The sequence below is a fragment of the Pseudocitrobacter sp. 2023LY-00077 genome, assembly GCF_055796175.1.
The window spans coordinates 1-115,343 of the sequence record NZ_JBSPEI010000011.1 but is presented as its reverse complement, the minus strand read 5'-3'; the positions used below and the strand labels follow the sequence as shown (position 1 = coordinate 115,343).

The following is a 115,343-nucleotide window of genomic DNA, read 5'->3' as shown; positions in this document are numbered from 1 at the left end:
CGCTGGGCGATAATTTTATGCTGGTGACGCAAAATATCGATAACCTGCATGAGCGTGCAGGCAGCAAAAATGTGCTGCATATGCACGGCGAACTGCTCAAAGTGCGCTGCACGCAGAGCGGACAAGTGCTGGACTGGACAGACGATGTGACGCCGGACGATAAATGTCACTGCTGTCAGTTCCCGGCGCCGTTGCGCCCGCATATCGTCTGGTTTGGTGAGATGCCGTTCGAGATGGACCACATCTATCTGGCGCTCTCTATGGCCGACATTTTTATCGCCATCGGGACCTCCGGCCACGTCTATCCGGCGGCAGGTTTTGTGCATGAAGCCAAACTGCACGGCGCGAAAACCGTGGAGCTCAACCTCGAACCAAGCCAGGTGGGCAGCGAGTTTGAAGAGAAGTACTACGGGCTGGCGAGTGAAGTAGTGCCCGAATTCGTCGAGCAACTGCTGCAAAAAATGTAATTCTGTGCACCCGGCGATGTTTGCCGGGTGCCAGTGGTTTAACCTGCACGATAGATAAATTCCCCCTCCAGCACATCAACGCTGCTGGTGCCCACGAAAATGTTGAATCTGCCTGCCTCGATGACGTTCTCGCCCTCGGCGTTACAGAACCCCAGCATCTCCTCGTTCACGGCGAATATGACGCGCCGCGTTTCATAAGCGTTTAACGCCACCTGCTGAAACTCTTTCAACATCATTATCGGGCGCGCGACGCTGGCAACGCAGTCCTGGAGATAGAGTTGAATCGTCTCGACGCCGGCGTGTGGCGTCAGATTACGCACCGTCAGGCCTACCGTCAGCGTTTCGCCAGCGACAAATTGCGCAGCGAGGGTTAACTCGCTGAGCTCAACACGATGCCACGAGAGCCCGAAGCCAAACGGGAAGAGCGGCGTAGTGGGGCAATCGAGGTATTTCGAAATAAACCGAGGGCTGTGATCGGATTTATCCGCCGGTCTTCCGGTGGCAAGCGTATTGTAATAAATCGGCACCTGGCCGTTTGCGCGGGGGAAGCTCATTGCCAGACGCCCGCTCGGATTGCGCTTGCCGTAAAGCACATCGGCTATCGCGTGCCCGCCTTCGCTGCCGGGAAACCACGCCTCGATAACGGCATCAGCATGTTCCACCACATCACTCAATACCAGCGGGCGACCGTTGAAAAGAATCAGCACCGTTTTCTTCGCCACCCGCGCGATCGCCTGAATAAACTCCACCTGATGATGCGGCAGATGGATATCGGTGCGGCTTGCGGCTTCCCCGCTCTGCATCATATGCTCGCCCATTGCCAGCAGCACCACATCAGCCTCACGCGCATACTGCAACGCGCGCGCCTGCTCGGTTTGCCGTTGTTCTTCGCTCATGCAGGATTGCGCATCAACCTGCGTGGTCGCGCCAAATTCACCGAGAAAATCGTAATTAAGCAGCAGATCGCAGCCTTGCGTGGTCAGCAGGTCATCCGGCGCGAGCACTTCATCCAGCGCCTGTTTGAGGGTGACGCTGTGGGTCGTCTCGCCGTAGACCGCCCACAGGCCGATAATATCCGGGTTATCGGCATAGGGGCCAATCAGGGCGACTTTTGTGCCCGGTTTCAGCGGAAGCAGGGCATTATCGTTTTTTAACAGCACCAGACTGCGGGCCGCGGTTTCCCGCGCCAGCGCCAGATGATCCGGGTGATAAAACCATGCCCGTTCTTTTTCTTCCGACGCGCCGCGAAACGGGTCGTCAAACAATCCCAGCGTTTCTTTCAGTTGCAGCACGCGCGTCACGGCCTGATCCAACGCGTCTTCGGATATCACACCTGCTTTAACCAGCGCGGGCAGATGATTGACATAGCAGGGCGATTTCATGTCGATATCGAGCCCGGCGTTAAAGGCCAACTGGCTGGCATGGCGCTCATCCTCTGCCACACCGTGAGGAATGAGTTCCTTCACGGCGGCATAGTCGGCGATAGTCACGCCGTCAAAATGCCAGCGCTCGCGCAGGAGGGTGTTGAGCAGCCAGCGATTGGCAGTGGCGGGAATGCCGTCGAGCGTATTAAATGCCGTCATCACCAACTTACATCCTGCCTGAACTGCGGCAAGATAGGGCGGGAGATAATCTTCGAAAAGCGACTGCCGCGACAGCTCAACGGTATTGTAATCGCGCCCGGCGACAGGCGCGCCATACCCGGCGAAATGCTTCACACAGGCCGCCAGCCCTTCACCGTGTTCCAGGTTATGCTGGAAACCGCGCACACAGGCGCTGACTATCCGACTGTTAAGCAGTGAATCTTCGCCCGTCGATTCCATACAGCGGCCCCAGCGGGCATCGCGCACCAGGTCAGCCATGGGCGCAAAGGTCACATGGCTGCCCGCGCTGACCGCTTCTTTTGCCGCTACCTGACAGCAACGCTCGATCAGCGCGGGCGACCAGCTACAGCCCAGCGCCAGCGGAATGGGGAAAACCGTGCGATAGCCGTAAACGATATCCGCCATAAACAGCAGCGGGATTTTCAGGCGGCTGTTTTGCAGATGCTGTTCCTGAATATGACGCGTTTTTTTCGCGCCAGACACGTTCAATACTGAACCGGCGCACTGAACCTGTTGCTGGCTGATGCCGAGCTTCGCTTTTGGGCCAACGGTAAGTTGAGGTTCATCGACGAAAAACTCACCGGAAAGCTGTACCAGCTGGCCGACTTTCTCCTCCAGCGTCATCTGCGCCAGAAGCGTCGTGATTCTGCTCATCAGTGGGTTTCCTCAGCTTCGCGCTTCAGCGCCTCTTTTTCCGCCAGCTTAAACCACGGGAACCACAGCAACGGAGAGAGAATCAGCTGTAAAAACAGATGCAGCAGAATAATAGAGGTCGCGCCGCCAATGGAGGCAAAGAAGCCCAGCGGCAGGCCAAAAATGGTTTGCGCGCCGACAATTTTGGCGACCAGCCCCATTTTGATCAGCGCCCAGGAAAGGGTTATCGCAATCGCGTTATTGGTGATAAAAGGCACCATCAGGTGATAGTTCATCACCAGCGGCGTACCGAAGATCACCGGTTCGGTAATGCCAAACAGGGCAGGCGTCAGTGCCAGGCGACCGACCTGTTTAAATTGCTTACTGCGCGACAGGCACATCAGCAATACCAGCCCCAGCGCCAGGCCGCTCCAGGTGACGATATTAAAGAATGCCAGTCCCAGCACGTTAGGCAATTCCTGACCGTTCTGCCAGGCAGCGAGGTTTTCAAGATCCATTGCCAGCCAGATGGGCGTCACCAGCGGTAAAACGACGTTGGTGCCATGGATACCCAAAAACCAGAAGATCTGCATGATAAGCGTCACCAGCAGGAATGCCAGCAGGCTTCCGCCCAGCCCTTTCAGCGGTTGCTGAATCAGCGTGTAGATACACTGGTGAAAACTGCCCCAGGGCGTGTCCATAAAGGCACGGTTGATAAGCAGCGCCACCAGACCAACGGTCAGAAACGGCAGTAGTCCCTGGAAGACACGGCTAATCATGGGTGGAACGCCTTTCGGCATTTTTATCGTCCAGCCGCGCTGTACCACAAAGATGAACAAACGCCCGACGCCAAGGCCTATCAGCATGGCCGAGAAAACGCCCTGCACGCCGAGCCAGGTCAAAGGAATGGACGCGATATTTCCTTCGGCGTCCGCCAGCGGCGTGACAATCAAAAAGGCCATCACGGATGCAATGCCGCAGAGAGAACCATCAATATCGACGTCATAATGGCTTACCAGATGGCGCGCCATAAAGAAGGTGACATAGATGGCTAAGATGCCCAGGGTGCAGGTGGCGACGCCGCTGAAAACCGGGATCATCTTCGTCGCGACAAAGAATTGATGCACGCTATCGATGGGGAAAACGATAAGCAATACGCTAATCGAGCCGATGAGCGTAATGGCGATGGTGGAAACCATTGATACAGAGATGGTTTGCAACCATGGGCTGCGACCCAGAGCGGCAATAACGGGATCTAGTTTCTGAAAAGCTTTCTCAAATTTATTCATGGTAAATATATTTAATTGGCCAAAGTTGCCGTTATTTTTGTGATTATTTGTGTGGGAATGTGTTAAGCGTATCAATCTTTAATCATGGCAACCTGTTCTACTCTTAGGCAGAATATGAACATCTAACGGTTGTTTCAGTCGAAAAAAAAGTAGTTTATTGATATGACTGAATTTAAGATGTTTGAAAGTTGTTCCTTTCAGGATTGAGAACAAGATGATTTATAAAAACATCGTTAATGCAATTCGGGAATTAATCACCAGTAATAATATTTCTATGGGCGAACCTTTACCTCCTGAATATCAACTGGCGCAACGCTGGAATGTATCGCGCAATACCATCCGCAAAGCGCTGGCGGAACTGGCCGCAGAGGGCGTCATCGAGACGCGTAAGGGCGCGGGGAGCTTTCTGTGTTATAAAAAATTTGTGCCCCAGGTCAACACCTCTATGGGCTTTAGTGAAATTGCGCGCCTGCACGGTAAGCCATCCACCAGTCGGGTGTTGAAGTTTGAAGCGTTGCCCGCCACGGAGGACATAGCGGCAAAATTGAAAATTCCGTCCGGCGAGTGGGTTTATCAGGTGAAACGAATACGCCTGATTGACAATATTCCGATGCAACTGGAGAACACCTGGCTTTCGGTGACGCGTTTCCCGCAGCTAACAATCAGCGATATGAATAAATCAAAATTTGATTTTTTTGAACGCGTGTGTGGGATAACGATATCAGGATCGTTTGAAACGTTCTCGACTGAGCTGGCAAATCAGGAAGTGGCGCGGATATTAAATATTAGCGTTAAAGATCCGGTCATCCGTATGGAGACGCAGGCGGTGGATATCCACCATGTAATTCTCGATTATTCTATTCTTTATAATAATAGCTATGAATTTAATGTGCAGTATTTTTGGCCGCGGCAGCTGACGCAAAAATAAACGTGCCGGAGGCATCCTCCGGCACTGTGGCAAATTACCGTCCTGCCTTCAACTTCTGATAATACTCTTCATAAATCGCGCTGGCCGCGCCAACGTCATTCTGCCATTCGCCTTTGTTGATGGTATCAGCGTCAGGGTAGAGTGATTTATCGTTAGCCACGTCCGGACTCAGCAGCTTACGCGCCGCGAGGTTTGGCGTTGGGTAGCCGATGGTTTCCGCGACCTGTTTTGCCACTTCCGGGCGCAGCAGGAAGTTGATGAGTTTCAGTGCGCCTTCTTTGTTTTTGGCATTTGCTGGAATAGAGAGACTATCCATCCAGAAGATGCCGCCTTCTTTCGGCCACACGACCTCCAGCGGCGTACCGTTCTGACGCGCGACCCACGCCGAGCCGTTCCACACCATACCCAGGTTCACTTCGCCTTCCATATACGGGTTGGCCGGGTTATCAGAGTTGAACGCGGCCACGTTCGGCATCAGTTTTTTCAGCTCGTTATAGGCGGCTTCAATCTCTTTCGGGTCAGTGGTATTGCCGGAATAACCCAGCTTGCGCAGCGCCATCTGGAACACTTCGCGCGCATCGTCCGTTAAAAGCAGGCTGTTTTTGTACTCCGGCTTCCACAGATCGGCCCAGCTGGTGATGCTTTTCGGATCGATACTGTCGCTGTTCACGCCGATAGCGGTCGCCCCCCAGATATACGGGATGGAGTAATCATTGTTCGGGTCGAACGGTTTATTGAGCATTTCCGGGTCGAGGTTGCCGAAGTTGGTTAACTTCGTTTTATCGATCTTCTGGATCATGCCCTCTTTGCGCATTTTATCGACGTAATAGGTGGAAGGCACCACCAGGTCATAGGCGCCGTCTTTGTAGGTTTTAAGCTTAGCGTACATGGTTTCATTCGATTCATAGGTCGAATAGATAACCTTGATACCCGTCTCTTTGGTGAACTGTTCTAACAGCCCCGGTGGAACATATTCCGTCCAGTTGTAGAAGTAGAGTGTTTTCGTGTCATCAGCATGAGCGGCGCTCATTCCCAGTGCTAAAGCACCCGCTGCGAGCAGGTGGCGTGACCATTTTTTCATTTAACGTCCCCTGATTGAGCCCCGAAAGGCTGCTGTGTTGATTAGCCTGAATTCAGGCCAACTCCCATTATGCCTGGCGCGCCAGACCTTTCGTTTTATCGCGAGCAATAAGCTGGCTGGCAATGACCAGTATCAGTGATAGCACCAGCAAAATCGTCGCCAGCGCATTCACTTCCGGTGAAACGCCGACTTTAACCATTGAGTAAATTTTTAGCGGTAAAATCTCATAGCCCGGCCCGGTAACAAATGAGGACACGACCACATCATCCATTGAGAGCGTAAAGCTCAACAGCCAACCGGCGGCCACCGCAGGCATCGCCAGCGGTAGTATGATTTTTCGTAAAATAGTGAGTTCGCTGGCACCCAAATCTTTTGCTGCTTCCAGCATCCGCACATCAAACCCTTTCAGGCGCGAGTAGACGGTGACCACCACAAACGGCAGGCAGAAGGTGATATGCGAGAACAGCAGCGACCAGAAGCCGAGCTGGATCCCCAGCAACATAAACAGCACCAGTAGCGAGATGGCCATCACGATGTCCGGTGACATCATCACCACGAACAACATGCCGCTGACAAACGGTTTGCCGCGAAAACGGTAGCGATAGAGTGCCACCGCCGTCAGCGAACCAATAAGTGTGGCAAAGGTTGCCGAGAAGATAGCCATCGTCAGCGAGTGCTGAGCGGCCTGTAACAGGCTATCGTTGTTCATCAGCAGGCTATACCAGTTGGTGGTAAAACCCTGCCAGTTAATCCCGAAACGCGAGCTGTTAAAGGAGTTCACGATTAAAATAACAATCGGGATGTAGAGATAAGCGTAAATGGCGGTCATAAAACCGCCGCGCAGCAGTTTACCGATCATTCCAGCTCCACCTTTTTATTCAGCAGACGCGAGGCGCGCCAGTAAACGAGCAGCATCAGACCCATCACTACCGTCAATGTAATGCTGGTGGCCGCACCGAACGGCCAGTCGCGAATATTGAGGAACTGGCTCTTAATGACGTTACCAATGAGCAGGTTTTTCGCGCCGCCCATCAGGTCAGAGACGTAGAACAGGCCCATCGCGGGCAGCATGACCAGCAGACAACCTGCGATAATGCCTGGCATCGTCAACGGAATGATTATGCGTATGAACGTTTGCAGCTTATTGGCCCCCAGATCCTTCGCCGCTTCCAGCAAGGGTTTATCGAGTTTTTCGATGCTGGAGTAGAGCGGCATCACCATAAACGGCAGCAGGATATAGACCAGGCCGATGATGACCGCGCTCGGCGTGAACATGATGCGAATCGGCGTGTCGATAACGCCCAGCCACAGCAAAAACTCGTTCAGATAGCCTTTGGTGCTGAGGAAAATTTTCAGCCCGTAGATACGAATCAACGAGTTAGTCCAGAAGGGAACGATCAGCAGAAACAGCAGCAGCGGGCGCACCTTGTGCGGCAGCTTTGCCAGAAACCAGGCGAAGGGATAGCCCAGCACCAGGCAGGCGAGCGTAGCAATGAGCGCCATGTTCAGCGAGTGCAGCAGCACCTCGAAGTACAGCGGGTCGAGCAGGCGCGCGTAGTTATCCAGCGTAAAGACCATTTTGACGAAACTGGCGTCGTCGCGGGTCAAAAAGCTGGTACCGATGATCATCAGGTTGGGCAGAAAGACAAATAACACAAGCCAACCGACGATTGTGGCAATCACCACATTCTGGAACTTACTTGTGTTCTTCATCAGCCAGTACGACCTCCCAGCTTTCTACCCAGTTGATAGCCATTTTTTGATCGAGCGAATGGTCAAAGTCCGGGTCATCTTCATTAAAGAATTCGCTGACCAGCACCATCTTGCCATTTTCCAGCTCGACGACCGACTCCAGCGTCATGCCCTTATAGTTGCGCTCACGCACGTAGCCAATCAGGCCTTCAATGTGATCGTTGTGGTTGATTTCATCGACGCGCAGATCTTCCGGGCGCAGCAGCACATTCAGTTTCTGGCCGGGCGTCACCGGGAAATTGACGTCAATATTGCACTCGCGGCCCTCGACGTTGGCACGTACCCGGCGTTCATCCAGACGCTCAATCACGGTCGCGTCGAAAATATTGATCTCGCCAATAAAACTGGCGACAAACAGGTTTTTCGGCTCTTCGTAAATTTCACGCGGGGTGCCGTCCTGCTCGATACGTCCGTCGCGCATCACCACGATGCGGTCCGACATGGTGAGCGCTTCTTCCTGATCGTGGGTGACAAAGACAAAGGTGATACCCAGCTTTCGCTGCAACGCTTTGAGTTCGTTCTGCATCTGCTTACGCAGCTTGTAGTCGAGCGCAGAGAGCGATTCATCCAGCAACAGCAGGCTCGGTTTATTGACCACCGCACGGGCAATCGCCACGCGCTGCTGCTGACCGCCGGAGAGCTGATGCGGTTTGCGCTCAGCGAACTCTTCCAGTTGCACCATACGCAGCGCGTCGGTTACACGAGGGGTAATTTGATCGGCAGGGGTTTTCTGCATGCGCAGACCAAATGCCACGTTTTCGAAGACGGACATGTGCGGAAAAAGCGCATAGCTCTGGAAAACGGTGTTAACGTGGCGATCTTCGGCCGGAACGTTAGTAATATCCTGATTTTCCAAGTGAATCGTCCCAGAGTCTACATTTTCAAGACCCGCAATAAGACGAAGGACGGTTGTTTTACCGCAGCCAGAGGGCCCAAGCAGCGTGAGGAACTCGCCGTTATTGATGGTCAGGTTCAGATCGGAGATGACCGTTTTACCATCGAAGCCTTTGCGAATTCCCGCCAATTGCACCAGCGGTGAAAGCGAACGCGATTGTGTATTCAATTTTTTACTCTGTCCCATTCAGACGCACCGGATGGCTTACCGATGCGGGGTTTGTGGTTAACCACCTTTAGACGTATAGAGGCCTGACACATATTAAGGCCTGGCATTCTACGGCAATCGTGTTAAATCGCCAATCCTCTATGCATACAGATGAGCTATCTTTAAGCCTGTAAATGATTTAGCGAAAAAAAATGGGCTTTGCCGGGGTAAAAGTGACCTGACGCAATATTTGTGTTTTCCCGCTTATTGATAATGTTGTCACAAAAAGTGAGGGTGACTGCATGGATAAATTACTTGAGCGTTTTTTACAGTATGTTTCTCTGGACACGCAATCTAAGCCCGGCGTGCGTCAGGTGCCGAGTACAGAGGGGCAGTGGAAACTGTTGCATCTGCTCAAAGAACAGCTTGAAGCAATGGGGCTGGTGAATGTCACTCTGAGCGAAAAAGGCACCGTGATGGGCACGTTGCCTGCGAATATCGACGGCGATATTCCAGCGGTAGGCTTTATTTCACACGTCGATACCGCACCCGATTTCAGCGGTAAAAACGTCAATCCACAAATCGTGGAAAACTATCGCGGCGGCGACATTGCGCTGGGTATCGGCGATGAAGTGCTTTCGCCAGTGATGTTCCCGGTGCTGCATCAACTGCTGGGCCAGACGCTTATCACCACTGACGGCAAAACGCTGCTCGGCGCAGATGATAAAGCGGGCATCGCAGAAATCATGACCGCGCTGGCGGTACTGAAAGAGAAAAACATTCCTCACGGCGATATCCGCGTGGCGTTTACGCCAGACGAAGAAGTGGGCAAGGGCGCAAAGCACTTTGATGTGGAAGCCTTTGATGCCCGCTGGGCTTATACCGTGGATGGCGGCGGTGTGGGTGAACTGGAGTATGAAAACTTCAACGCCGCATCGGTGATTATCAAGATAGTCGGCAACAATGTGCATCCGGGTACCGCGAAAGGGGTGATGGTCAATGCGCTGTCGCTGGCCGCGCGCATTCATGCGGAAGTGCCCGCTGATGAGAGCCCAGAAAAAACAGACGGTTACGAAGGCTTTTATCATCTCAACACGATGAAAGGTTCCGTTGATCGCGCGGAAATGCACTACATCATTCGCGATTTTGACCGTAAGCAGTTCGAAGCGCGGAAACGCAAAATGATGGAGATCGCCAAGAAGGTCGGCAAAGGGCTGCATCCGGATTGCTACATTGAGCTGATCATTGAAGACAGCTATTACAATATGCGCGAGAAGGTGATGGAGCATCCGCACATCATTGATATCGCTCAGCAGGCGATGCGTGATTGCAATATCGAGCCGGATCTCAAACCGATTCGCGGCGGTACCGACGGCGCACAGCTTTCCTTTATGGGGCTGCCATGCCCAAATCTCTTCACCGGCGGCTACAACTATCACGGTAAACACGAGTTTGTGACGCTGGAAGGGATGGAAAAAGCGGTGCAGGTGATTGTGCGTATCGCGGAGCTGACGGCGAAGCGGGCGGGGTAAGTCTCCCCCTCACCCTAACCCTCTCCCACTGGGAGAGGGGACCGATTGAGCTCATAGTTACGTTCAATGCGGGTTTTCTCCCTCTCCCTGAGGGAGAGGGCCGGGGTGAGGGGCCTCACTCACCCCTCAAAAAACCAGTACCCGCTGTTTACCAGCGCGGCCAGCATCGCGAGGAATGACGGGTCTTCCAGCGCATCGCCGAAGTGTTCGCTTTCCAGCACCATATTTCCTGCCAGCGCATTCAGTGCCGGACGATGAGGTGAGTCGATTTTTTCGCCGTTAACGAAAACATCGTCGCCGATTTTCAGCACGCGTAACCCACCTAAACGCGCCAGTTTATCGCCCTGTTGCAGCGCGTCGTAAATTTCATCTGGTTGATACGGCGGCTCTGGCGGCGCGACGTCCAGCTCGTGGCGTGACTGGCTGATAAACTCGCCGAGCCATTGCTGGAACTGCTCTGGCTGATTCATTAACCCCTGCATCATTTCGCGCAGACGGTCGACTTCCTGCGGCAGAATATCCGCCGGATGCGCGCGCGCAGGCACGTCCGGATCGGTATAACGCTGGCTGCCCAGTTCGCGTTGCAGGATGTAATCGGCAAAACCACTAAACAGTTCGCGACCGCTTGGCGCGCGGAAACCCACGGAGTAGTTCAACGAGTTTTCCAGCGAATAACCTTCGTGCGGGAAGCCTGGCGGGATGTACAGAATATCACCTGGCTCGAGCTCTTCATCAATGATGCCTTCGAAAGGGTCTACCTGGAGTAAATCAGGGTGCGGGCAGTGCTGTTTCATCGGCACTTTCTCGCCCACGCGCCAGCGACGGCGGCCGGTACCCTGAATAATGAAGACGTCGTACTGGTCAAGATGCGGGCCAACGCCGCCGCCCGGTACGGAGAAGGAAATCATCAAGTCGTCAATGCGCCAATCGGGCAGGGCGCGGAAGGGACGCATCAGCGCCGCAGAGGGCTCGTGCCAGTGATCGACCGCCTGAACCAGCAACGACCAGTTGGTTTCATCGAGGTGATCGTAGCTTTCAAACGGCCCGTGGCTGACCTGCCATTTTCCGTCAAGATGGCTCACCAGCCGGCTGTCGACTTCGTTTTCCATCGCCAGGCCTGCCAGCTCATCCGGCGAAATAGGGTCGACAAAGTTAGCAAACCCGCGTTTGAGGACCACCGGGCGTTTCTGCCAGTAGCGTTCGATAAAGTCGGGCCAGTTGAGCGTTAAGTGATAATCCATATTAGTATGTCCGCAGCAGGTGTTTTCTCGGATTATACACGTAATCCGGCAACCTGCCTGCTGCGCAAACCGGATTTAGCCGACGTGGTGCTCCAGGTTCTGGCGACCAAAAACCACGTCCATTTTTGCCCCGCCCAGCAGGCTGTCGGCGGTGATGATTTGCCCGTCATACTGCTCGACAATATCGCGAGCGACGGACAGTCCGACACCCTGGCCTGGCCTGAGTGTATCGGCACGCTGGCCGCGATCGAACACCAGATCCCGTTTACCCTGCGGAATGCCCGGACCATCATCTTCAACAATCACGTGCAATTGATTGTCGGCCTGATGCGCGGACACTTCCACGAACTCAAGGCAGTATTTGCAGGCGTTATCCAGCACGTTGCCCATCACTTCCATGAAGTCGTTTTTCTCGCCGACAAAGCTAATCTCCGGCGAAATGTCGAGGCTAATGCTCACGCCCTTACGCTGATACACCTTATTCAACGCGGAAATCAAACTATCGAGAGTTGGCGCGACGGGGTGAAGCTCGCGGCTCAACAGAGTACTGTCGGTACGCATACTGGCGCGATTGAGGTAATAGCCAATTTGCTGAGAGATGCGGCTAATTTGTTCCAGCATAATGGGTTCGGCTTCGCTGACGCTGATTTTTTCACTGCGCAGCGAGCGCAGAGAACTTTGCAGCACCGCCAGCGGCGTTTTCAGGCTGTGCGTCAGGTCGGTGAGGGTGGTGCGATATTTATCATAACGCTCGCGTTCGCTTTTCAGCAGGCGATTCAGGTTACGCACCAGGCCGGTCAACTCGCGGGTCGTTTCCGGGTTTAACGCTTCGCGGTTATGCTCTTCAAGCTCGCGCACTTCGCGCGTCAACGCCGCCAGCGGGCGCAGGCTCCAGTGCGCCGCCACCCACAGCAGCGGAACCACCAGCAGCAGGTTGGCTGCCAGCACGTAGATAAACCAGCTCCACACCATATAAGAGCGTTTAAGCTCGATAGGGATCGTGTCGATCACCACGATCACCAGCGCGGGCATTAGCTTTGTCGCCGGGTAGCTGTTGACCGCAACAGAGTGCGTCATCTCTGAGTCATCATCTTCTTTGCGGATTTCACTCAGCTGTTCCTGCGCTTCCTGGTTATCGGTCAGTAAGGTGCTGGAGGAATTGATATCCGCTTCTATCTCATGGAAGCCGTTACCGCGCAGCCACTCCTTCTGAATACGGTTTTTCAGCCAGGGAACATCTTTCTGCTGCCAAAGCAGATTGCCTTTGGTGTCATAGATGATGGCCATCGTCGGGCTTTGACGAATGAGGTTATCGGGCATGTCGACGGTTAATTTGCCGTCTTCCCATTTGGAAAAGGTATAGAACAGATTGCTTTCACCGCGCAGCAGGCGGAAGGTGGTTTTGTCGAAGCTGACGCTGTAACCCACCAGGGCCACCATACCGTAAGCGAGAGAAAGCACCATCACCACGGCTGCGGTCGCCAGCAAGAAGCGAACCCGCAGCGAGAGGGGCAGCATATGCCGCAATAGCTTGTTCATCCGCGCAGTTCGAACAGATAGCCCTGGCCACGGACGGTGTTGATCACGTCATGCGGATATTGCGCCTGAATTTTCTTGCGCAGGCGCCCCATCAACACATCGATGGTGTGGCTCTCGCGCAGTTCGGCGTCGGGGTAAAGCTGGAGCATCAGGGAATCTTTGCTTACCACTTTGCCGTTATTGCGAATCAGCGTTTCAATAATGGTGTATTCGAACGCCGTCAGCTTGATCACTTCGTCGTTGATCGACAGTTCGCGACGTGACAGATCCACCTGGAACGGCGGCAGGGAGATCACCTGTGAAGCATGGCCGCTGTTCCGGCGCATCAGCGCCTGCATGCGCGCAGCCACTTCTTCAATATGGAACGGCTTGGTGACGTAGTCATCGGCCCCGGCACTCAGCACCTCGACTTTATCCTGCCAGCCTTCGCGGGCAGTCAGTACCAGAACCGGTAACGAAATATCGTGACTGCGCCAGCGGCGAATCAGAGAAAGGCCGTCTTCATCCGGCAACCCGAGGTCGACAATGGCAATATCCGGCAGATGCTCGCCCAAATAGTAATCCGCTTCCTTTGCGTCTTCCGCCGCATCAACCTGATGACCCAGCTCCTGAAGCTGAACCTTCAGATGGTGACGTAACAGGGCGTTATCCTCTACCACGAGTACGCGCATGTTTTTTCTCCATATCATTATTGAAGTTAATAGTTTAACCCTGGCTGGTTATACTAAAACTAAACACCGGCCAGTAAAAGACGTTGTCCTGATTCGTTTTTTTTATGATTCAATATAGCGCTCAATTTTCTCTTTTGGCTTCGACAGCAATATTTTTACCAGCTCGACAAACTTAACGGGCTTGTAGAAATAGTAACCTTGCAGCAGGCTGATATTGTTACGGTTGAGGTAGTTCAGCTGCGTTTGCGTTTCGACACCTTCGGCGACAATCGTTAAGGAGAGTTTCCGCGCCAGGTCAAGTACGCAATCGAGCAATTTTGTGGAGTCCTCATCTTCGTTCACGCGACCGACAAAACTCTGATCGATTTTAATGTAATCGATGTTCAGATCGTGCAAATAAGAGAGGCCGGAATAACCGGTGCCGAAATCGTCCAGTGCAATCGCAAAACCATTCGCGTGCAGCGTGTTGAGGTTACTGATGAGCTGTTCATCCACGTGCAACGGTTCGCGCTCGGTCACTTCCAGCACCAGCGTCAACTTTTTATTCACAAAACCCGCCTGGTATTTCAGGCAATCCTCAACGAAAGAGGCCGCGTTGATGTGTGCGGCGCTGAAGTTAATACCGACGTGAAAGCCCTCCGGCAATTTGCTGCTGATGGCATTCATATGCGCCACCACCTGCCACATAAGCGACTGCGTAAGCGGAATGATTAATCCGGATTTCTCCGCCAGCGGGATAAAAGCCGCAGGGGAAATAAACCCAGCGTCAGGATGTTTCCAGCGCGCAAGGACTTCGATACCACGTATAGAGTTATCTCGCCCATCCATCACCGGTTGGTAATAGGGGATAATTTCACCGTTGTTGATCGCGCGTCGTAGGGCATCCGCCGGGGTTATCGTTTTATTTAAATATTTATTGAGAGACCAGCCAGCAAGACAGGAAATCAGCAGAATGAAAATGAGGACGCCAGCGCCCTGACGGAAAATACGTTTCAGACTGAAGAAGGCAGGGGACGCGTACTGGACAGAAAATGGATATATTTTGGCCTCAATAATGTCTTCGCGATTATTATGGCTCCCCACCTCGCGTACATCTCCATCCTGACCGAGCGAGAGCTGTCCGACAATCATGCGGAGCTGCTCATTTTTTCCGGTGCTGTTCAGCGCATCATGAATATGAGAATCGCTGATGGTAACCAAAATTATCCCATCCGATGAGTCTGCGCGATAAACAAGCGCTGGATGCTGATGGACATTATCTTTAGCGCGAACCAGCGTTAACTGCGTATCAGGGAGGGAGGCCAGGTTAGTCAACAGAAGACGGTTACCAGGCAGTGAGGTACACCATGCCTTACCCTCTTTCAGTATGAGAATCGTTCTGAGGTGTGGGCTAAGTACCGCCGTTATTCCTAACTGATACTGCCCCTCAACGGTACAGCCCGATGCAGCAATAGCCATGCCTGTTTTACTGGCGGCCTTAGCCTCATCAAGAATCTGGTTTATATTTTTGACTGCGTGAGTGGCACCTGCAATGTTGTCAATTTTGGCGGAATACCAAAGTTGCACATTCAGAATGAAAATCCCGGCAATAAAAGTCAGCACTGCGGCAATCGGCGGAATGATAGCCCTAAGCATGTTGGGTTTCCTGATGAGCGAAGTTGTCGCTGACAGCGCGTAATACTAAGGAGTATAGAAGATGTATGCGGAGTGTTGATGGGGCAGGAAAAGGAATAAGCAGGAGAATTTCCCTCCCCATTCAGGGGAGGGAATCAGCCATTATTTCAGGTCATCGACCATCTGAATCGCGCGGCCAATATAGTTCGCCGGCGTCATCGCTTTCAGACGCACTTTTTCGTCTTCCGGCAGGGCCAGGCCGTCGATAAACTGTTTCATCCCTTCAGCATCAACGCGTTTGCCGCGCGTCAGCTCTTTCAGTTTTTCGTACGGTTTTTCAATGCCATAACGACGCATTACCGTTTGAATCGGCTCAGCAAGCACTTCCCAGTTGTGATCCAGTTCGTCCAGCAGACGGTCGCGGTTCACTTCCAGCTTGCTCACACCTTTCAGGGTTGACTGGTAGGCAATCAGCGCATAGCCAATACCCACGCCCAGGTTACGCAGCACGGTGGAGTCCGTCAGGTCACGCTGCCAGCGGGACACCGGCAGTTTGCTCGCCAGATGCTGAAGCACGGCGTTCGACAGGCCCAGGTTGCCTTCGGAGTTTTCAAAGTCAATAGGGTTAACTTTGTGCGGCATGGTGGATGAACCAATTTCACCGGCGATGGTTTTCTGCTTGAAGTGGTTCAGGGCGATGTAGCCCCACACATCACGGTCAAAGTCGATCAGGATCGTGTTGAAACGCGCCATGCAATCAAACAGTTCGGCGATGTAATCATGCGGTTCGATCTGGGTGGTGTACGGGTTCCACTGAATACCCAGAGAAGTCACAAACTCTTCGCTGAACTGATGCCAGTCAACTTCCGGATACGCCACGATGTGGGCGTTATAGTTGCCGACCGCGCCGTTGATTTTACCCAGAATTTCAACCTGGTTAAGCTGGCGATACTGACGCTCCATGCGGTAAGCCACGTTGGCCATCTCTTTACCGATGGTGGACGGGGTCGCCGGCTGGCCGTGCGTACGCGACAGCAGCGGAATATCACGGTACTGCACCGCTAAATCTTTAATGCCGTCGATAAGCTTGCGCCAGTAAGGCAGGATCACTTCATCACGCGCGGTTTTCAGCATCAGCGCATGAGACAGGTTGTTAATATCTTCAGAAGTACAGGCGAAGTGAATGAACTCAGATACCGCATGCAGCTCCGGCACGTCCGCCACTTTTTCTTTCAGGAAATACTCAACCGCTTTCACATCATGGTTAGTGGTGCGCTCAATGGTTTTGATGCGCGCGGCATCTTCTTCATTGAAGTCGGCAACGATTTTATCGAGGAAACCGTTTGCGTCTGCGGCAAAAGCAGGAACTTCCTTGATCGCTGCCTGCGCAGCCAGCTTTTGCAGCCAGCGCACTTCAACTTGCACACGGAATTTCAGCAAACCGAATTCGCTGAAAATGCCGCGCAGCGCGCTGACTTTATCGCCGTAGCGGCCGTCGACAGGGGAAACGGCGGTCAGTGAGGATAATTCCATAGATCATAACTCCGGGGTTAAATGAGCAAGAATTTGTTTTGCCTGAGTGGTCAGGCGATTACGGGAAAACATGAGCTGCAGGCGTCCTCCGCCAACCTGGTGCCAGAGCACGGCAGAGCGGATGCCCGCCAGCAATGAGGCGCGGACTTTTGCCTGCACCTGCGGGCTTTGCAGCACGGCAGGGGAGCCGGTAACCTGAATACGCGGACCAAGCGGGCTGATAACATCGACATAGATACCGGCCATCGCGCTCAGCAGGGTTTCAGACTGTAAATCGAAGTGGTCAAGCTGGCGCTGCAGACCAGCGATACGGTCGCCGAGCGTATCCATCGCGCCTTTCGCTGAGGCCAGTTTACGTTCGAGCACCATTAAACTCAGAGTATAGCGGGTGAGCTCGGCGTTGAGCCCCTGACGGCTGCTGGCATTCAGTACGCCTAACAGCGTTTCCAGGCCGAGACGAAGATTGGCTTCACTGCCACCGAACACGCCCAGCGTTGAATCCGGGTTCAGGTCGATAACGCTGTTCAGCGACACATGCAGCGCGTCGCTATCGCAGTGGCCCTGATGAGCCAGTTGTTGCACCAGGCTGGCGGACTGGCAGATACCCGCCAGCGCCAGGGTGATGTCGTAGTAGTTCTTCGCCACGCTAACTCCTTGTTGATACCCCGCGCTTGAGCGCGGCCAGGGCGTCTGGTGCCCCGGCGTTGGGGAGACGACTGCTGTTTATTATGCCGGCAGCGGTATGCGCTGTTCGATCACGCCGCCGCCCAGGCAGACTTCACCGTTGTAGAACACGGCGGACTGGCCCGGCGTGACTGCGGCAACGGGCTCATCAAAACGCACTTCAATGCGTTCTTCATCCAGCGCGGTGACGGTGCAGGGAATATCCGTCTGGCGGTAACGTGTTTTGACCGTACAGCGGAACGTACCCTGAACAGGCTCGCGATCGACCCAATGCAGCTGCTGGGCAATTAAGCCAACGGACATCAGGCGCGGATGGTCATGGCCCTGCGCAACGACCAGAATATTGTTTTCGACATCTTTATCGACAACGTACCACGGATCTTCCGACCCTTCTTTGGTACCGCCAATGCCAAGACCTTTACGCTGACCCAGGGTGTGATACATCAGCCCCTGGTGTTCGCCAATCTCTTCACCATCAACGGTGACGATTTTGCCCGGCTGGGCAGGCAGGTAGCGGCCTAAAAATTCACGGAATTTACGCTCGCCGATGAAACAGATACCGGTGGAATCTTTTTTCTTCGCGGTGATGAGATCCAGCTCTTCGGCGATTTTACGCACCTGCGGTTTTTCCAGCTCGCCAACCGGGAAGAGGCTTTGGGCAATCTGTTCGTGACCGAGGGTGTAAAGGAAGTAGCTCTGATCTTTATTGCCATCCAGCCCGCGCAGCAGCTGGCTTTTGCCGTTGACATCTTTACGGCGCACATAGTGTCCGGTGGCGATGTAATCAGCACCTAAATCTTCTGCGGCGAATTCGAGGAAGGCTTTGAATTTGATCTCTTTGTTACACAGGATATCCGGGTTTGGCGTGCGGCCCGCTTTGTACTCTTCCAGGAAGAGTTCAAAAACGTTGTCCCAGTATTCAGCGGCAAAGTTAACGGTGTGCAGCTCAATGCCGAGCTTATCGCAGACCGCTTGCGCATCGGCAAGATCGGCGGCGGCAGTACAATATTCCTCGCCGTCGTCTTCCTCCCAGTTCTTCATGAACAGGCCCTCAACCTTATAACCTTGTTGTTGCAACAGGTAGGCTGAGACGGAGGAATCAACACCGCCGGACATGCCGACGATCACTTTTTTCTGGCTTTCTGACATTGGAATACTCACGACATTGAACTTCAAGGCGGCATATTCTAGCACGCAGCCCCTTACTTGACACCCTCTGTAAACGGCCAGTTAAATGCACCGATTAGCGAGAGAGGGTAACGCTCGCCGCTCTGGTAGCTATGAATGCTTTCCGCGACCAGCTTTGAACGCAGATTCGCGGCGTTAAGAATTTCCTCAGCGCTGACCCACAGACAGCGATCAATATCGCTGTCGTGCGGTTCGGTCGGGCAAATATCGTCCAGCTCTATCAAAAACAGAAAGCGCAAAAAGGGGGTTTTGTCGGGCGCTATCCACTGGTGCATACGGATAAAGTGCTGCGGCGTAGCGCGAATACCGGTTTCTTCCCACAATTCGCGCTCGGCAGCCTGCACTAACGTTTCGTCGGCTTCGAGGTGTCCGGCGGGTTGATTCCACAACGCTTTACCGTTGATGGTCTCTTCTACAACCAGAAATTTGTCTTTGGCATGCACAATGCAGGCAACGGTGACATGAGGTTTAAACACAATCTCTCCTGTTAATCGGCGTCGCGCCATTCACCATTCGCCAGGCCATCCAGACGATAGTCGCCCATCGCGTAGCGAATCAGACGCAAAGTTGGGTGGCCAACGTGAGCCGTCATGCGGCGTACCTGACGGTTGCGGCCTTCGTATAGCGTGACTTTCAGCCAGGTGGTGGGAATCGACTTACGCTCACGTATCGGCGGATTTCGCGGCCACAGCCATTCGGGTTCATTCACCACTTCAATTCCTGCGGGCAACGTTGGGCCATCGTTGAGCGTCACGCCCGTGCGCAGAGCCGTCAGCGATTCCTCGCTCGGTTCGCCTTCAACCTGCACATAGTAAATTTTTCCGGTGCGCTTGCCCGGTTGCGTCAACCGCGCCTGCAACACACCGTCGTTGGTAAGCACTAAAAGGCCTTCGCTATCGCGATCGAGACGTCCGGCGGCGTATACGCCTTGCACCGGAATAAAATCTTTCAGCGTGCTGCGGCCCGCTTCGTCAGTAAATTGCGGCAAAACATCGTAGGGTTTATTGAACAAAACTACGCGTTTTGGCTGGTTATCTTTACGTTGTTTGGCAGCTTGTTTCGTGCTGAATCGCTTAACCGGGTGATTTCTAAAAGAAGTTTTCTGCATGGTATTTTCAGATGTTATGTATTCGCGCATTATAGCCTAATAACGAGTGTCTTTCATGGCGCCGAACAATAAGGTAGTATTGACACGATCATTACAAATCATTAACAAAAATGCTCTAACTCTTTGTGTTGCAGGAAGGCGGTAAGACAGTGCATTTCCGGGGTTTAACCGGCATGTAGTAAACAGCGAGAACCTGTGGCGTAAAGGATGACGAGCACACCAGAAGCGCTCGAAGGAGAGGTGAATGGAAAGCAAAGTAGTTGTTCCGGCAGAAGGTCAAAAAATCACCCTGAAAGACGGCAAGCTGAATGTGCCGCACAATCCGATTATCCCATTCATTGAAGGCGACGGCATCGGTGTTGATGTAACCCCACCGATGATCAAAGTTGTGAATGCCGCAGTTGAGAAAGCCTACAAAGGTGAGCGTAAAATTTCCTGGATGGAAATCTACACCGGCGAGAAATCCACTCAGGTTTATGGCCAGGATGTCTGGCTGCCAGCTGAAACGCTGGATCTGGTACGCGAATATCGCGTTGCCATCAAAGGCCCGTTGACCACGCCAGTTGGCGGCGGTATCCGTTCTCTGAACGTTGCCCTGCGTCAGGAACTGGACCTCTACGTTTGTCTGCGCCCGGTGCGTTACTACCAGGGCACCCCAAGCCCGGTTAAACATCCTGAACTGACCGATATGGTTATCTTCCGTGAAAACTCAGAAGATATCTATGCGGGTATCGAGTGGAAAGCGGACTCCGCTGACGCAGAGAAAGTGATTAAATTCCTGCGCGAAGAGATGGGCGTGAAGAAAATTCGCTTCCCGGAACATTGCGGTATCGGCATCAAGCCGTGCTCCGAAGAAGGTACTAAACGCCTGGTTCGCGCCGCTATTGAATACGCAATTGCTAACGACCGTGACTCTGTGACTCTGGTTCACAAAGGCAACATCATGAAGTTCACCGAAGGCGCGTTCAAAGACTGGGGCTACCAGCTGGCACGCGACGAATTCGGCGGCGAACTGATCGACGGCGGCCCGTGGCTGAAAATCAAGAACCCGAAAACCGGCAAAGAGATCGTTGTTAAAGACGTCATCGCTGACGCCTTCCTGCAGCAGATCCTGCTGCGTCCGGCTGAGTACGATGTGATTGCCTGTATGAACCTGAACGGTGACTACATCTCTGACGCCCTCGCAGCACAGGTTGGCGGTATCGGTATTGCTCCGGGCGCGAACATCGGCGACGAATGTGCCCTGTTTGAAGCGACCCACGGTACTGCACCGAAATACGCAGGCCAGGACAAAGTAAACCCGGGCTCCATCATTCTGTCCGCAGAAATGATGCTGCGTCATATGGAATGGTTCGAAGCGGCTGACCTGATTGTTAAAGGCATGGAAGGCGCTATCGCTAACAAGACCGTGACCTATGACTTCGAACGTCTGATGGAAGGCGCTAAACTGCTGAAATGTTCAGAGTTTGGTGACGCGATTATCGCGAATATGTAATTGAAATAGCGTTAAGCCCCGCTCTTTACTTAAAGGCGGGGCTTTTTTTCGCTCAGGCTTAGAGGGAGATTGCTGTAACCTTACCTTTATCGATGGGGGCGTAGTACCAGAATTGTTGGTTAATTTCTGCCTGTCTCATCTTTTCGGGCTGAATAATTTTCTTCGCACCATCGACAGTTACCGTTATCGGTGAAGCAAGCGGGGTCGCGCTAATAACGGCCAAATCACCTTCTGTATTACTGTAGGCCACGATATCGTTAGCGAGCGTATGCTGCTGCCCATCAGCAACGACTGAATAGTCAAACTTCACTTTCTTCTTGATAATTCTCTGAACGCCATAATAGTCGCCGTAGACCGCAGGATCGTGGAAGAAACCAAAGTGACCGCCACTGTTTTGCAATTTGACAAAATAGTAATCGGGGATGGTAAACGCCTGCTTTCCTGTCGCAAGCTGCTGGCTAATAACTTTTTGCCTGACGACTTCCTGGCGGGCAGTTTTTTCGTACGCGTTATACATCATGGGATAAGACCATAGGAAAGTTATCCCACATAGTGCGGTAACGGCTGCCGTACCGATGACTCCCGCTCTCACACCACTGGTTAATAAGCCATGAGCCAGGAAAGCAATGGCCAGCAGAAAGAACATGAAGGTCCCGTTCATTACCCGATCTGGATAGGAGGGAGAGGCAAACATGATTAATGATGTGCCCAGACCTATGCAAACCACCAGCGCTGCGGTAACAAGATGGCTCTTTTCAATTTTTGCGCGAATTTGCTTGTTGAAGACAACCAACAGCACCAGCAGAAACAATACGACATAACCAATCCAGATAAGTGCCAGATGATTATGCACGCGTTCAGTCAGGTGAATGAAAATTCGTTCAAAAACGGATTTCCCATACCAAAAGTCTTTCCCGCTGGCGCGGATAAAGTTACCTGGAGAGAGAATTAAAACACATGATCCCAGGATTGCACTGATGCTGTAGATAATCTTATTGACTGAAACTGACTTTGTACGCCACAGCTCGTACGCGATGGTGAGCACAGAAAGCAAGGAGACAAAAGGCGAGACACTTTCATTAGAACAACCCGCCATAAAGCTCAGCAAGGCAATTAATGGGTTGATTGTTTTGATATTTTGGGTCGTGATACGGTAGATATAAAACAACCACGCCGCGACGAAAAGGTTAGTCCAAAGATAGTTTGCCGCACCCACAATCCAGAAGGTGGTTTGTCCTAAATTTGGGTTCGAAATCCAGTAGGTAAAAAAGATCAGCGGGAACAAAATATAATCAACTTTCGTCCAGCTCAGCGTGCCAGATGGCGTTTTAACAATGAAGTAGCAGAACGCAACCGTTGAGAAGCCTGCGGCAACGGAATAGATAATTTGTGATTGCGTGTAGAGAATCAGCGAACTGGCGTAATCGGCAATGATCCTGCCGCTCCAGGTCATATAATGATGTAAATGAGACTCAGGTGAGATCCCTAAAAGATAGTAGCGATAGTCATCTGAGTGAATCGGGGTAAACCACTCAATGAGAAATATGGCCAAAAATGCCAGCAGCAATATCGCCGCTTTGGGTAGTAACTTTAGCATGGTCGTAATTATTCCATCGTCCTGTTTTTACTCTTCAAGATGTAACGAGGTCTCTGCTTAACCTCCGTGTAAACGCGGCCAATATACTCACCGAGAATGCCGATGCCAATAAGCTGAATGCCGCCGAGAAAGAGAATAGCGGTCATGAGTGAGGGATAGCCCGGAACAGGATTGCCCCACAGCAGCTTATCCAGGATCATCCACGCGGCATAAATGAGAGAGAGGGCGGAAACGCTAACGCCAATATAGGTCCAGATCCGTAGAGGAAAAGTGGAAAAGCTGGTGATGCCTTCCAGCGCCAGGTTCCAGAGTTTCCAGCCGTTGAATTTTGAGTCGCCAGCAACGCGGTCCGCCCGCGCGTATTCAACAACATCGCAGCTGCCACCTACCCAGGAAAGTACGCCTTTCATAAAAAGATTTCGTTCAGGCAATAACTTAATATTTTCCACGACGTTGCGGGACATTAGCCTGAAATCACCCACATTTTCTTCAATCTTGGGCGTGCTGATTTTATTGTGTAATTTGTAAAACCATTCAGCGGTCTTGCGTTTCAGCCGGCCGTCAGTCGAACGATCGGTGCGCTTCGCCAGCACCATATCAGCGCCTGCTTGCCATTTTTTAATAAGGTGCGGAATCACCTCGATCGGGTCCTGCAAATCCACATCGATAGGGATTACCGCATCACCGGTGGCATGATCCAGACCTGCAAAGAGCGCTGGCTCTTTACCAAAATTACGCGTAAATGAGAGCGGCACTACCAACGGGTCGGCGACAGCCAGGGCGCTGATAATTGATTCGGTGGCATCACGACTACCATCATTGATAAAGACGATCTCGACATCGAACGGTTTTAATTCATCAAACTCTCTCACCGTCTTATAAAAGATAGGGATAGTGTCCTCTTCATTAAAGACGGGAACCACTAATGAAATTTTCATTTCGTATTCCTGAAAACAATGAACCGGGAATATAAGAATCCGCAAATCAGGCTGATCGCAGAGAAGACAACAAGTGTAATAATCGGCGCCATTGCGCACTCATCGGCTATCCAACCCACAATACCGCTCAGTGCACCCATAAAGCCGACATAGAGCAAATAGCGAGTGGTTGACGTGGTGGATTTGAAGGTAAATCGTGCGTTAGCAAAAAAACTAAAACTAACGGCCACAGCAAACCCGGCCACATTAGCCAGCGCCTGGCTTGTGTGGAAGGCGTAGACACATATGGAGAAAATAATCCAGTGCAAGGCAGTATTAAGTACGCCAATTGACGCATACTTTGTGAATAATTTTAACATTACCAAAATCAACAGGTTGAAATTCTGCGAAGTCTATCAGACTCGCGCCTGACGATCATTATTGCCCTGCGTAATTTGAGGGGCCAGCCAGACGAAATTATGACGTAGTCCTGTGCTCGCTACTGACTTGCCTGCGGGAAGAGGGGGTTATGACTAACATGACACACGACATTCCCGCAAACAGCAGCAGCGCAAATATCACACCATATCCCGCATAAATCTGCCCAAACAGTGCTGATCCAACCACCTGACCCGCTGCCAGCATAAAGAACGCGATGCTGACCCCAGTTGCCGGAGCCTGACGGAGGACATCGGCGGCATACACCAGCAACACGCCGGAAAGTGTGACATACCCGGCGCCGCACATCGCCACGGCGGGGATCAGCCACCCGGAGTAATTTTGCGAAAAAGCCATTAGCAGCAATAGCAGCGCCATGCTCAACTGAGATAAACGATAAATCTGCGCCCAGGCCAGGTAGCGAGCCAGTAACCCGGTGAATACCGCTAAAATGCCTGCCGCACCGCTTATCAGCCATAGCAGGCTGCGAAGCCGTGCATTTACACCAAGATGATGGCCGAGTATATCCGGGCCAAAACTCCACCAGGCCGCGCTGGCCGCGCCGCTTATCAGGGCGATAATGGCTAAGCGGATCATTGCTGGCGAAAACCATTCACGCAGGGGAAGAGGGCTTCGCTGCGGTTTTGCACCAGTTCCGGCGGGGATATGCCGATAAATCAGAAACAGGCACAGTGCTGCCAGCGCGGAAAAGGTCACACACGCCATTCGCCAGCCGCCGGGCAGGGCCAGCAATATCGGAACACTGATAATAATTCCCGCGCCGGTACCCGCATTAATGACGGTATTCACCTGCGGCTGGTGGTGCACGGAGATGCGCTGTGAAACAGCCTCTGCAAGCGCTGGAGAAGACAACCCGGCACTGGTGCCTGCGATGAAAAGCCCGATGGCGAGCATAAGCGGGGAATGTGCCAGTGCCAGCAGAATAAGCCCGACTGCTGCTGCCAGTGCGGCAGTCATTGCCGGCATGCGTGGGCCAAAGCGGGAAACCAGCAGCGGAGTGAAGACGATCGCCAGGCAGTAAGCCAGATAGCTGCAGGCCGCGATAATGCCGGCAATTTGTGGGCTAAACGACACCTCTTTCGCCACTTCCGGCATCATCAATCCCCAGGAAAATCTCGCCATCCCGTAGGTGACAGCGATAAGCGAAAAACCGGTGATCCCCAGTGCGATTGAATTTTTCATGGTTTCAAGCCTGGAATAACATCGCGGTAAGATCCAGTCTTCGCGGGGTTATTCAGTCTGAAAGCGGAAGGGGAAAAACGCAGAGGACAATCCTCTGCGTGTGTCGGTCAGAATGCCCAGGAGACGTTCACCGAATAGTTACGCGGTTCGCCATACACCACGTAATCACTGGCCCAGGAATAGTATTCCCGGTCGAAGAGGTTTTCGATATTCGCCTGCACCGCCAGCTGTTTCGTGACCTGGTAGCGAGCAAACAGATTCGCCAGTGGATAACTGCCCTGATGGACGCGGGTGGTTTCGCCATCCGGTCCACTGGCATCCTGATATGTTCGATTCTGCCAGGTGAGGCCGCCGCCCACGGTAAGGTCGCGCAGCATCGGTAACTGGTAACGGCTAAAGAGCTTAAACTGCGTCTGAGGCATGTTACTGTTGAAGCGCCCTGTGGAATCGCGTGCGACGTAGCGCGTGGCGCCAAAGGTCATTTGCAGGTTATCGGTCACCGCACCGTTCAGCTCAAACTCCGCGCCCTTGCTGACGGCGCCTTTTGCTGCGTAGTAGGCCTGCTCGCTGCTGCCGTTGACGTGATTATCGCCATCGGCCTGGCCTACGTTATCCTGCTCAATGCGGAACACGGCAACCGTCGCGGTTAACCGACCGTCCAGCCAGGCGGATTTCAGGCCCGTTTCGTAACTTTTTCCGGTGACAGGCGAGAGGTAACTGCCTTTCTGGTCGCGGTAGGTCTGCGGCTGGAAGATAGAGGTATAGCTGGCATACGCCGACCAGATGTCATTGATGTCATACACCAGCCCGGCATACGGCGTAATGTTGTTTTTACTCATATCCCCACTGGAACCGTGGGTGCTCCATTGGGTGTAGCGCGCGCCTACAATTAAAGAGAGCGGGTCAGCCAGCGAGAAACGCGCCGCCGTGTAAGCAGATTTTTGCCGCACGATGTCATCGGATGTTAGCGTCCAGTCGCTCCACGCGGGCTCTGCGAGGCTACCGTTCCAGTTGTTATCAAACACGCCAATATCTGCTGTATCAATATCCGCTCCGGCGCTGTAATAGCGGTTGGTCTGTCGGCTGTAGCTCATGCCCGCAACCAGCTCGTGCTGGCGCCCCAGCAGCGTGAAGGGCCCGGTGGTGTAGGTATCCACGGAATCGAGTTTCCGCTTGCCGCGATCGAGACTGCCATAACCCGACAGGCCTTCCCCGGTGGAGCGATCCGGGAAGCCGAAGGAGTAGAGCAGTTTCGAATCAAACGAGGCTTCCGCATGTGTGCCATTCATGCGCAGGCTCCAGCCATTATCAAACTCGTGGGTCAGGTCGGCGAAAACTTTGCGTGACTCAAGATAGTAGTGCGCCCAGTCTGCTGAGGGGTTAGTGCTACGATCGTAATGGGTTTTTACGCCATTACTGTACCAGGTTGGCAGCCCGCCCCAGGTCGGATTACGGGTGGTGCTTTGCTGATAATCATAGCCCAGCGAAACGGTCGTGTTGTCGGTGATGTCAGCATCGACAACGCCGTAGAAGAATTTTTTGCGTTTATGATAACGATCCAGCCAGCTGTCCTGATCCTGATATCCGGCGATGATTCTGCCGCGCACTGAGCCTGTGTCGTTCAGCGGGGCAGAGAGATCGGCGACATAGCGCTGTTTGTTCCAGCTGCCGTAGGTAACGCCGACGTTGCCCGTGAATTCACGGCTGTCGGCGCGTTTGCGCACCATATTGACCGAGGCCGCCGGGTTGCCTGCGCCGGTCATTAACCCGGTTGCGCCGCGCACCACTTCAATACGATCATAAATGGCGGTGTCGTCACCCGCATCGCCAAAGTTCCACTCATCGCTGACGGAGGTTGGAATATCATCAAAGGTATAGTTGTTGATGTAAAAACCACGAGAAAAATAGCTGGAGCGTTCGCTGTCAAAAATATTGGCGGAGATCCCCGTGGTATTCGCCAGCACATCGCCGACAGTTTCCAGGTTTTGATCCTGCATGCGTTGTTCGGTAATGACGCTGACCGACTGCGGCACATCGCGTGGTGTGAGCAGCATTTTGGTACCCGCACGCGTCGTTTTTACGCTGTAGTCCTGGCGCGCCTGCGTATTATCAGGCGCGTCCGTCGCTGCGCCATCAACCACCATGACATCCTGCGTATCGGTATTTTCCGCAGCGACTGCTGAGCCAGAGGCGAGGGCGAGATGAATCATCGCCGCCAGGCTTGAAAAAAGAAAGCGTGATGCCCTTGCTGAAGATCGCTGTGCGGAACGGGGAACCCTGTTAAAACAACCCATTGTACGTTCTCATATGTTGTGTTTGTTATAGAAAAATCTGCCACTGTGATCACCGCCCAAATGAGCGAATGGCAATGATAATCATTTGCCTTATCGAATTGAGAAATGATCTCATCTAAATTGTAAGTTAATGTAAATTCTTTAATTATCACAGTGTTGTAAGGGTTTTTCGCCAACAGGCCTGGGGCGGGCGTTGTGCGAAGAGAAAGGTGGTTAATCGCCGCAAAGAGCGGGTGAGGCGATATGACAGCAGAGCAGGGACCGTTTGCCAAAATGGCGATAATAAGTATGATTCTCATTCTCTAATGGTTGCCGTCACGGGAACCTTTATCCATTGAATGGAGTACAGAATGAAATTAGTGCTTACGCGCCGTCACGTTACGGTAGCTTTTGCGATTGCTGCTGCGCTGGGACTTTCAGCATGCCAGTCTCCGGCGGCGAAGAATCCGCCGGTAGAATCAAAAACGCAACCGCCAGCCGCCAGCAGTGACGTTACGCAGCGCGTATTAGCGAATGGACTCTATGAGATGAATTACGCGCCGACGGAAAAGGCGCTCTATGTCGCCAGCGCACAGGGTTTTAAAGATATTAACGGTGGCGTGTTGTATCGTCTGGACCCGGCAACCCTTGCCACTACCGGTGAAACGCATACCGATTATAAAAACTTTGGCATGGCGAGCGAGCCGGACGGAAGCGTTTTCTACACCACCAACTCCCTTGATGGTGCCGTATCGAAAGTGGATGCCAAAACCGGAAAAATTCTGCAACGGGTGAAATTTAGCGAAAAAGGCCCGGACGGCGACCCGGTTGGCGCGCGTGAAATCCTGTGGCACGACGGACTGTTGTTTATCGGCGGGGTGGCAGATCCCGGCCTGATTTGGGTGGTGGATGCCAAAACCATGACCCTGAAGACCCGCATCAAAAATGCCGGGAAATGGGTGACCGGGATTATCTACTCGCCCACCACCGATCGTATTTACGCGGCCAATGGCGGCGGTGAAATTCTGGTGATTAACCCGAAAAACTACCGTATTGAAAAACGCCTGACCGCAGGGGATGGCAAAAGCTACCTGTTCCTGAACATGGCGACAGACCCACAAACGGGGCGTCTGTTCGTGACCGATGACTCGAAGGCGAAAACCACGCTGGTGTTTGATGAGCGCACCGGACGCGTGATTAAACGTCTGGAGGGCGATGCGCTGGGCATCAAGTTTGACGCGAAACGCAATGAGATCTTTATCAGCCAGCGTGAATCGAAGAAAGTGTTGCAGCTGGATGCCACCACCTATGCGGTGAAGAAAAGCTGGTCATTTGACGCCCGCCCGAACAGCCTGTTACTGACGCCGGACGGTCAGACGCTGTACGTCACGCTGAAGCAAGACTTCAACGACGACAGCACCACCAAAGGCCCGGATAGCGTGGCACGGATTGCGCTGAAGTAATAAAAAACGGGAGCCTGCTGGCTCCCGTTTTCTCTCCCGCCGGATATGTTACCAGCCACACACTTCGTGTTCATTCTCGGTATCGTACGCACGCACGGTATTGATCAGATCTTTCACCACATCGGCAGCAACATCAGGTATCAGCAATTCCATCGGTTTATCGGTTTCATAATCCACCGAAATGCCGTTGCTGTTGTTCGTGACGGTCACCGTATAGGTTGCTTTACCCATGATGTTTACTCCTTATGCGAATTGACCACTTTGCCCAGGCCTGCGCCTTCAAGTTTGACATCCGGGTCGGCAAAGAAGTCGATATTGAAATAGGTATCGTCAGTCAGAAGCTCAATTCGGTGCCATTTTTGCGGCGGCGAAATACCGAATGACCCGGCTTCGATAATAATGTCGACGTCAGGCTCAGTGGCCTCGGCGTCAGGAAAACCAAAGTAGCGCACCGCGCCCTGCATCACCGACAGGCGGCCATAAACATGTGCTTTGGTGTTGTGGTGAGTGAACAGCGCTTTTGGCGCGGTGTCTTTATTCCAGAACGGTGTTGAACGGGAATGAATAAAATTTTCAGGAATACGCAGCATAATTGGCTCCTTACTTAGTCGCCTTGTGAGCTTAAAGGGATCTCAAAACATCAGCTTCCACGAAAAAATCAATCTGAAAAACAGTATCTTCGGTCATCAGTTCTATCAGATGCCATTTCTCAGGTGGAAACACGCCAAAGTGACCCGCTTCGATCAGTAACTCGGCTTCAGGCTGTTCAATCGTCTCATCAGCATAGCCCAGGTATTTCACCGCCCCTTTATGCACCGACAGGCGAGGGTAGACCCCCTGGCGCGTACCTTTATCGAGATGACGCTGGAAAATACCGGCGGGTGCCGTCTCTTTGTTCCAGAACGGCGTGGAACGCGTATGAACACAACTTTGCGGAATCCGTAACATGTTTCCCCCTGTTTTGTTACGGGTTATTAGAGCACGAAGTGCCGGTCGAAATTTATCAAAAAGTGCATTTTAAATACTACTTTAAAAGGGGTAGATCACTATAGGTTCACAAAAACATTCATTTATTGGCACATAAATGTTACAACTACAGCGTAATATATCGCCATGAAGGGGAGCGTTGAGTATGGTGCTGGAAAAATTGCGGACAAGGAACGGCAAAAAATTTCTGCTGTGTGCCTGCACAATATTTGTGATTGCGTTGTTTGTCGTGGGGCGGGCAACGTTTGGCGGCGTAGTACGTGAGTACAACCTGCCTTATTCGGAGTGGACAACGGGCATGTTCTTTTTGCAGGGCGCAATGGTCATGGTCTACAGCTGCATTTTCACCGTGCTGGGGTCGATTCCATTCGGTTTTATTTTCCTAGGTCCCAAAGAGAGCCACAGCTAATTTTATCAGGCGAGCACGGCTCGCCTGAATTTTCCCTCTGTCAACGATGATGCGAGTGGTGATGACCGCCACGGTGATGGCCATGATCGATGATGCATCCGCTGAGTGTGCTGCTCAATACAATTAATAAAGAGAGTGCGAGCAATTTTTTCATTATAAGTGTCTCCTGTAACACGCTGTCGCCGTAAATAGTCTATGCGATTCAGCTGAGACGATTGTTATAAAAGCCCATGCATTAGTAGATAAGATTACTCCGTATTCCTCATGGCTCCCTGCGTCTTTGCGCCTAATTCTCATGCACATAAATTAGTCAGTTGTACATTAATTTGTTAATAACCACACATTTAAAGCATGAATAGCCTATTTTTCTGATAGGTTCTTTCTGGACAAGCTAAAAACACAAAGTGTGTTACGTTTAAAAGGATGACTTTTATGATGGTGCGCATGTGAGACGTGTTCAGGACAGTTTACGAAAGAAGCAGGCGTTGCTGGTGGCAGCAGGGATCACTGGCCTGTTAATTTTCCTGTATCTCTTTTTTATGTATCAACGTGCGATTACTCAGGTCAATGACGGCATTAATGCGCTGGAAAGCAATATGCTGGCCATCTTTAATGATAATGAATTAATTGCCGATGCCGCAGGCGTGCGTTATCAACAGCTAAAAAGTAATAACCTGTGCGGCAATTTGAGCGATTTTCGTCCACGTAATCGCGATGAATGGGGCATCAATGCTGACAGGTCGGTTCTTAACCCGGGCTACGGCACGCTGATATCCCGGACGCAGAGTGAAGAAGCGCGCTGTATGTTTGCCGCAGGCGAGTTCGTGCGTGCCAGAATGAACACGCTGAATCCTGGGCATTACGATACCCATCGTTATATTGTGGCGCATGACGCGCACTGGTTTTATTGGTTTACCAGTAAAGACTCCGTTCGCTTTTCCTTTGATTCATCACAAATGGCGCGTAATCCTGCCGCCTTTTTCCAGATTCCAGAATCGTTTTATGACCGCTTATTACTCAAAGATTCTCGTAAAAAAGCGCGGAGCTCGACCAATTTTTATACGGATAAAATAACCGGTGAAAAAGCCTACAGTCTGGTGAGTTATATCTACGATCTTTCTGCCGGACAGGTGAGTAATCATATTGTCGGTTATTTACTGTACGATTTTTCGAAGCCCGAGTTACAGCGCGCTTTACGCGAGTCGTTCAAAAATAACGTCCCTTCTGAGCTGATGCTGAAATTTGTTAACCGCCAGGATGGCAGCCATCTTTGCTTAACGGATAACTGTAACTGGCCGACGGTTTATCAGGTTTACGATCTTTCCGATCGCTACGAATTCCGCTATGCGCTGCCGCTTTATTTATACATCTTACATGATCCGATGGCCTCAACGGCTGTGCTGCTGGCGCCGTTGCTCTTTTTATTACTGTTTTTTGTTATTCGCCGCAGGCTAAATAAAGGTGACAATCGCTTCTATTCTGATGCGCTCACCGGCAGTTATACGCGCAATATTCTGGAACTGATTCAGAAGCATGAACTGCGTTACACAACCGTTCTTCTGTTTGACTGCAACAAGTTTAAAGCGATCAACGATGCCTGGGGGCATAGCGTGGGAGACCGCGCGCTGAAGATTATCGCGCAATGTATGCTGGATAACGTCCGTGCCGTACACGATCTGGTGATCCGAACTGGCGGTGATGAGTTTGTCATTTTACTGGCCAGCGCCAGCAAGGAAGATGCGCGCTATATTGCTGAACGGATTGCTACGCAGGTAACGCAGCATGCCTTTACGGTAGAGGGCGAAGTGGTGCCGTTATCCGTATCATGGGGAATGTCTTCAAGTGCGGATAATCTGGATAGCGCAATCCAGCAGGCGGATGCCGACATGTATCGGATGAAGAAGAACGAACAGCAGGAGTCAGGCCGGTAAACCGGCCTTCGTGCAGGTTTACCACCAGCCTAATTGTGTCCCGGCGACGGCAACAACCGCCACAATCAACATAATGATGGTTGTTTTTCTCATTTTGCACCTTCTGGCAGCGCATAGCCGCCAATAAAGAACCAGCTCAGAAAAATGACCGCCACAATAAAGATGACGATGGGGAACGCGATACCTAGCCTCATTATTTTATCCTGAATGTTATTTATTCATGTTGTGTAGGGTGAACCTTAACCGATATGCCAGGGGGATTATAGCTGGCGGCGCATTTGTTTATCCAAATACATAGCGCTGTCGGCGGCGCGCATGGCGCTTTCAATGTCTGTTGTGTTGGGATCAATATCAATCACGCCGATACTGGTTCCCGGATAGTGAAGCGTGGTTTCTGCTAACGAATATTCACCACTGAGCAGCTCCCGTAACGCACTGACGAACTGTGTTTGTTCACTCTTTGAGGCACAGAGTACCGCAGCCAAAAATTCATCGCCACCCAAACGCCCGACCAGGCCATCTTCCGTGTTAAAGGCCAACAACCGTTGTCCAACCTGTTGCAAGAACCGATCGCCACAATGATGGCCGTAATGGTCATTGATGGCCTTAAATTTATCAAGGTCAATATAGGCCAGCGTAATATGGCAGCCCACTTTTTGGGCATGCGAGAACATCGTCTCCAGATTTTCAAATATCGCCCGGCGATTGGGCAATCCGGTTAATGCATCTGTGTAGGAGTGATATATCAGCGCCGCATTTGCCGCGCGCAGCTGATTCACCAGCGACTCCTTCTCAATGTAGCGCGCAATAATACTGGCGAACAGCTGGAGTACTTGCTCCCCGTTCAGGCTAAAAGGCATGGTTTGCTTACTGGAAGCGCACAGTGTTCCATACAGCGACCCGTCGGCCAGATGCACCGGCGTACTGAGAAACGTGGTGATGCCAAGCTCGCGCGCACGTTCGCAATCCGCCCAGTGGACGTCAACGTCGTTACAGAAGAAAAAGTTTTCATCCATTGCTCGTTTGCATAACGACTCTTCCCAGGGAACGGAGGCATTTTCCGGGATGGTCATATCACCGCTATTGCGCGCATAAACAATATGTTGCAGCTGGGCTTCCGTATCGATTTTGGTCAGATACGTAGACTCCATATTAGTGACCAGCTCAAGCATTTCGAGTAACTGGCGAACCAGACACTCCAAAGATTGTTCCGTGGCAAGGGTGTGCGATACCCGGGCAAGAATGTTGTCGGACATGAAAAAAGCTCCCGTACAGCAGGGAGTACGCCGTACGTTGGTAAGAATTTTCTGACTGCTCGATAAGAATACAGCCTGGATATATCAAATTTTATACATTCTGGCGCAGGAACATAAGGCTTTAAGGGCAAAAAAAAGCCCCATCGGGGGCGATGGGGCAAAAACTCATTGATTATGGAATGATCTGTTCTCTGGTCAGTTCGAGAACGAGGTGTACTTTATTCGGCAAAAGTGCAGTTAAAATGGAGAAATCGTGGAGTTTAAAGTGAAACCTCATCTAAAAGGAAAAAGCATGTCGAAACAGTATCTGATCGGTGCCGCATTACTTCTCGCTGGATGCGCACAACAACAACCCGATGCGCCACCGCCGCCAAAACAGGTGGGGATGGCTAACCCGGCATCGGTGTACTGCGTGGAAAAAGGCGGCAAACTGATTGCACAGAAGAGTGCTCAGGGGGAGAGTAATCTCTGTCAGTTGCCGGGCGGCGAGCGTGTGGATGAATGGACGCTCTGGCGCCGGGATCATCCGCAGAAACAGTGACAACATCGCGGCTCTTGAGTAAACTCAGCTTAGGATAATTCTTAACCAAAGAACGCGAGTAGAAAGAGAGCATGTTTTTGCATAAACCGGGCAGTACCGCCCTGATTATTGCCTCGCGCACCACAGCAGGTCGCGCGAATATTGGTAAAGCCGTTGAGCTGTTTGCGCTTTGCGCGCCGGGAGAACGTATTTTAAATCCGGTGAATGGCGTGATGACGCAAATCCCTGCGCAATCGCCGCGCGCCTTATGGCTGGTTACCGGTGATGTGCGGGCGGCAGATGGGCAACACGGATTCGCGTTTGTGCGCAGCGAATATCTACTGCCGCTGACGCCGGATGCGTTGCCCGAAGAGGAAAAAGCGCTCAGTCTTGCGTAATGCTACGCCGCCGGGCGTAGCATTGAAGAGTCTTACAGTTTGCTCAGCCAGTCGGCTAACACTCGCGCATGGTTTTGCGTGGTGTTGGTTGCGGCATAAAGTAGCGTAAGGCCCTGCGTATTGGCGATGCCCTGCAGGCGAACGCCTTCCTCGCGATGCTGGTTCAGTTCATCGCGATAGTGCTGGCAGAAGGTCGCAAAATCGATCACCTCGCCATGATACGCCTTACGCAATTCGGCAGACGGCGTGAGATCTTTACACCAGTCATCGTAGACAAGGTTTTCCTTTTTGATACCGCGCGGCCACAGTCGGTCAACGAGCACGCGATAACCATCCTCGGGTGTTGCTGCGTCATAAACGCGTTTACACTGGATCATCTCCTGCCTCCTTTACACTCATCCAGATGATGGACTTTCCACAATACCACCCCCTCCCGGGTATTGCTATTCAGGGACGACTCCACCAGGATGACACGCATAATGTTGTTCGAAAAATTGTTACGTATAAGGACCACTCATGGAAAACCCAGCTGTCAAAAACTCCCTTCGTATTGCCCTGGTTGGCGATTACAACCCCGACGTGACAGCCCATCAGGCGATTCCGCTGGCGATTGATGACGCGGCGGCGGTGCTGGATATTCCCGTGGACTACCATTGGCTCGCGACTTCAGATATCCACAGTACCGATGATTTAGCCGAATTTGACGCCATCTGGGTGGTCCCGGCCAGCCCGTATAAGAACAGCGAGGGCGCGTTTTTGGCGATTCGCTACGCGCGCGAAAACAGCCTGCCATTCCTGGGCACCTGCGGTGGTTTCCAGCATGCGGTGATTGAATACGCACGTAATGTCATGGGGTGGGACGATGCTGCTCACGCCGAAACCGACAGCGAAGGCCGCATGGTGATTGCGCCACTGAGCTGTTCGCTGGTGGAAAAAACTGACACTATCGAACTGCGTACAAATACGCTGATTGCTCGCGCGTACGGGCGTGATGAAATTACAGAGGGTTACCACTGTAACTACGGGGTCTCCGCGGATTTTGCGGCGGCGTTACAGGACCAGCCGCTGCGGGTGACCGGCTGGGATGAAGAAGGGGAGATTCGCGCTGTTGAACTGGTGACGCATCCGTTCTTCGTGGCGACGCTTTTCCAGCATGAGCGCAATGCGCTGGAAGGGCGTCCTGCGCCGCTGGTACAGGCTTTCCTGTACGCAGCGGCAAATTAATCGCTTAGTGAATTTCCCGGTCGCGTCCGGCGAGTGCGCCAAACAGCGCCATCACCAGTGAAATGACCGCCACGGCGTAGAGTGGGATATGCCAGTCACCGCTGGCGTCGTGGATTTTCCCCATCAGCGGCGGCCCGCAGGCGGCCAGCAAATAACCCACAGACTGCGCCATTCCCGAAAGCGCGGCGGCCTGATGTGCCGAGCTGGCGCGCAGGCCGATAAAGGTCAGACCGAGGATCATCGTCGCCCCGGAGCCGAAGCCGAAAATGAGCGTCCAGACAACTGCCTGCGCAGGGAAGAGCCAGTAGCCCGCAGCACTCACGGCACACATTAGCGCGACGAGTATGGCGATCCCGCGCTGATCTTTGAGCCGATGCAGGATCAGCGGAATCACAAATCCCGGTGCGGCGGTCGCCAGCTGCAACAGCCCATGTAGCGATCCGGCCTGCGCTTCACTGTAGCCCTGCCCAATCAAAATGGCGGGCAGCCAGCCGATCACCACGTAATAGACCAGCGAGTTGATCCCCAGAAACAGTGTGACCTGCCAGGCCAGCGATGAACGCCAGATCCCCCGACTTTTCAGGGTGCGCGAGGTGGTCAGCGTGGCGGTTTTTGCCGCGCGCCACTGCGGTAACCACAGCAGGAACGCCAGCAGTGGAAAGACCATCAGCCCCAGTAATGCGCCACGCCAGCCGAAACCGTTCAGGGCCAGCGGCACGACCATGGCGGAGCCCAGCGCGGCGGCGGCACCCATGGTGACAGAATACGCGCCGGTCATGCGGGCGACGTTGCCTGCAAAATCGCGTTTGATTAACCCTGGCAGCAGGACGTTACCCAGCGCAATTCCGCAGCCGATGATCGCCGTACCGATGAACAACAGGCTGACTGCCGGTAACGAGCGCACCGCAATCCCGATGCAAATCAACAGCAGGGCGACAAACAGACTGCGTTCAATGCCGAGGCGTTGCGCGATCCCCGCAGCCAGTGGGGACACCAGCCCAAAAGCCAGCAGGGGGAGGGTCGTCAGCAAACCGGTTTGGGCAGTGGTTAAGCCGTATTCCGCGCGAATAGCGTCAAGCAGAGGCGCGGCACCGGTAAAGGTGACGCGTAGCGTCGAGGCGATCAGTAAGATGCCCGCAATCAAAAGCCAGGTGTGGCGGGCGGCAGAAGGTGAAACAGTACGCATAGCATTCTCAGTAAAACGATGGGAACAAGACGATACCCTGTTTAGCGCAGGATGAAATCAAGCTAAAATGACAAATTATCGCTAAATTCGGACAAAATTATGTTGGGTCTCGGTCTTGATGGTTATCACCCCGACGGTCATCACGATGTGGCAGTGGCGTTCAGCGTCCAGGTCGCGCCCGATGAGCAGTACATTGCGCAGCATCAGCATCGTAAAGGGCAATTGATTCTGGCGCTGCATGGTGCGATTACCTGCGAGGTGGAAAATGCGCGCTGGATGGTACCGCCCCAGTTTGCGGTGTGGATCCCCGGCGGGATGCCGCACAGCAATCGGGCAACGCCGCAGGCGCAGCTCTGTTTTCTGTTTATCGAGCCCGGCGCGGCGCTGATGCCCGATCACTGCTGTTCTCTGAAAATTTCACCGCTGGTGCGCGAGTTGATTCTGACGCTCGCGCAACGACCTGGCAACGCGCGACAGACGCCGCAAAGCCAGCGCCTGACGCAGGTGCTGTTCGATGAGCTTCCGCAGCAGGCTGAGCAGCAGCTACAGCTACCGGTATCGCCGCATCCGAAGATTCGCCTGATGGTCGAGACCATGGAGGCGCAACCCGCGCAGTGGCAGACGCTCAGCCAGTGGGCCAGCCGTTTTGCCATGAGTGAACGCAATCTGGCGCGGCTGGTGGTCAAAGAGACCGGGCTCAATTTTCGCCGCTGGCGGCACCAGTTGCAGTTGATTCTGGCGCTGCAAATGCTGGTGCGCGGAATGGCGGTACAGCAGGTGGCGCTGGCGCTGGGTTATGACTCCACCACCGCGTTTATCACCATGTTCCGTAAAGGGCTCGGTCAGACGCCTGGACGCTATCTGGCGAGCCTTACGACTTCCCAATAAGAATCGAGACCAGTCCGGCAGCAATCAGCGGGCCCACCGGAACGCCGCGAAACAGCGCCACGCCCAGCACGGTGCCAATCAGCAACCCGGCTACCAGCTGTGGCTGGCAGCCCATCAGCACGACGCCGCGTCCGCCAAGCCACGAGACAAAGACGCCAACCGCTATCGCCACCAGCGATTTCCAGTTAACGAATGAATGCAGCAACGTGGAAGGCGGCAGGGTCCCGCTGGCAATGGGCGCCATGACGCCGATGGTCAGGATAATAATCCCGATGGTCAGCCCCTGTTTCTCAATCCAGGGGAAAAAGGTATTTAGCGGAGTGACACGAACAATAATCAGTACCAGGATGGAGACGGCTACGGTGGTGTTATGACTGACGAAGCTGAGTGCCGCCAGACCAAGGAGGATCAGCAGGGTGGTATCGAACATGAAAGGAAATCCTTGCCAAAAAAAGTAAGCCTGCTTACTTTACGCGCAACCGCGTGAATAAGCAGGCTTTTTTTAACATCTGGCGATCATTCTGGCGTCTGCACAATCAGCCAACCAGCACTGCCACCAGCGGGCTTCCTTCACGGATAAATACCGGAATCGTTTCCAGCGCGGCATCGACGGTAATTTGCTGCTGCCCCGCGTAACATTCACCGTTCAGTGCTACCCAGCGATGATTGCCAGGAAGCCACAGGGTACGTTCGCGCTGACCCGCCTGCATCACCGGCGCGACCAGCAAATCGTCACCAAACAGGTACTGATCTTCTACCGTCCAGCTTTTGGCTTCATCCGGATAATGCCAGAACAGCGGGCGCATCAGCGGGTCACCGTGCTGCTGTGCATTGCTGAACAGCGCATCGATATAGGGACGCAGCTTCTCGCGTACCGAAAGCCAGTGTTGCAGTGTGGCGAAGTTGGCTTCGCCGTAGCTCCACAGCTCATTTGGCGAACCGCTGTTACACTGTGGAATACCGTTACGGTAGCTTTCCGCTGGCTGAATTTGCGGCTCACGATAGCCGTGCATCCGCAGTACCGGGCAGAAGACCGCCCACTGGAACCAGCGGATCAACAGCTCGTGGAAGGCCGGGTCGTGAATATTGCCACCCTGAAAACCTCCGATGTCCGTGGTCCACCAGGGAATGCCCGCGAGCCCCATATTGAGCCCTGCGGCGAGTTGGTTGCGGAACGCATGAAACGAGGAGTGGACATCACCCGACCACGCGAGCACGCCGTAACGCTGGCTGCCTGCCCAGCTACAGCGAACCAGGTTACAGATTTCCTCTTCGCCTTCCGCTTTCAGACCATCATAAAAACCCTGAGCAAAGTCGCGCGGATACTGATTACCCACTTCCAGAACCGGGCCGGCGTGATAGCGATAGTTATCGAAATCGTAGGCGCGATATTCGGGTTCGGCTTCATCCAGCCAGAACAGCTTAATGCCCAGGTCGTGATAGTTCTTTTTCACCGTTTCCCAGACGAACTGACGGGCTTGCGGATGTGTTGCGTCAAAGAAGGTGGTATTGCCCATAAAATCGAGATTCACCTGCACGCCGCGATCGCTGGTTACCAGCCAGCCTTTGGCTTTCATTTGCGCAAAGAGCGGGCTGCGGGCTTCGACGGTCGGCCAGACGGAGACCATGAGTTCGATACCGAGCGATTTCAACTCTTCAACCATTGCGCGCGGGTCGGGCCAGTCAACCGGGTCAAAACACCAGGTACCCTGATTCGGCCAATGGAAAAAATCGATAACCATCACTGAGAGCGGGAGATGACGCCGACGATACTCCCGGGCGACCTCCAGCACTTCCTGCTGATTGCGATAGCGCAGCTTGCACTGCCACAGGCCGCTGATAAATGCGGGGGCAGCAGGTGGCGTGCCGGTGACGCGCGCATATTGCCGCGTGATATCGGCAATGCTGTCTCCGGCGGTTACCCAGTAGTCCATTTCTCCGGTGACCTGCGCTTTCCAGGTTGTCTGGTTTTTGGCAAAACAGGCTTCGCCGATGGCGGGGTTATTCCACAGCAGGCCATAACCGAGGCTGGATTGCATAAACGGCACGCTGGCCTGTGAATTACGTTGCGCCAGTTCGAGCGTACAGCCTTTTAAATCGAGCCAGGGTTGTTGGTATTGCCCCATACCGTAGATTTTCTCGTCAGGACGCGACTCAAAACGCACCGTGAGCTGATATTTCCCGCCCGGTAGCGGTTTGAATTCGCGCCCATCCAGTTTCAGCGCGCTGACATATTTATCCTGGCTCTTCTCGCTGGCGCCAATACCGACCGTCGAGCGCTGTCGCCACATCTCTTCAAGCAGCAACTCGTTGCGCTGGTTGTAAAAGGCCAGTTGCCCTTTCAGATTGAGCACCGCGCGAATGTTGCCGTTGCGCAGGGTTAGCGTCTCCGGGCCGGTGGTGATTTCCGCCGGGCAGTCGTCAGCGCACAGTAGCGCATGCCGCGCATCGCTGAAGCCGGGCTGGCAGGTCGCACGCACGCGCAGGCTGTTTTTACCCCACGGCTCAATACGCAGAATTTGTCGCTCAAAGCGCCACTCAATGCTGTTGGTATTTTGAATTAATTCACTCATGTTGGACCCTTAAGAGAAGCTCTGTTTAGCGAGATGGATTTCCTGCATTTTGCTATCGTCCAGCCGATACCAGCGTAGCGTTGCAAAGGCGCACAGCGACAACATACCTGGAATGACAGTGAACAGGGCGACGATACAGTGCATGGCGAGCGGCGATTGTTCCGGGGCATTGGCGACATAACCGCTCAGGCCCAGCGTCCAGCCAACGATCGCGCCGCTGATGGCCATGCCCAGTTTCAGTACCGCGAGGAAAGTTGAGAAAATCACGCCGTCCATGCGTTTACCCTGTTTCCATTCGCCGTAATCGGCGACGTCGGCCATCATCACCCACATTAAGGTGGTGGTGGACTGGTAAAGCGTAGAAACGATAAAGGTGAGGGGAACCAGCACGAAAATGGATTTCGGCGCGAAGAACAGCGCAATGCTGAGAATACCGGCCAGCACCGAGCAGTAGCCGAACATCTGGACTTTGCTGGCGTTGCGGGTCAGGCGCTTGGCCAGCGCGCTGCCTGCGGCTTTACCGATTATATGCGCGGCGAGCATCCACATAAAATAGCCCGCATTGCCGAGATAATAGGTGACGAAATACATCATGGCACCCAGGCGAATCACCCCAAAGCCAATATTGGTTAATACCAGAACGGCGACAACGCGCCATTGATCGTTACGTAAGAGATCGCGTAACTCGGAAAGGTAATTATTATGCGTGGCGGGCGTTTTAATTCGCTCACGGGTATTGGCAAAGCAGATCCAGAACATGATGACGGCAATACTGGCCATAATCGCCATCGACCAGCGATAGCCCATTAATTTATCCGCGCCACCAATAAATTCAGCTAAAGGCATCATAAAGAACGTGGACATTGCGCCGCCGAGCGTGGCCAGAAAAAAGCGATACGATTGCAAAGAAATACGCTCTTTATTATCCGGCGTAATCACCGCGCCCATTGAACAGTAGGGAATATTAATGGCGGTATACATCAGCATCATGAAGGTATAGCTGACGGTGGCGAAAATCATTTTTCCCGTCAGGTCTAACGACTCCGGTACCGCGTAGGTCAGCAGGCAGCTGGCACCGAAGGGTAGGGCCAGCCACAGCATCCATGGGCGGAATTTGCCCCAGCGTGAAGTAGTACGGTCGGCCAGGTAGCCCATGGCCGGGTCGATGATGGCGTCGGCGGTGCGGGCCAGTAAAAACATTGTCCCGACAAAGGCGGCGGGGAGACCCACGACATCGGTATAATAGAAAGTCAGAAAAATAATAACGTTGTCTAAACCAATATGGCTGGCCATATCGCCTAAACCATAGCTGATTTTTTCCTTGCGGCTAATAAATTGACTCATGATCCACCCTGTCTTTGTAAGGTTATTTCAGCGAGCATTACCGGACCATGTTTAGGGAAAGGGGGAGGGGAAACAATTATGAGATTTTGCAATATCGTTATGTAAACTGCTTTTCGTGATACCGGTAACAATTCAATGCAAAATGAATCGTTCCAGTGGCGATAACGGGCATCATCGCCTGGTAATTATTATTTTTTGTTATAGCTCGCGACGAAACGCCACCAGTTCTGGCTGCGCAATGCGTAAATAGTCTTCGGTATTCAGAATAACGGATTTTTCCAGACGACCGGCATTAAACGCAATTTCATCAAACCGCGTGAACAATAACGGGTCTGCAATCAGACGCAGCGAGGGATGAAACGAGAACGGCGGGATTGCACCAAAAACGCAAGCGGTGAGTTGCTCCACCTCGGCCGGGCTGGCGAGGGATGCTTTTAACCCGCCCACGTGCTCAGCAATACGCGATAAATCAGCCTGTTGATCGGCGGCGAGTACTGCCAGAATATGTTGCTTGATGCCGTTGCCTTTTACTTTGCACACCAGCGCTTTGGCTCCCTGGCCCAGCGCCGTGCCGCGCATTTCAGAAACGGCTTCGCATTTACCCACCGCTTCATGGGTCATGACACGGTAGCGCGCGCGGTTTTCCGCTAACAAATCTAACAGATGCTGGTGAACATCCTGGGGCGCGTTGATTTCAGACATATCTTCTCCTTGCGACGAAAAACAGCCTTCAGGGTAGACCTTTTCGCGGCTAACTCAAGTGCTGAACGCTTAGCGAGAACGCTTCCCTTTTTTGTGCAGATACAACGCGCCGTCGGCTTTCGCAAAAGCGCTGTCCAGCGGCTCGCCCGGCTGCATCTGATAACCGCCCCAGGAGAATTTCACCGGGAAGCCGGTATCCATCGCCGCCAGATTGTTTTCAATACGTTTCACCACCTGTTGCGCCGCAGCGAGGGTATTATCTATGAGGATAATATTAAACTCGTCACCGCCGAGGCGAATGCCATAATCACTCTTACGAATCGACTGATCGATGGCTTTTCCCAACGCCTGAATCATACGGTCTCCCGCCTGGTGCCCCAGCGTGTCGTTGATACGCTTCAGGCCGTCGCAGTCCAGTGCGATGACGCTCACGGCAATGCCTTTAACAAGCAGCTCATCGATTTTTGCCTGTAGGGAAGGTGAGAGCAGCTTTCTGTTGTACAGGCCGGTCATCACATCCGTGATGTTCTCCCGCGAGAGACGTGCATTGCGTGTCAGATGGTAATTTGCGTAAGCGCAGAGCAAATAGGTGGTTAAGAGATAGCTGAAGATCAGCCATGTATTCGAGATGATAAAGTAGACGATATCCAGGCTGATGTGCAGAGAGTAGTATTGGGTGATCGCTTCTTTATGATGAATGAGTGTACGTACCCGCCAGGCAGGGTTATGGAAATTGATTTTTTTCCCGGTGGCGTTGTCTTCGATGTGCATCGACAGAAACTTCCAGATAACCGGTCTGTCGGCGGTATAGAAAGACGTTGCCAGGTCGCTGATATTTATATCGGTGATGATAATGCCTTTAAACGTGCTGTCTTTAAACACCGGCGTTAGCATGCTAATAATATTGTGGTGGGTGTAACCATCCCGATAAACATGAGAGATAATGTTTTCGCCCATCGCCAGATCGTTCAGGCTACTGTCATCAATGCTGATAGTGTGTGCACTTTTTTTGATATCGATTGAATTATGGTGAACAACCAGCCAGTTATTAAAGGTGTACTTATTGCTATCGACCAGTTTATTGATATAGATATAGGAATTAGCCACATCTATGTAATAGCGGATGTTATCAAACGCATAGCCGGAATAGTTGGAAAACGTGTACTTTGACGTTTTTCTGGCGGGCAGCGAATTGATCAGAGGCAGATAAGCGACATCGCTGATCCACTGCTCACAGGAGGCGTTGGTGGTCTGCAACGTGCCCGGTAGCGCCTGAAAATCATGGCTGGCAAGGTTAAAACCGTTTACACCGTTGAGATGCTCCAGTTTCTGACAGGCGCGGGTATCATGCTTCTTTATGTTGGCATCCGCTGAAAAAGCGCGCGATAACTGAAAGGCCAGATTCTGATTAATATACTCTTCGTGAAAAAGCGCGGAACGCCCGTTCTCAGAGATATAATTCATATAGTTATTGAGGTTGCTGTACTCTTTATACAAAAGTCCGAGGAATACGCAGGTCGATAAGATGACTATCACAAACGTTGTTTTTTTGCTGCTGAAATGTGACACGTTTATATCCTGAACTTCACTGGCGACGCTGAATTATAGCATGCATTTTTTCAGGATAGGGCACTAAGCGGAAATAACCTTTTCCGCTTAGTGTAAAGATAATTATCGAATAACCAGAACAGAACACTCCGCGTGTCTGACCACCGCCGCAGCGGTTGAGCCCAGGAGATAAGTGGTAAAATCAGGACGATGCGAGCTAATAATAACCAAATCCGCGGGAATGGTTTTCGCCAGGTCGAGGATTTTGTCCTTTGGCGCGCCTTCTGCGAAGTGCTTGTAAACCCGATCTTCCGGCAGGGAAAACTGCTTCACAATCTCGTCGAGCTTTTTCATGGCATCGGTTTCGAGATCGTCCATCACCGGCAGGTCGGCCACATAGCGTGCGCCAAGGGTGGCATAGTATGGATACAAAGGGAGTACGGTCAGGAAATGGACTTCCGCATCATCCAGACGGGCTTGCGCTTCTACCTGCGCAATCACGCGCTGAGTGAGTTCAGTTTCTGAAATATCAATCGGTACAAGAATTTTCTTGGTCATAATACCTCCTTTTGTCATCACCAATTTAAAAGTAACCGTTTATGGTGTGGGGGTATATTAAAAAGTGTACGTTTCGTGAGCTATACCATTTTTTAATGATAATCACCCCGATGAATAGCGTGCTGAGAATGTGCTGATAACAAAAATGAGGAAATCAGCCAGCAAAGGGTATTGCTGGCTGATTAGCGTCAGGCATCTTGCTTATGAAACAGTTCGCGGAATACCGGGTAGATATCTTCCTGGTCGCGAATATGCTGCATCGCGAAATTCTCAAACGTCGCCTGCAGATGCTCATATTCTCGCCACAGGGTTTGATGTGCCCGGCGGGTTATTTCGATATAGCTGTAATAACGGACTACCGGCAGAATCTTCTTCGCCAGCAGTTCATGACACAGCGGGGAGTCATCCGCCCAGTTATCGCCATCCGACGCCTGTGCGGCATAGATATTCCACTGTGCCGGGTTATAACGCTCCGTCACCACTTCATCCATCAGTTTCAGAGCGCTGGAGACAATCGTGCCGCCGGTTTCCTGAGAATAGAAGAACTCATGTTCATCCACTTCTTTCGCCTGCGTATGGTGGCGAATATAGACCACCTCAACGTTTTTATAGGTTCGGCTCAGGAACAGATAGAGCAGAATGTAAAAACGCTTGGCCATGTCTTTGGTGGCCTGATCCATCGACCCTGAAACGTCCATCAGGCAGAACATAACCGCCTGGCTGGTGGGCTCAGGCCGTTTCTCATAGTTTTTGTAACGCAGGTCAAAGGTGTCGATAAACGGCACGCGATCGATTTTTGCCCGCAGCTCAGCAATCTCTTTGCGCAGTCGCTCCTCTTCCAGCAACTGGGCCGGTTCGCTTTTCGCGACGATTTCCAGACTGGTTTCCAGTTCATGTAATTCGCGCCGTTTCCCCGCCGTCATGGCGGTGCGTCGGGCCAGCGAGTTTTGCAGCGAGCGAACCACGCTGATGTTGGCCGGTACACCGTTTGAGGTAAACCCCGCCCGGTGCGTTTTATACTCGGTCAGCTGGCGCTGCTGGTTTTTTCGCAGGTTTGGCAGCGCTAAATCTTCGAAAAGCAGATCCAGATATTCATCTTTCGAAATCTGAAAGACAAATTCATCCTGACCCTCGCCGTCAGGGCTGGCCTGGCCCTGACCGCTTCCGCCGCCACCGCCGCCCCCTTGTGGGCGCTCGATGCGGTCGTTTTGCACAAAGTGATCGTTACCGGGATGCACCCGATGGCGAAGCCCGCCGCGCCCCTGATGGAACATCGGCTCGTTAATATCATCCGTAGGAATGGAGACAGACTCACCGCTGTCTATGTCGGTAACCGAACGCTTATTGATGGCCTCGGAAATCGACTGTTTAATCTGCGCTTTATAACGGCGTAAAAAGCGCTGGCGATTCACCGCGCTTTTGTTTTTACCGTTAAGACGCCGGTCTATAAACCAGGTCATATTTCCCCTCCCGTACTGCCAACTTTTTACCGTAAGTAAATGCCGGATGGCGCTGCGTTTATCCGGCCTACGGAACGCTGTGATGCCCGGCAGGCAACCGCCGCCGGGCATGACATCATGACGATTTACGCACGCGCAGATACCATTCGCACAGCAGTCGTACCTGTTTACGGGTATAACCTTTTTCCATCATGCGATCGACAAAGTCGTCGTGTTTTTTCTGCTCGTCCGTCGACGTTTTGGCGTTGAAGGAGATAACCGGCAGCAGCTCTTCGGTATTGGAGAACATTTTCTTCTCAATAACCGTGCGCAGTTTTTCATAGCTGGTCCAGTTCGGATTGCGCCCGTTGTTGTGTGCTCTGGCGCGCAGCACAAAGTTGACGATTTCATTACGGAAGTCTTTCGGATTACTGATCCCGGCAGGCTTCTCAATTTTCTCCAGCTCAGCGTTCAGGGATTCGCGGTCAAACAGCTGGCCGGTATCCGGGTCGCGATACTCCTGATCCTGAATCCAGAAATCCGCATAGGTTACATAGCGGTCAAAAATGTTCTGGCCGTATTCAGAGTAGGATTCCAGATAGGCAGTCTGAATCTCTTTGCCGATGAACTCGGCGTATTTCGGGATCAGATAACCTTTGAGGAATTCCAGGTAACGTTCGGACAGTTCCTGCGGGAACTGCTCGCGCTCAATCTGCTGCTCCAGCACATAGAACAGATGAACCGGGTTCGCTGCCACTTCCGCATGGTCGAAGTTGAACACGCGCGACAGAATTTTAAAGGCGAAACGGGTTGAAAGACCATTCATCCCTTCATCCACGCCGGCATAGTCGCGATACTCCTGATACGATTTCGCTTTCGGATCGGTGTCTTTCAGACTTTCGCCATCGTAGACGCGCATTTTTGAGTAAATGCTCGAGTTTTCCGGCTCTTTCAGACGCGACAGAATCGAGAAGCGCGACAGGGTTTCCAGCGTGCCAGGGGCGCAAGGCGCATGTACCAGTTCACTGTGGTTAAGCAGTTTCTCGTAAATTTTGATCTCTTCCGAAATGCGCAGGCAATAAGGCACTTTGACGATGTACACACGGTCAAGGAACGCCTCGTTGTTTTTGTTATTACGGAAGGTGACCCACTCCGATTCGTTGGAGTGGGCGAGAATAATACCGTTGAACGGTAGGGCGGAGAGGCCCTCGGTACCGTTGTAGTTGCCTTCCTGGGTCGCGGTCAGCAGCGGGTGCAACACTTTAATCGGCGCCTTGAACATCTCGACGAATTCCATGATCCCCTGGTTGGCGCGGCACAGCGCGCCGGAATAGCCATAGGCATCCGGGTCGTTCTGCGCGAAGTGTTCCAGCTTACGGATATCCACTTTCCCGACCAGCGCCGAAATATCCTGGTTGTTTTCATCGCCCGGTTCGGTTTTCGCAATCGCCACCTGTTCCAGAATCGATGGCCACACTTTGACCACGCGGAATTTGGTGATGTCTCCGCCAAACTCATGCAGACGTTTTGCCGCCCACGGCGACATGATGGTGCCGAGGTAACGTGAAGGTACGCCGTACTCTTTTTCCAGAATCTGCGCGTCTTCCTGCGGGTTAAACAGGCACAGCGGATGATCGTTTACCGGGCTGCGCTCGCCGTTGGCGCTCAGCACGTAGATAGGCACCCGCTGCATCAGGGATTTCAGTCGTTCCGCCAGTGACGATTTACCGCCACCCACCGGGCCCAGTAAATAGAGGATCTGTTTCTTCTCTTCCAGTCCCTGGGCGGCGTGCTTCAGGTAGGAGACGATTTGCTCAATCGCATCCTCCATGCCATAAAATTCTTCAAACGCCGGATAGCGTCCAATGACGCGGTTCGAAAACAGACGGGAAAGCCGTGGCTCCTGGGCAGTGTCAACCATTACAGGCTCACCAATAGCCATTAATAGCCGTTCTGCCGCATTAGCATAGGCACTGCGGTCTTGCCGACAAATGGTAAGAAACTCCTGCAGTGTGAACTCTTCGTCCTTGGCAGCTTCATAACGCTGGCGATAGTGATCGAATATATTCATGGCATGCCGTCCTTTCGTCTTTTTTAGCACAGGTGGTTAAGAGCCGTTCGTATGAATAGTGGAGGCTCCCGGAAGCGGTCTGCCGCACGACGCTCGCTGCAAGTCCTGCAACCGAAATCCCCGGCTGCTGCACTCTTCACGAAAACATGCCCTGCGATGACGACTTCTAAAAATAAGCGTAGATGGCATTTGCAAAACTTGCATGCTGTCAAAAACGAATTTCAATGACATATCAATAACTCATCAAAAAATACGGTCATTTATTCTTTTTATGGAGATAAGGGATTTCTTTCTGCTGTCACGTGTTTGCAAACGTGCTGTCATCGATTTCCGAGAGAATATCGAGTCAAATTGTGCCATTTCAGGTAAAAAATTTGTGATAAGCGGACCTGACGGGTAAACTTCCGCCGCTGATAAGTTGAAAAAGGAATAAAGGATTGTGAATAAAATCAAACTTCTGACGCTGGGCGTGCTGCTGGCTACTTCTGCAACTGCCGTGCAGGCTGAAAGCAAACTGACCCTGGGGGCAGGCGTTGGTGTCATTCAACATCCCTATAAACAGTACAGCAACGATGTTGTGCCGGTGCCGGTCCTGACCTATGAAAGTGAAAACTTCTGGTTCCGTGGCCTGGGCGGCGGTTACTATCTGTGGAACGACGGTACCGATCAACTTTCCCTGACCGCGTACTGGCTGCCGATGTACTTCAAACCGAGCGATAGCGACAGCCATAAATTGCGTCGCCTCGATAGCCGCCATTCGACGATGATGGCCGGTGTCTCCTGGTTCCACCATACCCAGTACGGTTCTCTGCGTACCACGCTTTCCGGCGATACGCTGGATAAAAGCAACGGTCTGATTTGGGACCTGGGCTGGATTTATCGCTACACCAACGGCAATCTGACGCTGACGCCAGGTATCGGTGTTGAGTGGAACAGCGATAACATGAACGACTACTACTATGGCGTGTCGCACAAGGAATCGCGTAAAAGCGGCCTGCGTGACTACAGCGCTGATGGCGGCTGGAACCCGTATCTGGAGCTGAGCGCGAACTACCGTTTCCTCGGCAACTGGAGCGTTTACGGCACCGCGCGTTATACCCGTCTGTCGGATGAAATCACCGACAGCCCGATGGTGGACAAAAGCTGGACCGGTTTGCTCTCAACCGGTGTCACTTACACCTTCTGATCCTCGCATCGCTGTATCGAGCCCGCCACTGGCGGGCTTTTTTTTGGCATTTTTCCGGAAACTGTTTAGGGTAAGAGATAACAAAAGGAGGATGTCATGGCAGATAAAACGGTTTTACTCGCCGGGCAACGCTTGCCAGCGATTGGCCAGGGGACGTGGTATATGGGTGAAGATGCCAGCGCGCGGCGTGAAGAAGCCATGGCGCTGCGGGCGGGCGTTGATTGCGGGTTGACGTTAATTGATACGGCGGAGATGTACGCGGAGGGCGGCGCGGAAGAGGTGGTGGGCGAGGCCATTCGCGGGCTTCGCGACCGTGTGTTTTTAGTGTCGAAGGTATACCCGTGGAACGCCGGGGGCAGCAATATGGCCGCCGCCTGCGAAGCCAGCCTGCGGCGATTGGGCACCGACCATCTCGACCTTTATCTCTTACACTGGCGCGGGAACTATTCGTTGCAGGAAACCGTGACGGCGATGGAAAAGCTGGTGGAGCAGGGAAAAATCCGTCACTGGGGCGTGTCGAACCTCGATTACGCCGATATGCAGGAACTGTGGCAGGTGAAAGGCGGTGAGGCCTGCGCGGCGAATCAGGTGCTCTATCATCTGGCTTCGCGTGGAATCGAATACGATCTTCTTCCCTGGTGTCTGCAACACTCAATGCCGGTAATGGCGTACTGCCCGCTGGCGCAGGCCGGGCGTTTACGCAATGGATTGTTTACCAACCCGACAGTGAAAGTCATTGCGGATGCGCATCAGGTTACAGTCGCGCAGGTGCTACTTGCATGGGTTATTCGGCAGCAGGGCATCATGGCCATTCCGAAAGCGGCGAAAGTAAAACATGTGGAAGAGAATGCGGCGGCGTTGACGCTGACGTTAAGCGAGGAAGAACAGGCATTGCTGGACAGCGCGTTCCCGGCCCCGGGACATAAAACGGCGTTGGACGTCGTCTGAAGAAAATGCCTGATGGCGCTTTCGCCTATCAGGCCTACAGAAAATTGCGGTAATTGTAGGCCGGATAAGCGCAGCGCATCCGGCAAGCAGCCCGCACAAAAGTGCGGGCTAACCACTTAGCCTTTCACAACCTTAATGGTCTGGCTCAAACGAGACGGTTTATCCGCCGTCGCTTTTTGTGTTTTGCTGGCGCACGCGGTTTCTACACACACGAAGGTTTTATAGCCATCGTCCGGCATATCGCCCATGCTGACAGACAGCGCCGGGCCTGGGTTCCAGCCCACAACGTCCGGGTTATGATGGTGAATCACGTTAATGCTGCGGTTCAGCGCCGCATCGTGGATCACGCTGCATGATTCCGGGTTCAGATAAACGCGGTCGGTACGGTCCGGGAAGGTTTGTACGCCGTCGCTCAATACGCCTTCTTTGGCATCGTTTACTTTATCGATAAAGCGATCGCCAAGGCCGCTCACTTTTACCGCGTGGATATCGCCCACGTTGAAATAAGTGTGCAGCGCGCTGGTGGTTTCGAAATCACCGTGTGCTTCCAGTTCGATTTCACAGGTTTTACCCAGTTTGAAACGGGCGAGCAGGGTGAAGTCGTGCGGCCAGTACTGGCGAGACGCCTCGCTGCTTTGCAGTTCAAAGGTCAGTACTACGCCGTTGTCATCTTCGTTGTGTGCTTTCAGCGCCCACGGCAGGTTACGGGCAAAACCGTGAGAAGGCAGGCCTTGCTGAGCCGCCGGGCCGAACCATGGCCAGCAGATAGGCACACCGCCGCGCAGCGCAACGCCGTTTTTAAACGGGGTATTGTTGCTCAGCCACAGCACATCCGCTTCTCCCGCCGGTTTCCACGACAGCAGGTGAGCGCCCTGAAGCGCAACGGAAGCTTTAACTGCCGGGTGATCAACAACGATAACTTCCAGCTCATCAAGCTGACGACGGGAGAGCACAGGGGTAAGTTGTTCGATTACCGGAAGTGCAAAAATTTTATTAATCATTACGCAATCCTTCTTTTCAAACAAAAAAAAGAGCGACCGAAGTCGCTCTTTCAGATTACTGTTTCATCTCAACTTATTTGGAGATGTGAGCAATCAGGTCCAGAACTTTGTTGGAGTAACCGGTTTCGTTGTCGTACCAGGATACCAGTTTCACGAAGTTGTCGTTCAGTGCGATACCAGCTTTAGCATCGAACACGGAAGTGCAAACTTCACCGTTGAAATCGGTAGATACAACGTCGTCTTCGGTGTAACCCAGAACGCCTTTCATCGGGCCTTCGGAAGCAGCTTTGATTGCTTTCTTAATTTCTTCGTAAGAAGCAGCTTTTTCCAGACGAACGGTCAGGTCAACAACGGATACGTTCGGAGTCGGAACGCGGAACGCCATACCAGTCAGTTTGCCATTCAGTTCTGGCAGTACTTTACCTACTGCTTTAGCAGCACCGGTAGAGGACGGGATGATGTTCTGGGATGCGCCGCGGCCGCCGCGCCAGTCTTTGTGAGACGGGCCATCAACGGTTTTCTGAGTAGCGGTGGTCGCGTGAACAGTAGTCATCAGACCTTCGATGATACCGAAGTTGTCGTTGATAACTTTAGCCAGCGGAGCCAGGCAGTTAGTGGTGCAGGATGCGTTAGAAACGATGTCCTGGCCTTCGTATTTGTCAAAGTTAGCGCCTTTAACAAACATCGGAGTGTTGTCTTTGGACGGGCCAGTCAGAACAACTTTTTTCGCACCAGCAGTGATGTGTTTGCGAGCGGTTTCGTCAGTCAGGAACAGGCCAGTTGCTTCAGCAACTACGTCAACACCAACTTCGTTCCATTTCAGGTTAGCCGGATCACGCTCAGCGGTAACACGGATTTTTTTACCGTTAACGATCAGATGACCGTCTTTCACTTCAACGGTACCGTTGAAACGGCCGTGAGTGGAGTCATATTTCAGCATGTATGCCATGTAGTCAGCGTCTAACAGATCGTTGATTGCAACGATCTCGATGTCAGAACGTTCCTGAGCAGCACGGAAAACAATGCGACCGATACGGCCAAAACCGTTGATACCTACTTTGATAGTCATATATTCCACCAGCTATTTGTTAGTGAATAAAAGGTTGCCTGTAAAATTACAAAAACCTTACGCAGCGTCAAGCGGAATCGTGTCAATCATTGCGACAAATCAATCCTCAGCACAACCTTTGCTCGATTGAAATGCCTCACTCTCCCTTTGAGCTTGTAACCACATGGGGTCGGCGCGGCGAATTTTAAAGGTTACAGCAGATAAAAATGTGAAATACATCACAATAATCTGGCCGCCTTTTCGCATCGAATAAGTTTAGAACAAAAGTAGATACGACATTGTTAATGTTTTGTTAGAATCGGAGTTGAGATGTACTTTCCATAGCGAGATGTGAGCAAAATGGCGAACAAACCTACCCCCGAAGAACTCAAAAAAAATTTAAGCGAAATGCAGTTCTACGTCACGCAGAATCACGGCACCGAGCCGCCATTCACCGGGCGTTTGCTGCATAATAAGCGTGACGGGATTTACCATTGTTTAGTGTGCGATGCGCCACTTTTTCACTCCGAAAGTAAGTACGATTCCGGATGTGGCTGGCCAAGTTTTTATGAGCCGGTGAGCGATACGGCCATTCGCTATCTCAACGATTACTCTCACGGCATGCAACGTACTGAAATTCGTTGCGGAAATTGCGATGCGCACCTGGGCCATGTCTTCCCCGATGGGCCTCAGCCGACAGGTGAACGTTTTTGCGTCAATTCGGCGTCCCTGAGCTTCACGGATGGCGAGAAAGGTGAGTCAACTAAAGGTTGAAAAAACGATTCAGCAAATTATTCCTTAACAGTCGGAGTCGGACATGAGTATTGAGCAAATTATCGACAATATGACACCGGACGTTTATCAGCGTTTGATGACGGCGGTGGAACTGGGAAAATGGCCGGATGGCGTGGCCCTGACCGCAGAACAAAAAGAGAACTGCCTGCAACTGGTGATGCTGTGGCAGGCGCGCTACAACAGCGACGCCCAGCATATGACCATCGACACCAACGGGCAGATGGTGATGAAAAGTAAGCAGCAGCTGAAAGAGGACTTCGGCATTTCACCGAAGCCCATCGCCACCTTTAAGCAGCACTGAGTGTTTTCAGGCCGCAATCCACGGTTCGGCCTGTTCCACTTTCGCATTCCAGATAGCATCGCGTACTGACACGGGCTTGCTCAGCAGGCCCAGGGCGTAAAAGCGGTCGGCGATGGTTTGCTGGGCGCGAATCACTTTCAGATCCATTTCGCGGGTTTGATGGCTGCGACGGGCCAGCGCACACTCCAGCGAGGTGATATCCAGCCCCAGTTCGCTGGAAAGCAACTGCGCCGCGTCATGACGCTGCCTGTCGATAAATTTCCCGGTTCTGCCGAGCGCATCAACGACATGCGCAATGATGTCATCGTTATGCTGAGCGTACTGACGGCGGGCGATGTAAAACTGATGATTGTTCACACGCCCCTCGCCGGTGGCGACAATCCGTAACTGACCGCTTTTTTCTGCATCACTGAGCACCGGGTCCCACATCATCCACGCGTCTGCGGCCAGATAGTCGCTGGGCGTCAGCGGATATTTGGGCGGTGCGTACACCACTTTTACATCCTCAAGGCGTAAACCTGCTTCTTCCAGAATCTGCACCAGCAGCCAGTGCACATTGGAACCTTTATTCAGGGCAATGCGTTTACCGCGCAGCTGACGAATGTGCTGAATGTCGCTGTCGTTCGGCACCACCATGGCCACGCTGCGTGGCGCGGGCGGCTCCCAGGCGACGTAAAGCAGCGCGTTTTCGCGCGACTGGGCAAAGACCGGCGGCGCTTCGCCCGTGGTGCCAAAATCGATATCGTTGTTGCTCAGCGCCTGCAACATTTGCGGGCCCGCAGGGAATTCGCTCCACAGAACGTTCACGCCGCGCCCGGCAAACTCGCGCTCAAGCGTTTGACGCGCCTTCAGTACGCCAAGATTGCCGAAACGCTGATAACCAATACGCAGTTCACGTTCGCGCGCGGCGGGTGAGGAAGCGCTCAGGAGGATTGACTCCGCTTTGCGGCGACTTTTTATCACCCCGAGGTGCGCCAGTTGGGTACGTAAAGAGTGACGGCTGATGCCCAGCAGCGCGGCGGCCTGGCTCTGATTATTGTCGCTTTGCGTCATCGCCGTGTGAATCATCGCGTTCATCACCCGGTCGTACAGTTGCCCGCCGTGCAGCGTTAACTGCTGTCGCATAAACGCCGCCAATGTATCTTCTTCTTGCTCATCGATCCTGGCTGGTGCGGAAGTAAAGCGCAGCTGCGCAGGCATAATAACTTCCTCCTGGCTGAGCAATACGGCCGTATGCAGCATGTTCTCCAGCTCACGCACGTTGCCAGGCCATGAATAGTCCATCATCGCGGCCAGCGTATCCGGGGCTAAACGGCGTGAGGGTTTGCCTAAGCGTCTGGCGTAAAGCTGTAAAAAATGCTCTGCAAGTAATGGGATATCCTGGCGGCGCTGACGCAGTGCCGGAAGGTTAACCGCTGCAATATTGAGGCGGTAAAAGAGATCTTCCCGGAATCGGCGCTCGCGGATGGCCTGTTCAAGGTCGACATGGGTGGCCGCGATCACCCGCACATTCACCTTGATGGGTCTGCGCGAGCCCACTCGGGTTATCTCGCGCTCCTGCAACACGCGCAGCAGTTTGACCTGCAACGCCAGGCTCAGCTCGCCAATTTCATCCAGCAGCAGCGTGCCGCCTTCAGCGGCCTCAAACCAACCGGGCTGTGCCTGCATCGCACCGGTAAACGCGCCTTTCTCATGACCGAACAGTTCCGCTTCTGCCAGCGACTCGGTTAATGCGCCGCAGTTCACCGCCAGGAATGGCGCGTGGCTACGCGGGCTGTGGTGATGAAGGTAGCGGGCCACGACCTCTTTGCCGCTGCCGGTTTCACCAATGATGAGCACGGTGGCATCGGTCGGGGCAAAGCGGTCAAGCAAGCTTTGAAAGGCTTTGGAAGCCGGGTCAATCAGCACAGGGGTAGAGGCGTTCAGCATAGGTTTGGCTCCGCGTAATTCATATGCCGAAGTTATCTTTTACCGGAGCAATACACCAGAGGGGGGAAGGCCCGGTTTGTTGCATTTGCAGCAGGCTGTGTCCGGTACTTGTCGCATTTGCAACGAGAGGTCGATCGCGTCATGTGTGTTAACTACATGATATTAATGGTTTTAATTTTTGTTAAATTCTGGCACGAATTTCGCTAATACCGTTATAACCATCTTGAAGAAACGCTTCGATAAATAGTGAATATAGTTATAAAGGAAAGAGATAATGACAGCGAAATCCGATAATAACCTGAATGTCTTCTGGTTCCTGCCAACCCACGGTGATGGTCGCTATCTGGGCACTACCCAGGGTGGGCGTCCGGTTGATTTGCCTTATCTGCAACAGGTGGCGGTGGCCGCCGATAGCCTGGGCTATTACGGTGTACTGATCCCAACCGGTAAAAGCTGTGAAGACTCCTGGCTGGTGGCCGCCGCGCTGGCCCCGCAGACGCGTAATCTGCGTTATCTGGTGGCGGTGCGTCCTGGGCTTCAGCCGCCTACGCTTGCGGCACGCATGGCGGCGACGCTGGACCGCCTGTCAGAAGGCCGTTTGCTGATTAACGTGGTGACCGGCGGCGATCCGGTAGAAAACAAAGGCGACGGGATTTTCCTGAATCATACTGAACGCTATGAAGTCACCCAGGAATTCCTCGATGTTTATCGCCGCCTGCTGGCAGGTGAAAAGGTCGATTACCAGGGCAAGCATATCAAGGTGGAAGGCGCGGAAGTGCTGTTCCCGCCGGTACAGGAGAATGGCCCGCCGCTCTACTTTGGCGGTTCATCCGATGCGGCGATTGACGTCGCGGGCGATCATATCGACGCTTATCTGACCTGGGGTGAGCCGCCTGCACAGGTGGCGGAGAAGCTGGAAGTGGTAAAAGCGCGGGCGAAAGCGAAAGGACGCGAGCTGCAATATGGTATCCGTCTGCACGTCATTGTGCGCGAAACGGAGGAAGAGGCGTGGGCCGCCGCCGACAAACTGATCGCGCATCTGGATGATGACACCATCGCGCAGGCACAGCAGATCTTCTCGCGTATGGATTCCACCGGGCAGGCTCGGATGAGCGCCTTACACAAAGGCAATCGCGACAATCTGGTTATCTCGCCCAATCTGTGGGCGGGCGTTGGCCTGGTGCGCGGCGGCGCAGGCACCGCGCTGGTGGGCAATCCGCAGCAGGTGGCGGAACGTATTCGTGAGTACCAGGCTTTAGGAATTACGAATTTTATTTTCTCCGGCTACCCGCATCTCGAAGAGGCACATCGCTTCGCCGAGCTGGTCATGCCGCTGCTGCCGCTGAGTACGCGTCCGCGTAGCCAGTCCGGCAACGTGAATACCGGTCCGTTTGGCGAAACCATCGGCGGTGCGGCGCGTCCGACAAAACAGGTTAGCGCCAGTTAAACAAGGTTTGTGGAGATGTGCGATGAGTGAACCTCATATTGTGATTATTGGCGGCGGCTTCAGCGGGGCGGCGGTGGCAATTCATCTGCTGCGCGAAGCGCAAACGCCGGTGCGTATCACCCTCATTGAGCCCCGAGAGCAGCCGGGGCTGGGCGTGGCGTACTCCGCCGCCGACCCGGCGCATCGCATCAATGTTCCGGCGTCGAGGATGCAGCTTTCCGGTGAGGAAGAGGGCGCGTTTGACCGCTGGTATCGTCAGCAGGCGAGTTTCCTGCGCGATGCTGACGCCCGTCGCCCCGATGGCAGCGTCTATCCGCAGCGCGGCGAGTTTGGTCGCTATGTCGCCCAGGCGTTTCTCACGGAAGCGCAAAAGCAGCCAGGACGCGTCACTCATCTGCGTGATACGGCGGTGGCCTGGCAGGATAATCAGGTGATCACCGCACAGGGGCGAAAGATCACTGCCGATCGCGTGGTGCTGGCGGTCAGCCATCCGCCGCCGGATCTCCCTAAAGAAGTGCGGGCGATTGCTGAACATCCGCGCCTGGTAGCCAACCCGTGGGTTGCCGGGGCGCTGGAAAACATCCCGCCCGAGGCCAACGTGGCGATTGTTGGTACCGCACTGAGCATGGCAGACGTTGTGGCATCGCTGACCCGCTTAGGGCATCGCGGCAAACTGCTGGCGTTCTCACGCCACGGCTTGCTTTCACGGCCTAACGCGGCGGCCGGGCTGGCAAAATGGCAGGCGGATTATGCGCACGGCTCGCTGCGCCAGCGTCTGCGGCAGATTCGCGAGGATATTGCTCGTGCCGCTGAAAACGGTCTGCCGTGGCAGGTGGTGCTTGATGAAGTCCGCAGCCAGGGGCAGTCAATCTGGCAACAGTTAAGTGAGCGCGAACAGCGCCAGTTCCTGCGTCATCTGCGTCGCTTCTGGGATGTGCACCGCTACCGCATTGCGCCACAGGTGGCCGATGCCATTACCGCGAAGCAGCAGGCTGGCTTACTCACCGTGCTGGCGGCCAGGCTGAAAACGGTGACGGCGAAGGAGAATCATCTGCGTGTGCAACTGGCTGTCCGCAATGATGAGCAGCAGGATCTGTCCGTCGATTATCTGATTTTAACCACTGGCCCCGCGCACGCTTCGCTCACTGAAAGCCAGCCGCTTTTACGTGATTTGCGCCGGGCTGGCGCGATTCGCCCCGATGCGCTGGGTTTAGGGATCGACGTCGATACCCATTCGCAAACGCTGGACGCACAGGGTAAGCCTTCAGCCATATTCCTGGTCTCCGGGCCTGCTGCCCGTGGCCGCTTTGGTGAACTGATGGGCCTGCCGCAGGTGGCGGATCATGCTCAGGCCGTCGCCCGCGAAGCCCTGCTGACGTTGTCAGCACGATGTCCCACCATCTAAAAAAATCCCCCTTTAAAAACTATGAAATGACATAGCGCCAGGTTAGCCCCTGGCGCGACAGGAGAGTGCTATGCCATCGCAACGTGAAATTCGTCTTAATGCTTTTGATATGAACTGTGTCGGCCATCAGTCGCCGGGCCTGTGGGCGCATCCGCGCGATCGTTCCTGGCAGTACAAAGACCTGGATTATTGGGTCGATCTGGCGCGTTTACTGGAGCGCGGTAAGTTTGACGGTCTGTTTATCGCCGATGTGCTGGGCGTTTATGACGTCCTGAACGGTAACGGCGAGGCGGCGATTCGCCAGGCCGCGCAGGTACCGGTAAACGATCCGCTGGCGCTGATCACCCCGATGGCACTGGTGACCGAACACCTTGGTTTTGGCCTGACAGCGTCGCTGTCGTTCGAGCATCCGTACCCGTTCGCCCGCCGTCTTTCGACCCTTGACCATCTGACCAAAGGCCGCGTGGGCTGGAATATCGTCACCTCTTATCTGGAAAGCGGGGCGCGGAATATTGGTCATAAAGCGCAAACGGATCACGACGCGCGCTATGACTACGCCGACGAGTATCTCGACGTGGTGTACAAACTGCTGGAAGGCAGCTGGGAAGAGGGCGCGATCCTGCGTGACCGCGAGCGCCGCATCTTTAGCGATCCGAGCAAAATCCACAACATTAACCACCACGGTAAATTCTTTGACGTACCGGGTTTTCATCTCTGCGAGCCTTCTCCGCAGCGTACGCCGGTGCTGTATCAGGCGGGAGCATCCAGCCGGGGCAAACAGTTTGCCGCCAGTCACGCGGAATGCGTGTTCGTGGCCGCGCCATCAAAAGCGTTACTTAAGAAAACCGTGGCCGATATTCGCCGCCGCGCCGCTGAAGCCGGACGCGACCCGCACAGCATTCTGATTTTCAACATGCAAACGGTCATCGTCGGCGAAACGGACAAAGCCGCGCAGGCGAAATGGAATGAGTACAAATCGCACGTCAGCTACGAGGGCGCGCTGGCGCTGATTTCCGGCTGGACAGGGATCGATTTCGGCCAGTTTAAACCGGATCAAATCTTCACTTACTCGCAGACCAACGCCATTCAGTCGGTGGTTGAGGCGTTCTCTACGGCCGATCCCAACCGTCAGTGGACGGTAGAAGCGATGGCGGAGTGGGTCGGTATTGGGGGATTCGGCCCGTTAATGGTGGGCAGCGCGCAAACCGTCGCCGATGAACTGCAATCGTGGGTGGAAGAGACCGACGTGGACGGCTTCAACCTGGCGTATGCCGTGACTCACGAAACCTTTACCGATGTGGTGGAACTGTTGATCCCGGAACTGCAAAAGCGCGGCGTCTTCAAGAAAGAGTACCGCCCCGGCACCCTGCGCGAAAAACTGTTCGCCGGGGATGCCCGTTTGCAGGCGCCGCACCCTGGCGCGAGCTATCGCATTCATGCGGGGCAGGCCGTAGAGGCAGGAGAAAAGGTCGTATGATTGAAATCGAATATCTTTCAAAGAGTTACCGTAGCGCAAGCGGCAACGTGACGCCGGTTTTGAAAGGGATTTCGTTGCAGGTGCAGGCGGGCTCGATCACGGCAGTGGTCGGCCCGAGCGGGGCGGGGAAATCGACGCTGGCGAAGTGCATTAGCCTGCTGGAGCGCCCGGATAGCGGCAGTATCAGGGTTAACGGCAACGATCTCTCGCTGCTCTCAGGCGTTGCTCTGCGCCGTGAACGTCGCGCGATTGGCACCGTTTTCCAGTCCTCGGCGTTGCTCGGGCGTAAAACGGCGTGGCAGAACATTGCTCTGCCGCTGGAATACCTCGGCGTGGTGGAGCGGGATATTCACGCTCGCGTGGGTGAACTGCTTGAAAGCGTCGGGCTGAGCCATAAAGCGCAGGCTTATCCGGCGCAGCTTTCCGGCGGCCAGCGTCAGCGCATTGGCATTGCCCGCGCGCTGGCGTTACGTCCGTCAGTTTTGCTGGCGGACGAAGCCACTTCCGGGCTGGATCCGCAGGCGACGGATTCGGTGCTGAAACTGCTGCGTCAGTTACGCGACGAATATCGGCTGGCCATTGTGTTGATCACCCACGAAATGGACGTTGTGCGAACCACGGCGGATGCGGTCGCGGAGATTCGCGAGGGCGAGATCGTGCAGTCAGGGGCGCTGAAAACGCTGCTGGCGCAGCCGGATTCTCACCTCGGTCAGCAACTGATGCCGCTGGCGCCGGCCTCCACGCTTTCCGATGTGTTACTGCGTGTGAGCTATCGTACCGACGGCAGCGTACGCACGGACTGGATCAGCCAGCCTTGCCAGCAGCACGGTCTGCGTGTCGATGTGCTGGGCGGTCATGTTGAGCAAATTAATGGCTTGCTCAGCGGCAGAATGCAGATAGGCATCAGCTTTACCCATGAACGGATGTCAGTTCCTCGGCTGATCGCGCAGTTAGCACATCTTGGTGTGATTGCGCAGGTTCTGGACGCGCCGCGAGCGTTGAAGGAGGCAGTATGAAACCCACCACTGTCAGTCAGGATACGCCGTGGAGTGAGATTCATACGCTGCTGCTGCCCGCACTGGGGGAAACGGCGCTGATGGTCTCTATCGTGATGCTGTTTGTCGTAACGCTGGGGGGCGTGGGCGGCGTTGTCCTGTTCAATACCTCTGCACGTGGGTTGTTTCCACGTCCGGCCCTGCATCGCGTACTCAACAGTATTGCCAACGTCGGGCGATCGCTGCCGTTCCTGGTACTCATGGCCGCCATCATTCCGTTCACCTGGTGGCTGACGGGAACCACCATCGGCATTCCTGCGGCGGTGGTGCCGATGATTGTCGCCGGGATCCCGTTCTTCGCGCGGCTGGTGGAGAACGCGTTGCGTGAACTGCCCTCAGATGTGACGGCGGTCGGGTTAGTTTGCGGCGGCTCCGCCTGGCAAATCATCACTAAAGCGCAACTGAGCGAAGCGCTGCCTGCGCTGGTGGCGGCGGTGACCCTCAACATCATCTCGATGATTGAGTATTCAGCGATCGCGGGCACCATCGGGGCGGGGGGAATCGGTTATCTCGCGGTAGTGTACGGCTATCAGCGTTTCGACAACCACATCATGATTGCCACCATTGTGGTGCTGATTGTGGCTATTCAGCTTATCCAGTTTTTGGGCGACCGCCTGGTTACCCGACTTCGACACACACAGGGGAGCGTCTGATGACGACAGAACAGTTTGAACTGCGTAAAGCCCGGCGCTGGCCGTGGCTGGTGGCGCTGGCAATATTACTCATTGCGATTGCCGCGTTCGCCTGGTGGCGTACTCAAGGGCCCGCGCAGGTGGTCTTTGGCACCACGCTGAAAATTCATTATGAACCGGCGATGGCGGGCGAACAGCGCATTATTGAATATATCGGTGAGCATATCGCGCCAGACTATGGATTGACGCTGGAAGCCGTGGGCGTGCAGGACCCGGTGCAGGCGGATCGCGCGGTGGCGGATGGCACCTATGCGGGCACCATTTATCAACATCAGTGGTGGCTTAAGCAGGTTGTCGATGCCAACGGTTTTGCGCTGAGTACCACCGTGCCGGTCTTCCAGTGGGCGTTTGGTATTTACTCTGACCGTTACCCGTCTATCGATAAGCTGCCAAAAGGCGCAACGATTGTGGTGCCGGACGACGGTGCAAATCAGGGGCAGGCCCTGTGGCTGTTGGCGCGAATCGGGTTGATTAAACTCGACCCGACGGTTGAACCACGGACCGCGAAACTGAAAAACATCGTTGAAAACCCGCATCAGTATCAGTTTAAGGAACTTGACTTGCTGACCATGCCGCGCGCGCTGAACTCGGTGGATGCGGCGATTGGCTATGTCTCGCAGTTTGATGCCGGGAAAATTCCGCGCGAGAAGGGCATTCTTTTCCCGCCCGCCCCACGGACTTTTGCATCGCAGCTGGTGATAGGTACGCCGTATCTGAACCAGGAAAATATCGAAAAACTGAAACAGGCATTTGCTGACCCGCGGATCCAAACCTGGCTTAAGACCACGGACGATCCGTTAGTCAAAGGTGTGCTGGTGCCCGTTTCCGCAGAATAACGATTCTTAGCCGGTCAGCCGACCGGCCTTTTCAGGCAAGGTAAAACTATGAGTTCAATCCCGGTAGAAAATGCGGGCGGGGTCTCTGTGCCCGTCGGTTCGGTAAGCGACGTCGCGAAGCTGATTAACAACCACGGCGAACAGGCAAAATACGCGCGCATGATTGTCTTTTTAGCGCTTGGTGGCATCTTTCTGGATGCTTACGATCTCACCACGCTCTCTTACGGTATCGATGATGTGGTGAAGGAGTTTCAGCTAACGCCGCTGCTTACCGGCCTGGTGACGTCGTCAATTATGGTTGGCACCATTTTTGGCAATCTTATTGGCGGCTGGCTGACCGATAAGTATGGCCGCTACTCGGTCTTTATGGCGGACATGCTGTTCTTCGTGATATCGGCGATCGCTGCCGGGCTGGCACCGAATGTATGGGTACTGATTGGCGCGCGTTTCCTGATGGGGATCGGCGTTGGCATCGACCTGCCGGTGGCAATGTCCTATCTCGCTGAATTTTCGAAATTCGCCGGAAAAGGTAACAAAGCCGCGCGCCTCGCCGCCTGGTGCCCGATGTGGTATGCGGCCTCCACCGTCTGCTTTTTAATTATCTTCGCGCTGTACTTCCTGTTACCCACCCAGCATCTCGACTGGCTGTGGCGAGCCTCGCTGTTGTTTGGTGCGGTGCCTGCGCTGTTGATTATTGCCGTGCGCAGCAAGTTTATGAATGAGTCGCCGCTGTGGGCGGCTAATCAGGGCGATTTACAGGGCGCGGCGCGTATTTTGCGCGAATCCTATGGTATCGCCGCCCATGAAGCGCCGGGCGTAAACGTCGCGCCGCCGCCGAAAGTGAGCTACCGCGTACTGTTCGAAAAACCGTATCGCGAGCGCACGATTGTTTCCGGGGTGATGAATATCTGTATCGCTTTTGAATACACCGCGATTGCCTTCTTCCTGCCGACCATTCTGGCGCAGTTCCTCGGCGCGGGCGTGTTTGAAACCATCGCGGCCTCACTTGGGCTGAATGCGCTGTTCGCGTTTACCGGCGGCCTGCTTGGGATGCATCTGGCGTGGAAATATCCCTCCCGACACGTGGCGATTGCCGGGTTTGCTCTGCAATTTGTCGCGCTGATTGTGCTGGCGCTGGTGGGGCAACCGCAGGCGGCGCTGGGCGTGGCGATTGCGGTGGGGATGCTCGGCCTGTGGCTGTTTGCCGAAGGTTTTGGCCCCGGTGCGCAACTGATGATTTACCCGGCGCTCTCTTACCCGACGCATATTCGTGCGACGGGCGTCGGTTTCAGCCGCGCGCTTTCCGGCGTTGGCAGCGCGCTGGCGCTGTTTATTTTGCCGCTGCTACAGGCCTCGCTCGGTACCAACATGTTCTGGGTGGTGTCGCTTGCTGCGCTGATCCCCATTTTCTTCCTGCTGGCGGTGCGCCATGAGCCTACCCGCCATGATATTGACGACCAATAAGGAGTCTTCGATGACCTTACTTTCAACCGGAACCGATTATGACGTGCTGGCGGCGCGCTTCCGCCCGATATTTGAACGCATCGCCACCGAGACGGTCGCGCGGGAACTTAACCGTACGCTGCCGTACGAACCGATTCGCTGGCTGAAGGAAGCGGGTTTTGGCACGGTACGCATCCCGCAGGAAAAGGGCGGCTTTGGCGCCTCGCTGCCGCAGCTTTTCGCGCTGTTCAGCGAACTGGCGCAGGCGGATTCTAACCTTCCGCAGGCGCTGCGCGGGCACTTTGCTTTTGTAGAAGACCAGCTCAATCGCCCCGAAAGCGAACTACGCGATCGCTGGTTCCGCCGCTTTCTTGATGGCGATATTGTCGGCAATGGCTGGACGGAAACAGGCGAGGTTAAACTGGGTGATGTCATCACCAAAGTGACGCCGACAGAGAACGGCTGGCGGCTGACAGGCGAGAAATTTTACAGCACCGGCACGTTGTTCGCCGACTGGATAGATGTCTTCGGGCGGCGCAGCGATACCGGCGGCGATATCATTGCGCTGGTCAGCACGCATCAGCCGGAGGTTGAGCGTGACGATGACTGGGATGGTTTTGGCCAGCGCCTGACGGGCAGCGGCACCACCCGTTTTCGCGATGCGTTTGTCGAACAGGAACACGTGACGGATTTTGCTGAGAGATTCCGCTATCAAACGGCGTTCTATCAGCACGTGCTGCTCGCCACACTTGCCGGAGTTGGCCGGGCCATTGAACGTGATGCCGCCGAGGGCGTGAAAAATCGCCGTCGCGTTTATAGCCACGGCAACGCGCCCGCCGCCCGCGATGACGCGCAGGTGTTGCAGGTGGTCGGGCAAATCAGCAGTTGGGTCTATGCGGTAGAGGCTACGGTCGAACGCGCCGCACAGGCGATGCAGGCGGCGTATGAAGTACACGCCGATGCCGATCCGTTGGTGGTAACGCGCGCTAACGAACAGGCGGAAGTGGCCTCCGCGCAGGCGCAGGTGGTGGTGAGCGAACTGATCCCGCGTGCAGCAACGGAGTTATTTAACGCCCTTGGAGCATCGGATACGCGCACCTCAAAAGCGCTGGATCGCCACTGGCGCAATGCGCGGACGCTGGCATCACATAACCCGGTTATCTACAAGAGCCGTAGCGTTGGAAACTGGCGGGTGAACGGCGTGCCGCCGGTATTTTTGTGGCAGATTGGCAACGGCAGTTAAAAGGCGTAGGCCCGGTAAGCGCAGCGCCACCGGGCGGTTGTGCACGCTTTTGCCGGATGGCGGCGATGCCTTATCCGGTCTACAAGGATTCTGTAATCTATTGAATATGCGGTATTTTGTAGGTCGGATAAGGCGTTTTCGCCGCATCCGACAAGAACAAAACGCACGTTGTCAGCAATCTGAAATGCTCGCCTTGCGCGAGCATTTTCTTTTTGGGGTGTCACCTTTATGAATTCCGAATTATGCGGCTACCGCCTTTGATAGCGTACAGCGCGACAGGTTGGCTCGCTAGAATGAGACGGTGCAGAATGCGTAAATCACGCTTCAGGGTATGACGGTAGTGTGGCTGGAGGAGCTGTGCAGATAGGGATACGAGCTTACGTCACATAGGTTTCAATAAGGAGTGAAGTGCCTACACAATTCATATTGATGCTGTTATTTTTGCTTCAGTTTATGCCTGGAACCTCACTTGCTAAACAAACTAAGTGGAAGCTTAATCATATTTCTAATGTTGATGTTTTCGGGAAATATGAACTCAATATAATTAGTATGCTTAATGAAATTTATAATAAGGTGACAATCGTAATCAGCCAGAATTACTTATCAGTAATCGATGCTTCTATGGGGGAGTTGTGTTCCGCTAGATATATTGAAATCCCAACGACTCCGCTATCATATTTTTTATCCAGCAATACGGTGGAGCTATATAGTCAATAATAGTCATAAGGAGTTTTTAATGTTAATTGCCTTGTCAATAATCCTATTATTATTGATGCCCTCATCATTGTATGCAAGTCAACAAACTATTGTAGGTTGTTTTAGTAACGTAACAACCAACCTCAAGTTTACCGAGATAATCAGTAAAGAAGCGAGTCTCGGCTATGTTCTATATGAAAAAGGGTCTGCTTTCATCCCGCTCGCTTTTGTGGGCAGAACTGAGGAAGTTTTCGAAGGAAGACCTTCCGAGTTCACTTATACATGGCGTGAAGTGATAAAAGGTCAGGTTAATGGCACCTATGTTGTTTCCACGCAAGGTGCAGTGTTTAACGATTTTTACTATAAGTCAGATGCAGGGAAAATAATCAGATTTAAAGAAAATATCTCTGTGCTCACTGATGATATGAACTGTAAATGGTGAGTCTGGATGCAAACGGTGCGAACAATATTGCAGAATATATTTTCTAAGAACATGGCTCCGGATGCTGCGGTGTTTATAAAAGCATGGCACCTTATGAAAAATGTTGTTCGATACTATAAATTTATATGGCTTATGGTATCTTTGGCGGGAAAGCTGATTTCAGCCTGTAATATATAATAATCATTAATATTGGTTGCATTAAAGGTATGTGCCATGAATAATAAAATTCATGTTGATTTTTGCGATGTTAACCGCTTTATCCTGAAAGATAATGATGGTTATAATATCTCCCAGTTGGTGTATTATTTTAGCTTCTTTTTTCCTAATGGTTATAAAAGGGAAAATAGGACCAAAGTAGTTTCGGTCTGTGAGGAATATTGGAAGTTATATGGGAAATCACTTAAATGGATGACTCACCCTCGCAGCCATCGCTGGAAAAAGATTTCTTCGGACTATAATCTGCAAAACTGGCTCTCTGCCTATCCTGAGGGTGATTACGCCTGGCAAATGGTTTTTCATTCTGGTCAGGTTAAATATGAATCACCACAATACTGCATAGATGGCTTGGGGAATTCAACTGTGACGCATAATACCAGCCATCTATATTTATGCGTCCCTGTTACCTGGTTCTTTGAACATTCAGAACAACATCCTATAACACTGTATTTGCGATGGGCAGAAATATTAAATGCCAGACATGGTTCTTCAGGGATAGGTGTTTTTCCAGCTTATGACATGCAAAAAAGGGGGCAGGCATATGGTATCACTCAGGCTTTATCAAGGTATTTTCCTGGTATAGAAATATGCGATAGTCTTCAGTCAGTTTCTGCTGGGATGGGGGTTCTTTCACCAAACTGGCTTAACTTGCTTGATAATAACTACGTGGATAAATTAGGTGGTTACGAAAACCTTCTTAAAAATATCCAGGGGACAAATGCACAAATTTATAAATATAACGGAGGGGTGATGATCTCTGCATCAGAATATCCACAATTATGTGAGAGTGGTGAGGCGTTAACTATTCCAGAAGATTATCGCGTTGTCTCACAAATATTGAAGCCGATCCGCAGTAGATATTTGTTTGGTTTCTGGGGCGTTAATACTGAACGCTCACTGGAATGGCGTGGTCGCATGGATTGAACAAATTAATCACGCTTTAAAGTCGACGACTGTATGGTTGGACGATGATTTCAGGAATGTTTCCATTTTGAAACTATCTTTAGAATCAGGGGATAATTTACCGGATGGACTGGCTGATCAAGATATCTATGAGGGGTGCAGTCATTTATTTTTTAAGTCAGAGAAAAAATGAAACTAAAAAGTGTTATTTTCTCCATTTTATTTTTATGTGCAGGAGAAGTATTATCGACTCCATTACCCGAACCTTCTGGTTTCGGAATTTTCAGAGATAAACCTGTATCATACTTTCATGTAACCACAAAGGAACCATACAGCAGTCAGTACGGAGAATCTTTAAATTATTTGTTGTTGTTATATAAAAAGAATTATCTAAAAAATAACTTCTGTATGCTCGGCCTTGATTGGGCAAACGGAGAGCATAATACGATAGTATTTTGGGATGAGGGACAGTTACTTTTCGCATGGACTTTGGAATATGTTGATAAGGATTATTATTATAAATCACTGGCATTGGGGGAGGTGATTTCATTGATGGAGGATGTTATTCCATTATCAGAAATATTAGAAAAACCATATGATGTTATGCAGGTATATTCACAGGAAGGTGTTGATATGCTTAGAAATGAATGCGACTCACATGGTGAAATGGTGACAATACATGCTTTTTCACAGCCTAAAAAATGTGATGATGGCAGTGAGATCGAATACGTCTATGATGCAAAAAATGAACATATTTGTGATGCTATACAACTGAGAGATTATCATGATTAATTTACGCTTTACTTTTGCGGGCTTACTGTCATTTACTTATTAAATGATAAAGAGAGAAACGCTCTTTATGCGATTATTAATAATAGTCATTTTATTGGCGCTTATGCCCATTAATTGCCTGTCCGCAACAATCAAAAACCTCCAAACCTGCGCCATCTCAGAAGAAAAAGAAATAACCCTGTTGTCACTACAAACCAGCGATGGTGATACGCCTTACCTTGCTTTTGATAACATCATTACTTCTGCATTTTTGGATGGCAGTGTCAGATCCGGGGAGCTGGTACTGGCGCAATGCGTTAATCACACGCTTATTTTTGCACTGAGTAATGGCCCACCATATCTCAGCGGTTGTCTGGTGACTGGGGTAAAAGAATCTGACGCTCAAAAAAACGTACCGCAAGGTTTTTGCTTCGCGGAAAGGAATGCGCCAGAAGCTGTCTGGTTTAGCGAAAATCGTACGTTATTGATCATCAGGAACGTCGAGGGAAAGGGAGAATGGCAGGGCAAATATATCCTCTACGATAGCCGAAAGGATGAAGCGTGGGCCACGGATTCGCTGCCCAATAATGCCGGTTATGAGATCTTTCCATTAAATGCCCGATAACAAGTTGTACCGGGCATTCAGTCAAAAAGGATTACCCCTGCGTCTCTTCCCAGTCCGCCAGCGTATACAGCGTTGCGCCCGCCGCCGCCATCTCCATAAACGCCTGATTGCTGTCCAGCGGCTGAATATTAACGCCGCGACAGCCGTCGGTTATCACGTTCACGCGATACCCCAGTTCCAGCGCATCCAGCACGGTGAACTTCACGCAGTAGTCGGTTGCCAGACCGAGCACAATCAGCTCGCTGATTTCATGATGACGCAGCCACGCATCCAGCGCCGTTTTCTGGCGATGACCGTTATCAAAGAATGCGCTATAGCTGTCGATATTGACGCTTTCGCCTTTGTGAAACACCGCATCAATCGATTTCTGCGCCAGCAGCGGGTGCAGTTCGGCACCTTCGCTGTGTTGCACGCAGTGATCGGGCCAGAAGGTTTGCGGCAGGCCGTCGAGTTGACCTTGCGTGTAGGGCTCTACGCCGTGCTGGCTGGCAAAACTGCCGTGCCTGGCCGGATGCCAGTCCTGGCTCGCCACAACGGCTTCGCCGCGCGATTTGCACCAGGTAATCAGCGTATTGGCGACATCAATCGTGCTATCGCCTTCGGTAACAGCCAGCGCGCCGCCGGCGCAGAAATCATTTTGCAGATCAACCAGTAACAGTGCTCGTGCTTTCATGAAGGTTCCTTAGTCGTCTGGCGTCAGCTCACCGCGCAGGTTTTGCTGCATGGCGCTACGGATGGCGTCGGCGTCAAGGTTCTGGCTTAACAGATAGTGCAGTTTGGTCAGTGTGGCTTCGACGGTCATATCCGCACCGCCAATCACACCTGCGTGGGCGAGGGCATTGCCGGTAGCGTAGCCGCCCATGTTGACCTTGCCGGACATGCACTGCGTGAGGTTAATCACCACGATGCCGCGTTGGCTGGCTTCGGTCAGCTCTTTTAAAAACTCGCCGTTTTGCGGCGCATTGCCGACACCGTAAGAACGCAGAATCAGCGCTTTCACCGGCTGGCGCAGGAAGTTGCGCACCACGTCAGCGGAAATGCCGGGGTAAATGGTCACCACGCCAATCGGCTGCGGGGTAATCGGATGGACGATCAGTTCGCCCGAGGTGCTCGGCGCGGGCGGTGTACCCAGGCGGCGGATATGAATCCCCGCTTCCAGCAGCGGCGCCAGGTTCGGTGATGCGAAGGCATCAAAACCGTCGGCGTGCGCTTTGGTGGTGCGGTTGCCGCGATAGAGGCGGTTATTGAAGAACAGTGAGACTTCGTTGATCGGGTAGTTCGCCGCCACGTATAAGGCATTCAGCAGATTAATTTGTCCATCCGAACGCAGCTCGGCGAGCGGGATTTGTGACCCTGTCACAATTACCGGTTTGCCCAGATTCTCCAGCATGAACGACAGCGCCGAGGCGGTGAAGGCCATGGTATCCGTGCCGTGAAGGATCACGAAGCCATCATAATCGTCGTAGTGCGCTTTAATATCATCGGCAATGTGCTGCCAGTCTTCCGGCGTCATATCGGAAGAATCCATCAGCGGCTGATATTCATGGATGGTGAAATCCGGCATCTCCTGGCGATGGAATTCTGGCATCAGCGCCAGCTGGCGTTGCAGATGCCCAGAGACAGGAATATAGCCGTGTTCGGAACGCTGCATCCCGATGGTACCGCCGGTATAGGCGACGTAAATGGATTTTTTTTGCATGGTGTCGTTTGAGTAAGCGAAAGAAAATCCCCTCCGTAGAGGGGATTATAATTATCGTATATTGGCGCAGGTCAGGCAAAACGCATAGCGATTTTGCGGGTCATTGAAGGCGGCCAGCTTGTCCGTTTCGGCTTTCACCTCTTTGGCGGCTGAGGCCAGCGGCGCAGGCAGATACGCCTGCAATGCCTGCGGCAGCGAGGCGCGCACCGAGCCGGAGACGCTATCCATCACCATATCGAAGAACGTCGGTTCAGACTGATAGTAGTCGATGTGCCACGCTTTCAGTTTCGCCAGTTCAGCGGCTTTGGCGACCACGTCATCGAAATCGCCGAGGCTGTCGACCAGACCATTGGCTTTCGCATCCTGCCCGGTCCACACGTGGCCCTGGGCGATTTTATCAATCTGCTCCGGCGTGCTGTGGCGCGACTGCGCAACCAGGGTGATAAAGCGTTTATAGCCGTTCTCAATGGTCAGTTGCATCATCTGCTGCACTTCCGGCGGCAGCGTTTTGGTCATCGACACATCTGCCAGCGGAGAAGTGGCAACACCATCCGTGTGCACGCCGATGGAATCCAGCGAGTTTTCCACGGTATTGATCACGCCAAAGATACCGATAGACCCGGTCAGCGTGCTCGGGTTCGCCACGATGTAGCTTGCCGGGGTGGAGATCCAGTAACCGCCGGATGCCGCCATACCGCCCATCGAGACCACAACCGGTTTACCCGCATCTTTCGCCGCCGCCAGTTCCGCGCGGATCACTTCGGAGGCGCTGACGCTGCCGCCAGGGCTGTTGACGCGCAGAACAATTGCTTTCACTTTCGGGTCGAGACGCGCATCGCGGATTTGCGCCGCAGTGGTATCGCCGCCGACGTTCCCCGGCGTTTCTTCACCGTCCATAATCGCGCCGTTCGCAAAGACGACCGCGATGCTGGAACCCGTATCTGCCGGGGTTTTCAGCGCATAGTCGTAAATGCTGACTGCACGGTAGTTTTTATCCGCTTTGCTCCAGCCAAACTCTTTGCTGAGCGCTTTTTCGATTTCTGCGCTGCTGCCCAGTGAATCGACCAGTTTGCTATCAAGCGCATATTTTGCCGTATCGCCGTCCACTTTGGTCAGGCCATCGAGCATCGCCTGCGCGCCAGGGAATACCTGCTGCGCGGTGATTTTGCGGTTTGCCGCCACCGTATTCAGGTAGTTCTGCCACAGCTCGCCAATCCAGCGGCTGTCAGCATCACGCGCGGCGGGGGACATATCATCGCGAATAAATGGCTCAACGGCTGATTTATAAGTGCCGACGCGGAATACATGCGTAGAGACTTTCAGCTTCTCAAGCAGGGATTTGTAATAGAGGCCGTTGGTGGCAAAGCCGTGCAGGTCAACAACGCCCTGCGGCGAGAGCCAGATTTTATTGGCAAAACTTGCGAGGTAATACTGACCCTGGCTGTAGCTGTCGCCCACGGCGTAAACCGGCTTACCGCTGTCGCGGAACTCACGTAGCGCTTTGCCGATATACTGCATCGAAGGCTGATCGCCCCCGGCGAAGTTCTTGAGATCCAGCACGATACCGGTGATATTGCGGTCATCTTTCGCCTGGCGGATGGCCTGGACGATATCGAACAGCGAGTTTTCCTGTAAACGATCGGAGCTTGAACCAAACAGCTGACGACCAATCACGCCCAGCTTACTGCTGGCTGAAGGCTTATCGACAATTACGCCGCTGATGTCCATCAACAACGCGCCGCGCGTGCTGTTGCTTTCAGGCGTGCTGCTAAGCTGCATCCAGATCCCCACGCCAACCAGCACAAGGAAAATAAAGAACAGGTTCAGCACCAGTTCGCGGGCAAAATTGAGTAATCGCCACGTCCATTTAAAGAATCCGGCGATAAAACGCCATAGGGTTCGCATGTTTTCTCCCTGATAAAGACAGTAAACGGTCCACCGGAAGCGGTGAAACATCTGGCTATCCTAAATAGAGCGCCGCCCGTTGTCAGCAGGAATCGCCTTCGGCGCTGTAACAAATTCCCCGCGCATGTTAATTTTGTGAAAAATAACATGACAGGAGCGAATCAATGGACGCACTTGAATTACTGGTAAATCGCCGTAGCGCTTCCCGCCTGGCTGACCCTGCGCCAGCCGGTGAGCAACTGGAAAATATCCTGCGGGCCGGGATGCGTGCCCCGGATCACGGCACGCTACAGCCGTGGCAGTTTTTTATCATCGAGGGAGAAGGCCGCGAACGTTTCAGCCAGTTGCTGGAAAAAGGCGCAATTGGTGCAGGCAGCGATGAGAAAGCGATTGATAAAGCACGTAATGCGCCATTCCGTGCGCCGCTGATTATCGCGGTAGTGGCGAAATGTCAGCCACATCACAAAGTGCCGAAATGGGAACAGGAGATGTCAGCGGGCTGTGCGGTGATGGCGATGCAGATGGCGGCGGTTGCGCAGGGTTTTAACGGTATCTGGCGCAGCGGCGCGTTAACCGATAGTCCGATCGTGCGTGAAGGGCTGAAGTGCGGGGAACACGATAAAATCGTCGGATTTCTCTATTTAGGCACGCCACAGCTGAAGGCGTCTACCACCGTGTCGGTGCCCGATACGGCCCCGTTTGTGGTGCGTTTCTAACCAGGCTGATCGCCCGGCGGTAAGAACCACCGGGCGTTTTTCATTAAGACTTATGTTGTTTGGCGAATTCGTCTTTCGCTTTTTGCAGCTGCTGCTGGAACGCCGGGTTGGTGTGCAGTGTGGCAACAACGGCGGAACCGACGATGCGCGCGGCATCTACGTCGCTCTGCCAGTGGTAACCGCAAATCACGCGGCTTTCGCCCAGCTCATACCCACGTTTTAAAATCTGGTTCTGACGATCCGGGTTAATCTCTGCCAGCACCAGTGCGGTGGCCCAGCCGATAGAGGTATGGCCAGACGGATAAGAACCGTTTTTCGACAGCTTATCCTGCTCGGTGGTGTTACAGGTCGGTACGCCATAGAAAGCGAACGGACGAATGCGCATGTATTTATCTTTCGCACCACGGGTCGCCAGGTCGCCCGCGTCCTCAATCATGTTGGTCAGCAGTTTGTGCAACTGCGGCGCATCTTTTTCGGTGATCGGCGATCCAAACGCGCCGGAGAAGGCATTCGCCACGCCGCCGCCGCTCAGGTTTGCATCTTCCACCGCCAGCTTACCGCGTTCGGTATTGCGCAGCAGGCGGCCTTGTTCATACATCGCCTGATCGTTCAGGAATGCGATGCTCCCTACGGCTGGCGGAGGCGGCAGCAGAGCGAGGCTATCAATGGCTTGCGCATTTTTCAGATAATAGAGGTCTGGTTTGGTGGTGGCGTCGTTCCCGGCCGGAGCAAGAGCAAAAGCGCTGGACGTAAAAAGGGTTGCCAGGCAAAGGGCGATAATGCGTTTTTTCATTGATATTTCCTTTTGATTTTTATCCTGATATGCAGGTTTTGACACTAATATATTCATGCCACTAATTAGTAGAAGGAAAAACGCGGTAAGAAAAATTGCCCTGTGTCGCAAAACGGACATTTGCTTGCGAAGTGAGCAGTAGTGAGCGATTTCGGAGTGTCGGACTTACCTCGCCGCCATTTGGGCGCTACCATAGTGGGATTGGCAAAATCAGGAGATGCCCATGAGCGAGCAAGCCATTCGTTTAACACAGTACAGCCACGGAGCCGGTTGCGGTTGTAAAATTTCCCCAAAAGTGCTGGAAACCATCCTGCACAGCGAGCAGGCGAAGTTTGTCGACCCGAACCTGCTTGTCGGCAATGAAACCCGTGATGACGCGGCAGTGTACGACCTCGGCAACGGCACATCGATTATCAGTACCACCGATTTCTTCATGCCGATCGTTGATAATCCGTTTGATTTTGGCCGTATCGCGGCCACCAACGCCATCAGCGATATCTTCGCGATGGGCGGCAAACCGATTATGGCGATTGCGATTCTCGGCTGGCCAATCAATACGCTGGCGCCGGAAATCGCCCGCGAGGTGATTGAAGGCGGGCGTTTTGCCTGTCAGCAAGCCGGTATTGCCCTGGCGGGCGGTCACTCCATTGATGCGCCGGAGCCTATCTTTGGGCTGGCAGTCACTGGCGTCGTGCCGACCGAGCGCGTTAAGAAAAACAGCACCGCTCAGGCGGGTTGCAAACTGTTCCTCACCAAGCCGCTGGGTATTGGCGTACTCACTACCGCTGAGAAGAAATCACTGCTGAAACCTGAACATCAGGGGCTGGCGACGGAAGTCATGTGCCAGATGAACCTGGCCGGTGCGGCTTTCGCCAATATTGACGGCGTCAAAGCGATGACGGACGTCACCGGTTTTGGTCTGCTGGGACACCTCAGTGAAATGTGTCAGGGCGCAGGCGTGCAGGCGCAGGTGAACTTTGCCGACGTACCGAAACTGCCGGGCGTGGAAGAGTACATCGCGCAGGGCGCGGTGCCGGGTGGTACCGGGCGCAACTTCGCCAGCTATGGTCACCTGATGGGTGAGATGCCGGACGAATGGCGTTCGCTGCTGTGCGACCCGCAAACCTCTGGCGGCCTGCTGCTGGCGGTCACGCCGGATGCCGAGCAAGAGGTTCAGGCTGCGGCGGCGGAGTATGGCATTACCTTAACCTCGATTGGTGGTCTGGTTGAGGCCCGCGCGGGTCGCCCCATGATTGAGATCCGCTAAGCTGATGCGCCTGTTTATTGCGGAAAAACCGAGCCTGGCGCGTGCCATTGCCGATGTATTACCGAAACCCCATCGAAAGGGCGACGGTTATATCGAATGTGGCAACGGTCAGGTGGTGACCTGGTGTATTGGCCATCTACTCGAACAGGCGCAGCCGGACGCGTACGACAGCCGTTATGCGCGCTGGAATTTGCAGGACTTACCGATAGTCCCGGAGAAGTGGCAACTTCAGCCGCGTTCGTCGGTGACAAAGCAGCTCAACGTCATTAAGCGTTTTTTGCACGAAGCCAGTGAAGTCATTCACGCAGGAGACCCCGACAGAGAAGGGCAACTGCTGGTGGATGAAGTGCTGGACTATCTTTCGCTGGCGCCCGAAAAGCGCCAGCAGGTTCAACGCTGTTTAATCAACGACCTGAACCCGCAGGCGGTGGAGCGGGCAATTACGCGTCTGCGCGCCAACAGCGACTTTATTCCGCTGTGCGTTTCCGCGCTGGCTCGCGCCCGTGCCGACTGGCTTTACGGCATCAATATGACCCGCGCCTACACCATTTTAGGGCGTAACGCCGGGTATAACGGCGTGCTCTCCGTTGGTCGGGTACAAACGCCGGTGCTTGGGCTGGTAGTACGTCGCGATGAAGAGATTGAAAACTTCATCTCAAAAGATTTCTTCGAAGTGAAGGCGCACATTGTAACGCCAAATGATGAACGCTTCACCGCCGTCTGGCAGCCGAGCGAAGCCTGCGAGCCGTATCAGGACGAAGAGGGGCGATTGCTGCACCGCGCGCTGGCCGATCATGTGGTCAAACGCATTGAAGGTCAGCCGGCGATTGTCACCGCCTATAACGATAAACGGGAATCAGAATCGGCCCCGCTGCCGTTTTCGCTTTCTGCCTTGCAGATTGAAGCCGCAAAACGTTATGGCCTGAGCGCACAGAACGTGCTCGATATTTGCCAGAAACTTTACGAAACCCACAAACTAATTACCTATCCGCGTTCGGATAGCCGCTATCTGCCCGAAGAGCATTTCGCCGGGCGACATGCGGTGCTGAATGCGATAGGCGTTCACGCGCCGGATCTTTTGCCGCAACCGGTGGTTAACCCGGACACGCGCAACCGCTGCTGGGATGATAAAAAGGTTGATGCGCACCACGCCATTATCCCTACTGCGCGGTCGAGCAACGTCAACCTCACCGAAAACGAATCGAAGATCTACACCCTGGTGGCGCGTCAGTATCTGATGCAGTTCTGCCCGGATGCGGTTTTCCGTAAGTGTCAGATAGACCTTGATATTGCTAACGGCAAATTTATCGCTAAGGCGCGTTTCCTTGCTGAAGCAGGCTGGCGCACGCTGCTCGGCGGGAAAGAACGCGATGAAGAAAACGACGGTACGCCGTTGCCGGTGGTTGCCAAAAGCGATGAACTGCTGTGCGAAAAAGGTGAAGTGGTGGAACGGCAAACCCAGCCGCCGCGCCACTTCACCGACGCAACGCTGCTTTCTGCTATGACCGGTATCGCGCGTTTTGTGCAGGACAAAGATCTGAAAAAGATCCTGCGTGCAACAGATGGCCTCGGCACGGAAGCGACGCGCGCTGGGATTATCGAACTGCTGTTCAAACGCGGCTTCCTGACTAAAAAAGGGCGCTATATTCACTCGACTGACGCGGGTAAAGCGCTGTTCCACTCGCTGCCGGAAATGGCGACACGGCCGGATATGACGGCACACTGGGAGTCAATTCTGACGCAAATCAGCGAAAAACAGTGCCGCTATCAGGACTTTATGCAGCCGCTGGTGGGCACGTTATATCAACTGATTGACCAGGCTCGCAGCACGCCGGTCAGACGTTTTCGTGGCATTGTCGCCCCGGGCAGCGGCGGCGATAAGAAAAAGAGTGCTCCGCGTAAACGTAGCGCGAAAAAAAGCCCGCCATCGGATGAAGCGGGCAGTGGGGCGATAGCGTAAGCGGAGGATGCCGTTTTCAATGAATGGCACCCGTCCGTAGGCATTAAATCACACCCTGTGACAGCATCGCGTCGGCAACTTTAACGAAGCCTGCAATGTTAGCGCCGCGCACATAGTTGGTTTGCTTACTTTCGCCGCCGTGCTCAACGCAGGCATGGTGAATATCCAGCATGATGTGGTGCAGACGCGCATCGACTTTCTCTGCTTTCCAGCCCATACGCGCGGCGTTTTGCGCCATCTCCAGGCCGGAGGTGGCGACACCGCCCGCGTTCGCCGCTTTACCCGGTGCGAATAGTACGCCCGCTTCGAGGAACAGTTCGGTGGCTTCGATGGTGGTTGGCATATTCGCACCTTCGGCTACGGCTTTGACGCCGTTAGCGACCAGCACGCGAGCGGCATCGGTATCCAGCTCATTCTGCGTGGCGCACGGCAGGGCGATATCAACCGGCACAGACCACGGCTGCTGGCCTTCCAGATAGACCAGACCAAACTCACGCGCGTAATCGGCCACGCGACCGTCACGACTGGCTTTGATTTCAATCAGACGCGCCAGTTTTTCTTTGGTAAAGCCGCTTTCGTCCACCACGGTGCCGCTGGAGTCGGATGCGGTGACGACGCGAGCGCCAAATTCCATTGCTTTTTCAATCGCGTATTGCGCCACGTTACCGGAGCCGGAAACAGAAACGCGCATGCCTTCAAAGCTCAGACCATGACGCTTGAGCATCGCTTCGGTGAAGTAAACCAGACCGTAACCGGTAGCTTCTGGACGAATCAGGCTGCCGCCGAACGAAAGCCCTTTACCGGTAAACACGCAGGCGGTGTTGTTGGAAAGTTTTTTCATCATGCCAGCCATGAAACCGACTTCGCGACCGCCCACGCCGATATCGCCCGCCGGGACGTCGGTGTCTGCGCCAAGATGACGATAGAGTTCAGTCATCAGCGCCTGACAGAAGCGCATGACTTCGCCTTCGCTTTTGCCTTTCGGGTCAAAATCGCTGCCGCCTTTGCCGCCACCCATAGGTAGCGTGGTCAGCGCGTTTTTGAAGGTTTGCTCGAAGCCGAGGAATTTCAGAATCGACAGGTTTACGGAAGGGTGGAAACGCATCCCGCCCTTGAACGGCCCAATCGCCGAACTGAACTGTACGCGCCATGCGCGGTTCACCTGTACCTGATTGCGATCGTCCACCCATACTACGCGGAACTGGATCACGCGCTCTGGTTCAACCAGCCTTTCGAGCAGCGAGAGGCGACGATATTGCGGGTTCTGTTCCAGAAATGGCCATAGGGTGGTCATGACTTCGCGTACGGCCTGAGAGAATTCTGTCTGGTGTGGGTCGCGTTGCTGAACGTGGGCAAGGAAATTTTCCAGAGAGCCAACCTGATCCATAAGTATAAGTTCCTCTTATAGTTAATGATGTATGTGCTTGTTGTGATTTATGTTTTAACGTCGTGATGTTTTTTGACTATATCATTACGTTGCTAACTTTTGACAAGCAAAATTGAGCCCGAAAGGAAAATTAATACGCAGCGGTGGGTCATAATAAAAACCGATAGGCGTTTACACTTAAGGAAGTGAGCAAATGGGTCGATATAAAGATACACAGAAGCAGATAACAGGAGCTCGACGATGAAAACGCAATGGCTGGCAGGGTTACTGGTGGTAATGGCGGGGGCGGCATTCGCGCGCCCGCAGGTCGAAGTCAATGTGCCGCCGGAAGTCTTTAGTACTCAGGGGCAACAGGTACAAAACTGTAGCCAGTGCTGCGTCTATCAAAATGAATATTATTCTGAAGGCGCGGTGATTAATACGGACGGCGGTTTGCTACAGTGTCAGCGCGATGAGAAAACCATCAGTACCAACCCGCTTATCTGGCATCGCGTGAAGCCATAAATGCCTGTAACAGGGGAATATCGGCGGGAGCAAGTGGATAGCTGAGCGCTACTTCAGGGGAACACCACGTCAACGCACTATGTTCGTGGGCGACAATTTCGCCAGCATAAACCGGGACGTGCCAGGCGTGCAGGTGAATGATTCGCCCGGAGACTTCCCGTTGATGACTGGCGATGTAGCGAGTGGGCTGCGCTTCAATACCTAATTCTTCACGTAACTCGCGGATCAGCGCTTCCGGCTGGCTCTCGCCTTGCTCGACTTTCCCCCCGGCAAACTCCCATAATCCAGCCTGATCGGCGTGGGACGGGCGTTGGGCAAGTAAAATTTGTCCATTTTGTTCAATAATGGCAGCAACAACATCGATGGTTTTCAGCATAACGGTCAAAGATCCAGTGAATGTATTACCATAATATCCTTGCCCTGAAGTTTGCTAAAGCGTTGTTACAGGAAAAAACATGTTCGACCGTTATCTACACCCGCGTCTCAAGCCCTTGCTCAATCGCGTTGCTGAAAGCGTCGATCGTCCTCAGATTACCCCAGATGGCATCACGCTGGTGGGGTTTGCTGTCGGCGTGCTGGCCTTGCCGTTTCTGGCGCTGGGATGGTATGGCGCGGCGTTAATGGCGATTGTGGTTAATCGCCTGTGTGATGGGCTGGATGGTGCGCTTGCAAGGCGGCGGGGTTTATCGGATGCCGGCGGGTTCCTTGATATTGCCCTCGACTTTCTCTTTTACGCGCTGGTGCCGTTTGGTTTTGTCCTTGCTGATCCGTTGAACAATGCTATTGCGGGCGCGTGGCTGCTGTTTGCGTTTATCGGTACCGGCAGCAGCTTTCTGGCGTTTGCCGCGCTGGCAGCGAAATACAATATCGATAACCCCGGCTATGCGCACAAATCGTTTTATTACCTCGGCGGCCTGACGGAAGGCAGTGAAACTATCGCGTTATTTGTGCTTTGTTGCCTCTTCCCGGCGTACTTTTCCTGGCTGGCGTGGGTTTTTGGCGCGCTGTGCTGGCTGACGACGTTTAATCGGGTGTGGGGAGGGTATGTGACGCTGAGGGCGTGTCAGCGTCACGAAGAGAAACCTTAAAGCGAGCTATCCGGTTTGCGATCGCCTGTCGCCACCGGGTTTTTCGGGTTAGCGCTCCATTCGTACCAGCCGCCGTCATAGACCGCGACGTTTTGCCAGCCCATGGCGCGGGCGTACATAAAGGTTTCTGACGCACGCCATCCGGTACCGCAGTAAAATGCAACATGCTGTTCAGGCAGGATATTCCAGCTCTTCCACATTTCCGCAATATCATCCGCGCTGCGCATGGTGCCGTCCGGGTTGTGGAAATCTTCCATATGCGTGGAGTCGCTGCCCGCATGGCCCCAGCGTGCGCCAGCGATATCGCCTTTTGGCTTAATGTAGCTATAACCGCTGGTGGTGCCGATAAATTCTGGCCAGGAACGAATGCTGACCAGCGAGGCGTCTTTGCGATTCAGCAGGCCACGCGCTTGTTCCATATCCAGCATTAACTGCGGCTGAGCGGGAATAGTGACGCCGAAATCTGGAGCTGATTTTTCTTTAGGCGCGGTACCGCGTTCAACGGGCAGCCCTGAATCAGACCAGGTTTTCCAGCCGCCATCGAGCAGCCGGACATCTTTTACGCCGGCGTAGAGCATGATCTGCGCAACACGCGCGGCGGCATAGACGTCACGTCCGTAGAGGATCACCGTGGTGTCGTGGCGGATGCCGTGCTTCGCCAGCATCGCTTTCAGCTGTTCGTCAGAGACTTTGTTCCACAGCGGCTCACTTTCCACTTCGTTGGTGTCGATATAGCCTGCGCCCGGAATGTGGCTAAGTAAGTAAAGTTTCGGTGCGCCCCAACCGGCTTCAAATACTTTCCAGTCACCCGTCGGTTTGGCCTCTACAGATTTGTTTTTCTGGAGGTCGTGAAGCCACTGTGGGTACACCAGTTGTTCAAAGTGGGGGAGTTTCTGCAGACGATTTTGCTGTTGCAGGGCGTCGCTTAAACGGACGATCTGCGTGTAGCCGATTTTTTCTAAACGTGCCGCGACGGCCTCGTTATCTTTATCGTTGCCGTACAGCGCAATGGCGGTCTCTTTTTGCAGTTTATGCTGCTGCGCCCAGGTCGCAAGCTGCTCATCGGTCATGGATGATAGCCAGCTCGCCGACAGGTTGAGCGCCATGGGTTCATGCCCCTGTGGGCCATTAGTACTTTGCGGCCAGCCGTTATAAAACGCGCTCATGCGCGTATCGATAGCGACCCCGTTTTGTTGTAACAGATGAGAGAAACTCAATGTTTTCGCCATATCAGTGGCAAAAACTGAGGTGGAGAGTCCAAGCGCGAGAGCCAGCAAAGACAGTTGAGAAACACGTTTCATCGAATCGTCCGACAAATAGAAAAAGGTACGTCATTCTGAACGTCGGACCTCACAAATACTTTGCGTTAACGCAGTATTATAGCGCCTGAACAGTTCGCTTGATGAAATATCACGTTACTAAACTGTTTCGTGCCAGCGCATCATATCCAGACATGGCATATTTTCAGGCGCATCCGCCTGGTCGTGGGTAACCAGAATTGTCGGGATATTTTGTTCGATAAGCGTGTCAAATACCCACTGGCGGAAAGAAACACGCAATGTGCTGTCGAGCCGGCTGAAGGGCTCATCGAGCAGTAGTGCATTGGGCTGTGCCAGTAAGGCACGCAGTAAAGCGACGCGTGCGCGCTGGCCTCCGGAAAGGGTTGCCGGGTCACGCGTATAGAAATCGTGCAGCCCGGCCTGCGCCAGCGCGTGGTGAACGGCGTCTTTACGCTGGCCTCCTCGCACCGAGGCGGGCAGCGCCAGCTGGAGATTGTGGCCCACACTGAGATTATCGAACAGCAGCGCATCCTGAAACAGGATACCGATGCGCCGTTGCTCCGTTGGAAGTTTGTCAATGCGCGAGTCGTTGAGCCATAGTTCGCCGTGGGCCTGAAATGCGCAAGGCAGCGCACCGATCATCCATGAAAACAGGGTCGATTTTCCGCAGCCAGATGGGCCCATTAGCGTGACAATTTCGCCCGGACGAACGGTAAAGGAGACATCGCGCAGCAACGGTTGTTGGCCCTGCATCAGCGTGACGTTGTTTAACTGCAACATTAGCGTAGACCTCGTCTATAGTGGCCAATGAGTCGGGCCAGGACGGCCGTTAACGAGAAAAACAGCACGGGCATGATCAACTGCCAGAGCCCCTGAGCGGCAAGTTGCGCCGAAGCGCCGCCGCTGGAAAGTGCCACCGCTTCTGTCGTAAGCGTCGGTACGCGGCCAGCGCCCAGCCACTGGGTGGGTAAATATTGCGCGATACTGACTGAAAAACCGATCGCCAGCGCAGAGAGCAAGGGTTTGATTATCAACGGGCATTTGATTTGCGCAAAAATGCGTACCTGGTGCCAGCCGAGGGTGCGGGCAATCAACACCAGCCGTGGGTCGATGCGCTGCCACGCCGGGCGCAGCACAAACAGCATCCACGGGATAACCCACAAAAGATGTCCCCACAGCACGGTGGTGAACTCTCCATCCATCCAGCCATATAATGCCATCTCATACTGGCCCGCCGCTAATGGCAGGGCGGGCAGTATCAGCGGCAACCACAGACAGCGTGTCAGCGCTGCGGGCCCCCATTCCAGCCACAGCAGGCAGAGTGTTGCTCCCAATAATGCCGCCAGCGAGGCCAGCCAGAAACTGTTGCTGAACGTCAGTGTATCTGGCAGCGCGGCGTGGGCCAGCACCAATAGTGTCAACGCGCACGCCACGCCGCACAGGGGGATAAGCTGGCTGGCAACCGTCCCGTATAGCGGCGAAGCGTGCGGGCGGCGACGGCCATGCAGGCCGGGGCAAAAGCGTCGTGCGGTAACCCACAACAGGCAGGCGGTGAGCGCCAGTACTGCCAAAAGCGCCAGCAGCATCACACAGGCCAGTTGGCCTTTGATTTGCGTGCTTTCGTCACCCTGGTTTAGCCATTGCCAGGCCAGCACGGCAAGCGTCGGTGGGTTTCCTGGCCCGAGAATAATCGCCACATCGACAACCGAGAGAGTCCATGCGGTGGTTGCCAGAAGGGCGATACCCAGCGCAGGCAGCAGAACCGGGAGAATCAGATAACGCAGACACTGCCCCCGACCATAGCCGAGGCTGCGCAGCACAATAAGCTGTTCACTCAGCCGCTTTTCACCTAATACCGCCCAGCTTACCCACAGCAGAAACGCGCTCTCTTTCACTGCCAGTACCAGCCCCAGCCCAATACCATAACGGTCCGGGATGGCGTGCAACCCCGGGAGAAAGCGGTAAATGACGCCCCCCTCAGCGAACAGCAGCAGTGCGCCGGTGGCGAAGGCGACGTGCGGCAGTGCCAGCAGTATCGGTAAACGGGTTGTAAGTCGCTGCCAGCCAGGAGAAGGCCAGAGCGCGGCAATAATGAGCAGCGTCAGAGCGAGCGCGCCGCCCACTGCAATGAGCGATGAAATAAGCGTGGCGCTGAGCGCCTGGCCGAATTGCGGGTCCTCAGACAACAGACGCCAGTTCTCCGGTATCAATGCCGGGCGCAGAAAGCCTGCCGCCGAAAACAGCGGCAGATAGACAAGCAGCATTGCGGTGCAGCATAACGCGCTTAATGTGTACCGTAGCGGCGTAGCCATTCCTGCTCCAGCGCGTTTACCCAGGCGGCATGAGGTTCTGCCAGCACGGGCGGCAGATCGGCAGGCTCATGGGCGGAGAGTGCGTCTCGCTGTGCGGCGGGTAGCTTTTCCGGGGCCAGAACGCTGGGATCGCCCCATATCGCCGGGTCAGCTTTCCGACGCTGTGCCTCAGGCGACAGCAGGAAGTTTGCGACCACCTGCGCCGCCGCACCGGCGCGTGCATTTGCCGGAATGGTTACAAAATGAACGTTTCCAAGCATGCCATCCTGAAATCCAAAACTGTAACTGTCTTCAGGCAGCACCTGAGTGGCCACTTTTTGCTGAGCATGCATGGGGTTAAACGTCAGAGATAACCGCAAAGTACCGTTTGCCAGCATGCTATCCATTCGCGCAGGAGACGGTGGGAAGTCGCGCCCCTCACGCCACAGCAAGGGATGAAGCGAATCGAGATAGCGCCAGAGTGGGGCGGTAACCTGCGCAAAGGTCTTTTCCTGCGGAGGGTGTTTCAGCGCGTCAGGATACGACGTCAGGTTAATCAGAAACTGCTCAAGCAGCGCCGTGCCGGTGAAATCAGGCGGACGAGGGTAGGTTACTGTCCCCGGATGCTGCCGGGCATAATCCAGCAGCGCCTGCGGGGTTTGCGGCGGCTGCGGCGTCTGCGTGCGACGCGCGATAAACGTCAGTTGCGCGCTGCCCCACGGCGACTCCGCCCCCTCGACGGGCACAGAAAAATCCTCGCGCACCGGTTTTTGTGTATCGACATACTGCCAGTTGGGCAATTGTTCAGCCCAGCCGGTGCGCAGCAGACCACCTTCTTTCAGGGTGCGAAAGTTTTCCCCGTTTACCCATAGCAGATCCACTGAACCGCCGGAGGTACGCCCGGCTTTGGCTTCGGTCTGAATACGTTTGACCGTATCAGCCGCATCGGCAATGTGCACGATCCGCAGGGTTATCGCGTAATCGCGCTTAACCTCGTCACGAACCCAGTCCAGATAGTTGTTGACTGCGCTATCACCGCCCCAGGCATTGAACCAGACTGTTTGACCTTTAGCGTGTTGCTCAATTGCCTGCCAGCGTGCATCCTGGGCTACCGCCAGCTGTGAACAGAGCAGCAACGTACTCAGGCACGCTATCCCTTTACGCATACCGCGCATAATGACCTCTCAGAATCGCGAATCATAATTTTGACGTTGTGTGACTTTCGTCCGGCAAGCGGCAAAGCCCTTGTGCAGGAATGTCCATTGATGAATTAAACCGTGCAGAAAGGTTTTGTAATCCAATCAGCGCGGTAAGTTCAGTCAGAGCCTGTGCATCGAAGTGTGCAGATAACTTTGCTCTCAGGTCGTCATCGACCTGTGGCGGCGTCAGGCTGGCCGCTTCTGCGTAGGCCAGCGCCAGCTTTTCTGTTTCGCTGAATAGCGTACTGCTCTGCCATTCAGACACGGCCAGCAATTTCTCCATACTGCCCGTACGCTGCGCAATTTTCATATTGGTAATATCAACACAAAACGCGCAGTGACACAGTTGTGCAATACGGGCGCTTACCAGAGAGCGTAGAAGCGGGTCCACAGGCGATCGCTTACGCTCCAGATAGCCGACAAACAGAGATACTAAATAAAAAATAAAGGGAATTCGTCCCCACCAGTAAATAGGGTTTAGCACCTGGCCATAATGGCGGCGGTGCAACCAGGCCTGGGGACGTAAAATAAGCGGGATCGCGCGCAGAGGCGGTAAAGCCATCAGGAGTTCCTCTTCTGACGTTCACGGTAAAGGCTTTTAGCAACAAAAACGACTACAGATAAAGCGAACAGCGTAAACAGCCCGGTAATAAACCAAAAAGTGCCGCCGGTCAGCATGCTTCCAGCCCATGAGTATACCAGGGTTGCAGGCAGTTGGCCGATGGCCGTCGCCAGAAAGAAATGACGAAAGCGAATTGATGTCAAACCTGCAGCATAGCTAATCGGATCGAAAGGGACAAAGGGCAACAGGCGGCAAATGAGGATGGTATGTTGTCCATAGCGCGCGAAAAACGTATCCATGCTCTGCAGAACGGTTTTACCCGTCAGTTTCTCAACGATGTCGTGTCCCAGAATTCTGGCAATGTAAAAACAGAGGGTTGCCCCCGCCATGGCGCTGCTCCAGGACAATACTGCGCCCCAGAAGGCGCCAAACAATGAGGCGTTAGCGAACGTGATGAGAAAGGCGGGTAGGGGGGCAATGATGGCCTGGAGTATCATCAGGAAAAAGGAGACCGTTGCCGCCTGCGCGCCATATGAATCGATAAAACGTTCAATCGCGTGCTGATCTAACGAAGCAAACGCGCTGATACTTTGCTGAATAAAGGTATTGACCGCCGGAACCCCTATCCACAGGGCGACGCACAGAAGCGCCAACAGGATGAGGATAATGCGGAGATAACCGATTCCCGGTTTTTTGCTGTGCATTTTATATCCGTGATAGCGGAGAACATGGGTTTACAGCGTTTCAGATTGCAGTAATGACAACCTGAAACGCGAAGGGTTCGGCGTTACTCAACGACTTTAAATGTGACGGTTGCCAGCGTACCATCTGGAGGTAATATCGCGCTATTGCCGACAAATTTAACTTCATTCCGTTTTTCTACCGCGCCATAGGTATAAGTAGCGTTACTGACAATACCAACAGGACAGCTATCAAGACAAACCAGGCATCCGGTTTTTTTCTCTTCCGCCCCCTGTAAATTACCGCCAAAATGCATCTCAAGCTTCTTACCGTTACTGTCGGTTATCACGTCATCAAAAGGGTAAGACTGCGAAGCATTTGCCCATTTAACGGATAAATCCAGTTTACTGCCCGCGACGTGGGTTGTTTCTTTATTATCCATGGTCATATTATCACCCGGCGTGGCGCTGGCCTGCTTTAATGCATCATAGAGTGATTTTGGATCGGCGAAGCCAACGAAGAGTGATTTATGCCCGTTTGACCCCTCTTTATACACAATACCGTGACGGGTATCGTCGGTCAAAAAACGCCCGTTCACCTGAACCAGCAGCGTGACGCTATGCGCTTGTGTATCGACGCGCAGCGGAGATGTCGGCGTCAATCCATCATATTCGAGTTTTGTCTCGGCGGAATCAGCGGACTGTTTTTGATCGCACCCGCTCAACGCAAAAGCGCTTAGCAAACAGAATGCAGCCATGCTTTGTTTCCCTAACATCTTATTTAGTTGCATTATTATTCTCTCCTTGTGTTTTTGCTTTTCGGTCAGGCAGAACAATTTGTTTATACCGACCATACCGTTTAGCTACGTGTATTAAAATAAATAATAAAACCCCGGCCAGACTGAGTTTGATAATAAAAGCACCATTTATACCCTGTGTCGCAAGCTCATTAGCCATTACTGAATAAATGATGATGCCGGGGAGTGTCGTGAGTGCTGAAATAAGCGTGAATGACCAAAAAGGTATTGCTGTCAGTCCGTAGGCATAATTCTGGATGTTATAGGGGAAAAGAGGGATCAGACGCGTCAGGATTAAAAAATCGGTTCCACTGCGGGCGATTCCTTTTTCAATAGCCTGAAAGACAGGCGTGTGGCCGATATATTTGAGTAAGAATTCCCGCCCAAGGCAACGGGCTAGCAGGAAAGAGAGCGCGGAGGCGAGGGTGGCGGCGATCAATGAAAGCAGAGATCCCCAGAAAGCGCCAAAAACAATGCCTCCGGCGATCACCAGCAGGCTGCCGGGCATGAGGCACAGCGTGGCAATCACAAACAGACAGATAAATATCCCATATCCCCAAAGCCCGCTGTGCTGAATAGTTTCTTGCAAATGCTGGAGATCGCTAAAGAGATTAAATAGACCAAATGAATGAATAAAAAGAACGGCAAGCCCAAAAAGAAGACAGGCAAGGACAAATTTATACTCTGCTGTTAGATTGACTTCTTTGGCATTCTTTCTCTTTCCAGTTGTTGTGGTGGGTAAAAGAGGCGGTCAGTTTAAAATTGAGCTGACGGTATAGTAAAATCGCCGCTACAACAAATTTAAACTGTAATTTTATTGATTTGACTCAAAGTCGTGAGGACTCCTGACCGTCGCCAGCCAGGAGTGTATGAAGGGATTATTCTTTGAATGTTGCCCAGATTGGCGCGTGGTCAGAGGGTTTTTCCATGCTGCGGATTTCGTAATCAATCCCTGTTTCAATGCAGCGCTCCGCCAGCGGCGGGCTCGCCAACAGCAGGTCAATGCGCAGACCACGATTATCGTCAAAGCCTTTAGAACGATAATCGAACCACGAGAAGCGATCGTTGGTTTCCGGGTTGGCATGGCGGAACGTATCGACCAGGCCCCAGTTCAGCAGACGTCCCATCCACTCGCGTTCTTCCGGCAGGAAGGAGCATTTGCCGGTACGCAGCCAGCGCTTACGATTCTCTTCGCCGATACCAATGTCCAGGTCCGTCGGGCTGATATTCATATCGCCCATAATCAGCACCGGGTTGGTACTTTTCAGCTCGTTCTCCAGGTAATCCTGAAGGTCCTGATAAAACTTCGCTTTCGCCGGGAATTTGGTTTCGTGATCGCGGCTTTCGCCCTGCGGGAAGTAACCGTTGATGATGGTGACATTCCCCAGCGGCGACGGGATTTCGGCGATGATCAGACGACGCTGTGCTTCTTCGTTATCGTTGGGAAAACCACGGCGCACGGCAACAGGCGTGGCTTTGGTCAGCAGGGCAACGCCATAGTGACCTTTCTGCCCGTGATAGAAAATGTTGTAACCGAGCTTTGCCACCTCTTCGAGAGGGAACATATCGTCGTGAACTTTTGTCTCCTGCAAGCCGATGACATCAGGTTGATGTTTTTCAACAATGGCTTCCAGTTGATGGGGGCGTGCGCGCAGGCCGTTGATATTAAAAGAGACAAATTTCATAGTCGCTGCCACTTTGCAAGGTGAATTGTAACGGAATGGTATCAGAAATGGTGGCTTACGTGAACGATTCGTCAGAATTTGCGAGGCGCTACGAGGAACCTGCAATTGGCCGACAAAAAGCCGGAAAACAGGTCGATTTTATCAGGGGATGAGCAGAGAATTCGCGTGGGTGCTTGAGGCTTTCTGGCTTCAGGCAATCGATGAGGTTCAGAAGGACGAAAGCCCCAGGAAGATGTTTAAAATCAACCTGAGGCTAGCTTCCGAACCCAACAATTCGGATGTTAGTCTCTTCTTTGCATGGAGGCAAGACATGCTAACGAAATACGCCCTTGTGGCAATCATAGTGCTATGCATAACGGCACTGGGATTCACGCTGATGGTACGAGACTCATTATGTGAGCTGAGTATCCGGGAGCGTGGTATGGAGTTTAAGGCCATTCTCGCTTACGAACCGAAGAAGTAGCCTGACGCGCGGGGAGCCATCCCCGCGTTTCGGATGGCTGGGTTTAGCATTCAATGCACCCAATTCTTTTCTTTTGCTGTCAGATCACCCCATAGTCCGCAGCGTAATAGAGCAAAATCTGCACCACATTGACGCGTCTGGCCCCCAAATGGCGCATAAAACTACGATAAATTTCGTATTGGATCACAATTCCAGAATTATATTTTATTAATGCATAATCGTGCGAATGATATCTCTGGAATCATCGATTGAATGCATTTTATTCACTATTTATGCAAGTTTAATGAATAGCGGTTATTCATAACTCATTGATATTACATACCCATCTTCTGGCTATGCATTTTTAGCGCTGGCTGGCACGAACCGTGCAACCTACATTTACAGCGCAAACACCTATATTTATTAACATAAATGAAACCTTTCATTTACCAGAAGAGGTCGCTATGTCTCAGTCAATTACCCGTCAGGATTTCGATCAGTGGATGATGCCGGTTTACGCGCCGGCACCGTTTATTCCGGTGCGAGGCGAGGGTTCTCGCCTGTGGGATCAACAGGGGAAAGAGTATATCGACTTTGCGGGTGGAATTGCGGTCAATGCACTGGGGCATGCGCATCCGGCGATGATTCAGGCGCTCACCGAACAGGCAAATAAGTTCTGGCATACGGGCAATGGCTACACCAATGAACCTGCGCTGCGTCTGGCAAAACAGCTGATTGATGCCACGTTTGCCGACCGGGTATTTTTCTGCAACTCCGGGGCCGAGGCTAACGAAGCTGCGCTTAAGCTGGCGCGAAAATACGCGCACGATAAGTTTGGCAGCCATAAAAGTGGCGTTGTCGCGTTCAAAAATGCCTTCCATGGCCGCACGCTGTTCACCGTTTCGGCGGGCGGACAACCAGCCTATTCACAGGATTTCGCGCCGCTGCCCCCGGATATTCGTCACGCGGTCTATAACGATCTGGCTTCCGCCAGCGCGCTGATTGATGACGGCACTTGCGCCGTGATCGTCGAACCGATGCAGGGAGAAGGCGGCGTGGTGCCTGCCGATCCGGTATTTTTACGCGGCCTGCGCGAACTGTGCGATCGCCACGATGCATTGCTGATTTTTGATGAGGTGCAAACCGGCGTAGGACGCACGGGCGAGCTGTACGCTTATATGCACTACGGCGTGACGCCCGATCTCCTGACTACCGCAAAAGCGCTGGGTGGCGGCTTCCCGGTGGGCGCATTGTTGGCAAAAGAAACGTACGCCAGCGTGATGACGGTGGGCACCCACGGGACGACCTACGGCGGGAACCCTTTAGCCAGCGCGGTGGCGGGCGCGGTCTTTTCCATCATTAATACTCCGCAGGTACTCAACGGCGTGAAGCAGCGTCAGCAGTGGTTTACCGAACGTTTGCTGTCGATTAATGCCCGTTACAGCCTGTTTAACGAGATACGGGGACTGGGGTTGTTGATTGGCTGTGAGTTGAAAGCGGTTTATGCGGGGAAAGCGAAACAGATCAGTCAGCTGGCTGCGGAAGAGGGGCTAATGGTGCTGATCGCGGGGGCGAACGTCGTGCGCTTTGCGCCTGCGCTGATTATCACAGAAGAAGAGGTTACTCATGGCCTCGACCGTTTTGAACGCGCCTGTGAACGTTTCCTGGCAGGAGTCTCTCCATGATGATTATCCGTCCGATCGAACGCGAGGACCTGCCTGGCCTGCTACGATTAGCGGGAGAGACGGGCGGCGGGCTGACTTCGCTCCCAGCCGATGAATCTACCCTGTCGGCACGTATCACCCGATCGCTGGCCACCTGGCGGGGTGAGCTTCCACGCAGTGAGCAGGGTTACGTTTTCGTGCTTGAGGAGAGTGAAAGCGGCAACGTGGTGGGCATTTGTGCCATCGAGGTGGCGGTGGGGTTGAACGATCCCTGGTACAACTATCGGGTCGGTACGCTGGTACACGCCTCGAAAGAGCTGAATGTCTACAATGCGCTGCCAACTCTCTTTTTAAGTAACGACCACACCGGCAGTAGCGAACTTTGCTCGCTGTTCCTGGAACCTGAATGGCGTAAAGAGAACAACGGTTATCTGTTATCGAAAGCGCGTTTTCTGTTTATGGCGGCTTTCCGCGATCGCTTCAGCGAGAAAGTGGTGGCAGAGATGCGCGGTGTGATTGATGAACATGGCTACTCACCCTTCTGGGATGCGCTGGGAAAACGCTTTTTCTCTATGGACTTTTCTCGCGCGGATTATCTGTGCGGCACGGGGCAGAAGGCGTTTATTGCTGAACTGATGCCGAAGCATCCGATCTATACCGATTTTTTGTCCGACGAGGCGCGGGCAGTCATTGGCCAGGTACACCCGCAAACCGCGCCCGCACGTAAAGTGCTGGAAAAAGAAGGTTTTCGCTACCGCGATTACATCGATATTTTCGACGGCGGCCCGACGCTGGAGTGCGATCTTGACCGCATCCGCGCGATTCGCAAAAGCCGGCTGGTAACGGTGGCGGAAGGCCAGCCAGCACCGGGTGAGCTACCCGTCTGCCTGGTGGCTAACGAACAGTACCAACACTTCCGCGCCATGCTGGTGGCGGCGGACCCCCATTGCGACAAGCTGTTACTCAACGCACAACAGCTGGATGCCCTGAAATGTCGCGCCGGTGATAGCGTTCGCCTGGTGCGCCTTTGCCCGGAGGAGAAAAAAATATGAGTTTATGGATTGGTGGGGAATGGCTCGATGGGCTCGGGCAGGCGCGGGAGAAAACCAACCCGGTCACCCAGCAGTCGCTCTGGCAGGGGCAGGATGCCGATCCCGGTCAGGTAGCCCAGGCGGTCGCTGCCGCCCGCGCGGTGTTTCCCGGCTGGGCGGGTGAACCGTTCGAATTACGCCAACGCATTGCTGAAACCTTCGCCCAGTTGCTTGAAAGTCGTAAAGCGTCGCTGACCGAGATTATCGCCAGTGAAACGGGCAAGCCGCGTTGGGAAGCGGCCACGGAGGTGGCGGCGATGATCAATAAAATCGCTATCTCCGTTCGGGCGTACCACAGCCGCACCGGCGAGCAACATACGGATATGCCGGACGGCGCGGCTACGCTGCGTCATCGCCCGCACGGCGTGCTGGCGGTGTTCGGCCCCTATAACTTCCCCGGCCATTTACCGAATGGACATATTGTCCCGGCGCTGCTGGCGGGGAATACGGTGGTTTTTAAACCCAGCGAGCAGACGCCGCTGAGTGGCGAAGTGGTGATGAAATTATGGCAAGAAGCCGGGCTGCCAGCGGGCGTGCTGAATCTGGTGCAGGGTGGACGAGAAACCGGGGAAGCCTTAAGCAGCGATCCGGGTATTGATGGGCTGCTTTTCACCGGCAGCTCCCACACCGGTTTTCACCTGCATCGCCAACTGGCGGGGCAGCCGCAGAAAATTCTTGCCCTTGAAATGGGCGGCAATAACCCATTAATTGTTGATGAGCCGGAGGATATTGATGCGGCGGTACATCTGACGATTCAGTCGGCCTTTATTACCGCCGGGCAGCGTTGTACCTGTGCACGACGTCTGCTGGTGAGTCGCGGCGATCGTGGCGATGCGTTTTTACGCCGGCTGGTGACTGTTGCACAACGTATTATTCCCGGTGCATGGGATGCTGAGCCGCAGCCCTTTATGGGCGGCTTAATTTCACCGCAGGCCGCGCAGCTGGTGCATCAGGCGTGGTTGCAGCATGTCGCTAACGGCGGAGTCACGTTGCTCGAACCGCGTGTATTGCAAAGCGGCACCTCGCTGCTTACGCCCGGGATTGTCGACCTCACGGAAGTGAGTGAAGTGCCCGATGAAGAGGTCTTTGGTCCGTTGCTGTGCGTGTGGCGCTATGACGATTTTGATGAAGCGATCGCTCTTGCCAACAATACCCGCTACGGACTGGCAAGCGGGTTAATTTCGCCCGATAGAGAAAAATTCGACCGCCTGTTGCTGGAAGCGCGCGCGGGGATAGTGAACTGGAATAAACCCCTCACCGGTGCCGCAAGCACCGCACCGTTTGGCGGCGCGGGGGCCTCGGGGAATCATCGTCCGGGAGCATGGTACGCCGCAGATTACTGCGCCTGGCCAATGGCAAGCCTGGAATCACCGACGATTGCGCTACCGCAGAGCCTGAGCCCTGGGCTTGATTTTAGCCAGGAGAGTGCGTCATGAACGCCTGGGAGGTCAATTTTGATGGCCTGCCAGGCCTGACGCACCATTACGCCGGTTTATCTTTTGGCAATGAAGCCTCGACGCGCAATCAGTTTCAGGTATCGAACCCTCAGCGCGCAGCGAAGCAGGGTCTGCTGAAAATGAAAGCGCTGGCGGATGCGGGATTTAAGCAGGGGATCATTCCTCCGCAGGCGCGCCCCAACGTCAGCGTGTTGCGCCAGTTGGGGTTTGACGGCAGCGATGAGCAGGTGGTGGCGAAAGTTGCCGCGCAGGCCCCTCAATTGCTGAGCGCGGTAAGTTCTGCATCGTCGATGTGGGTAGCGAATGCGGCAACGGTGGCGCCCTCGGCGGATACGTTGGATGGACGTGTACACCTTACCGTGGCCAACCTGAACAATAAATTCCATCGCGCGACGGAAGCACCGATCACCGAAGCGCTGCTGCGGGCCATTTTCGCGGATGAACGCCGTTTTGCGGTGCATCGTGCGCTTCCCCAGGTGGCGATGTTTGGCGATGAGGGTGCGGCAAACCATAACCGGTTAGGCGGCGACTACGGTCAGCCGGGTCTGCAACTGTTTGTCTATGGTCGCGACGAGCGGCAGGAGACACAGCCTCAGCGGTATCCGGCGCGTCAGACTCTCGCGGCCAGTGAAGCGGTGGCGCGTCTGAATCAGGTCAATCCCCATCAGTTGCTGTTCGCACAGCAAAACCCGGCGGTTATCGATCAGGGCGTCTTCCATAATGATGTTATCGCCGTGAGCAACCGACAGGTGCTGTTTTGCCATCAGCAGGCGTTTGTTAATCAGCCCGCGCTAATGACGGAACTGGCTCGCCGGGTCCCCGGCTTTGCGCCCATTGAAGTCCCGGCAGCGCGCGTGACGGTCGCGGACGCGGTTGCCACTTACCTGTTTAACAGCCAGCTGTTGTCGAAACCGGACGGCAGTATGTTGTTGGTGCTCCCGGCGGAATGCGAGACAAATCCGCGCGTCTGGCGCTATCTGAACGAATTGCTGGAGCGGGATAACCCGATTAACGAGCTGAAGGTTTTTGATTTGCGAGAAAGTATGGCCAACGGCGGCGGCCCGGCCTGCTTGCGCCTGCGCGTGGTGCTGACTGACGCGGAGTATCGCGCGGTGAATCCGTCGGTGTTGATGAATGACACGCTGTTTGCCACGCTCAATGACTGGGTAGACCGTTACTACCGCGATCGTCTGACGCAGTCTGACCTCGCTGACCCGCAGCTGTTACGGGAAGGACGCGAAGCGCTCGATCGTTTGACACAAATTCTGCAACTGGGATCGGTTTATGACTTCCAGCAATAAGGAGCCGCCATGCACCATTTTTTACCCCTAACGCTGGCGGGAGCGCAGCCAGAGACAGTACAGGGCGAAGGGCCATCATTTTACTGGCGCTGGCGTGGGGCGGGAATTCTTGAACTGACGCCTTATCAGCCGTGTCGCCGCGCGCTGGTGCTCTCAGCAGGGATTCATGGTAACGAAACCGCGCCGGTAGAAATGGTTGATGCGCTGCTTGCCGGGTTGTTGGCGGGAAGTGTTGTTTTGCGCTGGCGGCTGCTGGTGATTCTGGGCAATCCGCCCGCGCTGCGAAATAACCGGCGTTATATTCACAGCGATATGAATCGCATGTTTGGTGAGCGCTGGCAGCAGTTCTCTCCTTCCGATGAGACGGCCAGAGTCGCGGAGCTTGAACAGGCGATGACGGCGTTTTACCACGTCCAGCCTGCCGACAGCGTGCGCTGGCATCTCGATCTGCATACGGCGATTCGCGGCTCGCATCATTTGCGTTTTGGCGTGCTGCCTGCGCGTGATGCGCCGTGGGATGACAATTTCCTGAACTGGCTTGGGCGCGCAGGCTTGCAGGCGCTGGTGTTTCATCAAACGCCTGGCGGTACCTTCACGCACTACAGCTGTGAACGCTTTGCGGCACTTGCCTGTACGCTGGAACTGGGGAAGGCGCTACCGTTTGGTCACAATGATCTCTCCCGTTTTGCACTCACGCAGCAGCAACTGGGATATTTACTGGCAGGCGAGTGGGGCGGCGGTTCATCAGATACGCCGCTTCGTTATCGTGTTGTGCAGCAAATTACCCGGCGCAGTGAGGCGTTTCACCTCTATATGTCGGCTCAGACGCTGAACTTTACCCCGTTTGCGCGGGGGACACTGCTTGCGGAAGATGGTGATACGCGTTACGTGGTGGAGAGACCCTGTGAATACGTGCTGTTTCCAAACCCTGATGTGGCGTTAGGGCTGCGGGCGGGGCTCATGCTGGAGCGCTGCGGTTAATATGTCTATACCGCTGAGGTAACGCAGCGGTATTATTTTTTTGCTTGTCTATTTAATACGGATTATTCCTATCAAATTGCTTTATTAATCGGCAGTGCTGTTTTATACTTCTCCATATTCCCTTCGTAATCAGTGCGTTGTTTATTCTTGTTGCAACTCTCCATTGTTTTTCCTTAATTCCTTCACAATTGGCGTAAAATTGTTTTTTACACTTTCATTGTTTTACGCACACTCTGATTAATTGACGATAAACCCCGTAAAGTTAATCTCGTCAACACGGCAACGCGCCGTTATAGAAGAACTTCAAAGTAAGGAATTAATGATGAAAAAGATGACTGCACTGTTTGTTGCCTCTACTCTGGCTCTGGGCGCGGCTAACCTGGCACACGCTGCCGATACCTCTACCACGCCAGCCGCACAGCCGGATGGCAAAACCATGATGCATCACCACAAAGGCAAACCGGGTCCGCGTCATCATGAAATGATGATGTTCCAGGGGCTGAATCTGACCGATGCACAGAAACAACAGATCCGCGACATCAAGAAAGCGGAACACGACAAAATGCAGGACAACCGCCGTGCGATGCACGACCTGATCGCCAGCGACAGCTTCGACAAAGCGAAAGCACAGGCGCAGATCGATAAAATGGATACCCAGCGTAAAGAGATGATGCTGTCTCACATGGAAACCCAGAACAAGATCTACAACATTTTAACGCCGGAACAGAAAAAACAGTTTAATGCAAATTTTGAGAAGCGTCTGACAGAACGTCACGCGCCAGAAGGTAAAATGCCGGTACCTGCTGAATAACTCAGCGCACTGACTTAAGACCGCCGGACCTGCTCATACGCTCTCAGAAGCTGTGGGCAAGTCCGGCGGTTTTTCTTTATAGATTCTGAAATAGGGCGGCTCACCTCGCCTCGCGTGTTCGGCAGGAGTACGATGTTTCCATAAGGATACGGAACATCGGGAACTCTGGGTATGGACAAGATGATTGGTTTGCTTTTTTTGCTATTTGCCAGCATCCCTCTCGGCTATGCCAGTGACAGCATTACGCCAAATGAAATGTATGAGCACATTGCTGATTTTGATTCACACGCGAGCTTCAACGCCGATGGCAGCATGGATGTTGAAGAGAAAATTGCGGTGGTTGCTCTTGGGCAAACTATCCGACGCGGCATTTTTCGCACGCTCCCGTTGGCATGGTGGCGTGCCGACGGCAAAGCGTTTTACGTTGATTATCAGATAACCTCTGTAACACGCGATGGTATGATAGAACCTTATTCCGAGGACCGTACGGCCCGCACGTTAACGCTGCGAATTGGTCGGGACGATCAGATTCTGCGCTCTGCTATCCATCACTACACCATCCATTATCGAGTCAAAAATCACTTCAGCCGCTTCCGGGAATGGGATGAGCTCTACTGGAACGTCACCGGCAATGACTGGGCCTGGCCGATTAGCCGCGTCAGTTTTCATCTGCGATTGCCCGACGCTGCGCCAAACCTCAATCAGGACGGGCGAGATACCCGGTTCAGCACCATCGATGTGTATACCGGTCGGCGTGGCGAGAAAGGCAACGCCGCTACCATCCTGGGTGATGGCAGTGTTTTGACCTGGAAGCCACTGGCAGAAGGCGAAGGGTTAACGGTGGCATACACCTGGCCACGCACGGTGCTGGCGAATGCGCCCGACCCAGACGTGTTTTTTCCATGGGTACATTTTTTGCTGCCCGATAGTAAAACGTGGGTGTTATGGCTGCCGTTGCTGCTGCTGGCAAGCTATTTTCTGTGGTGGCGCTGGAAGAATGTCTCTGCCGTTGGCCTGAAAATGCCCGCTGTGGTGCCGTTGCATGAACATCCGGCCACGATGACGGCGGGTTATCTGCGTTTTCTGTGTCAGCGCGTTTATGATGACGTGGTCTTTAGCAGCGACGTGCTGGATTTGGTAGGAAAACGTGCCGTTACGCTGACGGTTCAGAAAAACAACGAACCCAGTGCGTGGGGAAAAATAGGCGACAATGATTTTTCGTTAACCCGCTTAGCGGATGACGGTAGGAAGTTGCTGAATGCCGATGACCGTAGTCTGCTGAGTGTCTTATTCCGCGGCAAACGAAAAAGCCTGAACATCAGCGTGCCGCATCAGGAGCGGATGCAGCAGGCGCGCAACGCGTCAGAGAAACGTTACCGCGACCTTGAAGAGAAACTGTTTTTTAAATGGGGTAAAGCGCTTTGGCGGGGGATCTGGCTTGCGATGCTCATACCTTTACTGTGTGGCATCACGTCTGGCGGTAAGGTTGCGGCCCTGACGTTACCGATAGTCATTGTGGTGGGGGTAGGCATTGCGCTGACCTGTTTTACGCTCTCCTCCCTCTGTCGCCCAGGAGCGCGGCGCAGGATCGGAATAATGGTTTGCCTGATGGTCTCTCCTTTTCTGATAGGGCTTGGAAGTCTTTTTTTCAATGTACTGGTAACGACACCCATTCCCGCCGGCTACTTTGGTGCGGTTTTGCTGGCAGCGCTGATGTGTTTGGTTTTTGCCTGGCGCGCGCCGCGCTACACTCAGCGCGGACTTAACGAGCTGGCGATTGCCAGGGGCCTGAAACGCTATATCAGCGCGGCGGAGAAACATCGCTATGAGACGCTTTTCCCGCCCGATCAACTGCTGACGCATTTTGAAAGTTTGCTGCCGATTGCGTTGGCTTTAGGTGTTGGCAATACCTGGGCAAACACTTTTGCCCGGCATCTGGCCCACACAAGCGCCGTGCCGGGCGTATATAGCCTCGCGGACTGGGACACCATCAGCGACTTTAATCGGTGCTGTCATTCATCCTCAAGCGCAACGCCGAGCGCCAGTGGTGATTCCGGATCATCATCGGGCTCAAGCGGCTCAAGCGGCTCAGGCTCATCCGGCGGCGGTTCTGGCGGCGGTGGAGGAGGAGGTTGGTAAAAAACGCCCCGGCATGACACCGGGGCGGGAAAGTTACTTTTTCCAGAAATCGTCAAACACCGTAATCGGCGGACGGCGTTTATGTTCCGTTTTCACGTACCAGCCTTCGATGATCTTCGCCAGCTCAGGCGCGACGGTTTTGCCTTCCAGATAGTCGTCGATGTTTTCATAAGTCACACCCAGCGCCACTTCGTCGGGCAGAGAAGGGCGATCGTCTTCCAGATCCGCCGTTGGCGCTTTCAGATACAGATGCTCCGGGCAGCCCAGCGCGGCCAGCAGCTGTTTTCCCTGACGCTTATTCAGACGGAAAATAGGGTTAATGTCGGTACCGCCGTCGCCGTACTTGGTGAAGAAGCCCGTCACGGCTTCCGCCGCATGGTCGGTGCCAACCACCACGCCTTTGGTCATCCCGGCGATGCTGTACTGGGCCTTCATGCGTTCACGTGCTTTTTCGTTGCCGCGAACGAAGTCGCTCAATTCAATTCCCGCTTCGCGCAGGGCCTCTTCGCTGGCGAGGACTGCGCCTTTAATATTAACGGTCAGTACGCGATCCGGTTGAATAAAGGCAATCGCATCCTGGCAATCCTGCTCATCGGCCTGTACGCCGAATGGCAGACGCACAGCGATAAATTGCAACTCGTTATCACCACGTTCTTTACGCAGTTCACTGATGGCCTGCTGGCACAGTTTCCCGGCGAGGGTGGAGTCCTGGCCGCCGCTGATGCCTAATACCAGTGATTTAATAAACGGATAGGTTTGCAGATACGATTTCAGGAAATCGACACTGCGGCGGATCTCCTGTTGCACGTCAATCTGTGGTTTTACGCCAAGCGCCTGGATGATTTCCTGCTGTAAACTCATTTACCCCTCCAAAAGATGTTGCCGATACCCATCAGAACAAGACCTTAAAGCTACCTCTTTGAGGCTGAAACGACAAGGCGTGGCGCGCTGAGTGACGTAAATTAGCGCAATTCAGCGACTTACTTTTTTGTCAGCAGAATGTTCTTAAAACCATTCGATTTTCAGCGTAAGGTTGAAAAATAAGATCCTTTATTCCAGGCTTAAACTACACAAAACAACAAAGAGGATGTTTTATGAACAAGTACGTTACAGGATTTCTGGGTGCAGCAGCCGCTCTGAGCATGCTGGCCGGGTGTACGACTTACGATCGCACCAAAGATCAGTTCACCCAGCCGGTGGTAAAAGATGTTAAGAAAGGTATGTCGCGCAGCCAGGTTGCGCAGATTGCAGGTAAGCCATCTTCTGAAGTGAGCATGATTCATGCGCGCGGTACCTGTCAGACCTACATTTTGGGTCAACGTGATGGTAAAACTGAGACTTACTTCGTAGCCCTCGATGATACGGGCCATGTCATGAACTCTGGTTACCAGACCTGTGCCGAGTACGACACCGACCCGCAGTCCGCTAAACAGTAATCGTTCATTTTCCTGAGCACTACGTAAGCCCGACGAACCCGTCGGGCTTTTTTGTGGTTTCTGATGCTTATTTAATTGCGCGAATTATTTTGACCAAAGTGTGAAGGGAATCATAAGGCGAGGTCAATGAGAGACAATTTTGGATGAGGAGGAATTATCCTGGTCTAAAGAGATACCGTATACTCAACTCATAAACAAAAGTGAAACATCTGATGTTGAAATGGGTTCATGGGCGGATGGAACGAAGCCCGATGATGGCAGATTCGATAAGTTGAGGAAGCGTGAATGGAAAAGAAACATATCTATCTTTTTTGCTCTGCAGGGATGTCGACTTCATTACTGGTCTCCAAAATGCGTGCGCAGGCGGAGAAATATGAAGTACCAGTAATTATTGAAGCATTCTCAGAAAGTTTTGCTGCAGAAAAAGGGCCACAGGCTGACGTCGTATTATTAGGGCCACAAATTGCGTATATGAAGGCAGATATTCAAAAATTGCTGCCTACTAAACCGGTAGAGGTTATTGATTCAGCGCTCTACGGTAAAGTCGATGGTTTAGGTGTTCTTAAAGCAGCCGTTGCTGCTATTAAAAAAGCTGCTGCGCAGTAATTTTTTTATTTTTCCCGTCAAAGAGTTATTTCACATTTAACGCCGCAGTTTTAGCTGCGGCCTTTAAGGGTATTTTTCTATGAGTAAAGTGATCAGTTCGCTTGAAAAGGTACTCCTTCCTTTTGCTATTAAAATAGGAAAACAGCCTCACGTTAACGCGATTAAAAATGGTTTTATTCGATTAATGCCATTGACCCTCGCGGGGGCGATGTTTGTCTTAATCAATAACGTTTTTCTGAGCTTTGGTGAGGGTTCCTTTTTCTATTCAATGGGCATTCGCCTCGATGCGTCTACCATTGAGAACCTGAATAGCTTTAAGGCCATCGGCGGTAATGTTTACAACGGTACGTTGGGCATTATGTCACTGATGGCGCCTTTCTTTATTGGTATGGCGCTCGCGGAAGAGCGTAAAGTTGACTCGCTGGCGGCAGGCCTGTTATCCGTTGCAGCCTTTATGACCGTAACGCCATACAGCGTGGGCGAAGCTTATGCTGTCGGTGCAAACTGGCTGGGCGGGGCGAACATTATTTCCGGTATTATTATTGGCCTGGTGGTCGCGGAAATGTTCACCTTTATTGTGCACAAAAACTGGGTTATCCGCCTGCCGGATAGCGTTCCTGCATCCGTCTCCCGTTCTTTCTCGGCGGTTATTCCTGGCTTTATCATCCTCTCTATTATGGGGATCATCTCCTGGGCGCTGACGCACTGGAGCACCAACTTCCACCAGATCATCATGGACGGCATCTCTACACCGCTGGCTTCGATGGGTGCGGTTGTTGGCTGGGCATACGTTATCTTTGTTCCGCTGCTGTGGTTCTTCGGTATCCACGGTTCCCTGGCGCTGACCGCGCTGGACAGCGGCATCATGACGCCGTGGGCGCTGGAAAACATCGCGACTTATCAGCAGTACGGCTCTGTTGCCGCGGCGCTGGAAGCCGGTAAATCGTTCCACGTTTGGGCGAAACCGATGCTCGACTCCTACGTCTTCCTGGGCGGTAGTGGTGCGACTCTGGGCCTGATTATCGCTATCTTTATCGCTTCACGTCGCGCAGATTACCGTTCTGTTGCCAAGCTGGCGCTGCCATCAGGCATCTTCCAGATTAACGAACCGATTCTGTTTGGTCTGCCGATTATCATGAACCCGGTCATGCTGATTCCGTTCGTCCTGGTTCAGCCAATCCTCGCCGCTATTATGATTATCGCGTACTCACTGGGCATCATTCCGCCGATTACCAATATGGCGCCATGGACCATGCCAACCGGCTTAGGCGCCTTCTTCAGTACCAACGGAAGTATCGCCGCGCTGCTGCTGGCGCTCTTCAACCTGGTTATCGCCACGCTTATCTACATGCCATTTGTCATCGTAGCCAACAAAGCGCAAACGGCCATCGAAGAAGAAGAGACCGAAGAAGACATCGCGAATGCACTGAAATTCTGATGACGTGCGGTAGGGGAAACCTTACCGCCATCACTAAAAGGAAAATGTATGTTTGATCTGGACAATATTACAGCAGAACCTGTGCAGGAAAATGACCTCGAAGAAGTGGTGATGGGCCTGATTATTAACTCCGGACAGGCGCGAAGCCTCGCTTATATGGCACTGAAACAGGCCAAGCAAGGCGACTTTGCCACCGCCAAAACGACGATGGAGCAATCGCGCATTGCACTGAGCGAAGCGCACCGTGTGCAGACGCAACTCATCGAAAGCGATGAGGGTGAGGGAAAAATGAAGGTGAGCCTGGTATTAGTTCATGCTCAGGATCATCTTATGACCTCAATGTTGGCCCGCGAGCTGGTTGCCGAATTGATCGAGCTTCACGAGAAGGTACAATAGGTTATCCGTATTATGAGGCAGCCTAAGATGATGACCATGGAAATTAACACCGCACGAGAACAGCAACTGTTTGATGGCCGGAATTTTCATGTCTTTATCTACAATAAAACGGAGAGCGTAAGCGGCCTGCATCAGCATGATTACTATGAGTTCACACTGGTGCTTACGGGCCGCTACTACCAGGAGATTAACGGTAAGCGCGTCCTGCTGGAACGTGGCGACTTTGTCTTCATCCCGTTGGGGTCGCATCATCAGAGCTTCTACGAGTTTGGTGCAACGCGTATCCTCAACGTCGGAATCAGCAAAGATTTCTTCGCCACGCACTATCAGCCGCTGTTGCCATTTTGCCTGGTGGCGTCGCAGGTTTACTCTGTTAAAAGTACTTTTCTCAGCTATATCGAGTCGGTTATTGCTTCGCTACATTTTCGCGAGACTGAATTCGATGAATTTATTGAAGTGGTGGCTTTTTATGTGATTAACCGTCTGCGTCATCATCGTGAAGATCAAGCTCAGGATGTTACACCGCAGTGGTTAAAAACAACCGTCGAAGCCATGCACGATAAAATGAAGTTCGGTGAAGGTGCGCTGGAAAATATGGTTGCGCTCTCCGGGAAGTCTCAGGAGTATTTAACGCGTGCGACCCAGCGCTACTATGGCAAAACACCCATGCAGATTATTAATGATATCCGCATCAACTTTGCCATGAAACAACTGGAAATTACGAACTACTCCGTCACCGATATTGCGTATGAGTCCGGGTACAGCAGCCCAAGTTTGTTTATTAAAACATTCAAGAAGCTGACTTCGTTTACCCCGAGCAATTATCGCAAACGACTGACGGTCATTAAGTAAAAAAATTCACGCACTACGGTATTATCCGTAGTAATGCGACAGCAAATTTAATATCCGCGCTGAATGTGGAGGGTTGACTGCATTTAGCGGGTGGATCACGAGGGAGAAAGTATGAGCCAGAAATTAAAAGTTGTAACCATCGGCGGCGGCAGCAGCTATACACCAGAATTACTGGAAGGTTTTCTCAAACGTTACCATGAATTGCCGGTAAGCGAATTGTGGCTGGTTGATGTTGAAGGCGGTAAAGAAAAGCTGGATATCATTCATGCGCTGTGTGAGCGCATGGTGGAGAAAGCAGGCGTACCGATGAAAGTCTTCAAAACACTCGACCGTCGTGACGCGCTGCGTGATGCCGACTTCGTGACCACCCAGCTGCGTGTTGGCCAGCTGAAAGCGCGTGAAAAAGATGAGCGTATTCCGCTGAGCCACGGCTACCTCGGTCAGGAAACTAACGGCGCAGGCGGCTTGTTCAAAGGTCTGCGTACCATTCCGGTTATTTTTGACATTATTAAAGATGTCCAGGAACTGTGCCCGAATGCGTGGGTGATTAACTTCACTAACCCGGCCGGAATGGTCACCGAAGCGGTGTACCGTCACACCAATTTCAAACGCTTTATCGGCGTGTGTAACATTCCGATTGGCATGAAAATGTTTATCACCGATGTGCTGAATCTTTCCGAAAAGGACGATCTTTCTATCGATCTCTTTGGCCTGAACCACATGGTGTTTATCCGAGATGTGCTGGTGAATGGCAAATCGCGTTTTGCTGAGCTGATTGATGGTGTCGCTTCCGGTACCCTGACGGCCAACTCGGTGAAAAATATCTTCGACCTGCCGTTCAGCGAAGGGTTGATTCGTTCTCTGAACCTGATTCCATGCTCTTACCTGCTTTACTATTTCAAAACCAAAGAGATGCTGGCGATTGAAATGGGCGAGTACTACAAGGGCGGCGCGCGTGCGCAGGTGGTGCAGAAGGTTGAGAAGCAGCTGTTCGAGCTGTACAAGAACCCGGACCTCAACGTCAAACCGAAAGAGCTGGAGCAGCGCGGCGGGGCGTATTACTCCGATGCCGCATGCGAAGTGATCAACGCTATCTACAATGATAAGCAGGCTGAGCACTACGTTAACTTCCCGCATAACGGCCACGTGGATAACATCCCGGCAGACTGGGCGGTTGAAATGACGGCGATTCTGGGCCGCGATGGGGCGAAACCGCACCCACGCCTGACGCACTTTGATGACAAAGTGCTGGGGCTTATCCATACCATTAAAGCCTTTGAAATTCAGGCAAGCCATGCGGCACTGAGTGGGGACATTAACGACGTCGAGCTGGCGATGAACTTAAGCCCGCTGATCGGCTCCGACAAAGACGCGGAGATCCTCGCGCGCGAAATGATCCTCGCGCACGAAGAGTGGTTGCCGAACTTTGCCGCCACGGTGGAGAAGCTGAAAAAGTGACAGGAGGTACGATGGAACGACTGCTGATCGTCAATGCTGATGACTTCGGCCTGAGCAAAGGGCAGAACTACGGCATTATCGATGCCTGTAAAAATGGACTGGTGACCTCAACCACCGCGCTGGTGAACGGCGCGGAGATTGACCATGCGGCTCAACTGAGCCGCCGTACGCCGGAGCTGGCCGTCGGGATGCACTTTGTCCTGACGATGGGCGAACCGATCTCTGAGATGCCGGGGCTGACCCGTGAAGGCAAACTGGGGAAATGGATCTGGCAGATGGCGGAAAACGATACGCTGCCGCTGGACGAAATTGCGCATGAGCTGGCGTGCCAGTTCGATCGTTTCGTCGCCATTTTCGATACTGCGCCAACGCATATTGATAGCCATCACCATGTGCATATGATCCCGCAGATCTACCCGCTGGTGGCAAAGTTTGCTTTAGAGAAGGGCGTGGCGCTGCGTATTGACCGCTCTCTTCCGCAGGCAGAGGGCGCACCGGATGATGTACGCAGTAGCGCTGGATTCAGCAGTGAGTTCTATGGTGATGAGATTTCCGAAGCGTTATTCCTGCAGGTACTGGATAAATCTGTGCAACGCGATGAACCCTCAGTTGAGGTGATGTGCCACCCGGCGTTTGTTGATCAGACAATCATGGGCAGCGCTTACTGCTACCCACGACTGGCTGAGCTGGATGTCCTCACTTCGCCATCGCTGAAATATGCCATTGCGGAACGTGGTTATCGTCTCGGCACCTATCGCGACGTCTGATTCTGCGAGTTGAGAGAATGTTGTGCTTTTCGCCCGGTCATCCGTCACCGGGCTTTTTTTTATGCCGGTATCGCCGCCGTCTTCCCTGCACGTGACCAAACGCGGTGCGCTGCAACCAGGCCGAGCAGATCTTCCACGGTTGATTTGGCAATCGTATCGCCTTCAACAATACCTTCTTCGCCCTGGCTATCGACGTTTAGCAGGCCTTTAAACTGACGCGCATCGCCCGCCAGCAGGATTGGCTTAAGATGTTTGTAGGCTTCCAGCAGGTAGTATTGCGCGTCGCCACTTTTGAGCAGATCGCTGAGATCGCCGCCAGGCACTACTACCGCATCCACCGTCAGCGAAGGCGAACCGGCAAACGTACCGGCGATAGGCAGTTTTGAACCATCATCGGCGGTCACTTCCCCCATACGCGAATAGAGCAGCTTGGCATGCACGCCTTGTGCTTTTAGCCCTTTCAGAAGCGTCAGCACATCAGCAGACGCAGTATTCTGATTAAGCAGAACCGCCACCACACGTCCTTTTACGCCGCCACCGGGGATAGCATACAGGCTGAGGGTGGGATCTTTATCCAGACCGTTCACACCGGCAGGAGGTTGTCGGTTCTGCTGCTCGTCGCTGAGAGTAATGCCTAAATTTTCCGCGACGGCCTGCGCGAGGCGAATATCGACGCTCACGAGTTGATCAACGACACGTTCACGGATCCACTCGCGTGCGACTTTGCTGAGTTCGAAACTAAAGGCATCAATAATGTGCTGCTGCTCAATAGGCGTCTGACTGTTCCAGAAGAGGCGAGGCTGAGCGTAATACTCGCCAAAGGAAGGGCTACGCTCGCGCACTTTATGCCCGTCAACACGCTCCTGATACGATTCGAAACCGCCACGTTTTGGCCCCGGTGGCGTTTCACGCGGCCAGTTATCGTTGATCGAGTTTGGCTCGTAGTTTGCCGGATTGTTGTCAATATCCTGACGATGCATGCCATCGCGCTGGAAATTGTGATACGGGCAGGTTGGGCGGTTGATGGGGATCTCGTGGAAGTTTGGCCCGCCAAGACGGCTGATCTGCGTATCGGTGTAAGAGAACAGACGCCCCTGGAGCAGGGGATCGTTGCTGAAATCCATGCCGGGAACAATATGCCCTGGGTGGAACGCGGCCTGTTCATTCTCGGCGAAGAAGTTATCCGGATTGCGGTTAAGCACCATTTTCCCGACGAGCTGCACCGGGACCAGCTCTTCGGGAATAAGCTTGGTGGGGTCGAGCAGGTCGAAGTCGAATTTGAACTCATCCTCTTCCGGGATCAATTGCAGCCCCAGTTCATATTCCGGATAATCGCCAGCTTCGATGGCTTCCCACAGATCGCGGCGGTGGAAGTCGGGATCGCGGCCCGTAAGTTTCTGCGATTCATCCCACAGCAGAGACGCTTTTCCGGCAACGGGCTTCCAGTGGAAACGTACAAACGTCGCTTTACCCTCGGCATTGATTAAACGGAAGGTATGAATGCCAAAGCCTTCCATGGTGCGATAGCTTCGGGGGATCCCTCGGTCCGACATCGCCCAGAACACATTGTGCAGCGTTTCCGGTTGCAGCGAGACATAGTCCCAGAAGGTATCATGCGCGCTTTGTCCCTGCGGCATCGCCGAATGGGGCTCGGGCTTCACGGCATGCACGAAATCGGGGAATTTCAATGCATCCTGAATAAAGAAGATAGGCGTGTTATTGCCAACCAGGTCAAAAACACCTTCATCGGTATAGAACTTGGTGGCAAAGCCACGGATATCGCGCACGGTGTCAGCAGAACCCGCACCACCTTGTACGGTTGAGAAACGCACGAAAACGGGCGTGATTTTCTCCTTTGAGGAGAGGAAGTCCGCTTTCGTGACATCACTCAGGCTTTTATAAGGCTGAAAATAACCGTGCGCCGCCGAGCCACGGGCGTGGACGATGCGCTCTGGAATGCGTTCATGGTCGAAGTGGGTGATTTTCTCGCGCAGAATAAAATCTTCCAGCAGCGTAGGGCCACGGCTCCCGGCACGCAGAGAATTCTGGTCATCAGCAATACGAACGCCCTGATTAGTGGTCAGCGGGAAGTTTTCACCGCCTTTACGGTGCTTATCAAGCGCTTTAAGTTTCTCATTGCTGTTTTTTGGCGCTTTCAGACTTCCCGGCGCGGTAGGTTCTTCGCCTGGAGCGGTAGGTTTTGGCGTCGGTCGCCAGGAACCGTCCGCAGGCGCCAGGGAATCCAGTCCGGGTTTTGATTCGCTGGAATCGTGGACCGGTGATTGATGGGTTTTGGGTTTATTGTGTTGATCCGACATGCTCATCTCCTGTTTTCATTACTGAAAATTGGCCGATTTTGCGGCAAAACCCCTCTAACTATAGAGCAATATCATGTTTTATCAGGAACTCAGGCTGTTGTTGTGCGGGTAAAAGCGCCATTCCGTCGCCAGAAAACCACGTAAGGCGCGACGGGGCGGGGATAAATCGGCTATTATAGAATTTTCCTGTTTTTGCCCGAGTGATTGAAATAACCGTTTATGAAACCGCTTCGCCAACAAAACCGACAGGTCATCAGCTACATTCCCCGAACCGAACCCGCTCCTCCCGATCACGCTACCAAGGTGGACGGCTATCGTGATGTGTGGCTGCTGCGCGGGAAATATGTGGCGTTTGTGCTGATGGGCAGTGCATTCCGGCGTTCGCAGGCGTTTAGCGTACCGGAGTCTGCACAGCGTTGGGCGGTGCAGATGAAGCAGGAAGGGGATATGAGCGACGAGTGATCGTTAATGCTGAATATAAAAAAACCGCTGATTTATCAGCGGTTTTTTTGTGCCTGAAAGGTCATTAACGATGCGCCAGTTCCGCATCATCCTCACTGTTCAGAATTTCTTTGTCCGTCTGGCGCAGCCATTGGCTGGTCAGGGTACCGGCTGTCATGGAACCACTTACGTTCAGTGCGGTACGACCCATGTCGATCAGCGGCTCAACGGAAATCAGCAGCGCGACCAGCGTGACTGGCAAGCCCATTGCCGGCAGCACAATCAGCGCAGCGAAGGTTGCACCGCCGCCGACGCCTGCCACACCCGCAGAACTCACGGTGACGATACCGACCAGAGTGGCAATCCACAGCGGATCGAGCGGGTTGATGCCAACGGTTGGCGCAACCATAACGGCGAGCATTGCCGGGTAAAGACCCGCACAGCCGTTCTGACCGATCGTCGCGCCGAAAGAGGCGGAGAAGCTGGCGATAGATTCCGGTACACCCAGACGGCGCGTTTGTGCTTCCACGTTCAGCGGGATGGATGCGGCGCTGGAACGGCTGGTGAAGGCGAAAGTGATAACCGGCCACACTTTACGGAAGTATTTCAGCGGGCTGACGCCGTTCACGCCAAGCAACAGGCCGTGTACGGCGAACATGATTGCCAGACCGATGTAAGAGGCTACCACGAAGCTGCCGAGTTTGATGATGTCCTGCAGGTTAGAACCGGCCACGACTTTGGTCATCAGCGCCAGCACGCCGTATGGCGTCAGTTGCATGACCAGGCGAACCAGTTTCATCACCCAGCTTTGCAGCGTGTCGATTGCCGCGATAACGCGCAGGCCTTTCGGTTCATCATCTTTCAGCAGTTTCAGCGCCGCAACACCCAGGAACGCGGCGAAGATGACGATGCTGATGATAGAGGTTGGGTTCGCGCCGGTCAGATCGGCAAACGGATTTTTTGGCACGAAGGAGAGCAACAGCTGCGGCACGTTCAGGTCAGCAACCTTGCCAGCATAGTTGCTGTGAATGGCATCGAGGCGCGCGGTTTCAGCAGTACCCTGGACCAAACCTTCCGCCGTCAGGCCAAACAGATTGGTGACCAGCACGCCGACCAGTGCCGCAATCAACGTAGTGAACAGCAGCGTACCGATGGTCAGGAAGCTGATTTTACCCAGTTGTGATGCGTTATGCAGACGGGCTACGGCGCTCAGAATCGAGGCGAAAACCAGCGGCATGACGATCATTTGCAGCAGTTGCACGTAGCCGTTACCGACGACATTGAACCACTGAATAGAATCTTTAAGAATCTGGCTGTCGGAACCATAGATAAATTGTAGCGCGAGGCCAAACACGACCCCCATCACCAGACCGACCAGTACTTTTTTTGCCAGACTCCACTGTTTGTGACGCGTTTGCGCCAGCAGCAACAGCAGTGCCGCGAACACGATAACGTTCGCGATTAATGGAAAGTTCATCCCCGTTCTCCTGATTTCATTATATAGCCAGCCTCACCGGGCTGGTCAGATGTGAAAAGGGTAACAGAACTGGGAATTGTCGCTTATATCCAAATGGAATGGATTATGACAAAAGTGATAGTTTTGTGCGGTTATTGTTCGATCTGGTGATTTATAAAGCGATTGAAGGTCATTTGCAGAGAATTAATCATCCCTGAAGACCAGCGTACGGCGCTGTTTTCCGGCAAAGACTGCGGCATCCAGACGGCATAAGCGAACAGCGCCATGCACAGAAAACGTTCCAGTTGATTACCCTTTTGTGGCGCGAGTATCGGCAAACGAAAACGCCAGCGGCATGGCCATAACAGCGGCACACCCGCAGGGGTGAGCATGTCGGCCAGGATATGGCTGAGGTAGCCCAGCACCATTCCCTGAAGCGCGTCGGCGGGAACAAACCAGCTGTCCGGCACTTTAAGATAGAAAACCGTGAGCAGGGCGAAAACGGCCAGTAAACTGTGGGTGAATCCGCGATGGCCAAATGCGCGGGCCACAGGTTTCGACAGCCAGCTTAGCCGCTGACCCAGAAACGATTTCGGGTGATCGATATCCGGTAGCAGGCAGGTCAGCACCGCTGACGGCACAATATGCCACCAGTCGCCTTGCGCCAGCACAGGCGTAAGCTCGGCATTTTTAGCAAATACCGCACAGGCGATGGAAAAGAGCAGGTGGCCTTCCGCCGTCATGATAAAACCCGAGAAAACTGTCAATTCATACAGTATAGGGTTTTTATACAGTAGGCGGAAGAGGTTACGGTGTAACTCTTTGTTAAAAAATTAACGCGCCAGCCAGCCGCCGTCCACTGCCAGCGTATAGCCGTTGATATAGTCAGACGCGGAAGACGCGAGGAATACTGCCGGGCCTTTTAAATCTTCAGGCGAACCCCAGCGCCCGGCGGGAATACGGTCGAGAATTTCTTTGCTGCGTTCAGCGTCATCACGCAGTTGCTGCGTATTGTTGGTCGCCATATAACCCGGCGCAATCGCGTTAACGTTGATGTTATGCTGCGCCCATTCGTTAGCCAGCAGACGCGTAATGCCCAGCACGCCGCTTTTAGACGCGGTATAAGACGGTACGCGGATCCCGCCCTGGAAGGAGAGCATCGAGGCAATATTAATAATTTTCCCGCCTCCGCCCTGATGCAGAAACTGTTTCGCCACCGCCTGAGAGAGGAAAAATACCGACTTCAGATTCAGGTTAATCACGTCATCCCAGTTCTTTTCGCTAAAAGAGAGCGCATCTTCCCGACGGATGGTTCCGGCGTTGTTTACCAGAATATCAATGTGGCCCATCGCCGCGACCGCCTTCGTCACGATATCCGTAATCGCATCCTGACGGCTGAGGTCCGCCTGAATAGCGGTGAACCGGCGTCCGAGGGCCTGTACTTTGGCGGATGTTTCTTCGGGTATTTTGCGGCTGACGCTAATGATATCGCAGCCCGCTTCCGCGAGCCCCAAAGCCATTCCTTGTCCCAAACCCGTATCGCACCCGGTGACAAGCGCAACTTTACCGTTCAGGTTGAAGGCGTTCAGTATCATAGTGACCTCTGTATGCTGTTATTGTCGTTATGGCTGATCCACACGACAAGCATAGAAGGGCGTGATGAAAAACTCAAACTAAAATGAAACGATGTTTCAATAATTTGACGAGCGTTGGATTTGCGGACAACCAGACGTTGCCCGCGAAAGGTGTTAACCGCGAAGATCGCTCAGCGTTAAATCGGCTAAGGAGTGCAGTTTCACGTTGGCCAGCACGAAGCGAGGATCGTTTTGTCCTTCCTCTGCGGGCACCACTACCGAGCGCATACGCGCGGCTTTGCTGGCAATCATGCCGTTAACTGAATCTTCCAGCGCCACGCAGGTGAGCGGATCGACGCCCAGTTTCGCGGCGCAGTCGAGGTAAACCTGCGGATGCGGCTTGCTGTAGGGCAGTTTTTCCGCCGATGCCAGCGCGTCGAACTGGTCGCGCAGCTCAAACATAGTCAGCACTTTTTCCAGCATATGCAGCGGAGAGGCCGACGCGAGTCCGACCTTCAGGCCGTTTGCTTTGCACAGGGCGACGGCTTCACGCACACCCGGCAGCAGCGGGCGGGTTTCTTCCACCAGACTGATAGCGCGTTCGATAATGCGCGCAGTGACATCTTGACGGCTCGGCCCGTTCCATGGCTGCTGGGCAAACCACAGATCCACCACCATATCGATGCGCAGACCCAGGGTATCCGGCAGTTCGCTGCGGCGGGAAATATCAACGCCAAGGCTCGCAATGACCTCCAGTTCGGCACGATCCCACAGTGGCTCGGAATCGATCAGTAATCCATCCATATCAAAAATAGCGGCGAGTATCTGGCGCTCTGCTGACATAACAACCTCTCTGTTGAGTAACTTAGGCGATGAATGCCGTTTAATATGGTATATCATATCGCGCGTAAAGTCGGGAAAAATGGCTGCCAGCAGGTAGACTGATAGGATATAGCCTGACAAAAAGACGTCTGAACAAGGGGAACCCATGACGTATCAACAAGCGGGACGCATCGCGATTCTCAAACGTATTTTAGGCTGGGTGATTTTCATTCCTGCGCTCATTTCAACGCTAATCTCGGTACTGAAATTTATGTACGATCACAGCGAAAAGCAGCCGGGCATCGATGCGGTGATGATGGATTTCGCGCACGTGATGATCGAGATGATGCGTTTCAACACGCCGTTCCTGAATTTCTTCTGGTATAACTCGCCGACGCCAAATTTCCAGCAGGGGCTGAACGTGATGTTCTGGGTGATTTTCGCGCTGGTCTTCATTGCGCTGGCCTTGCAGGACTCTGGCGCGCGCATGAGTCGCCAGGCGAAGTTTCTGCGTGAAGGCGTTAACGATCAAATGATCCTGGAAAAAGCGAAGGGCGAAGAGGGAATGACGCGCGAGGCGCTGGAAGCGAAAATTAAGGTGCCGCATAACACCATCTTCCTGCAAATTTTTCCGCTTTATATCCTGCCGATTGTGGTGATCGTAATAGGTTATTTCTTCTTTAAAGTACTCGGTTTTATCTAACGTTTTTTGGCGCCCGGTGAATGGCCGGGCGTCGTCTTAGTCGGCAGGGATCGCGCGCGGCTTGCCGGAAGGATCAACCGCCACATAGATAAACAGCGCTTCAGTGGCTTTATAACGCTGGCCAATCGGCTCAGACGACACCTTCTTAACCCACACTTCAATATTCACCGTAATCGACGTATTGCCTTTTTTTACACAGCGCGCATAGCAGCAGACAACATCGCCCACGGCGACTGGACGCAGGAAAGTCATGCCGTCAACCCGTACGGTGACCACACGGCCATGAGCAATCTCTTTTGCCAGAATTGCGCCGCCAATATCCATTTGTGACATTAACCAGCCGCCGAAGATGTCTCCGTTGGCGTTGGTATCCGCTGGCATGGCGAGCGTGCGTAAAACCAGTTCACCCTGCGGGGCGTCATTTTTCAGTGTCATTATAATCCCTGTGCTTATTCAAAAGACGTCGGGCGGGATGCTACTACGAAATGGGCAAGGAGAATAGTGAAACGCGCGTCAGACGGGGCTCACGGGAGAAAAAACGTGCAATCTTAAGATAGTACATCGTGCTGAAGCCCGGGAAAATATTCGCAATTGCCGATGATAAAAATGCAGGTGAGACTAAACTAAAATTGTAGCAATAGTCTGGGCGGGAGATTGAACATGTATACGCCACTCGTCGCTATTATTTTTATCCTCCTGACTGCGCAGGCGCTCATTGAGATGGGTGTTATTCATCAATGAATTGCCTCAAGGGTTCCCCGGTGATGACAATAAAAAAGGCACACAATAAATGCTGTGTGCCTGTTTGTGTGTCCGGAAGAAGACGGTGTTACTTGTCTTCCTGAAGAATATGTTTTTGCTTTGTTTCAGTTAACGGTGTTTTATTGCAGTTTATTCTTACCACCTCTGAACCGCATCACGTCTGCCTTTCTTATTTATAATGTTTGAACGTGTTTTATTTAGGGTGATTGCAATTTATCAGATTTGTGTACACTAGTGCGTACATTGCTTAGGAGTGTACACGGTGCTCACTGATACCAAATTGCGAAAGGCGCTTGGAAAGCGCAGGGAGAAGGTCGAAGTTCTCTCAGACTCAAACGGCCTCAATGTAAGGTTAAGCATAACGGGTGGCGTAACTTTCTTCTACCGTTATCGGTGGCAAAGTAAACCAGTGCAGTTGAGTATTGGTGATTACCCGGCTGTTTCTCTTTCTCAGGCGCGAGACCGTAGGCAGCAATTCCGAACCTGGCTAAGTGAAGGTTTTGACCCTCGCCAGAAAGTGCTGGTCGAAAAAAACGAAAGACTTGAAGCATTGACCGTTGATGATGCATATGAGTACTGGGTTAACCATTACTGTATCCCTGAAGGGATAATCAAGATTGATGCGAATGGTAAAAGCTTTAACAAACACATCAGCCCGTGCATCGGTAAGGCCATTGTTGATCAAACCTCGAAAGCGAACTGGCTGGAGGTGTTCGACAAAATGGGCAGGACAGTTATTGCCGGTGAAATGCTTTCCCTTACCAAGCGAGCTCTTCGGTTCTGCCACAACAGGGGCGTAATTAAAAACAACCCTCTGGAGTCGCTCAGACGTTCCGATGTGGGGTTGGCTTCCAAAATGAAAGAGAGGAGACTGGCAGACGATGAGATAAAAATTGTCTGGGATGCCTTATTCTCAATGCCACCGTCACAGCAACTTGTTATCCGGTTTATGCTTCTTACTGGCTGCCGCGCCGCAGAGATCAGAAAATCAAAGTGGGAATGGTTTGATTTGAACGATAAGACATGGACCGTACCGGCTGAAGATTATAAGACCGGACGTACCATAAGGCGCGCTCTTCCCGACGTGGCGATCCGTTTATTGAAAGAGCATAAGAGGGGATCCGCAACTAAGCATGTTTTAACACCTGCTCAGTTCAGGGATAAAGAGGATGTACCACCAGGCCAGACGCTGGTATCAACGTATTCAGCCCAGGTGATAAGAAAGACGGGAATGAAGGAGTGGTCACTGCATGACCTGCGTAGGACCGTGGCAACCCGATTATCAGAACTTGGTGCGCCACCGCATGTCATTGAAAAACTGCTGGGTCATCAAATGTCAGGAGTGATGGCCAGATACAACCTTCATGACTATATGGGCGATCAGCATGAGTGGTTAACTATCTGGCAGCATCACCTGCAGGACATTATTGGTTATCCGCTTTAGAAGCATTGACCTGATCTTCCCATGATGCGATTTCAGATTCCCGCCAGCGCTTAGGGTTGCCGGGAATCGTTGGTTTAGGGAAAGGGCAGGTGAAGCTCGAAGGCATGCGCGCCGGTGTACTCCAAAAGTACAGCGTACTCCGGGAAATTTTGTATCGAGCCAGGATGTCACTGGTAAACAAGATGCCGTCATTCATTATTCTTTACTCCAGGCAAAAAGAAGCCCGGCGTACCGGGCAAAAGGGATAACGGAGCAGTGCTTTCGCACCCAATAGCCAGCTCATAACTGGCTATCAGTTGCGTCATTCGGTGAGAAATTCGACCTTTTTCATAATTGCTTCTGCTTCCTGCGGCTCAACATGATCATGCCACTCGGACTCCTCCAGC

At 53.3% G+C, this 115,343-nt stretch carries 112 protein-coding genes (1 of these 112 running past the window's edge); 50 read left to right on the top strand and 62 right to left on the bottom strand.

Going from position 1 to position 115,343, the window contains the following annotated elements:
* On the top strand, positions 1–467 hold the 3' portion of the coding sequence (gene cobB, locus ACWWFX_RS15480) for a Sir2 family NAD+-dependent deacetylase (protein WP_149464716.1). Its footprint begins 355 nt before the window's first position; the window shows 467 of its 822 coding nt (coding positions 356–822); its start codon lies beyond the left edge, outside the window; its stop codon occupies positions 465–467.
* 38 nt (positions 468–505) lie between these two features.
* On the opposite strand, the gene bglX is transcribed toward cobB, so the two are convergent.
* Positions 506–2,725 (bottom strand): beta-glucosidase BglX, encoded by a 2,220-nt coding sequence (gene bglX / locus ACWWFX_RS15475; protein WP_473224188.1) that lies wholly within the window; start codon positions 2,723–2,725, stop codon positions 506–508.
* Positions 2,725–3,993 (bottom strand): PTS sugar transporter subunit IIC, encoded by a 1,269-nt coding sequence (locus ACWWFX_RS15470; protein ID WP_456145371.1) that lies wholly within the window; start codon positions 3,991–3,993, stop codon positions 2,725–2,727. Before ACWWFX_RS15470 ends, bglX begins: the two co-directional genes overlap by 1 nt.
* Positions 3,994–4,207: 214 nt before the next feature.
* Between ACWWFX_RS15470 and ACWWFX_RS15465 the strand changes: the two genes are divergently transcribed.
* Positions 4,208–4,921 carry a GntR family transcriptional regulator gene (locus ACWWFX_RS15465; protein WP_473224187.1) on the top strand — a complete coding sequence of 238 codons (714 nt, stop codon included), beginning with the start codon at positions 4,208–4,210 and terminating at the stop codon, positions 4,919–4,921.
* A gap of 34 nt (positions 4,922–4,955) precedes the next feature.
* On the opposite strand, the gene potD is transcribed toward ACWWFX_RS15465, so the two are convergent.
* From potD to potA, 4 genes are all read right to left on the bottom strand, one after another.
* Positions 4,956–6,002, bottom strand: a complete 1,047-nt coding sequence (potD, locus tag ACWWFX_RS15460) for a spermidine/putrescine ABC transporter substrate-binding protein PotD (protein WP_276220191.1) — start codon at positions 6,000–6,002, stop codon at positions 4,956–4,958.
* A gap of 67 nt (positions 6,003–6,069) precedes the next feature.
* Entirely contained in the window at positions 6,070–6,861 is a 792-nt protein-coding gene (gene potC, locus ACWWFX_RS15455; RefSeq protein WP_473224186.1) for a spermidine/putrescine ABC transporter permease PotC, read from the bottom strand.
* Positions 6,858–7,715, bottom strand: coding sequence for a spermidine/putrescine ABC transporter permease PotB (gene potB, locus ACWWFX_RS15450; RefSeq protein ID WP_276220189.1), 858 nt, complete (start codon positions 7,713–7,715; stop codon positions 6,858–6,860). The genes potC and potB overlap by 4 nt, the downstream gene beginning before the upstream one ends.
* Positions 7,699–8,835 (bottom strand): spermidine/putrescine ABC transporter ATP-binding protein PotA, encoded by a 1,137-nt coding sequence (gene potA, locus ACWWFX_RS15445; RefSeq protein ID WP_015964834.1) that lies wholly within the window; start codon positions 8,833–8,835, stop codon positions 7,699–7,701. Before potA ends, potB begins: the two co-directional genes overlap by 17 nt.
* Positions 8,836–9,098: 263 nt before the next feature.
* Between potA and pepT the strand changes: the two genes are divergently transcribed.
* Entirely contained in the window at positions 9,099–10,328 is a 1,230-nt protein-coding gene (gene pepT / locus ACWWFX_RS15440) for a peptidase T (RefSeq protein ID WP_188016901.1), read from the top strand.
* Positions 10,329–10,447: 119 nt separating this feature from the next.
* On the opposite strand, the gene ACWWFX_RS15435 is transcribed toward pepT, so the two are convergent.
* The 9 genes from ACWWFX_RS15435 to rluE all read right to left on the bottom strand — a co-directional run bounded on the left by ACWWFX_RS15435 (position 10,448) and on the right by rluE (position 19,936).
* Positions 10,448–11,569, bottom strand: a complete 1,122-nt coding sequence (locus tag ACWWFX_RS15435) for a ribosomal protein uL16 3-hydroxylase (protein ID WP_276220187.1) — start codon at positions 11,567–11,569, stop codon at positions 10,448–10,450.
* Between the two features lie 75 nt (positions 11,570–11,644).
* Positions 11,645–13,108 (bottom strand): two-component system sensor histidine kinase PhoQ, encoded by a 1,464-nt coding sequence (gene phoQ / locus ACWWFX_RS15430; RefSeq protein WP_456145374.1) that lies wholly within the window; start codon positions 13,106–13,108, stop codon positions 11,645–11,647.
* Positions 13,105–13,779 carry a two-component system response regulator PhoP gene (phoP, locus tag ACWWFX_RS15425; protein ID WP_015964830.1) on the bottom strand — a complete coding sequence of 225 codons (675 nt, stop codon included), beginning with the start codon at positions 13,777–13,779 and terminating at the stop codon, positions 13,105–13,107. The genes phoQ and phoP overlap by 4 nt, the downstream gene beginning before the upstream one ends.
* A 102-nt stretch (positions 13,780–13,881) precedes the next feature.
* Positions 13,882–15,414: an EAL domain-containing protein gene (locus tag ACWWFX_RS15420; protein ID WP_473224185.1), complete on the bottom strand. Its 1,533-nt coding sequence runs from the start codon at positions 15,412–15,414 to the stop codon at positions 13,882–13,884.
* A gap of 141 nt (positions 15,415–15,555) precedes the next feature.
* A complete protein-coding gene (gene purB / locus ACWWFX_RS15415; RefSeq protein ID WP_015964828.1) occupies positions 15,556–16,926 on the bottom strand; it encodes an adenylosuccinate lyase in 1,371 nt (456 codons plus the stop codon).
* 3 nt (positions 16,927–16,929) lie between these two features.
* Positions 16,930–17,571, bottom strand: coding sequence for a high frequency lysogenization protein HflD (hflD, locus tag ACWWFX_RS15410; RefSeq protein WP_015964827.1), 642 nt, complete (start codon positions 17,569–17,571; stop codon positions 16,930–16,932).
* Positions 17,572–17,652: 81 nt separating this feature from the next.
* The gene (gene mnmA, locus ACWWFX_RS15405) at positions 17,653–18,759 is read right to left on the bottom strand and encodes a tRNA 2-thiouridine(34) synthase MnmA (RefSeq protein ID WP_276220185.1); all 1,107 of its coding nucleotides are present in this window, start codon (positions 18,757–18,759) and stop codon (positions 17,653–17,655) included.
* A gap of 53 nt (positions 18,760–18,812) precedes the next feature.
* The gene (locus ACWWFX_RS15400) at positions 18,813–19,274 is read right to left on the bottom strand and encodes an NUDIX hydrolase (protein ID WP_473224184.1); all 462 of its coding nucleotides are present in this window, start codon (positions 19,272–19,274) and stop codon (positions 18,813–18,815) included.
* Between the two features lie 11 nt (positions 19,275–19,285).
* Positions 19,286–19,936, bottom strand: a complete 651-nt coding sequence (rluE, locus tag ACWWFX_RS15395; RefSeq protein ID WP_276220183.1) for a 23S rRNA pseudouridine(2457) synthase RluE — start codon at positions 19,934–19,936, stop codon at positions 19,286–19,288.
* Between the two features lie 214 nt (positions 19,937–20,150).
* Here rluE and icd point away from each other — a divergent pair, with 214 nt between their 5' ends.
* A complete protein-coding gene (icd, locus tag ACWWFX_RS15390; protein WP_276220182.1) occupies positions 20,151–21,401 on the top strand; it encodes an NADP-dependent isocitrate dehydrogenase in 1,251 nt (416 codons plus the stop codon).
* Positions 21,402–21,459: 58 nt separating this feature from the next.
* Here icd and ACWWFX_RS15385 read toward each other — a convergent pair whose 3' ends face one another.
* The 6 genes from ACWWFX_RS15385 to ACWWFX_RS15360 all read right to left on the bottom strand — a co-directional run bounded on the left by ACWWFX_RS15385 (position 21,460) and on the right by ACWWFX_RS15360 (position 28,149).
* Positions 21,460–23,007 carry a DUF6056 family protein gene (locus ACWWFX_RS15385; protein ID WP_473224242.1) on the bottom strand — a complete coding sequence of 516 codons (1,548 nt, stop codon included), beginning with the start codon at positions 23,005–23,007 and terminating at the stop codon, positions 21,460–21,462.
* On the bottom strand, positions 23,007–23,936 hold the full coding sequence (locus tag ACWWFX_RS15380) for a glycosyltransferase family 2 protein (RefSeq protein WP_276220181.1): 930 nt from the start codon (positions 23,934–23,936) through the stop codon (positions 23,007–23,009). The genes ACWWFX_RS15385 and ACWWFX_RS15380 overlap by 1 nt, the downstream gene beginning before the upstream one ends.
* Positions 23,933–24,295 carry a GtrA family protein gene (locus tag ACWWFX_RS15375; RefSeq protein WP_473224183.1) on the bottom strand — a complete coding sequence of 121 codons (363 nt, stop codon included), beginning with the start codon at positions 24,293–24,295 and terminating at the stop codon, positions 23,933–23,935. Before ACWWFX_RS15375 ends, ACWWFX_RS15380 begins: the two co-directional genes overlap by 4 nt.
* A gap of 97 nt (positions 24,296–24,392) precedes the next feature.
* Entirely contained in the window at positions 24,393–25,556 is a 1,164-nt protein-coding gene (locus tag ACWWFX_RS15370; RefSeq protein WP_473224182.1) for an MFS transporter, read from the bottom strand.
* Positions 25,557–25,663: 107 nt separating this feature from the next.
* Positions 25,664–27,766: a ferric-rhodotorulic acid/ferric-coprogen receptor FhuE gene (gene fhuE / locus ACWWFX_RS15365; RefSeq protein WP_473224181.1), complete on the bottom strand. Its 2,103-nt coding sequence runs from the start codon at positions 27,764–27,766 to the stop codon at positions 25,664–25,666.
* Positions 27,763–28,149, bottom strand: a complete 387-nt coding sequence (locus ACWWFX_RS15360; RefSeq protein WP_473224180.1) for a hypothetical protein — start codon at positions 28,147–28,149, stop codon at positions 27,763–27,765. Before ACWWFX_RS15360 ends, fhuE begins: the two co-directional genes overlap by 4 nt.
* A gap of 51 nt (positions 28,150–28,200) precedes the next feature.
* On the opposite strand from ACWWFX_RS15360, the gene ACWWFX_RS15355 reads away from it, so the two are divergent.
* On the top strand, positions 28,201–29,292 hold the full coding sequence (locus ACWWFX_RS15355) for a YncE family protein (RefSeq protein WP_456145381.1): 1,092 nt from the start codon (positions 28,201–28,203) through the stop codon (positions 29,290–29,292).
* Between the two features lie 48 nt (positions 29,293–29,340).
* Here the strand turns inward: ACWWFX_RS15355 and ACWWFX_RS15350 are convergent, their stop codons facing one another.
* The 3 genes from ACWWFX_RS15350 to ACWWFX_RS15340 are packed head-to-tail and all read right to left on the bottom strand — an operon-like array spanning position 29,341 to position 30,240.
* Positions 29,341–29,523, bottom strand: coding sequence for a DUF1869 domain-containing protein (locus ACWWFX_RS15350; RefSeq protein ID WP_015964818.1), 183 nt, complete (start codon positions 29,521–29,523; stop codon positions 29,341–29,343).
* 5 nt (positions 29,524–29,528) lie between these two features.
* Positions 29,529–29,882, bottom strand: coding sequence for a TehB family protein (locus ACWWFX_RS15345; protein WP_473224179.1), 354 nt, complete (start codon positions 29,880–29,882; stop codon positions 29,529–29,531).
* A gap of 31 nt (positions 29,883–29,913) precedes the next feature.
* A complete protein-coding gene (locus tag ACWWFX_RS15340) occupies positions 29,914–30,240 on the bottom strand; it encodes a TehB family protein (protein WP_015964816.1) in 327 nt (108 codons plus the stop codon).
* Positions 30,241–30,424: 184 nt separating this feature from the next.
* Between ACWWFX_RS15340 and ACWWFX_RS15335 the strand changes: the two genes are divergently transcribed.
* Positions 30,425–30,688, top strand: a complete 264-nt coding sequence (locus ACWWFX_RS15335; protein ID WP_015964815.1) for a DUF2534 family protein — start codon at positions 30,425–30,427, stop codon at positions 30,686–30,688.
* Positions 30,689–31,134: 446 nt separating this feature from the next.
* Complete coding sequence (locus ACWWFX_RS15330; protein ID WP_327621853.1) at positions 31,135–32,619, top strand: GGDEF domain-containing protein; 1,485 nt, start codon at positions 31,135–31,137, stop codon at positions 32,617–32,619.
* Between the two features lie 89 nt (positions 32,620–32,708).
* Here the strand turns inward: ACWWFX_RS15330 and ACWWFX_RS15325 are convergent, their stop codons facing one another.
* On the bottom strand, positions 32,709–32,813 hold the full coding sequence (locus tag ACWWFX_RS15325; RefSeq protein ID WP_015964813.1) for a YoaK family small membrane protein: 105 nt from the start codon (positions 32,811–32,813) through the stop codon (positions 32,709–32,711).
* Positions 32,814–32,879: 66 nt separating this feature from the next.
* Positions 32,880–33,875 (bottom strand): sensor domain-containing diguanylate cyclase, encoded by a 996-nt coding sequence (locus tag ACWWFX_RS15320; RefSeq protein WP_473224178.1) that lies wholly within the window; start codon positions 33,873–33,875, stop codon positions 32,880–32,882.
* 292 nt (positions 33,876–34,167) lie between these two features.
* Here ACWWFX_RS15320 and ACWWFX_RS15315 point away from each other — a divergent pair, with 292 nt between their 5' ends.
* A complete protein-coding gene (locus ACWWFX_RS15315; protein ID WP_041686470.1) occupies positions 34,168–34,416 on the top strand; it encodes a putative hemolysin in 249 nt (82 codons plus the stop codon).
* Between the two features lie 71 nt (positions 34,417–34,487).
* Positions 34,488–34,793 (top strand): hypothetical protein, encoded by a 306-nt coding sequence (locus tag ACWWFX_RS15310; protein WP_456145383.1) that lies wholly within the window; start codon positions 34,488–34,490, stop codon positions 34,791–34,793.
* A gap of 32 nt (positions 34,794–34,825) precedes the next feature.
* Here the strand turns inward: ACWWFX_RS15310 and ACWWFX_RS15305 are convergent, their stop codons facing one another.
* Complete coding sequence (locus ACWWFX_RS15305) at positions 34,826–35,170, bottom strand: DUF488 domain-containing protein (RefSeq protein ID WP_149464741.1); 345 nt, start codon at positions 35,168–35,170, stop codon at positions 34,826–34,828.
* Positions 35,171–35,309: 139 nt separating this feature from the next.
* Here ACWWFX_RS15305 and ACWWFX_RS15300 point away from each other — a divergent pair, with 139 nt between their 5' ends.
* Positions 35,310–36,017: a CTP synthase C-terminal region-related (seleno)protein gene (locus ACWWFX_RS15300; protein ID WP_276220136.1), complete on the top strand. Its 708-nt coding sequence runs from the start codon at positions 35,310–35,312 to the stop codon at positions 36,015–36,017.
* A 4-nt stretch (positions 36,018–36,021) separates the two neighbouring features.
* Here the strand turns inward: ACWWFX_RS15300 and ACWWFX_RS15295 are convergent, their stop codons facing one another.
* Complete coding sequence (locus ACWWFX_RS15295) at positions 36,022–37,203, bottom strand: CynX/NimT family MFS transporter (RefSeq protein ID WP_276220135.1); 1,182 nt, start codon at positions 37,201–37,203, stop codon at positions 36,022–36,024.
* Positions 37,204–37,299: 96 nt separating this feature from the next.
* Here ACWWFX_RS15295 and ACWWFX_RS15290 point away from each other — a divergent pair, with 96 nt between their 5' ends.
* On the top strand, positions 37,300–38,091 hold the full coding sequence (locus ACWWFX_RS15290; protein WP_473224241.1) for an AraC family transcriptional regulator: 792 nt from the start codon (positions 37,300–37,302) through the stop codon (positions 38,089–38,091).
* Here the strand turns inward: ACWWFX_RS15290 and ACWWFX_RS15285 are convergent.
* The 8 genes from ACWWFX_RS15285 to yeaG all read right to left on the bottom strand — a co-directional run bounded on the left by ACWWFX_RS15285 (position 38,075) and on the right by yeaG (position 48,326).
* Positions 38,075–38,521, bottom strand: a complete 447-nt coding sequence (locus ACWWFX_RS15285; protein ID WP_473224177.1) for a DUF441 domain-containing protein — start codon at positions 38,519–38,521, stop codon at positions 38,075–38,077. The two genes, ACWWFX_RS15290 and ACWWFX_RS15285, sit on opposite strands and share 17 nt — an antisense overlap.
* A 106-nt stretch (positions 38,522–38,627) precedes the next feature.
* Positions 38,628–40,664: a glycoside hydrolase family 31 protein gene (locus ACWWFX_RS15280; protein WP_473224176.1), complete on the bottom strand. Its 2,037-nt coding sequence runs from the start codon at positions 40,662–40,664 to the stop codon at positions 38,628–38,630.
* 9 nt (positions 40,665–40,673) lie between these two features.
* Positions 40,674–42,008 (bottom strand): glycoside-pentoside-hexuronide (GPH):cation symporter, encoded by a 1,335-nt coding sequence (locus ACWWFX_RS15275; RefSeq protein WP_473224175.1) that lies wholly within the window; start codon positions 42,006–42,008, stop codon positions 40,674–40,676.
* 198 nt (positions 42,009–42,206) lie between these two features.
* Positions 42,207–42,710 carry a YbaK/prolyl-tRNA synthetase associated domain-containing protein gene (locus tag ACWWFX_RS15270; protein WP_276220131.1) on the bottom strand — a complete coding sequence of 168 codons (504 nt, stop codon included), beginning with the start codon at positions 42,708–42,710 and terminating at the stop codon, positions 42,207–42,209.
* A 69-nt stretch (positions 42,711–42,779) separates the two neighbouring features.
* On the bottom strand, positions 42,780–44,279 hold the full coding sequence (dgcJ, locus tag ACWWFX_RS15265) for a diguanylate cyclase DgcJ (protein ID WP_473224174.1): 1,500 nt from the start codon (positions 44,277–44,279) through the stop codon (positions 42,780–42,782).
* Positions 44,280–44,381: 102 nt separating this feature from the next.
* Entirely contained in the window at positions 44,382–44,816 is a 435-nt protein-coding gene (uspF, locus tag ACWWFX_RS15260) for a universal stress protein UspF (protein WP_473224173.1), read from the bottom strand.
* A gap of 188 nt (positions 44,817–45,004) precedes the next feature.
* Positions 45,005–46,276 (bottom strand): YeaH/YhbH family protein, encoded by a 1,272-nt coding sequence (locus ACWWFX_RS15255; RefSeq protein ID WP_149464747.1) that lies wholly within the window; start codon positions 46,274–46,276, stop codon positions 45,005–45,007.
* Between the two features lie 115 nt (positions 46,277–46,391).
* Positions 46,392–48,326 (bottom strand): protein kinase YeaG, encoded by a 1,935-nt coding sequence (gene yeaG, locus ACWWFX_RS15250; RefSeq protein WP_473224172.1) that lies wholly within the window; start codon positions 48,324–48,326, stop codon positions 46,392–46,394.
* Positions 48,327–48,765: 439 nt separating this feature from the next.
* Here yeaG and ACWWFX_RS15245 point away from each other — a divergent pair, with 439 nt between their 5' ends.
* Entirely contained in the window at positions 48,766–49,512 is a 747-nt protein-coding gene (locus tag ACWWFX_RS15245) for a MipA/OmpV family protein (protein ID WP_276223454.1), read from the top strand.
* Positions 49,513–49,608: 96 nt separating this feature from the next.
* Positions 49,609–50,460: an aldo/keto reductase gene (locus tag ACWWFX_RS15240; protein ID WP_473224171.1), complete on the top strand. Its 852-nt coding sequence runs from the start codon at positions 49,609–49,611 to the stop codon at positions 50,458–50,460.
* 116 nt (positions 50,461–50,576) lie between these two features.
* On the opposite strand, the gene ACWWFX_RS15235 is transcribed toward ACWWFX_RS15240, so the two are convergent.
* Complete coding sequence (locus ACWWFX_RS15235) at positions 50,577–51,461, bottom strand: D-hexose-6-phosphate mutarotase (RefSeq protein ID WP_276223449.1); 885 nt, start codon at positions 51,459–51,461, stop codon at positions 50,577–50,579.
* A 73-nt stretch (positions 51,462–51,534) separates the two neighbouring features.
* Positions 51,535–52,530, bottom strand: a complete 996-nt coding sequence (gene gapA / locus ACWWFX_RS15230; RefSeq protein WP_149464751.1) for a glyceraldehyde-3-phosphate dehydrogenase — start codon at positions 52,528–52,530, stop codon at positions 51,535–51,537.
* A gap of 339 nt (positions 52,531–52,869) precedes the next feature.
* Here gapA and msrB point away from each other — a divergent pair, with 339 nt between their 5' ends.
* Positions 52,870–53,283, top strand: coding sequence for a peptide-methionine (R)-S-oxide reductase MsrB (msrB, locus tag ACWWFX_RS15225; RefSeq protein ID WP_015964795.1), 414 nt, complete (start codon positions 52,870–52,872; stop codon positions 53,281–53,283).
* 43 nt (positions 53,284–53,326) lie between these two features.
* Positions 53,327–53,605 (top strand): YeaC family protein, encoded by a 279-nt coding sequence (locus ACWWFX_RS15220; protein ID WP_015964794.1) that lies wholly within the window; start codon positions 53,327–53,329, stop codon positions 53,603–53,605.
* Positions 53,606–53,611: 6 nt separating this feature from the next.
* Here ACWWFX_RS15220 and ACWWFX_RS15215 read toward each other — a convergent pair whose 3' ends face one another.
* Entirely contained in the window at positions 53,612–55,534 is a 1,923-nt protein-coding gene (locus ACWWFX_RS15215) for an aliphatic sulfonate ABC transporter substrate-binding protein (protein WP_473224170.1), read from the bottom strand.
* Positions 55,535–55,808: 274 nt separating this feature from the next.
* Here ACWWFX_RS15215 and ssuD point away from each other — a divergent pair, with 274 nt between their 5' ends.
* The 12 genes from ssuD (at position 55,809) to ACWWFX_RS15155 (ending at position 68,785) form a co-directional block, all read left to right on the top strand.
* Entirely contained in the window at positions 55,809–56,981 is a 1,173-nt protein-coding gene (gene ssuD / locus ACWWFX_RS15210; RefSeq protein ID WP_276223445.1) for an FMNH2-dependent alkanesulfonate monooxygenase, read from the top strand.
* 22 nt (positions 56,982–57,003) lie between these two features.
* Entirely contained in the window at positions 57,004–58,386 is a 1,383-nt protein-coding gene (locus tag ACWWFX_RS15205) for an FAD/NAD(P)-binding protein (protein ID WP_473224169.1), read from the top strand.
* 70 nt (positions 58,387–58,456) lie between these two features.
* Positions 58,457–59,863 carry an LLM class flavin-dependent oxidoreductase gene (locus ACWWFX_RS15200; RefSeq protein WP_473224168.1) on the top strand — a complete coding sequence of 469 codons (1,407 nt, stop codon included), beginning with the start codon at positions 58,457–58,459 and terminating at the stop codon, positions 59,861–59,863.
* Entirely contained in the window at positions 59,860–60,879 is a 1,020-nt protein-coding gene (locus ACWWFX_RS15195) for a methionine ABC transporter ATP-binding protein (RefSeq protein WP_473224167.1), read from the top strand. The genes ACWWFX_RS15200 and ACWWFX_RS15195 overlap by 4 nt, the downstream gene beginning before the upstream one ends.
* Positions 60,876–61,571 (top strand): methionine ABC transporter permease, encoded by a 696-nt coding sequence (locus ACWWFX_RS15190; RefSeq protein ID WP_276223438.1) that lies wholly within the window; start codon positions 60,876–60,878, stop codon positions 61,569–61,571. Before ACWWFX_RS15195 ends, ACWWFX_RS15190 begins: the two co-directional genes overlap by 4 nt.
* On the top strand, positions 61,571–62,446 hold the full coding sequence (locus ACWWFX_RS15185; RefSeq protein ID WP_276223435.1) for a MetQ/NlpA family ABC transporter substrate-binding protein: 876 nt from the start codon (positions 61,571–61,573) through the stop codon (positions 62,444–62,446). Before ACWWFX_RS15190 ends, ACWWFX_RS15185 begins: the two co-directional genes overlap by 1 nt.
* A 48-nt stretch (positions 62,447–62,494) precedes the next feature.
* Positions 62,495–63,910: an MFS transporter gene (locus ACWWFX_RS15180; protein WP_473224166.1), complete on the top strand. Its 1,416-nt coding sequence runs from the start codon at positions 62,495–62,497 to the stop codon at positions 63,908–63,910.
* Positions 63,911–63,920: 10 nt separating this feature from the next.
* Positions 63,921–65,132, top strand: coding sequence for an acyl-CoA dehydrogenase family protein (locus ACWWFX_RS15175; protein ID WP_456145398.1), 1,212 nt, complete (start codon positions 63,921–63,923; stop codon positions 65,130–65,132).
* Between the two features lie 736 nt (positions 65,133–65,868).
* Positions 65,869–66,270, top strand: coding sequence for a hypothetical protein (locus ACWWFX_RS15170; RefSeq protein ID WP_473224165.1), 402 nt, complete (start codon positions 65,869–65,871; stop codon positions 66,268–66,270).
* A gap of 213 nt (positions 66,271–66,483) precedes the next feature.
* Entirely contained in the window at positions 66,484–67,410 is a 927-nt protein-coding gene (locus ACWWFX_RS15165) for a type VI immunity family protein (RefSeq protein ID WP_473224164.1), read from the top strand.
* A 168-nt stretch (positions 67,411–67,578) separates the two neighbouring features.
* Positions 67,579–68,181, top strand: a complete 603-nt coding sequence (locus tag ACWWFX_RS15160; protein ID WP_473224163.1) for a hypothetical protein — start codon at positions 67,579–67,581, stop codon at positions 68,179–68,181.
* A 67-nt stretch (positions 68,182–68,248) separates the two neighbouring features.
* Positions 68,249–68,785, top strand: coding sequence for a hypothetical protein (locus ACWWFX_RS15155; protein ID WP_473224162.1), 537 nt, complete (start codon positions 68,249–68,251; stop codon positions 68,783–68,785).
* A 31-nt stretch (positions 68,786–68,816) separates the two neighbouring features.
* Here ACWWFX_RS15155 and pncA read toward each other — a convergent pair whose 3' ends face one another.
* From pncA to sppA, 3 genes are read right to left on the bottom strand one after another with little or no spacing between them, the layout of a single operon-like run.
* Positions 68,817–69,458 (bottom strand): bifunctional nicotinamidase/pyrazinamidase, encoded by a 642-nt coding sequence (gene pncA / locus ACWWFX_RS15150; RefSeq protein WP_473224161.1) that lies wholly within the window; start codon positions 69,456–69,458, stop codon positions 68,817–68,819.
* A gap of 9 nt (positions 69,459–69,467) precedes the next feature.
* On the bottom strand, positions 69,468–70,484 hold the full coding sequence (ansA, locus tag ACWWFX_RS15145; RefSeq protein WP_015964783.1) for an asparaginase: 1,017 nt from the start codon (positions 70,482–70,484) through the stop codon (positions 69,468–69,470).
* A gap of 51 nt (positions 70,485–70,535) precedes the next feature.
* Positions 70,536–72,389, bottom strand: coding sequence for a signal peptide peptidase SppA (gene sppA, locus ACWWFX_RS15140; protein ID WP_473224160.1), 1,854 nt, complete (start codon positions 72,387–72,389; stop codon positions 70,536–70,538).
* Positions 72,390–72,553: 164 nt separating this feature from the next.
* On the opposite strand from sppA, the gene ACWWFX_RS15135 reads away from it, so the two are divergent.
* On the top strand, positions 72,554–73,105 hold the full coding sequence (locus ACWWFX_RS15135) for an NAD(P)H nitroreductase (protein WP_473224159.1): 552 nt from the start codon (positions 72,554–72,556) through the stop codon (positions 73,103–73,105).
* 43 nt (positions 73,106–73,148) lie between these two features.
* Here the strand turns inward: ACWWFX_RS15135 and phoC are convergent, their stop codons facing one another.
* On the bottom strand, positions 73,149–73,898 hold the full coding sequence (gene phoC / locus ACWWFX_RS15130) for an acid phosphatase PhoC (RefSeq protein WP_456145403.1): 750 nt from the start codon (positions 73,896–73,898) through the stop codon (positions 73,149–73,151).
* A 223-nt stretch (positions 73,899–74,121) separates the two neighbouring features.
* On the opposite strand from phoC, the gene selD reads away from it, so the two are divergent.
* Complete coding sequence (gene selD, locus ACWWFX_RS15125; RefSeq protein WP_276223413.1) at positions 74,122–75,165, top strand: selenide, water dikinase SelD; 1,044 nt, start codon at positions 74,122–74,124, stop codon at positions 75,163–75,165.
* Positions 75,166–75,169: 4 nt separating this feature from the next.
* Positions 75,170–77,125, top strand: a complete 1,956-nt coding sequence (locus ACWWFX_RS15120; protein WP_473224158.1) for a DNA topoisomerase III — start codon at positions 75,170–75,172, stop codon at positions 77,123–77,125.
* Positions 77,126–77,168: 43 nt separating this feature from the next.
* Here ACWWFX_RS15120 and gdhA read toward each other — a convergent pair whose 3' ends face one another.
* Positions 77,169–78,512 (bottom strand): NADP-specific glutamate dehydrogenase, encoded by a 1,344-nt coding sequence (gene gdhA / locus ACWWFX_RS15115; RefSeq protein ID WP_276223409.1) that lies wholly within the window; start codon positions 78,510–78,512, stop codon positions 77,169–77,171.
* Between the two features lie 240 nt (positions 78,513–78,752).
* On the opposite strand from gdhA, the gene ACWWFX_RS15110 reads away from it, so the two are divergent.
* Positions 78,753–79,016, top strand: coding sequence for a DUF1496 domain-containing protein (locus tag ACWWFX_RS15110; protein WP_473224157.1), 264 nt, complete (start codon positions 78,753–78,755; stop codon positions 79,014–79,016).
* On the opposite strand, the gene ACWWFX_RS15105 is transcribed toward ACWWFX_RS15110, so the two are convergent.
* Positions 78,991–79,392, bottom strand: a complete 402-nt coding sequence (locus ACWWFX_RS15105) for a pyrimidine (deoxy)nucleoside triphosphate diphosphatase (protein ID WP_456145405.1) — start codon at positions 79,390–79,392, stop codon at positions 78,991–78,993. The two genes, ACWWFX_RS15110 and ACWWFX_RS15105, sit on opposite strands and share 26 nt — an antisense overlap.
* Before the next feature lie 79 nt (positions 79,393–79,471).
* On the opposite strand from ACWWFX_RS15105, the gene ACWWFX_RS15100 reads away from it, so the two are divergent.
* Positions 79,472–80,104 carry a CDP-alcohol phosphatidyltransferase family protein gene (locus tag ACWWFX_RS15100; RefSeq protein WP_276223403.1) on the top strand — a complete coding sequence of 211 codons (633 nt, stop codon included), beginning with the start codon at positions 79,472–79,474 and terminating at the stop codon, positions 80,102–80,104.
* Here ACWWFX_RS15100 and ACWWFX_RS15095 read toward each other — a convergent pair.
* The 9 genes from ACWWFX_RS15095 to xthA all read right to left on the bottom strand — a co-directional run bounded on the left by ACWWFX_RS15095 (position 80,101) and on the right by xthA (position 88,598).
* Positions 80,101–81,405: a sulfurtransferase gene (locus ACWWFX_RS15095; RefSeq protein ID WP_473224156.1), complete on the bottom strand. Its 1,305-nt coding sequence runs from the start codon at positions 81,403–81,405 to the stop codon at positions 80,101–80,103. The two genes, ACWWFX_RS15100 and ACWWFX_RS15095, sit on opposite strands and share 4 nt — an antisense overlap.
* Positions 81,406–81,522: 117 nt before the next feature.
* Complete coding sequence (locus tag ACWWFX_RS15090; protein ID WP_276223398.1) at positions 81,523–82,164, bottom strand: ATP-binding cassette domain-containing protein; 642 nt, start codon at positions 82,162–82,164, stop codon at positions 81,523–81,525.
* Positions 82,164–83,696, bottom strand: coding sequence for an ABC transporter permease family protein (locus tag ACWWFX_RS15085; protein WP_473224155.1), 1,533 nt, complete (start codon positions 83,694–83,696; stop codon positions 82,164–82,166). Before ACWWFX_RS15085 ends, ACWWFX_RS15090 begins: the two co-directional genes overlap by 1 nt.
* A complete protein-coding gene (locus ACWWFX_RS15080; RefSeq protein ID WP_473224240.1) occupies positions 83,669–84,841 on the bottom strand; it encodes an ABC transporter substrate-binding protein in 1,173 nt (390 codons plus the stop codon). Before ACWWFX_RS15080 ends, ACWWFX_RS15085 begins: the two co-directional genes overlap by 28 nt.
* A 31-nt stretch (positions 84,842–84,872) precedes the next feature.
* On the bottom strand, positions 84,873–85,436 hold the full coding sequence (locus tag ACWWFX_RS15075; RefSeq protein ID WP_276223393.1) for a carboxymuconolactone decarboxylase family protein: 564 nt from the start codon (positions 85,434–85,436) through the stop codon (positions 84,873–84,875).
* Positions 85,436–86,140: a TVP38/TMEM64 family protein gene (locus ACWWFX_RS15070; RefSeq protein WP_473224154.1), complete on the bottom strand. Its 705-nt coding sequence runs from the start codon at positions 86,138–86,140 to the stop codon at positions 85,436–85,438. Before ACWWFX_RS15070 ends, ACWWFX_RS15075 begins: the two co-directional genes overlap by 1 nt.
* 83 nt (positions 86,141–86,223) lie before the next feature.
* The gene (locus ACWWFX_RS15065) at positions 86,224–86,907 is read right to left on the bottom strand and encodes a YdjY domain-containing protein (protein ID WP_473224153.1); all 684 of its coding nucleotides are present in this window, start codon (positions 86,905–86,907) and stop codon (positions 86,224–86,226) included.
* Entirely contained in the window at positions 86,894–87,547 is a 654-nt protein-coding gene (locus ACWWFX_RS15060; protein WP_473224239.1) for a TVP38/TMEM64 family protein, read from the bottom strand. Before ACWWFX_RS15060 ends, ACWWFX_RS15065 begins: the two co-directional genes overlap by 14 nt.
* A 244-nt stretch (positions 87,548–87,791) precedes the next feature.
* Positions 87,792–88,598, bottom strand: a complete 807-nt coding sequence (gene xthA, locus ACWWFX_RS15055; RefSeq protein WP_473224152.1) for an exodeoxyribonuclease III — start codon at positions 88,596–88,598, stop codon at positions 87,792–87,794.
* Positions 88,599–88,908: 310 nt separating this feature from the next.
* On the opposite strand from xthA, the gene ACWWFX_RS15050 reads away from it, so the two are divergent.
* The 8 genes from ACWWFX_RS15050 (at position 88,909) to ACWWFX_RS15015 (ending at position 98,484) form a co-directional block, all read left to right on the top strand.
* Positions 88,909–89,061 carry a Hok/Gef family protein gene (locus tag ACWWFX_RS15050; protein WP_015964762.1) on the top strand — a complete coding sequence of 51 codons (153 nt, stop codon included), beginning with the start codon at positions 88,909–88,911 and terminating at the stop codon, positions 89,059–89,061.
* Positions 89,062–89,504: 443 nt separating this feature from the next.
* The gene (gene astC, locus ACWWFX_RS15045; protein WP_473224151.1) at positions 89,505–90,725 is read left to right on the top strand and encodes a succinylornithine/acetylornithine transaminase; all 1,221 of its coding nucleotides are present in this window, start codon (positions 89,505–89,507) and stop codon (positions 90,723–90,725) included.
* Entirely contained in the window at positions 90,722–91,756 is a 1,035-nt protein-coding gene (gene astA / locus ACWWFX_RS15040) for an arginine N-succinyltransferase (protein WP_276223385.1), read from the top strand. Before astC ends, astA begins: the two co-directional genes overlap by 4 nt.
* On the top strand, positions 91,753–93,231 hold the full coding sequence (astD, locus tag ACWWFX_RS15035; RefSeq protein WP_473224150.1) for a succinylglutamate-semialdehyde dehydrogenase: 1,479 nt from the start codon (positions 91,753–91,755) through the stop codon (positions 93,229–93,231). The genes astA and astD overlap by 4 nt, the downstream gene beginning before the upstream one ends.
* Positions 93,228–94,553: an N-succinylarginine dihydrolase gene (gene astB, locus ACWWFX_RS15030; protein ID WP_473224149.1), complete on the top strand. Its 1,326-nt coding sequence runs from the start codon at positions 93,228–93,230 to the stop codon at positions 94,551–94,553. The genes astD and astB overlap by 4 nt, the downstream gene beginning before the upstream one ends.
* Positions 94,554–94,562: 9 nt before the next feature.
* A complete protein-coding gene (gene astE, locus ACWWFX_RS15025; protein WP_473224148.1) occupies positions 94,563–95,534 on the top strand; it encodes a succinylglutamate desuccinylase in 972 nt (323 codons plus the stop codon).
* A gap of 319 nt (positions 95,535–95,853) precedes the next feature.
* Positions 95,854–96,345 carry an ATP-independent periplasmic protein-refolding chaperone Spy gene (spy, locus tag ACWWFX_RS15020; protein ID WP_188016895.1) on the top strand — a complete coding sequence of 164 codons (492 nt, stop codon included), beginning with the start codon at positions 95,854–95,856 and terminating at the stop codon, positions 96,343–96,345.
* A gap of 171 nt (positions 96,346–96,516) precedes the next feature.
* Entirely contained in the window at positions 96,517–98,484 is a 1,968-nt protein-coding gene (locus tag ACWWFX_RS15015) for a DUF2207 domain-containing protein (protein ID WP_473224147.1), read from the top strand.
* A 33-nt stretch (positions 98,485–98,517) separates the two neighbouring features.
* Here the strand turns inward: ACWWFX_RS15015 and nadE are convergent, their stop codons facing one another.
* Complete coding sequence (gene nadE, locus ACWWFX_RS15010) at positions 98,518–99,345, bottom strand: ammonia-dependent NAD(+) synthetase (RefSeq protein WP_276223374.1); 828 nt, start codon at positions 99,343–99,345, stop codon at positions 98,518–98,520.
* 233 nt (positions 99,346–99,578) lie between these two features.
* Between nadE and osmE the strand changes: the two genes are divergently transcribed.
* The 7 genes from osmE to chbG all read left to right on the top strand — a co-directional run bounded on the left by osmE (position 99,579) and on the right by chbG (position 105,437).
* Entirely contained in the window at positions 99,579–99,920 is a 342-nt protein-coding gene (gene osmE, locus ACWWFX_RS15005; protein WP_473224146.1) for an osmotically-inducible lipoprotein OsmE, read from the top strand.
* Positions 99,921–100,205: 285 nt separating this feature from the next.
* Complete coding sequence (locus ACWWFX_RS15000) at positions 100,206–100,526, top strand: PTS sugar transporter subunit IIB (RefSeq protein ID WP_015964752.1); 321 nt, start codon at positions 100,206–100,208, stop codon at positions 100,524–100,526.
* 79 nt (positions 100,527–100,605) lie between these two features.
* Entirely contained in the window at positions 100,606–101,964 is a 1,359-nt protein-coding gene (gene chbC / locus ACWWFX_RS14995) for a PTS N,N'-diacetylchitobiose transporter subunit IIC (RefSeq protein WP_473224145.1), read from the top strand.
* 48 nt (positions 101,965–102,012) lie between these two features.
* A complete protein-coding gene (gene chbA, locus ACWWFX_RS14990; RefSeq protein ID WP_276223366.1) occupies positions 102,013–102,360 on the top strand; it encodes a PTS N,N'-diacetylchitobiose transporter subunit IIA in 348 nt (115 codons plus the stop codon).
* 12 nt (positions 102,361–102,372) lie between these two features.
* Positions 102,373–103,212: a transcriptional regulator ChbR gene (chbR, locus tag ACWWFX_RS14985; protein WP_255475680.1), complete on the top strand. Its 840-nt coding sequence runs from the start codon at positions 102,373–102,375 to the stop codon at positions 103,210–103,212.
* A gap of 111 nt (positions 103,213–103,323) precedes the next feature.
* The gene (locus ACWWFX_RS14980) at positions 103,324–104,670 is read left to right on the top strand and encodes a 6-phospho-beta-glucosidase (protein ID WP_276223364.1); all 1,347 of its coding nucleotides are present in this window, start codon (positions 103,324–103,326) and stop codon (positions 104,668–104,670) included.
* An 11-nt stretch (positions 104,671–104,681) separates the two neighbouring features.
* Positions 104,682–105,437, top strand: a complete 756-nt coding sequence (chbG, locus tag ACWWFX_RS14975) for a chitin disaccharide deacetylase (protein WP_473224144.1) — start codon at positions 104,682–104,684, stop codon at positions 105,435–105,437.
* A 59-nt stretch (positions 105,438–105,496) separates the two neighbouring features.
* On the opposite strand, the gene katE is transcribed toward chbG, so the two are convergent.
* Complete coding sequence (gene katE, locus ACWWFX_RS14970; RefSeq protein WP_473224143.1) at positions 105,497–107,755, bottom strand: catalase HPII; 2,259 nt, start codon at positions 107,753–107,755, stop codon at positions 105,497–105,499.
* A gap of 219 nt (positions 107,756–107,974) precedes the next feature.
* Here katE and cedA point away from each other — a divergent pair, with 219 nt between their 5' ends.
* Entirely contained in the window at positions 107,975–108,217 is a 243-nt protein-coding gene (cedA, locus tag ACWWFX_RS14965; protein ID WP_276223357.1) for a cell division activator CedA, read from the top strand.
* Positions 108,218–108,281: 64 nt separating this feature from the next.
* Here the strand turns inward: cedA and ACWWFX_RS14960 are convergent, their stop codons facing one another.
* From ACWWFX_RS14960 to hxpB, 4 genes are all read right to left on the bottom strand, one after another.
* Entirely contained in the window at positions 108,282–109,673 is a 1,392-nt protein-coding gene (locus ACWWFX_RS14960) for an L-cystine transporter (protein ID WP_015964744.1), read from the bottom strand.
* Between the two features lie 131 nt (positions 109,674–109,804).
* On the bottom strand, positions 109,805–110,395 hold the full coding sequence (locus ACWWFX_RS14955; protein WP_231827526.1) for a metal-dependent hydrolase: 591 nt from the start codon (positions 110,393–110,395) through the stop codon (positions 109,805–109,807).
* 90 nt (positions 110,396–110,485) lie between these two features.
* Positions 110,486–111,247: a 2-dehydro-3-deoxy-D-gluconate 5-dehydrogenase KduD gene (gene kduD / locus ACWWFX_RS14950; RefSeq protein WP_276223353.1), complete on the bottom strand. Its 762-nt coding sequence runs from the start codon at positions 111,245–111,247 to the stop codon at positions 110,486–110,488.
* A 153-nt stretch (positions 111,248–111,400) separates the two neighbouring features.
* Positions 111,401–112,069 carry a hexitol phosphatase HxpB gene (gene hxpB, locus ACWWFX_RS14945; RefSeq protein WP_456145427.1) on the bottom strand — a complete coding sequence of 223 codons (669 nt, stop codon included), beginning with the start codon at positions 112,067–112,069 and terminating at the stop codon, positions 111,401–111,403.
* 145 nt (positions 112,070–112,214) lie between these two features.
* Between hxpB and ACWWFX_RS14940 the strand changes: the two genes are divergently transcribed.
* Entirely contained in the window at positions 112,215–112,751 is a 537-nt protein-coding gene (locus ACWWFX_RS14940; RefSeq protein WP_149464588.1) for a YniB family protein, read from the top strand.
* A 36-nt stretch (positions 112,752–112,787) separates the two neighbouring features.
* Here the strand turns inward: ACWWFX_RS14940 and yciA are convergent, their stop codons facing one another.
* Positions 112,788–113,186 (bottom strand): acyl-CoA thioester hydrolase YciA, encoded by a 399-nt coding sequence (gene yciA, locus ACWWFX_RS14935; RefSeq protein ID WP_015964739.1) that lies wholly within the window; start codon positions 113,184–113,186, stop codon positions 112,788–112,790.
* 589 nt (positions 113,187–113,775) lie between these two features.
* On the opposite strand from yciA, the gene ACWWFX_RS14930 reads away from it, so the two are divergent.
* Entirely contained in the window at positions 113,776–114,957 is a 1,182-nt protein-coding gene (locus ACWWFX_RS14930) for a tyrosine-type recombinase/integrase (protein WP_473224142.1), read from the top strand.
* Here the strand turns inward: ACWWFX_RS14930 and ACWWFX_RS14925 are convergent.
* Positions 114,938–115,153, bottom strand: coding sequence for a helix-turn-helix transcriptional regulator (locus ACWWFX_RS14925; RefSeq protein WP_001514144.1), 216 nt, complete (start codon positions 115,151–115,153; stop codon positions 114,938–114,940). The genes ACWWFX_RS14930 and ACWWFX_RS14925 overlap by 20 nt on opposite strands.
* Between the last annotated feature and the right edge of the window lie 190 nt (positions 115,154–115,343).

Coding starts and splice junctions, on each gene's coding strand:
- ACWWFX_RS15135 (WP_473224159.1), top strand. CDS start 72,554: ATGGACGCACTTGAATTACTGGTAAATCGCCGTAGCGCTTCCCGCCTG.
- chbR (WP_255475680.1), top strand. CDS start 102,373: ATGAGGCAGCCTAAGATGATGACCATGGAAATTAACACCGCACGAGAA.
- ACWWFX_RS15340 (WP_015964816.1), bottom strand. CDS start 30,240: ATGTTACGGATTCCGCAAAGTTGTGTTCATACGCGTTCCACGCCGTTC.
- ACWWFX_RS15360 (WP_473224180.1), bottom strand. CDS start 28,149: ATGAGAATCATACTTATTATCGCCATTTTGGCAAACGGTCCCTGCTCT.
- cedA (WP_276223357.1), top strand. CDS start 107,975: ATGAAACCGCTTCGCCAACAAAACCGACAGGTCATCAGCTACATTCCC.
- ACWWFX_RS15015 (WP_473224147.1), top strand. CDS start 96,517: ATGGACAAGATGATTGGTTTGCTTTTTTTGCTATTTGCCAGCATCCCT.
- ACWWFX_RS15160 (WP_473224163.1), top strand. CDS start 67,579: ATGAAACTAAAAAGTGTTATTTTCTCCATTTTATTTTTATGTGCAGGA.
- ACWWFX_RS15255 (WP_149464747.1), bottom strand. CDS start 46,276: ATGACCTGGTTTATAGACCGGCGTCTTAACGGTAAAAACAAAAGCGCG.
- pncA (WP_473224161.1), bottom strand. CDS start 69,458: ATGAAAGCACGAGCACTGTTACTGGTTGATCTGCAAAATGATTTCTGC.
- hxpB (WP_456145427.1), bottom strand. CDS start 112,069: ATGTCAGCAGAGCGCCAGATACTCGCCGCTATTTTTGATATGGATGGA.
- ACWWFX_RS15305 (WP_149464741.1), bottom strand. CDS start 35,170: ATGATCCAGTGTAAACGCGTTTATGACGCAGCAACACCCGAGGATGGT.
- ssuD (WP_276223445.1), top strand. CDS start 55,809: ATGACAGCGAAATCCGATAATAACCTGAATGTCTTCTGGTTCCTGCCA.
- ACWWFX_RS15420 (WP_473224185.1), bottom strand. CDS start 15,414: ATGCTTAGGGCTATCATTCCGCCGATTGCCGCAGTGCTGACTTTTATT.
- mnmA (WP_276220185.1), bottom strand. CDS start 18,759: ATGTCAGAAAGCCAGAAAAAAGTGATCGTCGGCATGTCCGGCGGTGTT.
- astA (WP_276223385.1), top strand. CDS start 90,722: ATGATGATTATCCGTCCGATCGAACGCGAGGACCTGCCTGGCCTGCTA.
- osmE (WP_473224146.1), top strand. CDS start 99,579: ATGAACAAGTACGTTACAGGATTTCTGGGTGCAGCAGCCGCTCTGAGC.
- potC (WP_473224186.1), bottom strand. CDS start 6,861: ATGATCGGTAAACTGCTGCGCGGCGGTTTTATGACCGCCATTTACGCT.
- selD (WP_276223413.1), top strand. CDS start 74,122: ATGAGCGAGCAAGCCATTCGTTTAACACAGTACAGCCACGGAGCCGGT.
- ACWWFX_RS15105 (WP_456145405.1), bottom strand. CDS start 79,392: ATGCTGAAAACCATCGATGTTGTTGCTGCCATTATTGAACAAAATGGA.
- purB (WP_015964828.1), bottom strand. CDS start 16,926: ATGGAATTATCCTCACTGACCGCCGTTTCCCCTGTCGACGGCCGCTAC.
- gapA (WP_149464751.1), bottom strand. CDS start 52,530: ATGACTATCAAAGTAGGTATCAACGGTTTTGGCCGTATCGGTCGCATT.
- nadE (WP_276223374.1), bottom strand. CDS start 99,345: ATGAGTTTACAGCAGGAAATCATCCAGGCGCTTGGCGTAAAACCACAG.
- phoQ (WP_456145374.1), bottom strand. CDS start 13,108: ATGAACAAGCTATTGCGGCATATGCTGCCCCTCTCGCTGCGGGTTCGC.
- ACWWFX_RS15300 (WP_276220136.1), top strand. CDS start 35,310: ATGGAAAACCCAGCTGTCAAAAACTCCCTTCGTATTGCCCTGGTTGGC.
- ACWWFX_RS15100 (WP_276223403.1), top strand. CDS start 79,472: ATGTTCGACCGTTATCTACACCCGCGTCTCAAGCCCTTGCTCAATCGC.
- kduD (WP_276223353.1), bottom strand. CDS start 111,247: ATGATACTGAACGCCTTCAACCTGAACGGTAAAGTTGCGCTTGTCACC.
- potA (WP_015964834.1), bottom strand. CDS start 8,835: ATGGGACAGAGTAAAAAATTGAATACACAATCGCGTTCGCTTTCACCG.
- potD (WP_276220191.1), bottom strand. CDS start 6,002: ATGAAAAAATGGTCACGCCACCTGCTCGCAGCGGGTGCTTTAGCACTG.
- ACWWFX_RS15200 (WP_473224168.1), top strand. CDS start 58,457: ATGCCATCGCAACGTGAAATTCGTCTTAATGCTTTTGATATGAACTGT.
- ACWWFX_RS15165 (WP_473224164.1), top strand. CDS start 66,484: ATGAATAATAAAATTCATGTTGATTTTTGCGATGTTAACCGCTTTATC.
- ACWWFX_RS15120 (WP_473224158.1), top strand. CDS start 75,170: ATGCGCCTGTTTATTGCGGAAAAACCGAGCCTGGCGCGTGCCATTGCC.
- ACWWFX_RS15270 (WP_276220131.1), bottom strand. CDS start 42,710: ATGTCTGAAATCAACGCGCCCCAGGATGTTCACCAGCATCTGTTAGAT.
- ACWWFX_RS15205 (WP_473224169.1), top strand. CDS start 57,004: ATGAGTGAACCTCATATTGTGATTATTGGCGGCGGCTTCAGCGGGGCG.
- ACWWFX_RS15470 (WP_456145371.1), bottom strand. CDS start 3,993: ATGAATAAATTTGAGAAAGCTTTTCAGAAACTAGATCCCGTTATTGCC.
- yciA (WP_015964739.1), bottom strand. CDS start 113,186: ATGACACTGAAAAATGACGCCCCGCAGGGTGAACTGGTTTTACGCACG.
- spy (WP_188016895.1), top strand. CDS start 95,854: ATGATGAAAAAGATGACTGCACTGTTTGTTGCCTCTACTCTGGCTCTG.
- chbA (WP_276223366.1), top strand. CDS start 102,013: ATGTTTGATCTGGACAATATTACAGCAGAACCTGTGCAGGAAAATGAC.
- ACWWFX_RS15110 (WP_473224157.1), top strand. CDS start 78,753: ATGAAAACGCAATGGCTGGCAGGGTTACTGGTGGTAATGGCGGGGGCG.
- ACWWFX_RS14955 (WP_231827526.1), bottom strand. CDS start 110,395: ATGACGGCGGAAGGCCACCTGCTCTTTTCCATCGCCTGTGCGGTATTT.
- ACWWFX_RS15155 (WP_473224162.1), top strand. CDS start 68,249: ATGCGATTATTAATAATAGTCATTTTATTGGCGCTTATGCCCATTAAT.
- bglX (WP_473224188.1), bottom strand. CDS start 2,725: ATGAGCAGAATCACGACGCTTCTGGCGCAGATGACGCTGGAGGAGAAA.
- sppA (WP_473224160.1), bottom strand. CDS start 72,389: ATGCGAACCCTATGGCGTTTTATCGCCGGATTCTTTAAATGGACGTGG.
- ACWWFX_RS14925 (WP_001514144.1), bottom strand. CDS start 115,153: ATGAATGACGGCATCTTGTTTACCAGTGACATCCTGGCTCGATACAAA.
- ACWWFX_RS15275 (WP_473224175.1), bottom strand. CDS start 42,008: ATGAGTCAATTTATTAGCCGCAAGGAAAAAATCAGCTATGGTTTAGGC.
- astE (WP_473224148.1), top strand. CDS start 94,563: ATGCACCATTTTTTACCCCTAACGCTGGCGGGAGCGCAGCCAGAGACA.
- ACWWFX_RS15235 (WP_276223449.1), bottom strand. CDS start 51,461: ATGATTAATAAAATTTTTGCACTTCCGGTAATCGAACAACTTACCCCT.
- ACWWFX_RS15435 (WP_276220187.1), bottom strand. CDS start 11,569: ATGGATTATCACTTAACGCTCAACTGGCCCGACTTTATCGAACGCTAC.
- ACWWFX_RS15180 (WP_473224166.1), top strand. CDS start 62,495: ATGAGTTCAATCCCGGTAGAAAATGCGGGCGGGGTCTCTGTGCCCGTC.
- ACWWFX_RS15295 (WP_276220135.1), bottom strand. CDS start 37,203: ATGCGTACTGTTTCACCTTCTGCCGCCCGCCACACCTGGCTTTTGATT.
- ACWWFX_RS15380 (WP_276220181.1), bottom strand. CDS start 23,936: ATGAAAATTTCATTAGTGGTTCCCGTCTTTAATGAAGAGGACACTATC.
- chbC (WP_473224145.1), top strand. CDS start 100,606: ATGAGTAAAGTGATCAGTTCGCTTGAAAAGGTACTCCTTCCTTTTGCT.
- potB (WP_276220189.1), bottom strand. CDS start 7,715: ATGAAGAACACAAGTAAGTTCCAGAATGTGGTGATTGCCACAATCGTC.
- katE (WP_473224143.1), bottom strand. CDS start 107,755: ATGTCGGATCAACACAATAAACCCAAAACCCATCAATCACCGGTCCAC.
- astD (WP_473224150.1), top strand. CDS start 91,753: ATGAGTTTATGGATTGGTGGGGAATGGCTCGATGGGCTCGGGCAGGCG.
- ACWWFX_RS15310 (WP_456145383.1), top strand. CDS start 34,488: ATGTTTTTGCATAAACCGGGCAGTACCGCCCTGATTATTGCCTCGCGC.
- ACWWFX_RS15370 (WP_473224182.1), bottom strand. CDS start 25,556: ATGAAAAATTCAATCGCACTGGGGATCACCGGTTTTTCGCTTATCGCT.
- chbG (WP_473224144.1), top strand. CDS start 104,682: ATGGAACGACTGCTGATCGTCAATGCTGATGACTTCGGCCTGAGCAAA.
- uspF (WP_473224173.1), bottom strand. CDS start 44,816: ATGACCAAGAAAATTCTTGTACCGATTGATATTTCAGAAACTGAACTC.
- ACWWFX_RS15375 (WP_473224183.1), bottom strand. CDS start 24,295: ATGTTAAAATTATTCACAAAGTATGCGTCAATTGGCGTACTTAATACT.
- ACWWFX_RS15350 (WP_015964818.1), bottom strand. CDS start 29,523: ATGGGTAAAGCAACCTATACGGTGACCGTCACGAACAACAGCAACGGC.
- ACWWFX_RS15195 (WP_473224167.1), top strand. CDS start 59,860: ATGATTGAAATCGAATATCTTTCAAAGAGTTACCGTAGCGCAAGCGGC.
- pepT (WP_188016901.1), top strand. CDS start 9,099: ATGGATAAATTACTTGAGCGTTTTTTACAGTATGTTTCTCTGGACACG.
- ACWWFX_RS15325 (WP_015964813.1), bottom strand. CDS start 32,813: ATGAGGCTAGGTATCGCGTTCCCCATCGTCATCTTTATTGTGGCGGTC.
- ACWWFX_RS15190 (WP_276223438.1), top strand. CDS start 60,876: ATGAAACCCACCACTGTCAGTCAGGATACGCCGTGGAGTGAGATTCAT.
- icd (WP_276220182.1), top strand. CDS start 20,151: ATGGAAAGCAAAGTAGTTGTTCCGGCAGAAGGTCAAAAAATCACCCTG.
- ACWWFX_RS15345 (WP_473224179.1), bottom strand. CDS start 29,882: ATGCTGCGTATTCCTGAAAATTTTATTCATTCCCGTTCAACACCGTTC.
- rluE (WP_276220183.1), bottom strand. CDS start 19,936: ATGCGCGAATACATAACATCTGAAAATACCATGCAGAAAACTTCTTTT.
- yeaG (WP_473224172.1), bottom strand. CDS start 48,326: ATGAATATATTCGATCACTATCGCCAGCGTTATGAAGCTGCCAAGGAC.
- ACWWFX_RS15050 (WP_015964762.1), top strand. CDS start 88,909: ATGCTAACGAAATACGCCCTTGTGGCAATCATAGTGCTATGCATAACG.
- ACWWFX_RS15080 (WP_473224240.1), bottom strand. CDS start 84,841: ATGCGTAAAGGGATAGCGTGCCTGAGTACGTTGCTGCTCTGTTCACAG.
- ACWWFX_RS14960 (WP_015964744.1), bottom strand. CDS start 109,673: ATGAACTTTCCATTAATCGCGAACGTTATCGTGTTCGCGGCACTGCTG.
- ACWWFX_RS15355 (WP_456145381.1), top strand. CDS start 28,201: ATGAAATTAGTGCTTACGCGCCGTCACGTTACGGTAGCTTTTGCGATT.
- ACWWFX_RS15465 (WP_473224187.1), top strand. CDS start 4,208: ATGATTTATAAAAACATCGTTAATGCAATTCGGGAATTAATCACCAGT.
- astC (WP_473224151.1), top strand. CDS start 89,505: ATGTCTCAGTCAATTACCCGTCAGGATTTCGATCAGTGGATGATGCCG.
- ACWWFX_RS15280 (WP_473224176.1), bottom strand. CDS start 40,664: ATGAGTGAATTAATTCAAAATACCAACAGCATTGAGTGGCGCTTTGAG.
- ACWWFX_RS15070 (WP_473224154.1), bottom strand. CDS start 86,140: ATGCACAGCAAAAAACCGGGAATCGGTTATCTCCGCATTATCCTCATC.
- ansA (WP_015964783.1), bottom strand. CDS start 70,484: ATGCAAAAAAAATCCATTTACGTCGCCTATACCGGCGGTACCATCGGG.
- ACWWFX_RS15240 (WP_473224171.1), top strand. CDS start 49,609: ATGGCAGATAAAACGGTTTTACTCGCCGGGCAACGCTTGCCAGCGATT.
- xthA (WP_473224152.1), bottom strand. CDS start 88,598: ATGAAATTTGTCTCTTTTAATATCAACGGCCTGCGCGCACGCCCCCAT.
- ACWWFX_RS15185 (WP_276223435.1), top strand. CDS start 61,571: ATGACGACAGAACAGTTTGAACTGCGTAAAGCCCGGCGCTGGCCGTGG.
- ACWWFX_RS14980 (WP_276223364.1), top strand. CDS start 103,324: ATGAGCCAGAAATTAAAAGTTGTAACCATCGGCGGCGGCAGCAGCTAT.
- gdhA (WP_276223409.1), bottom strand. CDS start 78,512: ATGGATCAGGTTGGCTCTCTGGAAAATTTCCTTGCCCACGTTCAGCAA.
- ACWWFX_RS15000 (WP_015964752.1), top strand. CDS start 100,206: ATGGAAAAGAAACATATCTATCTTTTTTGCTCTGCAGGGATGTCGACT.
- ACWWFX_RS15095 (WP_473224156.1), bottom strand. CDS start 81,405: ATGAAACGTGTTTCTCAACTGTCTTTGCTGGCTCTCGCGCTTGGACTC.
- phoC (WP_456145403.1), bottom strand. CDS start 73,898: ATGAAAAAACGCATTATCGCCCTTTGCCTGGCAACCCTTTTTACGTCC.
- fhuE (WP_473224181.1), bottom strand. CDS start 27,766: ATGATTCATCTCGCCCTCGCCTCTGGCTCAGCAGTCGCTGCGGAAAAT.
- ACWWFX_RS15315 (WP_041686470.1), top strand. CDS start 34,168: ATGTCGAAACAGTATCTGATCGGTGCCGCATTACTTCTCGCTGGATGC.
- ACWWFX_RS15075 (WP_276223393.1), bottom strand. CDS start 85,436: ATGGCTTTACCGCCTCTGCGCGCGATCCCGCTTATTTTACGTCCCCAG.
- phoP (WP_015964830.1), bottom strand. CDS start 13,779: ATGCGCGTACTCGTGGTAGAGGATAACGCCCTGTTACGTCACCATCTG.
- msrB (WP_015964795.1), top strand. CDS start 52,870: ATGGCGAACAAACCTACCCCCGAAGAACTCAAAAAAAATTTAAGCGAA.
- ACWWFX_RS15175 (WP_456145398.1), top strand. CDS start 63,921: ATGACCTTACTTTCAACCGGAACCGATTATGACGTGCTGGCGGCGCGC.
- ACWWFX_RS14940 (WP_149464588.1), top strand. CDS start 112,215: ATGACGTATCAACAAGCGGGACGCATCGCGATTCTCAAACGTATTTTA.
- ACWWFX_RS15085 (WP_473224155.1), bottom strand. CDS start 83,696: ATGGCTACGCCGCTACGGTACACATTAAGCGCGTTATGCTGCACCGCA.
- ACWWFX_RS15090 (WP_276223398.1), bottom strand. CDS start 82,164: ATGTTGCAGTTAAACAACGTCACGCTGATGCAGGGCCAACAACCGTTG.
- ACWWFX_RS15320 (WP_473224178.1), bottom strand. CDS start 33,875: ATGTCCGACAACATTCTTGCCCGGGTATCGCACACCCTTGCCACGGAA.
- astB (WP_473224149.1), top strand. CDS start 93,228: ATGAACGCCTGGGAGGTCAATTTTGATGGCCTGCCAGGCCTGACGCAC.
- ACWWFX_RS15065 (WP_473224153.1), bottom strand. CDS start 86,907: ATGCAACTAAATAAGATGTTAGGGAAACAAAGCATGGCTGCATTCTGT.
- ACWWFX_RS15170 (WP_473224165.1), top strand. CDS start 65,869: ATGTTAATTGCCTTGTCAATAATCCTATTATTATTGATGCCCTCATCA.
- ACWWFX_RS15335 (WP_015964815.1), top strand. CDS start 30,425: ATGGTGCTGGAAAAATTGCGGACAAGGAACGGCAAAAAATTTCTGCTG.
- ACWWFX_RS15285 (WP_473224177.1), bottom strand. CDS start 38,521: ATGTTCGATACCACCCTGCTGATCCTCCTTGGTCTGGCGGCACTCAGC.
- ACWWFX_RS15220 (WP_015964794.1), top strand. CDS start 53,327: ATGAGTATTGAGCAAATTATCGACAATATGACACCGGACGTTTATCAG.
- ACWWFX_RS15215 (WP_473224170.1), bottom strand. CDS start 55,534: ATGCTGAACGCCTCTACCCCTGTGCTGATTGACCCGGCTTCCAAAGCC.